The sequence below is a fragment of the uncultured Psychrosphaera sp. genome (assembly GCF_947500655.1).
Classification (GTDB): Bacteria; Pseudomonadota; Gammaproteobacteria; order Enterobacterales; family Alteromonadaceae; genus Psychrosphaera.
Map to the genome: position 1 here is coordinate 1 of NZ_CANMSK010000005.1, position 115,343 is coordinate 115,343.

Annotated in this window: 125 protein-coding genes (1 of these 125 running past the window's edge); 52 read left to right on the plus strand and 73 right to left on the minus strand. The window is 37.0% G+C overall.

The annotated features are described in order from the left end of the window. Positions 1-735 precede the first annotated feature (735 nt). From rplQ to Q0940_RS06085, 29 genes are all read right to left on the minus strand, one after another. Complete coding sequence (gene rplQ / locus Q0940_RS05945; RefSeq protein ID WP_299265492.1) at positions 736-1,137, minus strand: 50S ribosomal protein L17; 402 nt, start codon at positions 1,135-1,137, stop codon at positions 736-738. Positions 1,138-1,180: 43 nt separating this feature from the next. Beyond that, the gene (rpoA, locus tag Q0940_RS05950; RefSeq protein ID WP_105051513.1) at positions 1,181-2,173 is read right to left on the minus strand and encodes a DNA-directed RNA polymerase subunit alpha; all 993 of its coding nucleotides are present in this window, start codon (positions 2,171-2,173) and stop codon (positions 1,181-1,183) included. A gap of 24 nt (positions 2,174-2,197) precedes the next feature. Then, positions 2,198-2,818, minus strand: coding sequence for a 30S ribosomal protein S4 (rpsD, locus tag Q0940_RS05955; RefSeq protein WP_105051512.1), 621 nt, complete (start codon positions 2,816-2,818; stop codon positions 2,198-2,200). Between the two features lie 22 nt (positions 2,819-2,840). Continuing rightward, complete coding sequence (gene rpsK / locus Q0940_RS05960; RefSeq protein WP_105051511.1) at positions 2,841-3,230, minus strand: 30S ribosomal protein S11; 390 nt, start codon at positions 3,228-3,230, stop codon at positions 2,841-2,843. Between the two features lie 17 nt (positions 3,231-3,247). Beyond that, a complete protein-coding gene (rpsM, locus tag Q0940_RS05965) occupies positions 3,248-3,604 on the minus strand; it encodes a 30S ribosomal protein S13 (RefSeq protein WP_299265504.1) in 357 nt (118 codons plus the stop codon). Positions 3,605-3,716: 112 nt separating this feature from the next. Next, positions 3,717-3,830 (minus strand): 50S ribosomal protein L36, encoded by a 114-nt coding sequence (rpmJ, locus tag Q0940_RS05970; protein WP_105051509.1) that lies wholly within the window; start codon positions 3,828-3,830, stop codon positions 3,717-3,719. An 18-nt stretch (positions 3,831-3,848) separates the two neighbouring features. Next, complete coding sequence (secY, locus tag Q0940_RS05975) at positions 3,849-5,207, minus strand: preprotein translocase subunit SecY (RefSeq protein ID WP_299265518.1); 1,359 nt, start codon at positions 5,205-5,207, stop codon at positions 3,849-3,851. A 13-nt stretch (positions 5,208-5,220) separates the two neighbouring features. Then, positions 5,221-5,652, minus strand: a complete 432-nt coding sequence (rplO, locus tag Q0940_RS05980) for a 50S ribosomal protein L15 (RefSeq protein WP_299265522.1) — start codon at positions 5,650-5,652, stop codon at positions 5,221-5,223. 4 nt (positions 5,653-5,656) lie between these two features. Further along, positions 5,657-5,839 carry a 50S ribosomal protein L30 gene (gene rpmD, locus Q0940_RS05985; RefSeq protein WP_299265532.1) on the minus strand — a complete coding sequence of 61 codons (183 nt, stop codon included), beginning with the start codon at positions 5,837-5,839 and terminating at the stop codon, positions 5,657-5,659. 6 nt (positions 5,840-5,845) lie between these two features. Next, positions 5,846-6,346, minus strand: coding sequence for a 30S ribosomal protein S5 (rpsE, locus tag Q0940_RS05990; RefSeq protein WP_105051505.1), 501 nt, complete (start codon positions 6,344-6,346; stop codon positions 5,846-5,848). A 9-nt stretch (positions 6,347-6,355) separates the two neighbouring features. After that, positions 6,356-6,706, minus strand: a complete 351-nt coding sequence (rplR, locus tag Q0940_RS05995) for a 50S ribosomal protein L18 (protein WP_299265538.1) — start codon at positions 6,704-6,706, stop codon at positions 6,356-6,358. Between the two features lie 9 nt (positions 6,707-6,715). Then, the gene (gene rplF / locus Q0940_RS06000; RefSeq protein ID WP_299265541.1) at positions 6,716-7,249 is read right to left on the minus strand and encodes a 50S ribosomal protein L6; all 534 of its coding nucleotides are present in this window, start codon (positions 7,247-7,249) and stop codon (positions 6,716-6,718) included. Positions 7,250-7,262: 13 nt separating this feature from the next. Continuing rightward, positions 7,263-7,655, minus strand: coding sequence for a 30S ribosomal protein S8 (gene rpsH / locus Q0940_RS06005; RefSeq protein ID WP_299265544.1), 393 nt, complete (start codon positions 7,653-7,655; stop codon positions 7,263-7,265). A 20-nt stretch (positions 7,656-7,675) separates the two neighbouring features. Further along, positions 7,676-7,981 (minus strand): 30S ribosomal protein S14, encoded by a 306-nt coding sequence (gene rpsN, locus Q0940_RS06010; protein WP_105051501.1) that lies wholly within the window; start codon positions 7,979-7,981, stop codon positions 7,676-7,678. Positions 7,982-7,992: 11 nt separating this feature from the next. Beyond that, on the minus strand, positions 7,993-8,532 hold the full coding sequence (gene rplE / locus Q0940_RS06015) for a 50S ribosomal protein L5 (protein ID WP_299265555.1): 540 nt from the start codon (positions 8,530-8,532) through the stop codon (positions 7,993-7,995). Between the two features lie 14 nt (positions 8,533-8,546). Further along, positions 8,547-8,861: a 50S ribosomal protein L24 gene (gene rplX, locus Q0940_RS06020; RefSeq protein ID WP_105051499.1), complete on the minus strand. Its 315-nt coding sequence runs from the start codon at positions 8,859-8,861 to the stop codon at positions 8,547-8,549. Between the two features lie 10 nt (positions 8,862-8,871). Further along, positions 8,872-9,240, minus strand: a complete 369-nt coding sequence (rplN, locus tag Q0940_RS06025; protein WP_105051498.1) for a 50S ribosomal protein L14 — start codon at positions 9,238-9,240, stop codon at positions 8,872-8,874. Between the two features lie 293 nt (positions 9,241-9,533). Beyond that, positions 9,534-9,788: a 30S ribosomal protein S17 gene (rpsQ, locus tag Q0940_RS06030; RefSeq protein WP_299265559.1), complete on the minus strand. Its 255-nt coding sequence runs from the start codon at positions 9,786-9,788 to the stop codon at positions 9,534-9,536. Next, positions 9,788-9,982, minus strand: coding sequence for a 50S ribosomal protein L29 (gene rpmC, locus Q0940_RS06035; protein ID WP_105051496.1), 195 nt, complete (start codon positions 9,980-9,982; stop codon positions 9,788-9,790). The genes rpsQ and rpmC overlap by 1 nt, the downstream gene beginning before the upstream one ends. Next, on the minus strand, positions 9,982-10,395 hold the full coding sequence (gene rplP, locus Q0940_RS06040; protein WP_299265565.1) for a 50S ribosomal protein L16: 414 nt from the start codon (positions 10,393-10,395) through the stop codon (positions 9,982-9,984). The genes rpmC and rplP overlap by 1 nt, the downstream gene beginning before the upstream one ends. 10 nt (positions 10,396-10,405) lie before the next feature. Beyond that, positions 10,406-11,110: a 30S ribosomal protein S3 gene (rpsC, locus tag Q0940_RS06045; protein ID WP_299265569.1), complete on the minus strand. Its 705-nt coding sequence runs from the start codon at positions 11,108-11,110 to the stop codon at positions 10,406-10,408. 11 nt (positions 11,111-11,121) lie between these two features. After that, entirely contained in the window at positions 11,122-11,451 is a 330-nt protein-coding gene (gene rplV / locus Q0940_RS06050) for a 50S ribosomal protein L22 (RefSeq protein ID WP_299265574.1), read from the minus strand. A gap of 9 nt (positions 11,452-11,460) precedes the next feature. Next, entirely contained in the window at positions 11,461-11,739 is a 279-nt protein-coding gene (gene rpsS, locus Q0940_RS06055) for a 30S ribosomal protein S19 (protein WP_105051492.1), read from the minus strand. Between the two features lie 16 nt (positions 11,740-11,755). Beyond that, on the minus strand, positions 11,756-12,580 hold the full coding sequence (gene rplB, locus Q0940_RS06060; RefSeq protein WP_105051491.1) for a 50S ribosomal protein L2: 825 nt from the start codon (positions 12,578-12,580) through the stop codon (positions 11,756-11,758). A gap of 14 nt (positions 12,581-12,594) precedes the next feature. Then, a complete protein-coding gene (gene rplW / locus Q0940_RS06065) occupies positions 12,595-12,900 on the minus strand; it encodes a 50S ribosomal protein L23 (RefSeq protein ID WP_105051490.1) in 306 nt (101 codons plus the stop codon). After that, positions 12,897-13,502: a 50S ribosomal protein L4 gene (rplD, locus tag Q0940_RS06070; RefSeq protein WP_216056530.1), complete on the minus strand. Its 606-nt coding sequence runs from the start codon at positions 13,500-13,502 to the stop codon at positions 12,897-12,899. The genes rplW and rplD overlap by 4 nt, the downstream gene beginning before the upstream one ends. Before the next feature lie 14 nt (positions 13,503-13,516). Then, positions 13,517-14,155, minus strand: coding sequence for a 50S ribosomal protein L3 (gene rplC, locus Q0940_RS06075; RefSeq protein ID WP_105051488.1), 639 nt, complete (start codon positions 14,153-14,155; stop codon positions 13,517-13,519). Between the two features lie 24 nt (positions 14,156-14,179). Then, positions 14,180-14,491 (minus strand): 30S ribosomal protein S10, encoded by a 312-nt coding sequence (gene rpsJ, locus Q0940_RS06080; protein ID WP_216056532.1) that lies wholly within the window; start codon positions 14,489-14,491, stop codon positions 14,180-14,182. Between the two features lie 421 nt (positions 14,492-14,912). Then, positions 14,913-16,682, minus strand: coding sequence for an acyl-CoA dehydrogenase C-terminal domain-containing protein (locus tag Q0940_RS06085; protein WP_299265602.1), 1,770 nt, complete (start codon positions 16,680-16,682; stop codon positions 14,913-14,915). Between the two features lie 217 nt (positions 16,683-16,899). Here Q0940_RS06085 and Q0940_RS06090 point away from each other — a divergent pair, with 217 nt between their 5' ends. Next, a complete protein-coding gene (locus Q0940_RS06090; RefSeq protein WP_299265605.1) occupies positions 16,900-17,349 on the plus strand; it encodes a YaiI/YqxD family protein in 450 nt (149 codons plus the stop codon). Positions 17,350-17,420: 71 nt separating this feature from the next. Here Q0940_RS06090 and Q0940_RS06095 read toward each other — a convergent pair whose 3' ends face one another. Then, positions 17,421-18,335 carry a bifunctional GNAT family N-acetyltransferase/hotdog fold thioesterase gene (locus Q0940_RS06095; protein WP_299265608.1) on the minus strand — a complete coding sequence of 305 codons (915 nt, stop codon included), beginning with the start codon at positions 18,333-18,335 and terminating at the stop codon, positions 17,421-17,423. Positions 18,336-18,436: 101 nt separating this feature from the next. Between Q0940_RS06095 and Q0940_RS06100 the strand changes: the two genes are divergently transcribed. Beyond that, positions 18,437-19,159, plus strand: a complete 723-nt coding sequence (locus Q0940_RS06100; RefSeq protein ID WP_299265612.1) for a hypothetical protein — start codon at positions 18,437-18,439, stop codon at positions 19,157-19,159. A gap of 64 nt (positions 19,160-19,223) precedes the next feature. On the opposite strand, the gene Q0940_RS06105 is transcribed toward Q0940_RS06100, so the two are convergent. Then, complete coding sequence (locus Q0940_RS06105) at positions 19,224-19,463, minus strand: accessory factor UbiK family protein (protein ID WP_299265615.1); 240 nt, start codon at positions 19,461-19,463, stop codon at positions 19,224-19,226. A gap of 103 nt (positions 19,464-19,566) precedes the next feature. Beyond that, entirely contained in the window at positions 19,567-21,075 is a 1,509-nt protein-coding gene (traF, locus tag Q0940_RS06110; protein ID WP_299265619.1) for a conjugal transfer protein TraF, read from the minus strand. Between the two features lie 159 nt (positions 21,076-21,234). Between traF and rep the strand changes: the two genes are divergently transcribed. Then, a complete protein-coding gene (rep, locus tag Q0940_RS06115; RefSeq protein WP_299265622.1) occupies positions 21,235-23,250 on the plus strand; it encodes a DNA helicase Rep in 2,016 nt (671 codons plus the stop codon). Between the two features lie 108 nt (positions 23,251-23,358). Here rep and Q0940_RS06120 read toward each other — a convergent pair whose 3' ends face one another. Further along, a complete protein-coding gene (locus Q0940_RS06120; protein ID WP_299265626.1) occupies positions 23,359-23,751 on the minus strand; it encodes a cytochrome c5 family protein in 393 nt (130 codons plus the stop codon). 636 nt (positions 23,752-24,387) lie between these two features. On the opposite strand from Q0940_RS06120, the gene polA reads away from it, so the two are divergent. Then, complete coding sequence (gene polA / locus Q0940_RS06125; RefSeq protein WP_299265629.1) at positions 24,388-27,213, plus strand: DNA polymerase I; 2,826 nt, start codon at positions 24,388-24,390, stop codon at positions 27,211-27,213. Positions 27,214-27,700: 487 nt separating this feature from the next. On the opposite strand, the gene yihA is transcribed toward polA, so the two are convergent. Continuing rightward, the gene (gene yihA, locus Q0940_RS06130) at positions 27,701-28,333 is read right to left on the minus strand and encodes a ribosome biogenesis GTP-binding protein YihA/YsxC (RefSeq protein ID WP_299266115.1); all 633 of its coding nucleotides are present in this window, start codon (positions 28,331-28,333) and stop codon (positions 27,701-27,703) included. Between the two features lie 190 nt (positions 28,334-28,523). Between yihA and Q0940_RS06135 the strand changes: the two genes are divergently transcribed. The 3 genes from Q0940_RS06135 to Q0940_RS06145 all read left to right on the plus strand — a co-directional run bounded on the left by Q0940_RS06135 (position 28,524) and on the right by Q0940_RS06145 (position 30,805). Further along, entirely contained in the window at positions 28,524-29,150 is a 627-nt protein-coding gene (locus Q0940_RS06135) for a c-type cytochrome (protein WP_299265632.1), read from the plus strand. A gap of 626 nt (positions 29,151-29,776) precedes the next feature. Beyond that, positions 29,777-30,340 (plus strand): Der GTPase-activating protein YihI, encoded by a 564-nt coding sequence (gene yihI, locus Q0940_RS06140; protein ID WP_299265635.1) that lies wholly within the window; start codon positions 29,777-29,779, stop codon positions 30,338-30,340. Positions 30,341-30,352: 12 nt separating this feature from the next. Then, positions 30,353-30,805 (plus strand): DUF2489 domain-containing protein, encoded by a 453-nt coding sequence (locus Q0940_RS06145; RefSeq protein WP_299265637.1) that lies wholly within the window; start codon positions 30,353-30,355, stop codon positions 30,803-30,805. Positions 30,806-30,928: 123 nt separating this feature from the next. Here Q0940_RS06145 and Q0940_RS06150 read toward each other — a convergent pair whose 3' ends face one another. Together Q0940_RS06150 and Q0940_RS06155 are read right to left on the minus strand one after the other, a co-directional pair. Next, on the minus strand, positions 30,929-31,834 hold the full coding sequence (locus Q0940_RS06150; RefSeq protein ID WP_299265640.1) for an acyltransferase: 906 nt from the start codon (positions 31,832-31,834) through the stop codon (positions 30,929-30,931). A gap of 127 nt (positions 31,835-31,961) precedes the next feature. Further along, on the minus strand, positions 31,962-32,210 hold the full coding sequence (locus Q0940_RS06155; protein WP_299265643.1) for a DUF3630 family protein: 249 nt from the start codon (positions 32,208-32,210) through the stop codon (positions 31,962-31,964). Positions 32,211-32,461: 251 nt separating this feature from the next. Here Q0940_RS06155 and Q0940_RS06160 point away from each other — a divergent pair, with 251 nt between their 5' ends. Then, the gene (locus tag Q0940_RS06160) at positions 32,462-33,007 is read left to right on the plus strand and encodes a DUF1285 domain-containing protein (protein WP_299265647.1); all 546 of its coding nucleotides are present in this window, start codon (positions 32,462-32,464) and stop codon (positions 33,005-33,007) included. A 100-nt stretch (positions 33,008-33,107) separates the two neighbouring features. Here Q0940_RS06160 and accC read toward each other — a convergent pair whose 3' ends face one another. From accC to cutA, 5 genes are all read right to left on the minus strand, one after another. Beyond that, positions 33,108-34,454, minus strand: a complete 1,347-nt coding sequence (gene accC / locus Q0940_RS06165; protein ID WP_299265650.1) for an acetyl-CoA carboxylase biotin carboxylase subunit — start codon at positions 34,452-34,454, stop codon at positions 33,108-33,110. A gap of 13 nt (positions 34,455-34,467) precedes the next feature. After that, a complete protein-coding gene (accB, locus tag Q0940_RS06170; RefSeq protein ID WP_299265653.1) occupies positions 34,468-34,920 on the minus strand; it encodes an acetyl-CoA carboxylase biotin carboxyl carrier protein in 453 nt (150 codons plus the stop codon). Between the two features lie 38 nt (positions 34,921-34,958). After that, positions 34,959-35,405, minus strand: coding sequence for a type II 3-dehydroquinate dehydratase (aroQ, locus tag Q0940_RS06175; RefSeq protein ID WP_299265656.1), 447 nt, complete (start codon positions 35,403-35,405; stop codon positions 34,959-34,961). 423 nt (positions 35,406-35,828) lie between these two features. Next, the gene (locus Q0940_RS06180) at positions 35,829-37,640 is read right to left on the minus strand and encodes a protein-disulfide reductase DsbD (RefSeq protein ID WP_299265659.1); all 1,812 of its coding nucleotides are present in this window, start codon (positions 37,638-37,640) and stop codon (positions 35,829-35,831) included. Continuing rightward, the gene (cutA, locus tag Q0940_RS06185) at positions 37,637-37,960 is read right to left on the minus strand and encodes a divalent-cation tolerance protein CutA (protein ID WP_299265663.1); all 324 of its coding nucleotides are present in this window, start codon (positions 37,958-37,960) and stop codon (positions 37,637-37,639) included. The genes Q0940_RS06180 and cutA overlap by 4 nt, the downstream gene beginning before the upstream one ends. A 105-nt stretch (positions 37,961-38,065) precedes the next feature. Between cutA and Q0940_RS06190 the strand changes: the two genes are divergently transcribed. Continuing rightward, positions 38,066-38,563: an FxsA family protein gene (locus Q0940_RS06190; RefSeq protein WP_299265666.1), complete on the plus strand. Its 498-nt coding sequence runs from the start codon at positions 38,066-38,068 to the stop codon at positions 38,561-38,563. Positions 38,564-38,617: 54 nt separating this feature from the next. Here the strand turns inward: Q0940_RS06190 and Q0940_RS06195 are convergent, their stop codons facing one another. After that, the gene (locus tag Q0940_RS06195; RefSeq protein ID WP_299265669.1) at positions 38,618-40,483 is read right to left on the minus strand and encodes a hypothetical protein; all 1,866 of its coding nucleotides are present in this window, start codon (positions 40,481-40,483) and stop codon (positions 38,618-38,620) included. Positions 40,484-40,663: 180 nt separating this feature from the next. Here Q0940_RS06195 and Q0940_RS06200 point away from each other — a divergent pair, with 180 nt between their 5' ends. Continuing rightward, positions 40,664-40,954, plus strand: coding sequence for a co-chaperone GroES (locus Q0940_RS06200; RefSeq protein WP_105051466.1), 291 nt, complete (start codon positions 40,664-40,666; stop codon positions 40,952-40,954). A gap of 70 nt (positions 40,955-41,024) precedes the next feature. Then, entirely contained in the window at positions 41,025-42,671 is a 1,647-nt protein-coding gene (groL, locus tag Q0940_RS06205; RefSeq protein ID WP_299265674.1) for a chaperonin GroEL, read from the plus strand. A gap of 170 nt (positions 42,672-42,841) precedes the next feature. Here groL and Q0940_RS06210 read toward each other — a convergent pair whose 3' ends face one another. Continuing rightward, complete coding sequence (locus tag Q0940_RS06210; protein ID WP_299265677.1) at positions 42,842-43,729, minus strand: response regulator; 888 nt, start codon at positions 43,727-43,729, stop codon at positions 42,842-42,844. Then, positions 43,719-47,120, minus strand: a complete 3,402-nt coding sequence (locus Q0940_RS06215; protein ID WP_299265680.1) for an ATP-binding protein — start codon at positions 47,118-47,120, stop codon at positions 43,719-43,721. Before Q0940_RS06215 ends, Q0940_RS06210 begins: the two co-directional genes overlap by 11 nt. 292 nt (positions 47,121-47,412) lie before the next feature. Here Q0940_RS06215 and Q0940_RS06220 point away from each other — a divergent pair, with 292 nt between their 5' ends. From Q0940_RS06220 to urtE, 6 genes are all read left to right on the plus strand, one after another. Then, a complete protein-coding gene (locus Q0940_RS06220) occupies positions 47,413-48,321 on the plus strand; it encodes a porin (RefSeq protein ID WP_299265683.1) in 909 nt (302 codons plus the stop codon). Positions 48,322-48,416: 95 nt separating this feature from the next. Next, complete coding sequence (gene urtA / locus Q0940_RS06225) at positions 48,417-49,700, plus strand: urea ABC transporter substrate-binding protein (protein WP_299265686.1); 1,284 nt, start codon at positions 48,417-48,419, stop codon at positions 49,698-49,700. Positions 49,701-49,997: 297 nt separating this feature from the next. Next, entirely contained in the window at positions 49,998-51,665 is a 1,668-nt protein-coding gene (gene urtB, locus Q0940_RS06230) for an urea ABC transporter permease subunit UrtB (protein WP_299265688.1), read from the plus strand. Beyond that, positions 51,665-52,864 (plus strand): urea ABC transporter permease subunit UrtC, encoded by a 1,200-nt coding sequence (gene urtC / locus Q0940_RS06235; protein WP_299265694.1) that lies wholly within the window; start codon positions 51,665-51,667, stop codon positions 52,862-52,864. Before urtB ends, urtC begins: the two co-directional genes overlap by 1 nt. After that, complete coding sequence (gene urtD / locus Q0940_RS06240; RefSeq protein ID WP_299265697.1) at positions 52,864-53,673, plus strand: urea ABC transporter ATP-binding protein UrtD; 810 nt, start codon at positions 52,864-52,866, stop codon at positions 53,671-53,673. The genes urtC and urtD overlap by 1 nt, the downstream gene beginning before the upstream one ends. 14 nt (positions 53,674-53,687) lie before the next feature. Further along, positions 53,688-54,383, plus strand: coding sequence for an urea ABC transporter ATP-binding subunit UrtE (gene urtE / locus Q0940_RS06245; protein WP_299265700.1), 696 nt, complete (start codon positions 53,688-53,690; stop codon positions 54,381-54,383). 445 nt (positions 54,384-54,828) lie between these two features. Here the strand turns inward: urtE and Q0940_RS06250 are convergent, their stop codons facing one another. Together Q0940_RS06250 and Q0940_RS06255 are read right to left on the minus strand one after the other, a co-directional pair. Continuing rightward, positions 54,829-55,218: a hypothetical protein gene (locus Q0940_RS06250; protein ID WP_299265702.1), complete on the minus strand. Its 390-nt coding sequence runs from the start codon at positions 55,216-55,218 to the stop codon at positions 54,829-54,831. 66 nt (positions 55,219-55,284) lie between these two features. Beyond that, positions 55,285-58,587 (minus strand): winged helix-turn-helix domain-containing protein, encoded by a 3,303-nt coding sequence (locus tag Q0940_RS06255; RefSeq protein ID WP_299265708.1) that lies wholly within the window; start codon positions 58,585-58,587, stop codon positions 55,285-55,287. Positions 58,588-58,985: 398 nt separating this feature from the next. On the opposite strand from Q0940_RS06255, the gene Q0940_RS06260 reads away from it, so the two are divergent. From Q0940_RS06260 to Q0940_RS06330, 15 genes are all read left to right on the plus strand, one after another. Beyond that, complete coding sequence (locus Q0940_RS06260; RefSeq protein ID WP_299265711.1) at positions 58,986-59,498, plus strand: AraC family transcriptional regulator; 513 nt, start codon at positions 58,986-58,988, stop codon at positions 59,496-59,498. 388 nt (positions 59,499-59,886) lie between these two features. Further along, positions 59,887-60,435: a UpxY family transcription antiterminator gene (locus Q0940_RS06265; RefSeq protein WP_299265714.1), complete on the plus strand. Its 549-nt coding sequence runs from the start codon at positions 59,887-59,889 to the stop codon at positions 60,433-60,435. 44 nt (positions 60,436-60,479) lie between these two features. Then, positions 60,480-61,160 (plus strand): hypothetical protein, encoded by a 681-nt coding sequence (locus Q0940_RS06270; RefSeq protein ID WP_299265717.1) that lies wholly within the window; start codon positions 60,480-60,482, stop codon positions 61,158-61,160. A 27-nt stretch (positions 61,161-61,187) separates the two neighbouring features. Further along, positions 61,188-61,787 carry a DUF2589 domain-containing protein gene (locus Q0940_RS06275; protein ID WP_299265720.1) on the plus strand — a complete coding sequence of 200 codons (600 nt, stop codon included), beginning with the start codon at positions 61,188-61,190 and terminating at the stop codon, positions 61,785-61,787. 37 nt (positions 61,788-61,824) lie between these two features. Continuing rightward, positions 61,825-62,499: a DUF2589 domain-containing protein gene (locus Q0940_RS06280; protein ID WP_299265722.1), complete on the plus strand. Its 675-nt coding sequence runs from the start codon at positions 61,825-61,827 to the stop codon at positions 62,497-62,499. A gap of 405 nt (positions 62,500-62,904) precedes the next feature. Further along, complete coding sequence (locus tag Q0940_RS06285; RefSeq protein ID WP_299265726.1) at positions 62,905-63,552, plus strand: DUF2589 domain-containing protein; 648 nt, start codon at positions 62,905-62,907, stop codon at positions 63,550-63,552. 104 nt (positions 63,553-63,656) lie between these two features. Further along, the gene (locus Q0940_RS06290) at positions 63,657-63,854 is read left to right on the plus strand and encodes a hypothetical protein (RefSeq protein WP_299265730.1); all 198 of its coding nucleotides are present in this window, start codon (positions 63,657-63,659) and stop codon (positions 63,852-63,854) included. A 10-nt stretch (positions 63,855-63,864) separates the two neighbouring features. Then, a complete protein-coding gene (locus tag Q0940_RS06295) occupies positions 63,865-64,434 on the plus strand; it encodes a YopT-type cysteine protease domain-containing protein (RefSeq protein ID WP_299265732.1) in 570 nt (189 codons plus the stop codon). A gap of 187 nt (positions 64,435-64,621) precedes the next feature. After that, on the plus strand, positions 64,622-65,026 hold the full coding sequence (locus tag Q0940_RS06300) for a hypothetical protein (RefSeq protein ID WP_299265735.1): 405 nt from the start codon (positions 64,622-64,624) through the stop codon (positions 65,024-65,026). A 174-nt stretch (positions 65,027-65,200) separates the two neighbouring features. Further along, positions 65,201-65,692 carry a hypothetical protein gene (locus tag Q0940_RS06305; RefSeq protein WP_299265737.1) on the plus strand — a complete coding sequence of 164 codons (492 nt, stop codon included), beginning with the start codon at positions 65,201-65,203 and terminating at the stop codon, positions 65,690-65,692. Between the two features lie 234 nt (positions 65,693-65,926). Continuing rightward, entirely contained in the window at positions 65,927-66,139 is a 213-nt protein-coding gene (locus Q0940_RS06310; RefSeq protein ID WP_299265740.1) for a hypothetical protein, read from the plus strand. A gap of 300 nt (positions 66,140-66,439) precedes the next feature. Next, entirely contained in the window at positions 66,440-66,817 is a 378-nt protein-coding gene (locus tag Q0940_RS06315) for a ribonuclease domain-containing protein (protein ID WP_299265743.1), read from the plus strand. Positions 66,818-67,177: 360 nt separating this feature from the next. Beyond that, positions 67,178-68,278, plus strand: coding sequence for a DcaP family trimeric outer membrane transporter (locus Q0940_RS06320; RefSeq protein WP_299265746.1), 1,101 nt, complete (start codon positions 67,178-67,180; stop codon positions 68,276-68,278). 27 nt (positions 68,279-68,305) lie between these two features. Beyond that, positions 68,306-69,196 (plus strand): transporter substrate-binding domain-containing protein, encoded by an 891-nt coding sequence (locus tag Q0940_RS06325; protein ID WP_299265749.1) that lies wholly within the window; start codon positions 68,306-68,308, stop codon positions 69,194-69,196. 10 nt (positions 69,197-69,206) lie between these two features. Continuing rightward, positions 69,207-70,487 (plus strand): cation:dicarboxylase symporter family transporter, encoded by a 1,281-nt coding sequence (locus Q0940_RS06330; protein WP_299265752.1) that lies wholly within the window; start codon positions 69,207-69,209, stop codon positions 70,485-70,487. A 250-nt stretch (positions 70,488-70,737) separates the two neighbouring features. On the opposite strand, the gene Q0940_RS06335 is transcribed toward Q0940_RS06330, so the two are convergent. After that, the gene (locus Q0940_RS06335; protein WP_299265757.1) at positions 70,738-71,469 is read right to left on the minus strand and encodes an FHA domain-containing protein; all 732 of its coding nucleotides are present in this window, start codon (positions 71,467-71,469) and stop codon (positions 70,738-70,740) included. A gap of 174 nt (positions 71,470-71,643) precedes the next feature. Between Q0940_RS06335 and Q0940_RS06340 the strand changes: the two genes are divergently transcribed. Further along, entirely contained in the window at positions 71,644-74,244 is a 2,601-nt protein-coding gene (locus Q0940_RS06340; RefSeq protein ID WP_299265759.1) for a hybrid sensor histidine kinase/response regulator, read from the plus strand. Between the two features lie 22 nt (positions 74,245-74,266). On the opposite strand, the gene hxpB is transcribed toward Q0940_RS06340, so the two are convergent. The 3 genes from hxpB to Q0940_RS06355 are packed head-to-tail and all read right to left on the minus strand — an operon-like array spanning position 74,267 to position 76,699. Continuing rightward, positions 74,267-74,929 (minus strand): hexitol phosphatase HxpB, encoded by a 663-nt coding sequence (hxpB, locus tag Q0940_RS06345; RefSeq protein ID WP_299265763.1) that lies wholly within the window; start codon positions 74,927-74,929, stop codon positions 74,267-74,269. A gap of 18 nt (positions 74,930-74,947) precedes the next feature. After that, the gene (locus Q0940_RS06350; protein WP_299265766.1) at positions 74,948-75,829 is read right to left on the minus strand and encodes an MOSC N-terminal beta barrel domain-containing protein; all 882 of its coding nucleotides are present in this window, start codon (positions 75,827-75,829) and stop codon (positions 74,948-74,950) included. A gap of 45 nt (positions 75,830-75,874) precedes the next feature. Continuing rightward, positions 75,875-76,699 (minus strand): MipA/OmpV family protein, encoded by an 825-nt coding sequence (locus Q0940_RS06355; RefSeq protein ID WP_299265770.1) that lies wholly within the window; start codon positions 76,697-76,699, stop codon positions 75,875-75,877. A gap of 278 nt (positions 76,700-76,977) precedes the next feature. Here Q0940_RS06355 and Q0940_RS06360 point away from each other — a divergent pair, with 278 nt between their 5' ends. Further along, on the plus strand, positions 76,978-77,646 hold the full coding sequence (locus Q0940_RS06360) for a hypothetical protein (RefSeq protein WP_299265773.1): 669 nt from the start codon (positions 76,978-76,980) through the stop codon (positions 77,644-77,646). 32 nt (positions 77,647-77,678) lie between these two features. Here the strand turns inward: Q0940_RS06360 and Q0940_RS06365 are convergent, their stop codons facing one another. Further along, entirely contained in the window at positions 77,679-79,463 is a 1,785-nt protein-coding gene (locus Q0940_RS06365; RefSeq protein WP_299265776.1) for an ABC transporter ATP-binding protein/permease, read from the minus strand. A gap of 106 nt (positions 79,464-79,569) precedes the next feature. Between Q0940_RS06365 and Q0940_RS06370 the strand changes: the two genes are divergently transcribed. Further along, positions 79,570-80,160 (plus strand): hypothetical protein, encoded by a 591-nt coding sequence (locus Q0940_RS06370; protein WP_299265780.1) that lies wholly within the window; start codon positions 79,570-79,572, stop codon positions 80,158-80,160. Between the two features lie 114 nt (positions 80,161-80,274). Beyond that, positions 80,275-80,835 carry a phosphoribosyltransferase family protein gene (locus Q0940_RS06375; protein WP_299265783.1) on the plus strand — a complete coding sequence of 187 codons (561 nt, stop codon included), beginning with the start codon at positions 80,275-80,277 and terminating at the stop codon, positions 80,833-80,835. An 87-nt stretch (positions 80,836-80,922) separates the two neighbouring features. On the opposite strand, the gene Q0940_RS06380 is transcribed toward Q0940_RS06375, so the two are convergent. The 6 genes from Q0940_RS06380 to Q0940_RS06405 all read right to left on the minus strand — a co-directional run bounded on the left by Q0940_RS06380 (position 80,923) and on the right by Q0940_RS06405 (position 85,977). Continuing rightward, the gene (locus Q0940_RS06380; RefSeq protein WP_299265786.1) at positions 80,923-81,342 is read right to left on the minus strand and encodes a phosphate ABC transporter substrate-binding protein; all 420 of its coding nucleotides are present in this window, start codon (positions 81,340-81,342) and stop codon (positions 80,923-80,925) included. 10 nt (positions 81,343-81,352) lie between these two features. Then, positions 81,353-82,528 carry a porin gene (locus Q0940_RS06385; RefSeq protein WP_299265789.1) on the minus strand — a complete coding sequence of 392 codons (1,176 nt, stop codon included), beginning with the start codon at positions 82,526-82,528 and terminating at the stop codon, positions 81,353-81,355. 119 nt (positions 82,529-82,647) lie between these two features. Then, positions 82,648-83,067, minus strand: a complete 420-nt coding sequence (locus tag Q0940_RS06390) for a phosphate ABC transporter substrate-binding protein (RefSeq protein ID WP_299265792.1) — start codon at positions 83,065-83,067, stop codon at positions 82,648-82,650. A 10-nt stretch (positions 83,068-83,077) separates the two neighbouring features. Further along, the gene (locus Q0940_RS06395) at positions 83,078-84,202 is read right to left on the minus strand and encodes a hypothetical protein (RefSeq protein WP_299265796.1); all 1,125 of its coding nucleotides are present in this window, start codon (positions 84,200-84,202) and stop codon (positions 83,078-83,080) included. A 220-nt stretch (positions 84,203-84,422) separates the two neighbouring features. Continuing rightward, positions 84,423-84,842, minus strand: coding sequence for a phosphate ABC transporter substrate-binding protein (locus Q0940_RS06400; protein ID WP_299265798.1), 420 nt, complete (start codon positions 84,840-84,842; stop codon positions 84,423-84,425). A 10-nt stretch (positions 84,843-84,852) separates the two neighbouring features. Further along, complete coding sequence (locus Q0940_RS06405) at positions 84,853-85,977, minus strand: hypothetical protein (RefSeq protein ID WP_299265801.1); 1,125 nt, start codon at positions 85,975-85,977, stop codon at positions 84,853-84,855. 610 nt (positions 85,978-86,587) lie between these two features. On the opposite strand from Q0940_RS06405, the gene Q0940_RS06410 reads away from it, so the two are divergent. Continuing rightward, positions 86,588-86,977, plus strand: a complete 390-nt coding sequence (locus Q0940_RS06410; protein ID WP_299265803.1) for an MmcQ/YjbR family DNA-binding protein — start codon at positions 86,588-86,590, stop codon at positions 86,975-86,977. 52 nt (positions 86,978-87,029) lie between these two features. Here Q0940_RS06410 and Q0940_RS06415 read toward each other — a convergent pair whose 3' ends face one another. Continuing rightward, positions 87,030-87,968 (minus strand): MBL fold metallo-hydrolase, encoded by a 939-nt coding sequence (locus Q0940_RS06415; RefSeq protein ID WP_299265805.1) that lies wholly within the window; start codon positions 87,966-87,968, stop codon positions 87,030-87,032. Between the two features lie 136 nt (positions 87,969-88,104). Here Q0940_RS06415 and Q0940_RS06420 point away from each other — a divergent pair, with 136 nt between their 5' ends. After that, complete coding sequence (locus tag Q0940_RS06420) at positions 88,105-88,992, plus strand: LysR family transcriptional regulator (RefSeq protein WP_299265808.1); 888 nt, start codon at positions 88,105-88,107, stop codon at positions 88,990-88,992. A gap of 159 nt (positions 88,993-89,151) precedes the next feature. After that, a complete protein-coding gene (gene ggt, locus Q0940_RS06425) occupies positions 89,152-90,819 on the plus strand; it encodes a gamma-glutamyltransferase (RefSeq protein ID WP_299265812.1) in 1,668 nt (555 codons plus the stop codon). Between the two features lie 70 nt (positions 90,820-90,889). Here the strand turns inward: ggt and Q0940_RS06430 are convergent, their stop codons facing one another. Continuing rightward, positions 90,890-91,405 carry a hypothetical protein gene (locus tag Q0940_RS06430; RefSeq protein WP_299265815.1) on the minus strand — a complete coding sequence of 172 codons (516 nt, stop codon included), beginning with the start codon at positions 91,403-91,405 and terminating at the stop codon, positions 90,890-90,892. 174 nt (positions 91,406-91,579) lie between these two features. Between Q0940_RS06430 and Q0940_RS06435 the strand changes: the two genes are divergently transcribed. Genes Q0940_RS06435 through Q0940_RS06445 form a run of 3 tightly spaced genes read left to right on the plus strand, consistent with a single transcriptional unit; the run spans position 91,580 to position 93,137 of the window. Further along, positions 91,580-91,858, plus strand: coding sequence for a DUF6482 family protein (locus Q0940_RS06435; protein ID WP_299265817.1), 279 nt, complete (start codon positions 91,580-91,582; stop codon positions 91,856-91,858). A 26-nt stretch (positions 91,859-91,884) separates the two neighbouring features. Further along, on the plus strand, positions 91,885-92,481 hold the full coding sequence (locus tag Q0940_RS06440) for an HAD-IA family hydrolase (RefSeq protein ID WP_299265820.1): 597 nt from the start codon (positions 91,885-91,887) through the stop codon (positions 92,479-92,481). Between the two features lie 23 nt (positions 92,482-92,504). Then, positions 92,505-93,137, plus strand: coding sequence for a CIA30 family protein (locus Q0940_RS06445; protein ID WP_299265822.1), 633 nt, complete (start codon positions 92,505-92,507; stop codon positions 93,135-93,137). Between the two features lie 16 nt (positions 93,138-93,153). Here Q0940_RS06445 and Q0940_RS06450 read toward each other — a convergent pair whose 3' ends face one another. From Q0940_RS06450 to nhaA, 5 genes are all read right to left on the minus strand, one after another. Continuing rightward, a complete protein-coding gene (locus Q0940_RS06450) occupies positions 93,154-93,897 on the minus strand; it encodes an SDR family NAD(P)-dependent oxidoreductase (protein WP_299265825.1) in 744 nt (247 codons plus the stop codon). Next, positions 93,860-94,285 carry a DUF393 domain-containing protein gene (locus tag Q0940_RS06455; RefSeq protein WP_299265828.1) on the minus strand — a complete coding sequence of 142 codons (426 nt, stop codon included), beginning with the start codon at positions 94,283-94,285 and terminating at the stop codon, positions 93,860-93,862. Before Q0940_RS06455 ends, Q0940_RS06450 begins: the two co-directional genes overlap by 38 nt. 1 nt (position 94,286) lies before the next feature. Further along, the gene (locus Q0940_RS06460; protein WP_299265833.1) at positions 94,287-94,952 is read right to left on the minus strand and encodes a flavin reductase family protein; all 666 of its coding nucleotides are present in this window, start codon (positions 94,950-94,952) and stop codon (positions 94,287-94,289) included. A 217-nt stretch (positions 94,953-95,169) separates the two neighbouring features. Next, positions 95,170-95,586: a Rap1a/Tai family immunity protein gene (locus tag Q0940_RS06465; RefSeq protein ID WP_299265836.1), complete on the minus strand. Its 417-nt coding sequence runs from the start codon at positions 95,584-95,586 to the stop codon at positions 95,170-95,172. A gap of 5 nt (positions 95,587-95,591) precedes the next feature. Next, the gene (gene nhaA / locus Q0940_RS06470) at positions 95,592-96,782 is read right to left on the minus strand and encodes a Na+/H+ antiporter NhaA (RefSeq protein ID WP_299265839.1); all 1,191 of its coding nucleotides are present in this window, start codon (positions 96,780-96,782) and stop codon (positions 95,592-95,594) included. A 153-nt stretch (positions 96,783-96,935) separates the two neighbouring features. Here nhaA and Q0940_RS06475 point away from each other — a divergent pair, with 153 nt between their 5' ends. From Q0940_RS06475 to Q0940_RS06495, 5 genes are all read left to right on the plus strand, one after another. Then, on the plus strand, positions 96,936-97,832 hold the full coding sequence (locus Q0940_RS06475) for a LysR family transcriptional regulator (protein ID WP_299265842.1): 897 nt from the start codon (positions 96,936-96,938) through the stop codon (positions 97,830-97,832). A gap of 96 nt (positions 97,833-97,928) precedes the next feature. Continuing rightward, positions 97,929-98,210: a DUF3081 family protein gene (locus tag Q0940_RS06480; RefSeq protein WP_299265845.1), complete on the plus strand. Its 282-nt coding sequence runs from the start codon at positions 97,929-97,931 to the stop codon at positions 98,208-98,210. Positions 98,211-98,232: 22 nt separating this feature from the next. After that, entirely contained in the window at positions 98,233-98,448 is a 216-nt protein-coding gene (locus Q0940_RS06485; protein ID WP_299265849.1) for a TIGR02450 family Trp-rich protein, read from the plus strand. Between the two features lie 147 nt (positions 98,449-98,595). After that, positions 98,596-99,591, plus strand: coding sequence for a hydrolase (locus Q0940_RS06490; protein ID WP_299265852.1), 996 nt, complete (start codon positions 98,596-98,598; stop codon positions 99,589-99,591). Continuing rightward, positions 99,588-99,806, plus strand: coding sequence for a YheU family protein (locus Q0940_RS06495; RefSeq protein WP_299265854.1), 219 nt, complete (start codon positions 99,588-99,590; stop codon positions 99,804-99,806). Before Q0940_RS06490 ends, Q0940_RS06495 begins: the two co-directional genes overlap by 4 nt. Before the next feature lie 39 nt (positions 99,807-99,845). Here the strand turns inward: Q0940_RS06495 and Q0940_RS06500 are convergent, their stop codons facing one another. The 3 genes from Q0940_RS06500 to nudE are packed head-to-tail and all read right to left on the minus strand — an operon-like array spanning position 99,846 to position 101,794. After that, complete coding sequence (locus tag Q0940_RS06500) at positions 99,846-100,355, minus strand: hypothetical protein (RefSeq protein ID WP_299265856.1); 510 nt, start codon at positions 100,353-100,355, stop codon at positions 99,846-99,848. A 15-nt stretch (positions 100,356-100,370) separates the two neighbouring features. Continuing rightward, the gene (gene cysQ / locus Q0940_RS06505) at positions 100,371-101,201 is read right to left on the minus strand and encodes a 3'(2'),5'-bisphosphate nucleotidase CysQ (RefSeq protein WP_299265858.1); all 831 of its coding nucleotides are present in this window, start codon (positions 101,199-101,201) and stop codon (positions 100,371-100,373) included. Positions 101,202-101,227: 26 nt separating this feature from the next. Further along, positions 101,228-101,794, minus strand: a complete 567-nt coding sequence (gene nudE, locus Q0940_RS06510) for an ADP compounds hydrolase NudE (protein WP_299265860.1) — start codon at positions 101,792-101,794, stop codon at positions 101,228-101,230. A gap of 63 nt (positions 101,795-101,857) precedes the next feature. Between nudE and yrfG the strand changes: the two genes are divergently transcribed. Beyond that, complete coding sequence (gene yrfG, locus Q0940_RS06515; RefSeq protein WP_299265862.1) at positions 101,858-102,517, plus strand: GMP/IMP nucleotidase; 660 nt, start codon at positions 101,858-101,860, stop codon at positions 102,515-102,517. Positions 102,518-103,236: 719 nt separating this feature from the next. After that, positions 103,237-103,458 carry a BrnA antitoxin family protein gene (locus Q0940_RS06520; protein ID WP_299265865.1) on the plus strand — a complete coding sequence of 74 codons (222 nt, stop codon included), beginning with the start codon at positions 103,237-103,239 and terminating at the stop codon, positions 103,456-103,458. Positions 103,459-103,522: 64 nt separating this feature from the next. On the opposite strand, the gene nagA is transcribed toward Q0940_RS06520, so the two are convergent. The 5 genes from nagA to alr all read right to left on the minus strand — a co-directional run bounded on the left by nagA (position 103,523) and on the right by alr (position 109,522). Further along, positions 103,523-104,683: an N-acetylglucosamine-6-phosphate deacetylase gene (gene nagA, locus Q0940_RS06525; protein WP_299265869.1), complete on the minus strand. Its 1,161-nt coding sequence runs from the start codon at positions 104,681-104,683 to the stop codon at positions 103,523-103,525. 41 nt (positions 104,684-104,724) lie between these two features. Beyond that, positions 104,725-105,741: a glucosamine-6-phosphate deaminase NagB-II gene (gene nagB-II, locus Q0940_RS06530; RefSeq protein ID WP_299265873.1), complete on the minus strand. Its 1,017-nt coding sequence runs from the start codon at positions 105,739-105,741 to the stop codon at positions 104,725-104,727. Next, positions 105,741-107,312: a sodium:solute symporter gene (locus tag Q0940_RS06535; protein ID WP_299265876.1), complete on the minus strand. Its 1,572-nt coding sequence runs from the start codon at positions 107,310-107,312 to the stop codon at positions 105,741-105,743. The genes nagB-II and Q0940_RS06535 overlap by 1 nt, the downstream gene beginning before the upstream one ends. A 2-nt stretch (positions 107,313-107,314) precedes the next feature. Then, entirely contained in the window at positions 107,315-108,361 is a 1,047-nt protein-coding gene (gene nagZ, locus Q0940_RS06540; protein ID WP_299265879.1) for a beta-N-acetylhexosaminidase, read from the minus strand. Positions 108,362-108,439: 78 nt separating this feature from the next. Beyond that, entirely contained in the window at positions 108,440-109,522 is a 1,083-nt protein-coding gene (gene alr, locus Q0940_RS06545; protein ID WP_299265882.1) for an alanine racemase, read from the minus strand. A gap of 340 nt (positions 109,523-109,862) precedes the next feature. Here alr and murQ point away from each other — a divergent pair, with 340 nt between their 5' ends. Further along, positions 109,863-110,786, plus strand: coding sequence for an N-acetylmuramic acid 6-phosphate etherase (murQ, locus tag Q0940_RS06550; RefSeq protein WP_299265885.1), 924 nt, complete (start codon positions 109,863-109,865; stop codon positions 110,784-110,786). Between the two features lie 142 nt (positions 110,787-110,928). Here murQ and Q0940_RS06555 read toward each other — a convergent pair whose 3' ends face one another. Further along, positions 110,929-113,298, minus strand: a complete 2,370-nt coding sequence (locus Q0940_RS06555) for a TonB-dependent receptor (RefSeq protein ID WP_299265887.1) — start codon at positions 113,296-113,298, stop codon at positions 110,929-110,931. 122 nt (positions 113,299-113,420) lie between these two features. Here Q0940_RS06555 and Q0940_RS06560 point away from each other — a divergent pair, with 122 nt between their 5' ends. Both Q0940_RS06560 and Q0940_RS06565 read left to right on the plus strand, forming a co-directional pair. Further along, on the plus strand, positions 113,421-113,711 hold the full coding sequence (locus Q0940_RS06560) for a hypothetical protein (RefSeq protein ID WP_299265889.1): 291 nt from the start codon (positions 113,421-113,423) through the stop codon (positions 113,709-113,711). 9 nt (positions 113,712-113,720) lie between these two features. Continuing rightward, on the plus strand, positions 113,721-115,343 hold the 5' portion of the coding sequence (locus Q0940_RS06565; protein ID WP_299265892.1) for a PepSY-associated TM helix domain-containing protein. The gene runs 6 nt beyond the window's last position; the window shows 1,623 of its 1,629 coding nt (coding positions 1-1,623); it begins with the start codon at positions 113,721-113,723; the stop codon falls past the right edge of the window.

Genomic DNA, 115,343 nt, shown 5'->3' on the forward strand with positions numbered 1-115,343 from the left:
CAATCTCAAACGGCCTACTTAACTTTGTCTTTCTGCTGTTTGATGTCTTCCTGACAACGTGGGGCGCATTATAGGGATCTTTTAAACCCGCGCAAGATCTTTTTTAACATTTATGTTTGTTTGGTCAAATACCAGACAACTTGTATAAAAAACAATAGAATCAATAGTTAATTGGAGTATATCTGTACAATTAAATTGATTTAAATACGCTTATTACTATAGATATATGGCTATTGACTCTAATACTTGTGCTTAATTTTATTAAAGAATTTACCATATATATGTAATTAAATAGGGTTATGTTACATATTTGCTAATGTAGATATTTATCTTTGTTAATTAAAGCCAAACAGTATTGCTTAATTATCTAAAATCCCACTCTGTGTTATTTATTAAAAAGAGTGATTTTTGTCTCGATATATTATTCCACGATTGATAGATATATTTAGGGGGATCTACAAAACAAACTTTACATCAAAAATTTTCACAGATAAGTAAAGCTAATTACTATTTTTAACTTAAAAATCCAATAATAACCTTCAACAGTAAACTATCTAAAAGCTGAATAGTCACAAATAAATTATAAAACGGAAATTGGACTATATAAGCAGTTAAAATATTAATAGCAGGGATAGGAAATGTAATTAATTGATATTGATATTGATATTGATATTGATATTGATATTACGAGGATAAATTTTAGATACAAAAAAGCCGGGCGAACCCGGCTTTTCTTTACTCTTCAGTAGCTTCCACTACTTCAGCATCTGCATCAACTTCTGGTCTTTCAACCAGTTCAATGTATGCCATTGGTGCTTTATCACCAGTACGGTAGCCGCACTTAATGATACGTGTATATCCACCAGGGCGTTCATTGTAACGTTGACCTAATTCGCTAAATAACTTACCAACTACTTCTGCGTCTCTTGTACGAGCAAACGCTAAGCGGCGGTTAGCTACGCTGTCTTGTTTAGCCATTGTGATCAATGGTTCAACAACACGACGTAATTCTTTAGCTTTAGGCAAAGTTGTCTTGATGATTTCATGCTTCACCAATGAACCCGCCATATTACGGAACATCGCTTGACGATGACTGCTGTTGCGGTTTAATTGACGACCACTCTTACGATGGCGCATGAGCTTTTCCTTCTAACTAATTCGTTTATAACCGTAATTTGGTTTAGTCGTTTTCTAACAGACTAGCTGGCGGCCAATTTTCTAGGCGCATACCTAGTGACAACCCGCGAGACGCCAAGACGTCTTTTATTTCTGTTAGAGACTTCTTACCAAGGTTAGGTGTTTTAAGTAACTCAACCTCAGTACGTTGTACCAAATCGCCGATGTATTGTACTTGTTCAGCTTTCAAACAGTTAGCTGAACGAACAGTCAACTCTAGATCGTCCACAGGACGTAATAGAATTGGATCAAATTCTGGTTTCTCTTCTTCTTGCTGAACTTCAGTTACGTCACGTAAATCTACGAACGCATCTAATTGCTCGGCTAAAATAGTAGATGAACGACGGATTGCCTCTTCAGGATCCAATGTGCCATTCGTTTCCATATCAATGATCAATTTGTCTAAATCAGTACGTTGTTCTACACGAGCACTTTCAACATTGTAAGCTATACGCTCAACAGGGCTGAATGATGCGTCAAGTAAAAGACGACCAATTGGACGATCCTCGTCGTCAGAGGACACACGCGCAGATGCAGGAACATAGCCACGGCCACGCTGCACTGTTACACGCATTGATATTTCAGAGTTTGCACTCGTCAAATTACAAATAACGTGCTCAGGGTTGATGATTTCTACATCACCATCGTGCTGAAAATCAGCAGCTGTAACAGGGCCACTACCAGACTTAGTTAAAGTTAAGATAACTTCGTCTTTCCCTTCTACGCTTACTGCTAAACCTTTAAGGTTTAGCAAGATTTCAATCACATCTTCCTGCACGCCTTCTTTGGCACTGTATTCGTGCTGAACACCGTCGATTTCTACTTCGGTCACTGCACAACCAGGCATAGAAGACAACAAAATTCTGCGCAACGCATTACCTAAAGTGTGACCAAATCCACGTTCTAGTGGTTCTAATGTTACTTTAGCGCGAGTTGGACTCACCTGTTCTATATCTACAAGCCTTGGCTTAAGGAATTCAGTTACAGACCCCTGCATTATATATCCTCTTATGTTTCAACTTTACTTAGAGTAAAGTTCAACAATTAACTGTTCATTAATCTCTGCAGATAAATCAGTACGTTCTGGGTTTGATTTATAAACACCAGTCATAGCTTTATTATCTACTTCAATCCAAGTCGGTTTTTCACGTTGTTCAGCTAACTCAAGAGCTGCAGCGATACGATCTTGTTTCTTCGATTTTTCACGAATAGCAATCACGTCTTCAGCAGACACTTTGTAGGAAGGAACGTTCACTACGACACCGTTAACTACAATTGCTTTGTGGCTAACTAGTTGACGAGCTTCAGCACGGGTAGTTGCATAACCCATGCGATAAACAACGTTATCTAAACGGCTTTCTAAAAGTTGTAATAGGTTTTCACCAGTATTACCTTTTATACGAGCCGCTTGTTTATAGTAGTTACGGAATTGTTTTTCTAAAATACCGTAAATACGACGTACTTTTTGTTTTTCACGTAACTGCAAACCGTAGTCAGACAAACGAGCTTTGCGAGCTCCATGTTGACCTGGTGCAGTATCGATTTTACATTTAGATTCTATAGCACGTACGCCACTTTTAAGGAACAAATCTGTTCCTTCGCGACGACTAAGCTTTAGCTTTGGACCCAAATATCTAGCCATGTTCTTTCTCCACTAACAGTCGTTATACACGACGTTTTTTAGGCGGACGACAACCGTTATGAGGAATAGGAGTTACGTCAGTAATGTTAGTAATCTTGAAACCTACGCCATTTAATGCGCGGATTGCAGATTCACGACCAGGGCCAGGGCCCTTTACGAAAACTTCAATATTCTTCAAACCGTACTCTTTTGCTGCTTCGCCTGCGCGTTCAGCAGCTACTTGTGCAGCGAATGGTGTAGATTTACGTGAACCACGGAAACCTGAACCACCTGCCGTAGCCCAAGACAACGCATTGCCTTGACGGTCGGTTAATGTAACGATTGTGTTGTTGAAAGATGCATGTATATGAGCCATACCATCAGCAACCTGCTTTTTTACCTTTTTACGTGAACGAGTTGGAGCTTTTGCCATTTCTTGCTACCTCCGCCTTATTTTGAAATAGGTTTACGTGGACCTTTACGGGTACGCGCATTAGTTTTAGTGCGCTGACCGCGTAAAGGAAGACTGCGACGATGGCGTATGCCACGAAAACAACCTAGATCCATTAAACGCTTAATATTCAATGTTACTTCACGGCGAAGATCACCCTCTACGGTGTACTTGCCAACTTCTTCACGTAATTTATCCAAATCTTGTTCAGATAAAGTTCCGATTTTCGTATCTTCTGCGATACCGGTTGCTACACAAATAGCTTGTGAGCGTGTTTTACCGATGCCGTAAATCGCTGTAAGTGCGATTACAGAATGTTTACGATCGGAAATGTTAATGCCAGCGATACGGGCCACTAACACATCTCCTATAGTTATGGGTCAGTCGAAAAGCCCGTTAGGATACTCGACCTCTGACCGATTGTAAATAAGGGCGAGATATATTCTCGCCCATCAAGTTTATGTCGTATTAACCCTGACGCTGTTTATGCTTAGGGTCTGTACAAATTACGCGAACAACACCTGAACGCTTAATTACTTTACAGTTACGACAAATCTTCTTAACGGAAGCACGTACTTTCATTGCTTATACTCCGCAATTTTAGCGGCTATAACCTTTCAGGTTAGCTTTATCTAAAGCGTTTCCTGCTAAGTTTGCCTTTTTAAGAACAGATTCATACTGATGAGACATCAATAATGTTTGAACCTGAGCCATAAAATCCATGACAACAACAACGATGATTAACAACGATGTGCCACCAAAATAAAATTGGACGTTCCAAGCTATCATCATAAATTCCGGTACAAGACAAACAAATGTTATGTACATAGCACCAGCTAGTGTCAAACGCGTCATTACTTTATCTACGTATCTCGACGTTTGTTCACCAGGTCTGATACCTGGAATAAATGCACCTGAGCGCTTTAAGTTATCAGCTGTTTCTCTCGGGTTGAAAACCAACGCCGTATAGAAAAAACAGAAGAATATTATAGCAGCCGCGTACAACATTACGTATAGAGGTTGCCCTGGGGATAAAGTTAAAGACATTTGTTGCAAGAAATCTGCAACAGGTCCATCACCTGTACCAAACCAAGCTGCTATTGTACTTGGAAACATGATAATACTACCAGCAAAAATTGGAGGTATTACGCCAGCCATGTTTACCTTAAGAGGTAAATGTGAGCTTTGTGCTTGAAACACTTGGCGGCCTTGTTGGCGTTTAGCGTAATTAACGACGATTCGACGTTGACCACGTTCAACAAAAACAACAAAGTATGTAACCGCAAAAACAACAACTGTAATCAACAATAATAACAATACGTGAAGTTCACCCTGACGAGCTTGCTCCGCTGTTTGTCCTATTGCCGACGGCAATCCTGCAACGATACCAGTAAATATTAGTATTGAAATACCGTTACCAATACCACGTTCAGTAATTTGTTCGCCTAACCACATTAAAAACATGGTACCGGTAACCAAACTAACTACAGCGGTAAAATAAAAACCTGGGCTAGGATCAATAACTAGTCCGGGCATCATACTTGGTAATGATGTAGCAACACCAAACGACTGGAATGTCGCTAGTACCAGCGTAAAATAGCGTGTGTATTGACTGATTTTCTTACGACCAGACTCGCCTTCTTTCTTTAGCTCAGCTAAAGAAGGATGCATAACCGTTAATAACTGCATAATAATAGAGGCTGTTATATACGGCATAATACCCAACGCTAATACTGAAGCACGCTCAAGCGCACCACCGGAGAACATATTAAACATTTCTACGATGGTACCCTTTTGCTGCTCGAATAGATCAGCTAGTACTGCGGCGTCAATCCCAGGAATTGGAACAAATGAACCCAATCGAAAAACTACGATTGCAATCAATACAAACCATAAGCGTTGTTTCAACTCGGAAAAACCGGTTTGTCCGCTTTGTAAGTCTAATCCTGGTTTAGCCATAATGTACTTATCCTTATTCTACTTTTCCGCCAGCTGCAGTGATAGCTTCTAATGCACCTTTAGTAACACGTAGACCAGCTACAGTTACTGAACGTGAAATAGTGCCAGACATTACAACTTTTACGAAAAGTATATCTTTCTTCACTAAACCAGCCGCTTTTAGCGACTCAAGGTTGACTACGTCACCCTCAATTTTAGCGATTTCAGACAATGTTACTTCATCAGTTACCAAAGACTTACGAGAAGTGAAACCGAATTTCGGTAGACGACGTTGTAAAGGCATTTGACCGCCTTCAAAACCTGGTCTTACACTTCCGCCAGTACGAGACTTCTGACCTTTGTGTCCACGACCGGCTGTTTTACCGTTACCAGAACCGATACCGCGACCTACGCGTTTCTTATCTTTGGTAGAACCTGCCGCTGGAGATAGAGTATTCAAACGCATCCGATTACCCCTCAACTTTAATCATGTATTGAACTTGGTTTACCATACCGCGCACACAAGGAGTGTCTTCTAACTCTACTGTGTGATTGATACGACGTAAGCCCAAGCCACGAAGTGTAGCTTTATGCTTCGGTAAACGACCGATAGAGCTACGTATTTGTGTTACTTTAATCGTTTTCTTAGCCATGGTTTCTTATCCCAAGATTTCGCCAACGTTAAGACCACGTTTAGCAGCTACTTGTGCAGGAGATTTCATTCCAGCAAGAGCATCTACTGTAGCGCGAACTACGTTGATTGGGTTAGTAGAACCGTAACATTTTGAAAGTACGTTATGTACACCTGCTACTTCAAGCACGGCACGCATAGCGCCACCGGCAATGATACCTGTACCTTCAGAAGCTGGTTGCATGTAAACTTTTGATCCAGAGTGACGACCCTTAATTGGGTGTTGCAATGTACCATTAGTTAACTCTACATTTACCATGTTACGACGCGCTTTTTCCATTGCTTTTTGAATAGCAGCTGGAACTTCACGCGCTTTACCATAACCAAAACCTACACGGCCGTTTTTGTCACCAACAACAGTTAAAGCAGTGAACGAGAATATACGACCACCCTTAACTACTTTTGATACACGGTTGACCGCGATAAGCTTTTCTTCGAATTCTGTTTGTTTTGTATCTACATTAGACATGAGCTACTCCTAGAACTGAAGACCGGCTTCGCGAGCAGCGTCTGCTAACGCTTTCACACGGCCGTGATATTTAAAACCGCTACGGTCAAATGACACTTTCTCAACGCCATTTTTAACCGCACGTTCTGCAATTGCTTTACCAACAGCAGTCGCTGCTTCAACGTTACCTGTAGAAGAAACCGTTGTACGGATATCTTTTTCTACAGTAGACGCCGCCGCCAATACTTTACCTTCAGGAGAAATTACCTGAGCGTAAGCGTGACGTGACGTACGGTGCATTACTAAACGAGTAACACCGTTTTCAATAAACGTTCTGCGAGTGCGTTTGGCACGACGTAAACGAGCTGTTTTTTTATCCATCGTCTTACCCTACTTTTTCTTAGCCTCTTTGCGACGAATAATTTCATCACTATAACGTATACCTTTACCTTTATAAGGTTCTGGTTCACGATAAGCGCGAATATTCGCTGCAACTTGACCAATTAGATGTTTGCTAGCACCCTTAACTACGACTTCCGTCTGAGTAGGTACTTCGATAGTTACGCCAGCTGGCACGTCGAAATTCACTGGATGAGAGAAACCTAGTGATAAGTTAAGTACGTTGCCTTTTAAGGCTGCACGATAACCAACACCGTTTAAAACTAGTTTCTTTTCAAAGCCAGCACTAACACCAACAACCATGTTGTTTATGTTAGCTCGAGCTGTACCCGCTTGAGCCCATGCGTCGGCAAAACCGTCACGTGGAACTGTACGAACTACGTTGTCTTCAACGACAACTTCAACAGCAGGGTTAACAATAATAGTTAACTCGCCTACTTTACCTTTAACTTTTACGTCCTGACCATTAACGGCGATTTCGACACCGGCAGGAACATTAATAGGTGCTTTTGCTACACGAGACATTATGACTCTCCTATTAAGCTACGTAGCCGATGATTTCGCCGCCGATACCCGCTTTACGAGCAGCACGGTCAGTCATCAAACCTTTCGATGTTGATACGATAGCTACACCCAGACCACCCATTACTTTAGGTAGGTCTCCAGTCTTCTTATATATACGAAGACCAGGGCGGCTAACGCGTTTAATTGTTTCTATTACTGGATTACCTTCAAAGTATTTCAAAGTAACGTTTAGCTCACGCTTAACATCACCAGACACTTCATAACCAGTAATAAAACCTTCGCTCTTCAAAAGTTCAGCTAACGCTGTTTTCAACTTTGATGAAGGCATAGTAACGGCAACTTTGTTAGACATTTGGCCGTTACGAACGCGGGTGAACATATCCGCGATAGGATCTTGCATGCTCATCTTTCAATACTCCCAGATTCTTACCAAGAAGCCTTTTTAAGGCCTGGAACTTCACCACGCATAGCTGCTTCACGAAGTTTAATACGGCTTAAGCCGAACTTACGTAAAAAACCATGAGGACGACCGGTCACGTTACAACGGTTACGTTGACGCGAGGCACTTGAATCACGAGGAAGCTCTTGAAGCTTAAGCACTGCTGCCCAACGATCTTCATCTGACGTGTTAACGTCACTGATAGTAGCCTTTAATTCGGCACGTTTAGCAGCAAATTTAGCAACTAATTTAGTACGCTTTACATCGCGTGCTTTCATTGATTGTTTAGCCATAACTCTACACCTTATCCTTTAAATGGGAAGCCGAAAGCAGCTAACAAAGCATGACCTTCTTCATTTGATTCAGCTGAAGTAGTAATTGTGATATCTAAACCACGAATTTTATCTACTTTATCGAAATCAATTTCCGGAAAGATTATTTGCTCACGTACACCCATACTATAGTTACCACGACCATCGAATGATTTCGGGTTTAAACCACGAAAGTCACGTACACGAGGTAGTGCAATAGTAATAAGGCGTTCTAAAAAGTCCCACATACGCTCACCGCGTAGAGTTACCTTGGCACCGATCGGGTATCCTTCACGGATTTTGAAACCAGCAACTGATTTTCTAGCTTTTGTTACTACAGGCTTTTGACCGGCAATTGCTTGCATGTCTCCAGTTGCAGCTTCAAGAACTTTCTTATCAGCTAGGGCTTCACCCAGACCCATGTTCAGGGTAATTTTCTCAAGTCGAGGGACTTGCATGACAGATGTGTAGCCGAACTGTTTAACTAGTTCAGGCACTACGCTGTCTTTATATGAATCATGCAGTTTCGCCATCGTATACTCCAAGATTAGATAGTTTTGCCATTAGATTTGAAGAAACGAATTTTATTTCCGTCTTCAAATTTAAATCCAACACGGTCTGCTTTCCCAGTTTCTGGGTTAACAACCGCAACATTTGATACGTTGATAGACGCTTCTTTCTCAATAATTCCACCAGGCTGCTGTAACTGAGGTACAGGCTTAGTGTGCTTCTTGATCAGATTGATCCCTTCAACGATTACTCGTTCAGTACCAGCGATAACTTTCAAAACTTTACCAGTTTTTCCTTTATCTTTGCCAGCAATAACGATGACTTCATCATCACGACGAATTTTGCTTGCCATGTTTAGCTCCTTAAATTACTTCAGGTGCCAAGGACACGATTTTCATAAACTTGTCATTACGTAATTCACGTGTAACAGGTCCAAAAATACGAGTACCAATTGGCTGCAAGTTGGCGTTCAATATAACAGCTGCATTACTATCGAAACGGATGGATTGACCATCTGAACGACGTACAGGTGCTTTAGTGCGAACTACCACCGCGTTAAGAACATCACCTTTTTTAACTTTACCGCGAGGAATTGCTTCCTTAACAGTAACTTTAATGATGTCGCCTACACGGGCGTAACGTCGGTGAGAGCCACCTAGAACCTTAATACACTGTACGCGACGTGCACCGCTGTTGTCAGCCACATCAAGCGTAGTTTGCATTTGGATCATGTTTAGTGCTCCACTATTAATTTACTTTTACTGCCCTTTCGGACAAAGCTTACCTTCAAACCCCTTTACGAGGTTACCCTCAAAAAGGGCGCGCAAGTGTAACTGAACACCTAAACAAATTCAACCAATGATTTGAATTTGTTTAAGATCTGTTCACATACGCTTAGAAATATAAACCATGACCTCAATGCAAAGAAGTAAGGGTTAAAATACAGGTTAAGTATCACTCTGTATCTGTATAAAAAAACCGGAGCCTAAGCTCCGGTTTTCATTACAAAAGTTCTTTAATTAGATTAAAGAGCTTTTGCTTTTTCTATTACGTCTACTAACGTCCAAGATTTATTCTTAGACAGTGGACGACATTCACGGATAGTTACCGTGTCGCCAGTTCCACATTGGTTAGTTTCGTCGTGTGCGTGCATCTTAGTTGTACGCTTAACGAATTTTCCGTAAATAGGGTGTTTTACCTTGCGTTCAATAGCAACAACAATAGACTTGTCCATTTTATCGCTAACTACGCGGCCTTGTAATGTACGAATTTCGCTCATTACGCACCTACCTTAGTTTGTGCAATTACTGTTTTAACACGCGCAATGTTGCGACGTACTATTCTCAGTAAATGTGATTGAGCTAGTTGACCCGAAGCATGTTGCATGCGCAAGTTAAATTGCTCACGTAACAAACTTAGTAGTTCAGCATTTAGCTCTTCTACAGATTTATCTTTAAGTTCGCTAGCTTTCATTACATCACCGTTCTAGTTACAAAAGTGGTTTTGAATGGTAATTTACGTGCAGCAAGTTTAAATGCTTCACGTGCTAGTTCTTCACTAACACCATCCATTTCGTAAAGTACTTTACCAGGTTGAATTTCTGCAACCCAATATTCTACATTACCCTTACCTTTACCTTGACGAACTTCTAACGGTTTTGCCGTTATTGGTTTATCAGGGAAAACACGGATCCATATTTGACCTTGACGTTTTACCGCACGAGTCATAGCACGACGAGCTGCTTCGATTTGACGAGCTGTCATACGACCACGACCAGTAGCCTTAAGACCGAAAGTACCAAAGCTAACTTTGTTACCGTTTTGTGCTAATCCACGGTTGCGGCCTTTATGCTGCTTACGGAATTTTGTACGTTTTGGTTGTAACATCGTCTACTCCCTACTTCGCTTTTTGGCTACGACGCTTCTTCGCTGGTTTTGGTTGTTTTGGCTCTTCAACTTGAACAGAACCGAAACCACCTAGTACTTCACCTTTAAAGATCCATACTTTCACACCGATGATGCCGTAAGTAGTTAATGCTTCAGAAGTCGCATAGTCGATATCAGCACGTAAAGTGTGTAGAGGTACACGGCCTTCACGATACCATTCTGAACGTGCAATTTCTGCTCCGCCCAAACGACCACTAACTTCAACTTTTATACCTTTAGCGCCAATACGCATAGCATTTTGAACCGCACGCTTCATAGCGCGACGGAACATAACACGACGTTCAAGCTGGCTAGAAATGCTGTCAGCTACTAGCTGTGCATCTAACTCAGGCTTGCGTATTTCTGCGATGTTGATTTGAGCAGGTACACCTGTCAATTTTGCAACAACATTACGAAGTTTTTCAACGTCTGCGCCTTTCTTACCAATAACAACACCAGGACGAGCCGTGTGTATAGTTACTTTGATAGATTTAGCTGGACGTTCAATCGTAATCTTAGATACTGAAGCGCTTTTTAATTCTTTAGTCAAAAATTGACGGACTTTAATATCGCCGTTTAAATGACTCGCATATTCTTTAGTATTCGCGTACCAGGTAGAAACCCATGGTTTAGTGATACCTAGGCGAATACCCGTAGGATGTACTTTTTGACCCATTAGTTAATCTCCTAATCCGCTACTACAACAGTGATATGTGAAGAGCGCTTAAGAACGCGATCAGCACGGCCTTTTGCACGAGTCTTGATGCGTTTCATTGTTGGACCTACATCCACAAATATCTTCGCAACATTAAGTTCATCGATGTCTGCACCGTCGTTATGCTCAGCATTGGCGATTGCAGATTCTAAAACTTTCTTCACTAACACAGCCGCTTTCTTGTTGCTGTATGTCAAAATTTCTAACGCTTTGTCCACTGGTAGACCACGAATCTGGTCAGCTACCAAGCGAGCCTTCTGTGGAGAAGTACGGGCAAAACGATGTTTAGCTAAAGCTTCCATTTTCTACTCCTACTTCTTCTTAGCTTTCTTGTCAGCCGCGTGACCGCGGTACGTACGTGTAGGTGAAAACTCACCTAACTTGTGTCCAACCATTTCGTCAGAAACATATACTGGAACGTGTTGACGACCATTATGGACAGCGATGGTCAATCCAATCATATCAGGAATGATCATTGAGCGACGAGACCAAGTTTTAATTGGTTTCTTGTTCCCGCTTTCCAAGGCTGCTTCAACCTTCTTCAGCAAGTGTAGGTCTATAAAAGGACCTTTCTTGAGAGAACGTGGCATGGTATTACCTCACTAATTATTTATTACGACGACGAACAATATACTTGTCCGTTGACTTGTTCTTACGAGTCTTAGCACCTTTAGTCGGTTTACCCCAAGGAGTAACCGGGTGACGACCACCAGAAGTACGACCTTCACCACCACCATGTGGGTGATCTACCGGGTTCATAACAACACCACGGACTGTAGGACGTACACCGCGCCAACGGCTTGCACCAGCTTTACCAAGCTTGCGAAGCATATGTTCAGCGTTACCAACTTCACCTAACGTCGCACGACAATCAGCAAGAACTTTACGCATTTCGCCAGAGCGAAGACGTACTGTTACATATTGACCATCAAATGCTAAGATTTGTACGTAAGCACCTGCAGAACGAGCAAGCTGTGCACCTTTACCAGGTTTCAACTCAACGTTATGTACTGTGCTACCTACAGGCATGTTACGCATAGGCATAGCATTACCAGGTTTAATCGGGGCATCGATACCAGACATAACTGGATCACCTGCTTTTAGACCTTTAGGCGCGATGATGTACTTACGTTCACCGTCTGCATAAAGAACTAATGCAATGTTTGCACTACGATTTGGATCGTATTCTAGACGTTCAACCTTTGCAGGGATCCCATCTTTATTACGTTTAAAATCCACAACACGGTAATGTTGTTTATGACCGCCACCAATGTGACGAACAGTAATACGACCGTTATTGTTACGACCACCTGATTTAGATTTTTTTTCTAAAAGAGGAGCGTATGGTGCGCCTTTATGTAACTCGGTATTAACTACCTTCGTTACGTGACGGCGACCAGGAGAAGTTGGTTTACATTTTACTAAAGCCATTTTTCAGTCTCCTATTACTCGGCTGCGCCGTCTTCAAGATCAAGAGAAGCACCTTCAGCAAGTGTCACGTAAGCTTTTTTCCAATTCTTACGACGACCCATGCGGGCACCAGTACGTTTCGCTTTACCTTTCACATTAAGTGAATTTACTTTCGTAACTTCAACTTCGAAAAGTTTTTCAACAGCAGCTTTAATTTCTGCTTTTGTAGCGTCTACAGCAACTTTGAATACTAACGTGTTGTTAGCTTCATTCGCTAATGTGCTCTTTTCAGAAACATGCGGAGCTACTAATACTTTTAACAAACGTTCTTCGCTTATCATGCTAGCATCTCCTCAATTTGTTTCACGGCACCAGCAGTTACTACAACTTTATCAAACGCGATTAAACTAACCGGGTCGATTGTTGCAACGTCACGTACATCAACTTTATATAAGTTGCGTGCTGATAAGAATAAGTTCTCAGATACTTCTTCAGTTATGATAAGTACATCTTTCAAGCTCATTTCGTTTAATTTAGCAGCTAGTGCTTTAGTTTTAGGAGTTTCTAATTCGAAACTTTCTACAACTACGAAACGTTCTTGACGAACTAATTCAGATAGGATGCTTTGGATAGCACCACGATACATTTTCTTATTCACTTTTTGTGAATGGTCTTGTGGTTTTGCAGCAAATGTAACACCACCAGAACGCCATATTGGAGAACGTATAGTACCCGCACGAGCGCGACCTGTTCCCTTTTGACGCCATGGTTTAATACCACCACCGCTAACTTCTGAGCGAGTTTTTTGAGCTTTAGAACCCTGACGAGCACCTGCAGCGTATGCAGTTACTACTTGGTGAACTAATGCTTCATTGAACTCACGACCGAAGGTAGCTTCAGAAACTTCAACAGCGCCCTTAGCGCCAGCAAAATCTAATTTCATCACTATTCTCCGGATTACGCTTTAACAGCAGGTTTAACAATGACGTCGCCGCCGATTGAACCAGGTACAGCGCCTTTAACTAACAATAAGTTACGCTCTGCATCTACACGTACAACTTCAAGATTCTGAGTTGTTGTACGTACGTTACCCATTTGGCCAGCCATTTTCTTACCTTTAAATACACGACCTGGAGTTTGGTTTTGACCAATTGAACCCGGCGCACGGTGAGAAAGTGAGTTACCATGAGTTGCGTCTTGCATGCTGAAATTCCAGCGCTTAACACCACCTTGGAAACCTTTACCTTTTGACGTGCCTGTAACGTCTACTAATTTAGCGTCATTAAATACTTCTACTGTAATTTCGCTACCAACTGCGATATCGTCGCCTTCACCTGCGGCTAAGCGAAATTCCCACATACCACGGCCAGCTTCAACACCTGCTTTCGCAAAGTGTCCTGCTTGTGCCTTAGTTACGCGGTTCGCTTTTTTAGTGCCTGCAGTTACTTGCAATGCGCGATAACCGTCGGTTTCTTCGTTACGGATTTGAGTAACACGGTTAGGTGTTGCTTCTATTACCGTAACAGGAATCGATACACCATCTTCAGTGAAGATACGTGTCATTCCTACTTTACGTCCGACTAGACCTATAGTCATTTTGAAACCCCTTTAATCTCTCGATTAACCCAGACTGATCTGAACATCTACACCAGCAGCAAGATCTAAACGCATTAATGCATCAACAGTTTTTTCCGTTGGTTCAACAATGTCGATTAAACGCTTGTGCGTACGAATTTCATATTGGTCACGCGCATCTTTATTTACATGCGGAGAAACCAATATAGTGAAGCGTTCTTTACGAGTTGGCAGTGGAATAGGACCACGAACCTGCGCGCCTGTACGCTTAGCCGTTTCTACGATTTCTTGTGTTGACACATCGATTAAACGATGGTCGAACGCTTTCAATCGGATACGAATACGTTGACTGTTCATTACTTACCTCAAAAGAGCATTTTAGAAAGAGCATAAAAAAACATCGCATTAGTTTTCCTTTTATAGAACCCTAAGCGGTGTAAATTTATCTATTTAATTGGATTCCCAATTGGAACCCCTGTTTTAACTAACTAATTGTTAGTCTTTCAAACCAATCAAAAGAACATTTTTAATTATTGGTTTGCCCATACAATTGCAACAAGTACAAAATGGGAGTGCGCATTCTATAGATTCTGACTATAAATGCAACAGGTAATTGACATTTATCTCAATTAAGTTGAGGGGGATAAAATTAGATAGGCTTTATTCTAGGACGGGTTTAATCATTATACCTCCAGCTCAAGTGTTAAGCGGAGGTATAATAGGTAATTGCTCGATTAATCAGTATTTATTGGCTTACGTAGAATAAATGCTTACTTTACTAGAAGTCTTCAACATCAAACTGATATAGATTATCTGCACCAGATTCTATTTGTAGTTTTAGACTAGCTATTTTAGGTAATACTCTAGCAAAGTAATATTTACCTGTTTTCACTTTAGACTGAGCCAACACTTTGTCATCTATGCTGTTGGCTGAAACCATCATCTTAGCCCACATATAACCAAACATAACATAGCCAAATAAGTGTAAGTACTCAACCGAGGCAGCACCAAGCTCGTCTGGATTAACGGATGCTTTCTTTAGAACATCAACAGTAACAGCAGATAACAAGTCAACAGCTTCTATCAGTTGAGCTAATTCATCTGAGAAAGTTGCTTCATTGTGCTTGGCAAATTCAATAATTTCTTTTGCTAATAAATTTGCTGTATGACCATTATCCATTGCTACTTTTCGGCCAATTAAATCAAGGGCTTGAACGCCATTTGTCCCTTCATATATTTGTGTAATGCGACAATCTCTAACCAGTTGCTCTTGTCCCCATTCACGAATATAACCGTGACCACCAAATACTTGTTGACCTGCAACACATGAATCAAAGCCCATGTCAGTTACAAATGCTTTCGCAATTGGCGTTAATAGCTGACCTTTATCGTATGCTGTTTTGACTGCATCCGCATCATCTGAAAATTTAGCAATATCGAGTTGCATAGCAACATAAGTATTAAATGCTCTTGCGCCTTCATTTAACGCCTTCATGTTTAATAACATTCTACGAACATCTGGATGAACGATAATCGGCTGAGGCTTCTTATCTTCAGTCTTAACTGTGCCTTTGCCTTGTTTTCTATCTATAGCGTATTCCAACGCATTTTGATAAGAACGTTCTGACGCACCTAAGCCTTGAATCCCCACAAATAAGCGCTCGTAGTTCATCATAGTGAACATGCACGCTAGCCCTTTATTTTCTTCACCAACTAGATAACCTTTAGCGTCATCGAAGTTCATTACACACGTAGAACTACCATGAATACCCATTTTATGTTCAATAGAGCCACAACCTACTGTATTAAGCTCACCTAATGAGCCATCTCCATTTACATTATATTTAGGCACTATAAATAAAGAAATGCCACGAGAGCCTTCTGGTGCGCCTGGTAATTTTGCTAACACTAAATGAATAATATTTTCAGTTAGGTCGTGTTCACCACCAGTTATGAAAATTTTACTGCCTGTGATGTTGTAGCTGTTATCATCATTTTTAACGGCTTTAGTTTTAATCAAACCTAAATCGGTCCCCGCATGGGCTTCCGTTAAACACATACTGCCGGTCCAAGTTCCTGCATACATGTTTGGTAAATAAGTATTTTTTAATTCTTCTGAGGCGTGAGCATGAATAGATACACATGCTCCAGCGGTAAGGCCTGAATATAAAGAGAAGCCAAGATCTGCGCCACACATCATTTCTTCATGCATAGCTGATAGCATTTTAGGCATGCCCATACCGCCATATTCAGGATCGCCAGCTAAACCAACCCAGCCTCCTTCGGCTACAACATTGTATGCTTCTTTAAATCCTTTAGGCGTGGTAATTTTACCATCTGTCCAAGTTACGCCTTCTTCATCTGCAGCTCGGCTATTTGGTGCGATAACACCTTCTGTTACTTTGGCACTTTCTAATAAAATTGCATTTGCGGTTTCGCGATCAATGCTTTCTGCTAATTGGGCATTATCTTGCCAAAATTCATCCGCTTGAAATACGTCAAATAATAAAAAGTTCATGTCATTTACAGGGGCAGAATATTTACTCATTTTTTTTCACTCATTGATCAAAAGTTAACAAACTATACATTAAGAACAAATTAAAACAAACGTTTGAATTTATTCTTACCTATCTTATAAACACTAAACAAATATAGCTGATAGTTTTAATTTTTCTTACTGCTAAGTTTAATAAACAATAGATAAATTAGAGAAAATACAACAGAATCCGAATAAGAGAAACTAATAACGAGATGAAAAAAGAACTATGACTATTTGGGTTGATGCAGATGCTTGTCCACTTCCAGCAAAAGAAATTTTATTTAAGGCTGCAGAGCGAACAAAAACACAATTAATTTTAGTGGCAAATCAATACATTAAAATTCCACCATCACAGTTTATTCAAATGATACAAGTGCCTAGTGGATTTGATGTGGCCGATGATGAAATTGTAAAGCGCGCGCAACCTAATGATTTAGTTATAACATCAGATATTCCACTGGCGGCTGAAATAGTAGAAAAAGGCGCATTGGCACTAAATCCAAGAGGTGAGCTTTACACCACCAGCAACATTAAACAAATACTTAATATGCGTGACTTTATGGATACTATGCGATCAAGTGGGATTAATAGCACCGGACAGCCTAAATATGGTGATAAAGATAAGCAACAATTTGCTAATCAGCTGGATCAGTGGCTAGCAAAGTCATCGCATTAGCTCAAAAAAAGCAGTGATTATAATCACTGCTTTTTATTAATAACTGCAATTACCTGCTACTAATTTGTAAGTTACGGCTCTTCATTTTCTACTTTGGGGATCACCACATAATGACCAGTAAACTCAGCAACTGGAGTTACATCATCTAACACTTCTACCTTCACGGTTATTTTGGCTTTTTCATTATTCTCTAGTGGCTTAAAATCACCTTCGATATTTTCAAAATTAGCAATTGAACGAGGTAACTCTGTAACCGGTTTATGATAATGAATATCTGCATCAGCCAGTGCAATATCACCTTCGATTTTTTCTTCTTTCATCATCAAGTGGACTAAGCCCCAGCCTGTTAAAGTAGCTAATGAATAAATACTGCCCGCAAACATAGTGCCTTGTAAGTTCATTTTTGGGTTTAATGCCGCTCTAGTTTCAAAAGTAGAACCTGTATATTGAAATACCCGAATTCCCATAAGCTGGGTTATTGGGATCTCTTGATGCCAAATATTTTGTAAATCTAAACACCATTGAGGGTTGCGAATAATAACTTCTACTCCCTCTAATGGTTTACACATTTGCATATGTGGAATTTGTCCAAATATTTCTGGAGCTTCTCCTGTAACGTGATAGCCTAAATTTTCATAGAAATTAGTCGCACTTTTACGAGCATTTAAAATAACTCGTTTAACACTCTCTTGTCGTGCGATTGCCTCTAAAGACTCCAACATGATCGTTGCCAAGCCTTTACGTCTGTGTTGCTCAATAACGGCCATATAACGGATCTGCCCTTCATCCGTATTAACTATATGTAGTCTAGCAACGCCAACAACCTTACCTTGATCATCAATAACCATTCGATGCCAAGCATGTTGTTCATATTCGTCTTTTTCTGATCCCCTAGGTTCTTGTAAAGGCGCTCTTAATACTTGCCAACGGATCTCGTAGTAATGTTCCCACTCTTCCTCTGTTTGTGGAGCAACCACTTGATACATATATATCCCCTGCCGAATTTAAAACACTATTATTTTTATGTTTATATTTTTTATTATTTACGTTACAAATAACTCAATCTTTCAACCATTTAAGACTATTCATGAACTTAGCGCAAATACTATCTCCAGATAAACAAGCTAAAATGGTTTATATGAATAACGATTCAAACAATAGAATCACTATTTATCAGAACGAAAACTACACTTGGTTGTTAGTACAAGATGTAATTCAAAGTGCAATAGAAAACCAAAAACCTTATAGACCAATTCTGCCATATTGTTTTGTTATGCTGCTGCCTATGCTACATCACAAAGCACCAAATTCAATTTTAGAGCTAGGTGGTGGGGGTCTTTCTATACAGCGTTATCTAAGTTATGCCTACCCTGCTATTAAGATGACTAGTGTTGAAGGCAGTCGGAAAATTTTGGATGTGGTAGATCAATTTTTTCCTACTATTAATCAACCGTCCGTGATTAAACAAGATGCGTTTAGCTTTATAGATTCTGCACACCAAAAACAAACCCGTTACGATTGGATTTTGTCAGATCTCTTCCATGGAGACGAATCACCAATACTTATTAAAAATCAGAGATTATTCAAACAACTATTCGATTTAATAAATCCGAACGGTTGGTTAGTAATAAACTGCTTAATTGATAATGATGAGGACGTCATGCTGTTAGGCGACTATTTAAAGCAAACATTTAATAATAAGCATTATATTTTTGCCGTACCTAATATGCAAAACCATATATTAATGGTTAATAAAATAGAAAACTTCCATTTCCCTGAAGATATTGAATTATGGAATAAAGCTAAGTAACACAAGTTGTACATATGTTACTTATTTATATTGTGGAGTTAATATAAAGCGGTCTTAAGAAAAGTTACTTATTTTTTAATTCTTCAACTATGACTTCTAGCTGTTCCAACTTTGCACGAGTTCTCGCTAGTACTTGAGTCTGCACGTCAAATTCTTCACGGCTAACTACATCTAATTGAGTCAGTTTAGCTTGTAAAACTGCCTTTACTTTCTCTTCAACATTGTCAGCTATGTTTTTAACACCTGGAGGGATGGCATTTGTTATTTGTTCCGCTAACTGCTCTATTTTTTTAGCGTTTAACATAGTGTGATCCTTAAAATTTTATTATTGAGTGATAATACAAAAAAAGACCAACATATGTTGGCCTTTTTATATTTTTATTTCAATATTTTACACTAACGTTTAATTACCATGTGATCATAGTTTGCAAGTTAGCACCGACTTGATCTTCAGATGCTTGTACACCTAGGTCGATTTGAATAGGACCTAGATACAAGCCAATACCCGCAGTATAAAGACCTTGAGCATCAGTAGTTTTTGCAAGCGTATCATCTGCTTCTATTAAATTATGTCTATAACCCGCTCTCAATTCAGCAAAGTCCCAAGCATTCAACACTAAGCCTAAACTTGCATATTGAGTACCTTGGAAGAATTCAGTGCCATCTGCAAAATGAGGGCCTTGAGATTCTGTAACATCAACGTCAGCAGCTACACGATACCAATCGCCATTATAACTTGTACCGATCCGTACTTGAGGTTTAACTTCAAAGATAAGCTCTTCTTGATCAGCGGCTAAACCATCTGGATTTGATGTAATAGTAACGCCATTTAAATTTTTAACTGACACACCAACACGCCATTTATCAGCTGAATCTAACGCTAAAATAGCACCGATATCCGCAGTCACAAAACTTTCAGAACTTCTGTATTGATCATCATCAACATTATCATCCTCAAAACCAGATGTAGAAGCTTGATAATCAAAGAATTCTAACTGTACAGTTTTAAATGTAGCACCAACACTTAATACTTTCCCGCCATCTAATTGCCAGTTACTACCAACTGTCATTCCAGCTTCAGCCCATGCAATTGCAGCTAAACGTGTATTTGATTTTAAATCTTCTTCATCAAACTTAATGCTTTGAGAGTCTGTATCAAAAACATCGGCGAATTCCGTTTCGATACCAACTTGTGTATTTTTAGCGTCTTCTGCTATTACTTCCGCTTCGTCTACTAATAATTGTGCGTCATTAATATCGTCCTGTGTCGCGTTGCCTGCATCATACGACTCTTGAATTGCCGCTAACTCAGCTTCTTTTTCAGCCAAGTCATCATATAACGGGCGAACATCATCAATTAACACTTGACCTAACTCAGCAAAACGACGAAAGGTAGCTGTATCGTCCTCAGCTACATTCACCTTTCCACCAATAATAACCTGTGTATTAACTTGAAATGACATTGCAAAAGATTCAAATGACATCCCAAGCCCACCATTCACTCCAATACCTAGATTAAAACCGGCACCATCAAGTTTTTCCATAGAGTCAGTCAAATTATTAGCCGAATCAATATTGCTTTGCAGTAGTTCTATATCATCTTCTAATAAATTTACGTCAGAGAATCCATCAAAATCATCCGTATTTTCTGAAAATTCGTCCATAGTATCTATTGCATCATTTTGTTCAACTAAGCGAGCGGATAGATTTAAGGCTAGAAAAAAGTCTTCATCTGTACCAGCAGCAGAGCCAATAAGAGCTGGATTATAATTTGCGGCAGCTGACCAATGCGCATAAGTTGTACCTGCGCTACCGTAGCCTGATGAACGGCCTGTTTGAAAAAAGTAATCAAATGCAGATGCAGATGTACTTGTTAGCCCAACTAAAGTGGCCATAGCTAATACTGACTTTTTCATGAATTCTCCTAGAAAAAAGTTAACTGTGTTTTTTTTGATTGTATTTTATTCACCCACTGATATTAGTCCAAGATAAACTAACTTGTAATGAAATACAGTTATTTTTTATATTACCTTACTTATTTGGTAATATCCCACCCTAAACAAAAAGGGTACAACGTGAAATTAAATCCAGAGCAAGAATTAGCCGTTACATATGTTGATGGTCCATGTTTAGTATTGGCTGGTGCCGGTTCTGGCAAAACCCGCGTTATCATAAATAAAATCGGCCATCTTATTGAAAACTGTAATGTTCCTGCAAATAAAATTGCAGCGGTTACGTTTACCAATAAAGCCGCACGTGAAATGAGAGAGCGTGTTAATCAGTCGATTGAAAAACATAAAGTGAAAGGTTTACAAATATCGACATTTCACACTTTAGGTTTAAATATAATAAAGAAAGAGATAAAAATACTTGGATATAAATCAAACTTTTCATTGTTTGACGATCAGGATTGCTTTGCATTATTAAAAGAACTTACAGAAACTGAATTAGGTGAAGATAAAGAAAGTATCTACCAATTGATCAATAAAATATCAAATTGGAAAAATGAATTAATGCTGCCACAGGCTGCCATAAGTCAGGCAGAAGACTCGGAAACTGCATTGTATGCTGAGCTATATCAACGTTATCAATCTCAAATGAGAGCTTATAACGCATTGGATTTTGACGATTTAATACTGATCCCTACCTTATTATTTAGAAATTACCCTGAAGTGATTGCTCGCTGGCAGGAAAAAATTCAATACCTGTTGGTAGATGAATATCAAGATACCAACACCAGTCAGTATGAACTGGTCAAAATGTTAGTTGGAAAGCGTGCTCACTTTACTGTGGTTGGAGATGATGACCAATCTATCTACTCCTGGCGTGGCGCTAAACCACAAAATTTAGTGTTACTCAGTAAAGACTTTCCGAATTTAAACCTAATAAAGCTTGAACAGAACTATCGCTCTGTTGGTTGTGTATTACACGCTGCTAATGTTCTTATTGATAAAAACCCGCACGTTTTTGATAAAAAACTAAAAACAACAATGGAATACGGCAACCCTATTCGGGTCATTCAAACCAAAAATGAAGACAATGAAGCCGAGCGCGTTATTGCCGAAATTATTGGTCATAGGTTTACCAATAAAACACATTATGGTGATTACGCCATTCTATATAGAGGTAATCACCAAAGTCGTATTTTTGAAAAGTTACTAACTACAAATAGAATCCCTTATAAAATAAGCGGCGGAACGTCATTCTTCTCTCGCCCAGAAATTAAAGACATCATGGCGTATTTACGTTTAGTGGTTAATCAAGATGATGACAATGCATTTTTACGTGTTGTAAATACACCAAGACGCCAAATAGGCCCGGTGACATTAGAAAAGCTTGGTCATTTAGCTAATGACAAACACATCAGCTTATTTGAAGCGTCTTTCGATACTGCATTTATTAGTATGATTTCAGGTCCTGCCAAATCAGCCATCCAGTATTTTACTCGTTGGATTGTAGAAATAAGCGATCAGGTATTACGCAGTGAGCCGCTAGATGCGGTAAAAGAGCTATTAAAAGGCATTCATTACGAAGATTGGCTGTTTGAAACCAGCGCTAGCCCTAAAGCTGCAGAAATGAGAATGAAGAATGTCAGCGAGTTATATAAATGGGTAACTCAAATGTTACAAGGTGATAGTGAGCATGAGCCATTAACGTTACTTGAAACAGTTAACAAGTTAGCACTACGTGACATGATGGAAAGAAATGAAGATGAAGACGAAAGTAACAATCAAGTTCAATTAATGACAATGCACGCGTCCAAAGGCTTAGAATTTCCATATGTATTTATGGTGGGTATGGAAGAAGGTTTTTTACCACACCAATCTAGTATTGACGAAGATAACATTGAAGAAGAAAGACGTTTAGCTTACGTTGGAATAACTCGAGCGCAAAAGGAATTAGTACTCACTTACACCAAAGAACGTCGTCAATATGGTGAAACTGTTATGAGTGAACCATCTCGATTTATTGATGAGCTTGATGAAAAAGATCTTAGATGGGAAAAAACAGGACAAGTTGTACCACAAGAACAACGTCAGCAAAAAAATAAAGCTAACATAGCTAACTTACGTTCTATGCTACAAAAGTAATATTCAAGCTATGACACGCAAATACAAAAAAGCCAATCATCAAGATTGGCTTTTTAATGCTAAGCATAAATACAATTTAGCAGATTTAGTTACCGAGTCATCAAATAACTAACCTTTAGACATAAACTCAATAGCGGCTTTAATCTCATCATCTGAACACGCCATACATGTTCCTTTAGGCGGCATAGCATTAAAACCGTTTATTGCATGTTTTAACAATACATCCATGCCTTGTGCCACTCTTGGAGCCCATGCTGCTGCATCACCTTTTTTAGGTGCATCCAAAACGCCAGTTCCATGACAAGCGATACACGCTTGTTGATAAACTTGCTCTGCTGACTTAGGTCCAGTAGGTTCTGCAGCCTTTTCAGGTTCAGCTCCTGCAAGATACACTTGTCCAACTGGTTGAATTCTTTGCTCTACAGCACTTTTCGTTGGTTCAGTTGCTTGAACCGAAGCTATAGATAGTACAGTTAAAAGTGTTACAAGTATTTTTCTCATTATGAGCTCACCTATTTTTTAAGATACACAGACATTATATCTTGTAAATTCTATCGATTTAAATATCCATTGCGATATTATGGATTTATAAGCACTAGCAAATCAAGTAAATGCCTATATTTATTTATTTATTTCTTATTAAGGTCTATTTATCTTTCATATTCTTCAATATATAAAGATATATTATTCTCAATTCGAGCATAAACCGTATAATTTGCTCATCTCGATAATTTGCTTAAACAGAGCAAAACTTGATACCAAGAATAGACGATATAAATAAAAATACGTTAATTGAAAATAATATTAAAAAGTCCTAGATCCAATTCTATTTTATGTGTAAGTTAGCTGTCCTATTTTTGAAATAGAATGATAATCAACCCATTAAAGGTTATAAATAAACCACTATAATAATAAGAAATTGGAGTCGCCACCGTCGCTTAACACAAACTAATAACCCCATTTAAAATTTTAATTTTTTGTTTAGCTGAATAAAGTGTTATTCACGTACTTATCCACAAGCTTAAAATGTTATACACAAATTTAATCTTCTATTGAACGCTATAGCTATAGCGGCTTTCGACATTTTATGTCATTCTTACACACTAATTTATTCAAAGTAATTTGGAAATAATCCACATGTCTAATGATCGTATTGCAGACTCTAGCTCACCTTTAATTTTAGTTGATGGATCTTCGTACTTATTTCGTGCTTATCATTCACCACCGCATCTAACTAATTCTCGCGGTGAAGCCACTGGTGCTATTTATGGCGTGATCAACATGCTAAAAAGTTTAGTTCGACAATACTCACCTGAACAGATGATTGTTATCTTCGATGCCAAAGGCCCAACATTTAGAAATGAAATGTATTCTGAATATAAAGCTAATCGCCCTCCTATGCCTGACGATCTCAGGACGCAAATTGCGCCTTTGCATAAAATTATTGAAGCTATGGGATTACCAATTACAGCAATAGAAGGTGTAGAAGCCGATGACGTAATAGGTACTATTGCAGATGAGCAATCTAAACTAGGTAACAAAGTATTAATAAGTACTGGCGACAAAGACATGGCGCAACTTGTTAATGAGCATGTCACCCTTATCAATACCATGACCAATACAATTCTAAATCCAGAAGGTGTTGAGACTAAGTTTGGTGTTAAACCAGAACAGATCATTGATTATTTAGCATTAATGGGTGATAAATCTGACAATATCCCTGGCGTTCCCGGTGTTGGCGAAAAAACAGCCGTTGGACTTATTCAGGGCTTAGGCAGCATCGATAATATTTATCAAAATCTTGATGACGTTGCTGGTTTAGGATTCCGTGGTTCCAAGACCATGAAAGCTAAGTTGGTTGATAACCAAGAACAACTTAAACTTTCTTATCAGTTAGCCACTATAAAGCTTGATGTAGACCATGGCATTTCCGCCGAGAACATGTTTATTCAATCTCCAGATAAAAACAAACTAGCCGAGTTATATAAAGAGTGTGAATTTAAACGCTGGTTGGCAGAAGTGTTAGCTGGAAATGATAATTCTGAACCACCTTTGGTTGGCTCGACTCAAAAACCAACCTCTACTGACACGAGCACTGACAATAATATTGAGGCCGTTGATCCTACCGCCCCAATTATTAATAAAGACTTATACCAAACTGTTTTTGATTCAACTCAGTGGCAAGCAATTTTAACTGAAATCAACAATGCAAAGCTCATCGCATTTGATACTGAAACTACATCCATTGATTATATGGATGCAGATCTAGTTGGTTTTTCCATAGCTTATGAATTTAATGACGATATTAAAGCGGTGTATGTTCCACTTGCACATGATTACGAAGACGCCCCTGAGCAAATTTCATTAGAGGCTATCACGCCAAGTTTAAAAGCTTTGTTAGAAGATGAGTCTATACACAAAGTAGGACAAAATCTTAAATACGACATCAATGTTTTAGCTAAATATAAGCTAATTATTAAAGGTGTTATTAGCGACACTATGTTGCAATCCTATGTATTTAATAGCAATGCAACCAAACACAATATGGATAGCTTAGCGTTAAAATATCTTGGTCATAGCTGTATTTCATTTGAAGATGTCGCCGGTAAAGGAGCTAAAAAATTAACCTTTAATCAAATAGATATCGAAATAGCAGCGCCTTATGCGGCAGAAGATGCTGACATAACATTACGTTTGTATAAATATTTTGAAGAGAAATTACAGAAAATTTCACCGCTGAACGATCTATTACATAATATTGAAATGCCATTAATGCCTATTTTGTCTCACATTGAACATAATGGTGTGTTGATAGACGCAGATCAGATGCATGCTTTAAGCAGCGAATTTTCTATCAAGTTACAAGAGCTTGAATTAAAAGCTCATGAACTTGCAGGTGAAGAATTTAATTTAGCCTCACCAAAACAGCTACAAGTTATCTTGTTTGAAAAATTAGAGTTACCCGTTGTGAAAAAAACACCAAAAGGTGCACCATCCACAGCAGAAGAAGTATTGCTTGAGCTTTCACATGATTACGACTTACCAAAAGTAATAATGGAATTTAGAGGGTTAAGTAAACTCAAATCTACCTACACAGATAAATTACCGTTAATGATAAAACCAGCAACGGGACGAGTACATACCTCTTATCATCAAGCTATTACAGCAACAGGAAGACTAAGTTCAACTGATCCAAACTTACAAAACATTCCAATTAGGAATGCAAATGGTAGAAGAATTAGAGAAGCGTTTGTTGCCCCGCAAGGAACCAAAATAGTTGCTCTCGATTATTCACAAATCGAACTACGCATCATGGCGCATTTAAGTAATGACAAAGGCTTATTAACCGCTTTTGAAAATAACTTAGATATTCATAAGAAAACCGCTTCAGAGGTTTTTTCAACACCTTTTGATGAAGTAACTACAGAGCAAAGACGTGCGGCTAAAGCTGTTAACTTTGGCTTAATTTATGGGATGTCAGCATTTGGTTTAGCTAGGCAGCTAGATATTAAACGTGGTGAAGCCCAGTCATATATAGATAAGTATTTTGAGCGATTCCCTGGTGTTCTAACTTATATGGAAACCACAAGGGTTAATGCAGAAAAACAAGGTTATGTTGAAACCTTATTTGGCAGACGACTTTACTTACCAGATATTACGGCGCGCAATGTTCCTCGTAGAAAAGCAGCGGAACGTGCCGCAATCAATGCGCCTATGCAAGGAACTGCAGCAGATATTATCAAAATGGCCATGATCAACGTTTACCAGTGGCTCACATCAAATAACATACAAGGTGTGAAGATGGTAATGCAAGTACACGATGAATTGGTTTTCGAGATAAATGAAAACCTTGTTGATGAGTATTTACCAAAGCTAACTGAATTAATGGAAAGTGCAGCATCATTAAATGTACCTTTAATTGCCGACTCAGGTATTGGTGATAACTGGGAACAAGCACACTAACTAAACGTTAAACCATAATAAAAACACGGTTGTGTAATTAAATTACACAACCGTGTTTAGCATTCATTTCAAAAAAAATATCTTTTTTATTGCTCAAAACATCTTCAATTTCTAATTATACAATAATACTAACTCGTTATTTTAAATGTAAAAATTAGAGTCGAGTCAGTAATTGTTGCAGATTTATTACACAGGGAAAAGTTAACCCCTTTATTTACAAGGGTTAAGCGAAGAATAAAAACTCAGTTATTTTAGAGTAAAAACTTTACTTTTAATTTTAAAACGTTATTATAACCACAGTCGCTCTTATGAGTTGACCCTGTTGATATTTGACGAGATTAATAGCCTCTCCCCAATTTGCTATAGCCGATACTTTTAAAGTATCGGTTTTTTTTTGCATTTTTATAATTTATTGACTGTTTTGTAATTTGATTACAACTATTAACTTTTAATTAATAGTTGTATGGATAGGCAGTATTAATAAAGTTTAAAGCTCAGGTTCTTCAACAATTGCAGGTTTTAATTCTTCAGCATCAAACCAAAGATCAAGTTTTTTAGATAATTGAGGAATACCCAATTTCTTCAATGATGAAAACGTCTCAACCGACACATCACCATTAAACTCTTTCGCCATCTCTTTAATGCGTAATAGCTCAGATTTACGTTTACCAGATTTAAATTTATCTGCTTTAGTCAATAAAGCTAAAACCGGTAACTCAACTTCTACTGCCCAATGAATTAAATCTTTATCCAAATCTTTCATTGGATGGCGAATATCCATTAAAACAATTAATCCTTTTAAACAATTTCTTTTTTGTAAGTATTCAGTTAATGATTTTTGCCATTTTATTTTCATCGCTAAAGGTACTTTAGCAAAGCCATAACCTGGCAAATCGATTAAACGACGTTCATTCCCCACATCAAATACATTAATTAACTGAGTTCTTCCTGGGGTTTTACTCGTACGAGCCAAACCAGTTTGATCCGTTAATGTATTTAGTGCGCTGGACTTACCTGCATTTGATCTACCTGCAAACGCAACTTCATATCCAGCATCGATAGGTAAACGGCGAATATCAGGCGCCGACGTTAAAAATGACGCTTTTGTATAGTTAATAATTGATTTAGACACCGTATTTCCTCTATATGTGTGTTTTCAAACTTTAATATTCAGCAACTTGAGATAAATATACTCGCTAAGAATGTTTCACATTCTCACATTTGGTGTAGAATATCCTTAATTATACTCTTTGCGTGAACTGCTTCATAGACAAAGGGGTTGAGATAACTTAAATAATAGAGACAATACTATGAGAAATATTGCATTTACACTTACTATGTTAGTTGGACTCATTGGTTCAGCCCACGCTATTGAAGGCGATGCCGAAGCCGGTAAAACAAAATCAGCCCCTTGTGCTGCGTGTCATAGCGCTGATGGTAATGCAGCACTCGCTATTTATCCTAAAATTGCTGGCCAACATGCTAGTTATATTTATAAGCAGTTAAAAGAATTAAAGTTAGGTATGACATCTGGCGGAAAAGAAGGCAGATATGACCCAGTAATGAGTGCAATGGCTTCTCCTCTATCAGATCAAGATATGAAAGATCTTGCTGCTTATTTCTCATCGCAAACAATGACTTCAGGAAGTACAGCAGAAAGTGTTGTTGAAACAGGACAAGATTTGTACCGCGGTGGTGATATGGAGCGTGGCATACCAGCATGTTTAGCTTGTCATGGTCCACGTGGTGTTGGACATAGCCTTGCAGGCTTTCCAAAAATATCATTCCAACATTCGGATTATATTAAATCTCAGTTAGAGAAATTTCGCGATGGCACAAGATCAAATGATATGAATGGTATGATGCAAGATATCGCGGTTAAATTAAGTGATAAAGATATCGAAATATTATCAAAATATATGTCTGGACTTCACTAGTCAGTTATTTTAAATAACATTAAATTAAAAAAAGCGTCTTAGACGCTTTTTTTATTTCTGAATAATGTAAGTCATTGGCTATAGTTAGCTGTAAGACATATCGCACTAAAGTGTGTAGGAAATATCTGATAAAAAAATTTAAATACAACATCAAGGCTTTGTAAACCAAGGAATTGTTAGTTTACTTAATAAGCAGATGTAAAAAAATATAAATATTTACTTGTGACTTTTGTCAATAAGAGTACATTAATCCCCGTTACCACGTAGTGAATAAAAATATGGAAGCGACTCAGGGAAGTGGGTGTGGATAAAAATTGTGGAGTTACCAATTGGTCTCCCAAGGAACGATATAATAAAGTGTCAAGATGACCAATAATTAATAAAGACATATACGGACATTAAATAAAAATAATACGGATTATTAAATGAGTGACTAGACAAGGTGTCATGCTTTCGGAAGGAATTATCGAAATTAAATAGGAGAGGTGTCAAACTTAGTTTGAACAAGCTCAAAAATTCAAGGCGATAGATGTCACACTGTCGCCTTTTTTATTGCCTTTTATTCCATAAATACAAATTCTTCAGTAAACTCACATTAACTAAACACCCTATATGTCGGATAAATAATGACACGCCAGAAAAAAAGCAGAAAAGTCGCAGAGATCAGAGTTAGAAGTAAAGAGACTCGCGATGAAAAACCTACCGAAAATCGTCGCAAAAAAACGCCTAAAGGTCAAAAAGCAGGAACCAGAAATAGCTTAGTGGAAGAACAAAAAACGGCTATAACAGGATCTAATATTAAAAAAGATCCAAAACACGGTAGTAAAAAACCTATTTCATTGACTGGATCACCTGTAAAAGAAGTCATTGAAAAAGAAATATCTCATTCGACTAGTAAACCCGCTGGAAAACTGAGTAAAGCTAAAGTTGCTAGTATCCCACCAGATGTAGAACTAACGGATATAGAATCAGATGAAGTATTAATTGCGTTAGTTGAGCGTGTAGAAGACGGTGAGCTACTTGCAGGTAAAGAAGCTAAGTACTTTAACAAATTAATGGATCGTCACGCTGAGCTTCTTAGAATCCTTGGTGTTGAAGATGAAGAAGAAAATGACTTTGAAGATGAAATTGACCCAGTTGAAGGATTAAAATCTGATCAATGGGATGATTTGTTAGACGAAGAAAAGTAAGGTAGTAGCATTTTGTATTGGATTATCGCATTAGCTGTACTACTTCTTGTTGCCCTTTCTTATTATGCCGGCACATTACTGTGGCGAGTAAGACAGCAAGAAGAAGCTAAAAAAGAAGAACAAACCAAAAAACTTAATTACATTACCGACAGCATCTGCCATATAGCAAAAGCGATGAAAGCTGAGCAATGTGAACCTTCTGAAGGTGTATTAAGAATTTGGGTTTTGCTAGAGCATTATAATAAAGAACAAGCTGAGCCTAAAAATTATAATGAATTTTATAACGGCTATTTCTCTTTATATTCAGAAATAAAAGAGATGCCAACCCACGATGCAAGGAAGAAGTTTAGTAAAAAAGATATACTAAAATTAGATCTTCAACGGATGGAAGCGGAACAGAAGTATGCAGAACAAATACAATTGGATACAAACCAATTACTTCTGGAATTTACTCTGAGTAAGTAATCTATTGTTTAATCATCAAAGCTAGGCTAATACCAATTGAAATAATACATTAAGTAAAACGAAAAAGGGAAAACTATGTTTTCCCTTTTTTATTATATTTTTCTAGTCCTGAAATGAGTGAACTTAATTCAGCCCCTGACTTTCAGCTTCTAACTTCAACTTCTGTAATGTTTTCTCTTTTTGTTGCCACAAGCCAGAGACCCATTGATGTATATGCTTTTTGTATTCTTTATCCGTAGCATAATCACCAATTAGGTCGTTACTGATCTCATGAACATCAATATGCATAAATACATTTTTAACACGGCCAGATAAGAAGTTATAAAAGGTTGGGATCTTGTTCGGATAATAAATAGTGACATCAATCACCTTATGTAACTGCTCCCCCATTACCGTTAATACAAAACCTACACCGCCAGATTTTGGTTTCAACAGCCCTTCTAATTGACTACTTTGTTTTGCATGTTTTGTATCCGTATAACGAGTGCCTTCCATAAAATTCATAATAGACACTGGAGTGTGTTTAAACTTTTCACATGATTTTTTTGTCGTTTCTAAATCTTTGCCTTTAAGATGTGGATGTTTAGCTAAAAATGATTTGCTATAACGCTTCATAAAAGGAAAATCTAATGCCCACCAAGCAAGGCCTAATAGAGGCACATAAATTAATTCGTGTTTTAAAAAGAATTTTAAAAATGGCGCTTTACGATTAAAAACTCGTTGTAGAACGACTATATCGACCCAAGACTGATGATTTGATATAACCAAATACCAATCTTTTTTTGATAATTCGTAATTACCGGAAACTCGAACATCCATTCGGCTGAATACTCGCTGAATAAAATAATTTACAGTTACCCAACCCGTTGCACAACGATCTAAAATTCGCCCGATAAAAGCTCTTAGCGCTGTAATAGGGATCAATTTAAAGATAGATAACAAAAATATTGGTAGACACCAAAACAATGTATTTAATATATAAAAACTTAACGCGACAACGGCCACCAACATCCCAAAAACTTTATTCACACGTTTTACTCTTTAACTCTTAATTTCAAAATACAAATTCAAACTATTATTATAATTTCATCTGCACGACATAATTCTATTTTATCTTAAGTTGGCTTAACTTTAGAAGTTAAATTCGACCACTTGTCTAAAAATCTTGTTCAATCCAAATAGAATCGGTGTAATGTTCGTATTGTAAGATAAATTGTTTCTCTTCTTTGCGATAACGAACTTGATGTCGGTCCATTCCAAGATCTTGAGCGATTAAGATTACGCCTTCATTTTTTAAAAATAAATCCACAAATTGCTCAAATTCATCCCAATCTGGTTTTGGGTCAACGCAAACTCTAATTATGTCGTTGTCATTGATAAGTTGATATTTAAAATCGGGTTTCATACTTACTACTTTTTACCTCTGATGGTCTGGACCAAATAAACATAAATACTAACAATACAGGCGAAATAATTACTGATGTGACTAGCCTGCTTGCATTCATAAAGTAGAATGAGATCGTTAACATAATAATTACACTAAATGTGGCGGTGAGTTTAGCTTTAAACAAATTTCCTTATAATTGATCAATCAGCTAGAAAAATAATATTATGCTAGCATTGCCAAACTATATCAAAAATAATATTGAGTGCAGAATGGATTTAAACAATTTAGTCCAACAAATCGATTCTCTTGAGTCAGAACCACCATTTGAGTTATGGAACCCACCTAACTGTGGCAATATTGATATGGTAATTAAATCCGACGGTACGTGGTGGTATATGGGCACGCCAATCAATAGAATGAAGTTAGTTAAACTGTTTGCTAATGTTTTGATCAAAGAAAACTCAAAGTATTTTTTAAAAACCCCCGCCGAAAAAATTGGCATAACAGTAGAAGATGCTCCATTTGTTATTATTGATTGGCAAACAATCTCAACAAACAATGGTGATGCGATAGAAGTCACATCTAACCTTGGTCACAAAGCTATTGTGTCAGAGCAACACCCTATTACGGTAAATACATCAAACCCAGAACAACCTAAGCTCTATGTTCAGCTGCATAGAGGTTTAACCGCTAAAGTACATAGAAATGTATATTACCAATGGATAAACATCAGCCAAGAAAAGGTAATAGACGGCCTAACGCATTTAGGAATTACCAGCGCTAAACACTTTTACTCGCTTGGCGTAAGCGAGTAGTTACCCTCACCTTCACTTCTTGATGTAATTTACAGAGCTCTAATATCAAAAAACCGAGCATCAGCTCGGTTTTTAATAGCAAGTTTACTACAGAGTAAAACTACTTATACATGCCTAATTTCTTTTCTAAATAATGGATGTTAGTTCCACCATTTTGGAAATGCTCATCAGCCATAATTTTTTGCTGTAGAGGAATGTTAGTTTTAATTCCTTCAATCAGCAATTCATTAAGAGCATGTTCCATACGTTTGATAGCTATACCTCGGTTTTCACCATAAGTAATAAGCTTACCAACCATAGAGTCATAGTTAGGCGGAACTTTATAGTTTGTATAAATATGTGAATCCCAACGAACCCCTAATCCACCAGGTGAATGGAAACGTGTAATTTCCCCTGCACATGGAATAAATGTTTCTGAGTCTTCAGCATTAATTCGACACTCAATAGCATGTCCGCGAATAACAATATCATCTTGTGTAAGAGATAAAGGCTGACCAGCAGCAACACGAAGCTGTTCTTTAATCAAATCAACACCAGTTACCATTTCAGTTACTGGATGTTCAACCTGAATACGTGTATTCATTTCAATGAAATAGAACTCGCCATTTTCGTATAAAAATTCAAATGTACCCGCACCGCGGTAACCAATTTCAACACAAGCTCTTACACAACGATCGCCAATATACTTACGTAAATCAGCAGTAATACCCGGAGCTGGAGCTTCTTCAACTACTTTTTGATGACGACGTTGCATAGAGCAATCACGTTCACCTAAGTGAATCGCATTGCCTTGACCGTCGGCTAATACTTGAACTTCAATATGACGAGGGTTTTCAAGGAATTTTTCCATGTAAACCACATCATTATTAAATGCCGCGCCTGCTTCTTGTTTAGTAAGTGCAATTGAATCAATTAATTCAGCTTCACTTCTAACAACTCGCATACCACGACCACCACCGCCACCTGCAGCTTTAACGATTAGTGGATAACCAATACGTTTAGCGATAGATTTATTTACTTCAGGATCATCACCAAGTTCGCCATCAGAACCAGGAACACAAGGTACTCCTGCTTTTTTCATGGCTTCAATAGCAGAGACTTTATCGCCCATTAAACGAATGGTATCGCCAGTAGGACCAATAAAAATCAAACCACTTTTTTCAACTTGGTCGGCAAAATCAGCATTTTCCGCTAAAAATCCGTAACCCGGGTGAATCGCAACAGCATCAGTTACTTCTGCAGCTGCAATAATACGTGGAATATTTAAATAACTTTCTTGAGCTGAGGCTTTACCAATACAAATGGTTTCATCAGCTAACAATACATGTTTAAGATTTCTATCAACCACTGAATGAACAGCAACTGTTTTAATCCCTAATTCTTTACATGCGCGCAAAATACGAAGTGCAATTTCACCTCGGTTTGCAATAACGACTTTATCTATCATGTGATGCCCCTATTTATTCAATTATGAATAAAGGTTGATCAAATTCTACTGGGTCTTCGTTTTCAACAAGAATAGCTTTAATAACACCAGCTTTGTCAGATTCGATTTGGTTCATCATTTTCATTGCTTCAATGATACATAACACATCACCAACTTTAACCGTTTGGCCTACTTCAGCAAATGCAGGAGTAGAAGGTGAAGATGCTCGGTAGAAACTACCAACCATTGGAGATTTAACTTGGTGACCAGTTGGTTCAACTGAAACCGCTGCAACTGGAGCAGTCGCCGCAGGTGCTGCTGGAGCTGGAGCTGCAAGAGGAGCTGCTGCAATTTGCGTTGCTTGCATAATTGGAGCAGGTGCTGCTGCAGAGATACGTATTGACTCTTCGCCTTCAGTGATTTCAATCTCACCAACGCCAGATTCAATAACCATATCAACTAATGTTCTAATTTTACGAATATCCATACTTTAATACCTACTTATTAAAAGCTAATTGTTAAATACTACTTCGACACATGCTCGATGGCATGCATTAAAGCATAACGATAACCATTGGTTCCAAGTCCACAAATCACACCCTGAGCAATATCAGATAAAAATGATTTATGACGAAAATCTTCTCTAGCGTGAACATTTGAAATATGCACTTCAATAAAGGGAATATTTACCCCTAATAAAGCATCTCGTAGTGCCACGCTTGTATGAGTAAAAGCGGCAGGGTTAAATAAAATAAAATCTACTTTCCCCATAGCTTGGTGAATAACATCTATCAACTCAGCTTCTGAATTAGACTGTGTATGTGTTAGTTGGACACCGCTAGCTGAAGCTTGGGCGGTTAACTCATCAACCAATTGGTCTAAAGATTGAGCCCCATAAATTTCTGGCTCTCTTTTGCCTAGTAAATTTAAATTTGGTCCATTTAACAATAAAACACTGTTATTTGTAGTCATTCACCCACCTTCTGTTCTTATCATGCATTTCTTTTTGACATTTTGTCGTTCTAATCAAATTACGAGTAAAAAACAAGAATGTAAAGAAATTAAGCATGTATTATAGAGAAATCAATGCAATTAGCAGCAAAATACTGGTCTAATGACACAAAACTCGAGTCGAGACCATTAAACATAAGGGGTGAACGAAAATCCATCGCTAATATAAAGTAGATTTTAGTCATGAATATTAGTTTTAAAATTGATTTAGTACGATGAATAACAAATTCATGCCTTATCATTTTAAGTGAAATTTTGATAAACCATGATTTTTGAGCTTTAACCAAAAAAGGTATTAGTTAGAAGAGAGTTGTTAAAGGTAAAGCCACTTGATTTTTAGTAACTCAACCTTTAGTTAGGGCCGTGGTTATTTTTATAAATGAACTAGTTACTCACTAAAGCAAGATGCTTAGAAAATTCTTTCGCATTCATAAATCCAGTTACTCGGTTATTAGTTAATTCACCTTTGTTTGGGTCAAAAAACATAATTGTTGGCAAACCTAAAATATTATATTGCTCTAATAATTCAATATCCTTATCCGTGTTACCTGTCATATCAACTTGCAGCAAAACAAGCGAGGCCATTTGCTGTTTTACGGTTTTATCAGAAAAGGTATATGCTTCAAACTCTTTACAAGCCACGCACCAGTCAGCATAAAAGTCTAACATCACTGTTTTACTATCTGCTTTGGCATTCTCAACTTGCTGCTGAATATCTTGCAGAGTAACCACTTTAATAAACTCGCCAGTGTGACTTGCCGCAGGCTGCTGAACACTCGAATTATTACCAAGTGATAACCAAGGTTTAGCAACCAAAGCAAAACCAGTTAACAATATGGTTAAAGATAACAACCAGAAAATACTCTTAACTTTAGCGCTCGTATTAGATAGATACTGAAAACGTAAATACGTAGCCAATATCAGTAACAAGACCCCCGCTAACTGCAATACAATAGATACATCAATAATACGTTCTAATAAAATAAGTGGAATAGACAATAAAATAAATCCAAAGATCACTTTTACCATATCCATCCAAGCACCGGCTTTTGGTAATAACTTACCTCCAGATGCGCCTATAACTAACAAAGGTAATCCCATACCTAAACTCAATACATACAAGGTAACAAAGCCAATTAACATATCGCCTGTTTGAGCTACGTATAACAGAGCGCCTGTTAATGGCGCCGTAGTACAAGGAGACGCGATAAGACCGCTTAATAAGCCCATAGCAAATACACCAAACACATTGCCTGATTTTTGCTTGTTACTCACTTCAGTTAGTTTTGAGGTCCAAGACGCTGGCAGCTGTAAATTAATCCAACCAAACATTGCACAGGCTAAAAGCACAAAAATAATACTAGTGACAATCAATACTGATGGATGTTGTAAATACGCTTGAAATTGTACGCCCATACTAGCAACAACTAAGCCTAATAACGAATAAGTCAGCGCCATACCTTGTACATAGATAAAGGCTAGATACAGGCCTTTTTTAATGGTTAAGTTTTTTTGTCCGGCAATAATGCCTGACAAAATAGGAAACATTGGGAACACACAAGGAGTAAAGGCTAGACCAACACCTAAACCGAAAAATATTAATAAGCTAAAAAGTAAACTACCACTGTTTAAGGTATCGGCAAGTTGATTTTGCTGTGAGCTGTTTGCGCTAACTTTTTCAGTGTTATCAACCATTGCAGTTGCGTTTTCATCAACCAGATCAAGTTCCACTGTCTTAGTTACTGGGTTGTAACATAAACCAGCATTAGCACAGCCTTGGTAACGAACTTTGATTAAAGCCCCTTCGGTAATATCAGTTAACTCAAGTTCAACTTTAGCTTCAAAAAAGTACACGTCAGTTGCGCCAAAATAATCGTCAACTATTTGAGTGCCCTTTCCTTTAGTTGTTTTTGTTATGACCGCGTTTTCTACCGCAAACTTAAACTTGTCAGTGTACAAGTAATAATCATCTGCAATTATCCAAGATAAAGTTAGTTTTGAACCCTTTTGTTCAAAATTAAACATAAAAGCATCATCCACTTCTAAAAAGCTAGGTTGGGAAGAAGATGAGAAAATATCTTTTAGTGGGTCATTATCTAACGCGCTTGCTGGAGTAGAAAGCACAGATGCGAATATGAGTGTGATTGATAATATTAAAGGAGTTAACTGGTTTGCCAAAGTTCGAAACATCATCATTCGCCTTGTTGTAAATTATTATCCATCCAAGAAAGGTATTCCGAACTGCCGTTGGATATATCAAGCTCTATCAATTCTGGAACATCATAGGGATGGTTGGTTTTTATATAAGACTCTACTTTTGGCCAATTACTTTCATTGGTTTTAATAAATAATTGAGATTCTGCTGATTGCTCAATATTATTTTGCCATTTATAAATAGAGATAATAGTGGGTAAAATATTAACACAAGCGGCTATTTCAAGCTTAACTAACCCTTCTGCAATAGAGTGTGCAGAGGTTAAATCGGGGCAAGTTGTTAAAATTAATTTGTATGTCATTTAGGTTCATTTACGTTTAGTTACAAAGCGCGTGAATTACTTTACTTGATAACGGGATACATGTCCCATATAAATAGAGTTACGTTAACAAATTGTGAATTTATTATGCCCTTATTTTTAATCTTAATCGTCGTGCCTTTAATTGAATTAATGTTACTTATTCAAGTAGGTGGCATGATTGGTATAGGCTGGACATTTGTTCTTATTATCGCAACTGCTTTTATCGGCGCTAAATTAGTTAGACAACAAGGTTTACAAACTTGGAGCAATATCCAACAAGAAATGGCTCAAGGGCAATTGCCTGCTCAGTCATTGTTTGATGGAATTTGTATTCTGATATCTGGTGTTATGTTAATTACTCCAGGTTTGATTACTGACGTGATTGGACTTTTGCTAATGATCCCAGCATTTAGAGCTGCTTCTTATCGCCAGTTTGGCAGCAAAATCAAATTTAAAGCAGCCGCATCTGCTCATTTTCAGCAATCTCAATCTCAAAGCCATTCAACGTTTGAAGGCGAGTTTACTGAAAAGACAGACACGGAACACAGGATCACTGAAGATAAATCATCAACGCTAGATGGTGAATTTGAGCGTAAAGACTAAATCTTTTATGAGGCTATAAGTAACTTACTTAGCTTATAGCCTTAAACATCCAACTTAAAAAATAACATTCAAATTAATATACGGACCATGGATCATATCTTGACGAGCGTAATTTATAGTCCAACCATCGTTTAAGTCATCGTCGTCATCTGTATTTTTATTTATATATTCATACTGTAATTTATACCCGGCAAGCACTGACATACCTAAACCTCTTAATGACTTAATCCGTCTTTGCCAAATATAACCTACATCTAAAGTACCGTTAAATTCAATCGTCGTTTTACCATTAATATCACCATCTCTAGTGCCAATGGCATCGAACAACGTATCTTTATCTGTGTGTAAACGAACACCACCTAACCCAACTTCGCCACTAATATACCAACGATTATAATCAGTTTCATAGCGGTTACCGTACCAGCCTTCGTCGTAACCAAGTACCATACCGAGTTTTGATAATCTAAAGTTTTCATCAAAAGCAGCACCAGCAAAATTTCCGTTTTCATTAACAAAACCAACCATGCTAGGTGAGTCATAATTGGAATGATAACCCCCCCAATACATGCCCTTTTCAGACATAACTAACACTTTATAAGAGACACGTTTACTTTCAAATTCATATTGTGACTCAGGTTCATTACCTATTTGATAACTGGCAATACCACCAGCATTCAGTGAGCCGTACACTAATCTTAAGGTGCTAGCTCCAGAAAAAAGCCCGTGATAGTCATATTGTACAACGTACTCTTTTACCACCTCTTGAATTAAGTCATTATCTATTGCGTGGTTAACTTTCTCTTTAGCTTTGTTTTGCAGTAAGCTCACGGCTAATTGACTGTCCCCCCAACGTCCTTGCATGTAATATGAGGTTAATACATTGGTATTCATATCATATTCAGTTTTAGCTTTTAGCTGATCATTGACAGAAACATCTTGGCTAACGGACCAAGATGATGGTTGAAAACCAGCGCCAAACATAAATTCGATATAACTGGCATTAGCAAATTCATGCTGTTTGTAACTCATTTTATTTAATTCACTGTTAGAATAAGTGAACTGTTGACGATCTCCGGTTGAGCTATTTAAGGCGCTAAATATAACTTTTCCGTTGTTCATCTCAACATTGGGGTTAAATCCATAATTATGTAATTCACTTGAATTTATTTTTCCGCTACTAACATTATCAAATGACATAAAGTTATAGGCAACAAGTCCTTTGTTGTATGGATTTATCCACTCATAAACAGCTGCAGAGTACTTTCCATCACCTCTGGAGTTAACGGCTAAGATATTACTAAAGTCACTGTTTTTATGTAGATTCGTTTGGGTTTTGAACCAGTTGGAGTTCTTACGTTTAATATTATTCAAATCTGTCACATATAAAGAATATGTAGATTCAAGCTCATCAGCATTTTCAAACTCTGGCTCATCTTTACTTATATAAGCTAAATTAATTACACCACCTTTGTAATGATCAACTACAGCCGCTTCCACGTTTTGTAACAAAGGATATTTTGCATCTCGCCTACCAGAAAATTTACCTAGAACGTTTACTGAATTACGATCAATACAAACTAACTCACCTACTACAGAAATATCTCGGTCTAATCCTCGGCATATTTCTGTTGTACTAAATCGCTTTCTATTTTTTGAATTGTGCAGATAGTAATACGTCACAGTCCTCTTATTTTGCTTCACAGGTAAAGATATGAGCGCCCACTCTATGCTGTTATAGCTTGATGAAAGTTTTAATGATGCTTTGTGATTATAACGAAAGCTCTTATTACCAACGGTTAAGGTTTGGGAACAATTTTTACTACAGTCTTTGTGCGCCTTTTTTAAGGTAACACTAGCAGCGCTATAGTTAGATATTGTTAATAATACTGCGGCGGTTAATATAGGAATCCAATACTTCAAAATCATTCCTTTTAGAGGTTTTCCTTTATGGTTTTAGTCATTAGATAATAATGTGCTCACCTATGGCAAGATTTTTTATTTTTTGACTTGGAATCTATGTAATCACCCCCACTATATCAACAACTAATTAAATGCCCTTGAGCATAAAAAAAACAACCCTAAATCTGGAGATTATGATAAATGACTATTCGTCCTCTACATGACCGTTTAATTGTTAAACGTAATGAACAAGAAACTAAATCAGCAGGCGGAATCGTATTAACAGGTTCAGCAGCAGAAAAATCAACTCGCGGCGAAGTAATCGCTGTAGGTAATGGTCGCATTTTAGAAAACGGTGACGTGAGAGCGTTAGACGTTAAAGTTGGTGACACAGTTATATTTAGTGAAGGTTACGGCGTTAAAACTGAGAAATTAGACGGTGAAGAAGTATTGATCATGTCAGAATCTGACATCTTAGCAATCGTAGAATAATACGACTTAATCTAATTATTTAACTAGCTAAAATAAGTAACAAACAAAGAATTATTAGGAATAAAATATCATGGCAGCTAAAGACGTAAAATTTGGTAACGACGCACGCATTAAAATGCTAGCCGGCGTAAACGTACTTGCAGACGCAGTAAAAGTAACATTAGGTCCAAAAGGCCGTAACGTAGTTTTAGATAAATCATTTGGTGGTCCATCAATCACTAAAGATGGTGTTTCTGTTGCAAAAGAAATCGAACTTGCTGACAAGTTTGAAAACATGGGCGCTCAAATGGTTAAAGAAGTTGCTTCTAAAGCCAATGACGCAGCTGGCGACGGAACAACAACGGCAACGGTACTTGCGCAAGCAATCATCAGCGAAGGTATTAAAGCCGTAGCCGCAGACATGAACCCAATGGACTTAAAACGCGGTATCGACAAAGCGGTTAAAGCAGCAATTGAAGAATTAAAAGAGTTATCTGTACCTTGTTCAGACAGCACAGCAATTGCTCAAGTAGGTACTATTTCTGCAAATTCAGACACTGAAATTGGCGGCATCATTGCAAAAGCAATGGAAAAAGTTGGCAAAGAAGGCGTTATCACTGTTGAAGAAGGTCAATCTTTAGAAACTGAACTTGACGTTGTTGAAGGTATGCAGTTTGACCGTGGTTACTTATCTCCATACTTTATGACTAACCAAGAAAATGGCTCTGTAGAATTAGACAGCCCATTCATCTTATTAGTAGACAAAAAAATCTCTAACATTCGTGAATTACTACCAACATTAGAAGGCGTTGCTAAGTCTGGTAAACCTCTTTTAATTATTGCTGAAGATCTTGAAGGCGAAGCGTTAGCAACTCTAGTTGTAAATAACATGCGCGGTATTGTTAAAGTTGCAGCGGTTAAAGCTCCTGGTTTTGGTGACCGTCGTAAAGCAATGTTACAAGACATCGCTGTATTAACTGGTGGTACTGTAATTTCTGAAGAAATCGGTATGGAACTAGAAAAAGCACAACTTGAAGACCTAGGTACTGCAAAACGTGTTGTGATCACTAAAGACGATACAACAATTATCGACGGTGCTGGCGAACAAGAAGGCATTGACGGCCGCGTTTCTCAAATCAAAGCTCAAATTGAAGAGTCTACTTCTGATTACGACAAAGAAAAACTACAAGAACGTTTAGCTAAACTTTCTGGTGGTGTTGCTGTAATTAAAGTTGGCGCATCAACTGAAATGGAAATGAAAGAGAAAAAAGACCGTGTTGACGACGCACTTCACGCTACTCGCGCAGCGGTAGAAGAAGGTATTGTTGCCGGTGGTGGTACTGCACTTGTTCGTGTTGCAGCTAAATTAGCTGGTTTAAAAGGTGATAACGAAGACCAAACTCACGGTATTAAAATTGCCCTACGCGCAATGGAAGCACCTCTTCGTCAAATCGCTTTCAACTCAGGTGATGAAGCATCAGTTGTTGTAAATAAAGTAAAAGAGCTTACTGCTAACTTTGGTTATAACGCAGCAAACAGCACATACGTTGATTTAGTGAAAGAAGGTATTCTTGACCCAACTAAAGTAACTCGTAGTGCGTTACAGTTCGCGGCATCAGTTGCTGGTCTTATGATCACAACAGAAGCGATGATCACTGACGCTCCACAAGACTCAGCACCAGCTATGCCAGACATGGGTGGAATGGGCGGCATGGGTGGAATGGGCGGCATGATGTAAGTCGAAAGACACATCACACCGTTTCATAGAAACTCATTAAGTTTCAAATGATAAAACAAAGCCCGAACAGTAATGTTTGGGCTTTTTTTTGGATGCGTTTTTCAAAGTTTTTACAATACCCTAAAGCTTCTATTAATGGGTGAGCATATTTCTTACGTTTTTTGTATTAATTATGCTTCTAAAATTCTAATAGAAATCGCTGCCGCAGACGTTCGATTATCAACGCCAAGTTTTTTATAAACTTGCTCTAAATGCTTGTTTACTGTTCTTGGGCTCATTTCCAAAATTTGAGCTATTTCCCAACTGGTTTTTCCGTTTGAGACCCAATAAAGTACTTCTGATTCACGTTTGGTAATAGGGAGTTTATCTTTTAAATCTTCTGCAGTTTTAGCTAATTTGTTTTCAATAATACGTAGCAAAAACAGCTCTTCTTGTTCTCGTTCAAAAATGATTTCAACCGGTTCTGAAAAACAGTGTAATTTAAGGTTGATAGAAGTGTCATCTTTCAACCATGTACTGATGTGGTTGGATAATGTTAACCAAGGTGTTTCGTCTTTCTTCGCGACGTCTTCAATCATTTCATGAACATGAGGTGTTGCCCAGGACAACCGACCTTTGTCATTTACACAAAATACATTTTTCCCTGCGTAATCGAGTGCGTCTTGTGCACTCAGTGCCATTTTAGCTGCTTGAACATGAGTTTTAATGCGTGCGATAACTTCATCCGGCGAAATAGGTTTTGTTACATAGTCAGTACCACCCGCTTCAAAGCCTTTGACTACATTTTCTACATCCGTTAAGCCCGTCATGAAAATAATAGGTACGTGTGGCAAATTTTGCTTAAGTCGTTTACAAGTTTCAAATCCGTCCATTTCAGGCATTATGGCATCAAGTAAAATAACATCAGGTTCAACCTTTTCAGAAATAGCGATTGCTTGTAAACCATTTAGCGCAACTAAAGCAGTATACCCTTGAAGGTTTAATGCTACATTCAACATCCCAAGTGACTCTGGAGAGTCATCTACCACTAATACGACATCGCCCATTTTATTCTTCATTGTTTGGCTCTTTTAGTTCGCTTAATTCATTTAAGTATTGGATGATTTTTGGAAAGTTACACTGCTCAAGATAACTTGCTAATTGAGATCGCACATCGTCAGGACATTGGTAATGCTCACATATTTCAGCAAGTTTATCGTTAAAACCGGACAAATAGCCTATTTCGGCAAGAGCAATAAGTTCATGATATTGCTCTGAACTGATATATTTTTTGTTAGTTTCTTGGTTGGATGAAACAGATTTTTTCGCTAACTTTTTAACTGAACTGATTTCCTTATATTGCCACTCAAGCTTTAATAACTGCCCTATTTTCCCTAATAGCGTATCTAAATTTACAGGCTTAGCAAGGTAGTCATTATGATGCCCTTCTGCTTGTAAATTATATTCGGCATCACGGGCATTGGCTGAAACCATCAATACAGGCATTATCATGTTTTGTGCTCGTATTTTTTTTACCATTTCCCAGCCATTCATTATGGGCATACGTACATCAAGTAGTACTAATGAGATAGTTGAATTTGATAAATGCTTAAAACCCTCTTCAGTATCTTCAGCCGTTAAAACAACGAACCCAAGTGGTGTAAGTAAATCAGACATTAAACGACGTTGGTTAGGATCGTCATCAACAACCAGAATTTTTTTAGTTTCGCCTTTATAGGATACTGCTTTTGTTTTAGCGTATTCAGGTTCGCTGGGGGCTTCACGTAATTTTGACAGCATTAATTTAAACGTGAAGGTGGACCCCTGTCCTATATTACTTTTTAAAGTAATATCGCCTCCCAACAATTCAGCTAATGATCGCGATATTGTTAAGCCCAAACCTGTTCCGCTAATAGCACGAGTGTGGTTGTTTCTTACTTGTTCGAACGGTTTAAATACTAATTCTTGGTCGTCTTGTGAAATACCAACACCAGTATCTGTAATCGTAAATATAGCAACCTCGCTGCGGTAATTCACTTCCAATGTCACCGACCCAGTTTCAGTGTACTTAATCGCATTCGATATCAGGTTAATGATAATTTGACGAAGTCTTTGTTTGTCGGTTGAAACAAACTCCGGCACGCGTCGATCTATAATAAAGTTGAATAAAAGTCCTTTCTGGCTGGCCTGCATTTCAAACATTTCTACCAGCTGTTGAAGTATTTTTCGTAAATTGAAGTTATCACGTTGTAAATTTACTTTCCCAGCTTCAATTTTAGATATTTCTAATAAACCTTCAATTAAATCAGCTAAGTGATCACCGTTACGTTTTACAATTGAAAGGGTTTCTCGCTGCCTTTTTGGTAACTCTTCGTCTTGACTGAGTAACTGAGCGTAACCTAATAACACGTTTAATGGTGTTCGCAATTCATGGCTTAAACCTGCTAAATAGCGACTTTTGGCTTGATTGGCCGACTCGGCAATATCTTTGGCGTTTTGTAATGCTACCGATGTTTTTTCATGAGCTTCAATTTCTTGTGCGAGCGCAGATGTTTGTGAACGAAGCTCCTTTAATGCCAAACGATTGCCGCTTCGCGCAAGAATAAATAGCCAACTGACAATACCAATAATAATGAACAACAAGAAAAATATTTTAATAAGTGTGCTGGAAAATACTTGTTTCACATCGGTGCTATCAAGAGGCACTTGCAAGTAAATGAGGTAAAGGATACCAGCGCCAATAAAACTAAGCCCTAACGTTACAGATAAAAACTGTATAAAAGGAGATGTAAGTTTATTAAGCAATTGGGTAGTTAAGAATCGATTGAAAAAGTGATGTGACTGCTGAGCAATGGTAGAACCTGGGCGGCATTTATCACCACAACGTACATCCAAACTACAGCATAAAGAACATATAGAGTTATTATAAGCAGGGCAATGTGTCATATCCTCAGCGTCAAAATCGTTTTCACATATATAGCAGGTTGAAAACTGAGTAATGGTTATCTCGTTGTTCGATGAGAGGTAAAATTTACCTTTGGTTAAATATCCAATCAAAGGCACTGTTATAAAAGGAAGTAAACATGCAATGTATGAAGCCAAGGCATTAATGGTTTCACCATACCAGCCTAAATGTGCGGTAAATCCAACAATGGAGGCTATAAGCATTGAGCCAACACCAACAGGGTTAATGTCAGGTAGATGTGAGCGTTTGAATTCAATATGTTTTGGGCTGATCCCTAGCGGTTTGTTGATAACTAAATCTGCAACCACAGAACTTAACCATGCAAGTACTAGTACAGAATATACCGAAAGCATGCTTTCAATGGTTTGGTAAATACCTAACTCCATTAAAAGTAAGGCAATCGCGACATTAAAAAACATCCACATAACACGGCCTGGATGATTATGCGTGACACGTGAAAAAAAGTTAGACCATGCCAAAGACCCCGCATAAGCGTTAGCCACGTTAATTTTCATTTGTGAAATAACAACAAAGGTGCAAGCGACCATAACCACGGTTTTAGGATCATCGAAAACATAGCCAAAAGCCATTTGGTACATGTGTGCAGGGTCGCCAGCCAATTCAGGTGCTACACCATTCTGTATGGCTAAATACGCCAAAAAAGACCCTAGAAATAATTTTAATGCACCAAATAAAATCCATCCTGGGCCTGCCAATATCAATGCTACCCACCACTTCGTTGAATTCTGTTCAGTTTTTTCAGGCAAAAAACGTAAAAAGTCGACCTGTTCACCTATTTGAGCAACCAGTGATAGTAACACCGCAGAAGCAGCTCCAAACAATAACAAATTAAAGCTTTCACCTGACTCACCCGCTTTACCTGTAAAAGCAACCCAGTCATTCAATTGACTGTCGGGATGTGTAAAAACAAAATAAAGTGGAATAAGTTGAAGAACGATCCAAAAAGGCTGACTCCAAACCTGAAAACGACTGATATAAGCAATACCGTGAGTGACAAGTGGTAAAACGATTACCGCGCTAATGATATAGGCAACAGCAAGCGGAATATCGAATAAAATTTGTAACGCCATTGACATAATGGCCGCTTCAAGTGCGAAAAATATAAAGGTAAAAGACGCATAAATGAGAGAGGCTATTGTTGATCCAATATAGCCAAACCCCGCCCCTCGGCTAAGTAAGTCTATATCAACACCGTATTTGGCTGCGTAATAACTGATCGGTAATCCGGTTAAAAAAATCACAATCATTACGGATAATATTGCCCACGCCGCATTTTCAAAACCAAAATTTAGAGTAATGGCTCCGCCAATCGCCTCAAGCACCAAAAATGAAACAATACCTAGCGCAGTTCCTGACAGTTTGCTTAATGAAGTTAACCGAGCACGTTTTGCCGTATAACGCAGGGCAAAGTCCTCCATCATTTCGTTAGCGACAAATTTATTATAGGTACGGCGTGTCGACAATATTTTTTGGTTGGATCGCATGAAGTACTTTTCTTTTTACAGAGTGAAAATACAACTTTCTGAATTAACCCATTTAGTGAGCAAGTTAATTAGAAAACCAAGATTTTAAAAAATGATCATTACAGTTTACTTAGAATATTTCATGGTGACTATGCGTAGTTTTACGTAGTTAGTTGCGCGCTTTTACGCATTCTTTTCGTTGACAGAAAAAGTGATACTAACCCCAGTTATAAATAGTCTTGCATTTTAGAGTTATCAATAAAAAAAGATAACCAAACATATTTACACTCTCTAATCATTTGGATACTTGAACATGAAATTACTAACTAAATTTACGCCTATTGCTGCAACATTGCTAGTTTCTTTAGGTGCACATGCAGAAGAATCAAAACTTAGCGTAAGCGGTTTTATTGATATGTCTACTGTCTACACAAGCACTGATGATGACTCGTCATCTGTAATGGGAGTTGACCAAGTAGAAATTGACTTTGGCTACAAAGTTGATGACAAGTTATCAACGACTCTTGAAGTTGAATACCAAGAAAACGGTGTTGATGTTGAGCAAGCATTTTTAAGCTACGCCGTATCTGACGCGGTAAGCCTGAAAGCTGGTCGTTTCCTAAGTTACTCTGGCTTTGAAGCGGAAGAGCCAACAGGTTTGTACCAATATTCAGGTACAGGCTATGCACCATTATTTTACGGTTACTACCAGCAAGGTGTTTCAGCATCTTACTCTGGTTCAAATTACACATTAGCTATTTCCGTTGTAAATGATTTAGCAGGGCCAACCGCTACCGATACAAGCATACCAGGTATCGAGACAATGGTTGCACTTATGCCAACTGACGAAATAACTGTTAAAGGCTTCTATTCAGTGGAAGGCGATAAAAGCTTTATCAACCTTTGGTCAAGCTACTCAAAAGGCGCTTTAACACTAGGTGCTGAATTTAACTCAGCATCAGACAGTGAAACAGATACAGATTCAACGGGTTACTTAGCAATGGTTAACTACGCATTTGATGAAAAAATTGGCGTAACGCTTCGTTACCACGCATACGAAACTGAAGTAGCAGATATAACAACCACTGATAACAGCGGTATCACCCTCGCACCTAGTTACACGGTAAGCGACAACGTATTAATCGTTGCTGAATACCGCATGGACGACATGGGCGGTGCTGACAAAAACACATTCGCTTTAGAAGCATTGGTAACATTCTAATCTTTTTATAACCAGACTTAATGAATAGAGCCTAATTGCTTACGCTTTAGGTAACAAAGCTTTGTTTGTAACACTTAATCACCAAGGACAATATAATGAAATTTAAAAAACTGTTAATCGCGAGTTCAATTGTTGCGAGTAGCTTAATCACTAACATCGCATCAGCAGCAGACACTATAAAAGTAGGTGTTTTGCATTCACTTTCAGGCACCATGGCTATTTCTGAAACCACATTAAAAGATACTGTTTTAATGATGATTGAAGAGCAAAACGCTAAAGGTGGCTTATTAGGTAAAAAGCTTGAACCTGTAGTGGTTGATCCTGCGTCAAACTGGCCATTATTTGCTGAAAAAACACGTGAGCTTTTAGCGAAAGAAAAAGTAGATGTTATTTTCGGCTGTTGGACATCAGTATCACGTAAATCTGCATTGCCAGTACTTGAAGAATTAAACGGCTTATTATTCTACCCAGTACAGTACGAAGGTGAGGAGTCATCTAAAAACGTATTCTACACAGGTGCTGCGCCAAACCAACAAGCTATTCCCGCAGTTGATTATTTAATGAATGATATAGGAGCTACCCGTTGGGTACTAGCGGGAACAGATTACGTTTACCCACGTACAACAAACAAAGTATTAAAAGCGTACTTGAAAGCGAAAGGTGTTAAAGACGAAGACATCATGATCAACTACACACCATTTGGTCATTCTGACTGGCAGGGTATTGTAGCTGAAATTAAAAAATTTGGTTCAGCGGGTAAGAAAACTGCCGTTGTTTCAACGGTTAACGGCGATGCAAATATTCCATTCTACAAAGAATTAGGTAACCAAGGTATTTCTGCAGAAGATATTCCAGTTATTGCATTCTCAGTAGGTGAAGAAGAGCTTTCTGGTTTTGATACTAAACCACTTGTTGGTCATTTAGCGGCTTGGAACTACTTCCAAAGTGTTGAAACTGAAGAAAACGAAGAATTTATAGCTAATTGGAAAAAATTTATCGGCGATGATAAACGTGTAACTAATGATCCAATGGAGGCTACATATATTGGCTTCAAAATGTGGGCAAAAGCGGTTGAGAAAGTAGGCACTACTGACGTAAATGCTGTAGAGCAAGCACTAATTGGTGTTGCTGTTCCTAACTTAACTGGAGGTATTGCCGTCATGAACGCCAACCACCACTTATCTAAGCCAGTATTAATTGGTGAGATCCAAGAAGATGGTCAATTTGAAGTTGTTTGGGAAACTGCTGATACCGTTATTGGTGATGCGTGGTCAGACTTTTTAGAAAGCTCTAAAAACTTAATTTCAGATTGGACAGCACCAGTATCTTGCGGAAACTTCGATGTTAAAACTGCTAAATGCTCAGGTCAAAACTTCTAAGTCCTCTTGTAGGAATTATTGCTAAAAGCGCTATGGATAGCGCTCATGCAGCACTTAGAAGCTAAAATCTATTTTGTAAACTGATGGGAGGTGAAAGTCTCCCATATACTCAAAGTATTCTCTAGAGTTTAAATAGAATGTTTTGAGTATATGTTTAATACCAATTGCATTAAATATTCAGTGGTGCAATCGCAGAGAAAATCAATGTTATACCTAACTACAACCAAGAATTACAGATAACAAAGCAGTAATTGCTCGTTATCAGCTCATTCATATTCAACTAAGGGATACGCAACTATGCGATTATTATCCAAATTACTTTCAACATTACTCCCCATATTTGCAGTATGCCTATTGTCGTTTGGCTCTTTTGCTAACACGCCAACAGAAAGTCAGGATCAGCTAACTGAGTTAATGACGCAACTGCCTACAACCAAATTAAAGCAAATGCCGGCGTTAATCACTGCAATTGCAGAAACAAAAGCACCTGAGGTACGTTCAATATTTACCACCTTAATGAATGGTGATTTGTATTACGTAAAATCAGGTAAAACGATTGTTAAAGCGCAAAAGAACTTATCAAAAAATTATGACGTTTCTAACATACTCACCGGTGAATCACTGGGCGAAATGAAGAAGAATAAAATAAAGAAGATAAGAACCAACAACGCATTGCGTGGAAAAATGCGGGGCTTGTTAGCACAAATTGATTTAACTGATGCGAATGAAGACATACGCTTACAAGCGGTTAAGCAATTGCTTGATAAACCAAATACAGCGTCAATTACTGCATTAGCAACTTTAGTTAATACTGAAAAAGACGAAGATGTAAAAGAGTTAATGCACGTTGCTTTATCCGTAAACAGTTTAAAAACGGGGATGATTACCGAGCAACTTGGCGCTATTGAAAACTTAAAAGGTAGCTTAGAGCCATCTGTTAGAAATATGATGATAAAAAAACTTGACGATTTAACGCAACAACTTGCCCAACAAGGTACTGTCAAAACAGCTGATCAAGCAGCGCTTGCCAAGGCATTAACCTTAGCGATTGATAAAATTGACGAACGCCGTAATATTTTCGAGATCATTGAAAACTTATTTTTCGGTTTAAGTTTAGGCTCTGTATTTTTACTTGCCGCAATTGGTTTAACCATTACCTTCGGTGTAATGGGCGTAATCAATATGGCGCATGGCGAAATGATGATGCTAGGTGCTTATACCACTTACGTTATTCAGCAAGCATTCCCAGGATTAATTGAATATTCATTATTAATGGCAATACCAGCAGCATTTTTAGTGTCTGGTTTAGTTGGTGTACTTATAGAACGTGGTGTTATTCGTCATTTAAAAGGTCGTCCGCTTGAAACTTTATTAGCAACTTTTGGTATTAGTTTAATACTTCAGCAGCTAGTTCGTACGATCTTTTCACCACTTAACCGTCAAGTGTCATCTCCAGAATGGATGAGCGGCTCTCTTGAAATCAATCCAGTATTTGCACTGACCTATAACCGTTTATATATCATTATTTTCTCATTGATGGTGTTCTTTGCATTGATGCTTATTTTAAAGAAAACATCTTTAGGTTTGCATGTTCGAGCGGTATCGCAAGACAGAGACATGGCACGTGCATTAAGTATTAAAAGTAACTGGGTTGACGCCATCACATTCGGTTTAGGTTCTGGTATTGCAGGTGTGGCTGGTGTTGTTTTAAGTCAGTTAACAAACGTAGGACCTAACTTAGGCCAAGCCTATATTATCGACTCATTCTTAGTGGTTGTATTTGGCGGTGTAGGTAACTTATGGGGTACGTTGGTGGCGGCAATGTCGTTAGGTACAATCAACAAATTCTTAGAGCCGTTAACTGGTTCAGTATTAGCAAATATCATCGTATTAGTTGGCTTAGTGTTGTTTATTCAAAAACGACCTAAAGGGTTATTTCCACAAAAAGGGCGGTCAGCAGACTAATGAGCACTTTTATTCAATCGCCGTTTGGGCAAAAAATTCAAAAACTTAGTAGCTTACATTTTGTAATTGGCTGTTTATTAATTTCAACCTTGTACGCAACAGTATGTAATTTGGCCTTCACTGAAGGTTCATTCCTGCATGTGAGTGATTACACTATCAGCTTATTTGGTAAATATTTATGTTACGCATTATTAGCCTTAGCGGTTGATCTAGTGTGGGGGTATTGCGGTATTTTAAGCTTAGGTCACGGCGCATTTTTCGCGCTTGGCGGCTACGCAATGGGCATGTATTTAATGCGCCAAATTGGTGACCGTGGTGTTTACGGCAACCCAGATCTACCTGACTTTATGGTGTTTTTGAACTGGAGCGAAATGCCATGGTACTGGGCAGGCTCTGACAATATTTTGTGGATGGTGGCGATGGTATTCATCGGCCCAGGTTTATTAGCTTACGTATTTGGTAACTTAGCATTCCGTTCACGTGTAAGTGGTGTTTACCTTTCAATTATGACTCAAGCGGTAACCTATGCATTAATGCTAGCGTTCTTCCGTAACGAAATGGGTTTTGGTGGTAACAATGGTTTAACTGATTTTAAAGAAATATTCGGCTTGTCATTACAAAACCCAAGCACTAAGTTAGTCCTATTCGTGGCAACATCTGTTGCCTTATGTATTGGTTATATTATTAGCCATTATATTGTGAGCTCAAAAATGGGCCGTGTGGTAACCGCTATACGAGATGCTGAAAGCAGAACACGTTTTGTTGGCTTTAAAACTGAACATTACAAAGTATGGATATTCGTTGTATCAGCCATGTTAGCAGGAGTTGCAGGTGCGTTATATGTACCGCAGGTTGGTATTATCAACCCTGGTGAATTTTCTCCACTTAATTCTATTGAAATGGTTATTTGGGTAGCTATTGGAGGCAGAGGTACATTATACGGTGCAATTATTGGCGCAGTATTAGTAAGTTACGCAAAAACTCGTTTTACCGCAATTATGCCTGAAGCATGGTTGTTCGCACTGGGCGGTTTATTTGTACTTTCTACTTTGTTATTACCAAAAGGTATTGCCGGTATGTTGCCAGCAAGTTGGGCGAAAGGTTCAGAAAAAGAGAACGATGGTATTGAACCATCAGATAATTACGAGAATAAACGTTCAGAAAGTAATAATATTTCAAACCCGGCGGAGGCTAAATAATGGTTGTTGATAAAAAAGGCTCCCCGCTTTTAGCCGAACAGAACATAAAACCAGATACACGTCATGGCGTTATCTTATACGTTGAAGATGTGAGCGTAAGTTTCGATGGTTTCAAAGCATTAAATGATTTGAATTTATACATAAACGACGGTGAATTACGTTGTTTAATCGGTGCAAATGGCGCGGGTAAAACAACCTTAATGGATGTTATTACCGGTAAAACTCGCCCAGATTTTGGCAAGGTGAGTTTTGGTCAACAGGTTGACTTACTCCAATTAAGTGAATCAGAAATTGCACGTGCAGGTATTGGTCGTAAATTTCAACAGCCAACTGTTTTTGAAGAGTTAACCGTATTTGAAAATATCGAGTTAAGTTTGAAAGGCGATAAAGGCATTATCACCTCATTATTCCACAAGCTTTCTAGCGAACAAAAAGATCGAATTGCTGACGTTCTTCACACCATAGGTTTGGCCAAAGAATGTTATTACGCTGCGGGGCGTTTATCCCACGGTCAAAAACAATGGTTAGAAATTGGCATGTTACTCGCCGCTGAGCCCCGAGTTTTATTGGTTGATGAACCGGTAGCTGGTATGACGGCACAAGAAACTGAACGCACAGCTGAATTGTTAACTTCACTAGCGGGTGAGCATTCTGTCATTGTAGTAGAGCACGACATGGCATTTGTTCGGTCGATAGCGCGTAAAGTGACAGTGTTACATCAAGGTAGCGTGTTAGCAGAAGGCAGCATGTCAGAAATTCAAAGTAACCCTGATGTTATTCAGGTGTACCTTGGCGAAGATCAGGGTTAAGGCTAGAAATTAATATGATTGAATTAAAAGATGTAAATCAAAAATACGGCGGCACACAAATATTATGGGATTTAAATCTCAATATTAAAAAAGGCTCACGTACTTGTATTATGGGTCGTAACGGCGTAGGTAAAACTACGCTTTTAAAATCGATTATGGGCTTGCTTCCAATAAGCACAGGTTCGTTAGTGATTAACGACCAAGATATGGCAAAAAAGTCCGTGGAAACCCGTCCTGAAATTGGCGTGGGTTATGTACCACAAGGTCGTCATATTTTTCCACAACTTACCGTGGAAGAAAATTTAAAGCTTAGCCTTAACTGCAAACGCCAAACTAGCAAAGTTATTCCTGAGTACATTTATGAATTGTTTCCGGTATTAAAAGAAATGCTTCAGCGCCGTGGCGGTGATTTATCGGGTGGTCAGCAGCAACAATTAGCGATTGGCCGTGCCTTGGTACTCAACCCTGATATTCTGATCCTTGATGAGCCAAATGAAGGCATTCAGCCAAATATAGTTCAACTTATTCGTGACGTATTGTTAAAACTCAACAAAGAACACGGCATGACCATTGTTCTTGTTGAGCAAAAATTACCATTTGCTCGCGCAGTAGGCGAAGAGTTCCATTTAATGGAAAAAGGCAGTGTTATTGCATCAGGATCAATGGCTGAGTTAACAGATGAGTTAGTAGGTAAGTACCTGTCAGTTTAGAGATAACTGACTAAATAGACTTACACCAATTCGCATAAATAGTTGGTATTACTTCTGTATACGTCTTTTTTAGAGTGAGAGATTCCTGAGTCTGGCGGCGTTACACAGATAAAAAATCATCTCAGCATAATCGATGTTTCAACATTTGAAACCCCGATAAATAAACAATGAGTAGCTTAGACTTTTTGCATTCTGCTAATTAGTCAAAATCACTCATAAAAAAAACGCTTATTTCATAGTGTGAAATAAGGGGTTTATATTGAACCTAGCTCCCTGCTCTGAATTCAGAGTAGGGTTCGAATGGTAAGTACAATTATTTGCTATCTAGTTGCTGGTAAGTATAAGAGAAATTTACCCATGTTATGCAAAAGCCCAAATATTTCTATTCAGGCTTTTATTTGAGTGTTCTAATCTAGCTAAACATTTTGATTATACAAATAAATAGTTACATTGTTCCTCTATTACGAATTTGCGGATCACATACTACTTGCTCACGAGTGTGGAGATTTACCGCAATAATAATAAAGTTATAATCTTCAGGATCTTTTTCATTATCGCGATCGATTAAAGTAACAACTTTTTTCCCATCAACATGTTTAATTTCAGCTGTTAGCGTTTTTTGATCACAAGGAATTAAGCATTGAGTAATATCAAAGTTAGCGTTTGTAGCCGAGTCTAGCTCAAGTGTTATTTTAGTGGCCTCAGAAATGACCAAGCCCTGTAAATTTACCACAGCACCACTTTCCATTAGACATAAATATTGGAAGCTATGAGAATGATCCGGATTCTGATTTATCCTTAAAAGTAGCTGGATATGATTTTTTATTTTATTCATTGATCTTTTCCTTTAGATGTTTAAAAAATTTACATAATAATATGTTAGTAACTAACTGCTCTTAAATTAGTTTTCATTTTTGATATCCATACTACTTATAATTGAATAATCGGGGATATTATAATCAGAACTTTCGTAAAGCTTCAACCATGGTTCATCGATAGGCAATTTATCCATAAACTTTAGAATTGTTAAGTAGATAGAAATCACATCATAATCTGGGTTAGTTGGGGTTAATTTAGCAGCGAGTAACTTTAAAAGTACATCTAACTCTCGATGTATAACCATCTTATCAACATCCTTGGTCATGCTTATTATACCTAACTTTGTTAATATAATTCGCGAGTAAAATGAGGTGTTGTCCTCTACAGATAAAGATTGTTTAAATAGTTCTACCGCATCTGTTATTGCAACAAGCGCACTTTTGTATTGCTTTAATGAAGCCATAATTCTAGCTTGCTGTTGCAATAAATAAACGTTTGCTCGTATGATTTGATTTTTTTGAGTATCAGATACTTTTAACTGGTTAAGTAATTTTTTAGCTCTACCGATAAGAACTAATGCTTGATCTTGCTGAGCCTGATTTATCAAGACTTGAACAGACAATAAATAACTCCACAATAAATCTTCTTTATACAAAAAGTTCTTTTGATCATTATTTACCAAGCGTTTTATATTATTTTCCGCTTTTTTCGAGTGATGTAACGCATTAATTAAATCGCTATTATTATAATATAACAATGCAAGCTTGTGTTCCAAAAGAGCTAAGCTTTCTATATTGTTAAAACTTTCTTCAATTGAGGAGATTTTTTCAATTTGTGATATAGCTCTCTGCAAGTACTGTATAGCTATAATAAGCTTGCCATTTTTGGCTTGAATATTACTTTGCCAAGAGCGGGTATCGGCTAAATCGACTCTTAATGCTAAATTATTAGGTTGTGTTTCCAATAACGCTAGCTTTATTAATGCCGACTGTTCAAAGTAGTCATTTGCGATACTTAATAGGTGTTTTTTTTCAGCCACAGACCCTAAGTTATTTAAAGCATAAGATTGCTCTAACTGCCAATCTTGCTTTGGAAATAATTTCACTAACTTGTTTGCGTATGCAAGATAGTTACGCATAAATGGTTCTGCTGTGTCGTAGTTTTGTTGTAAAAAAGCAGAATACCCCATCCAATAGTTAGATAGCATAGCCAATTCTAGTAGTTTTTCGTTATCTCCATCCGATTCTAACGCGTGCTCTAAAACGTTTATTGTTTGGTTAAAATATGATTCTGCTTCCGCGTAATTATTTTTACTGATGCTCACATTGCCTAAAAGCTGTAATGCCTCAATCCATTGGTAGAGCGTTTTGCCAATTAAATGATCTGTTCCAGACACGGCAAAATAATCGAGTGTTTTATTCCCGACCATATTGAGTAATTCAACCTTACCAAGAGGTTCTAATTTATCTTTTAAATCGTATAGCATAAAAGAAATCAAACTTTCCGCATTATTACGTGTCGCTGTAATTTGTTCATTTTTTTGGGTTAAAGATATTGATAGCCACAACAAACTGAAAATGCTTAAAGAGAATACTGTAAACATCATTTTTTTTGCAAAACCTATACGAGCTAACATAGTACTAGATGAGGTTATTAACTCTTTCTCATCTTCGGTGATACTAAATTTATTGCTAGTAACCGTTTGATTAAGTTTTTTTATTTTTTTACTGGAGTGAAGTAAAAAGTGTGTACTTTTTTCGTGATATAGCCATCTCTCCGTTGCAACATCCAAATCATGGCGAAGATATAATGCTTTTATATTCCTTTTAATCCATTGATTTATTCTCGCCCATTCTGTTAATAAACTATTATGAGTTAAACAAAAAAATGTTTTTTCGTTCGAGTATGTTAATCGAAAAATACCTGAGTTGATGAATCTATTGATAACGGAAAGAGTGCCCTTTCCTGTAAAATTATTAATAGAGCAAGATTTTTGACTTATTACAGTTTTTCCATCTTTTTTAAGTGCCAATAAATAAAATAAAATACTTTCAAAATCTTTTCTCTCTTGAGCTGTCAACTCTAGATAGTTTTGTTCCGCAATCAAAACTAAGCAGCCGGTAATACCGCCAATACTTTTATAAACTTTATTAGTGATCAGTTGCTTAGTTCTTTTTTGATAAAGCTGTTCAAGACAAAACTGCAATATGCTTACAGGGAAAGGCTCTACTTGTAATTGCTGGATTATCACACTAGACAAACGTTCCCTAGTTTCTTGGTTATATTCAAAACTGAGGCCAGCCAATTCAACTGGTTTATTAACAACATCAATAAGTTCAGTGTGGTTGAATGCTGGTATTTTATAGTGATAAGCCAACGGCTTCTGTCTATTAACTTGGTGGAAATCAGGTAAAAATTGTTCACGAATAGCAGTTATCAAAAAACATTTTTTGGAACTTACTAATAAGTGTATAAGTAAAAAAAAACATCCAAGCTGTTCTTTACTGGGTTTGTTTGTAGAGTAGTTGTCAAATAAGTACTCCAGGTGGTCAATAAAAATAACAAACCGACTATGACTATTTTTCACCAATAAATGAGACTGAAATTGATCAATCATTTCAGTCTCATTAAGGTTTTTTATTTGATTTGATATTAGTTCTGTATAGTTTTCTATGGTCAAGCTTGCTGATAACAATTCGTTTTTCATTAACAATGATAATAAATTTAAATACGCTGTATTAGGTGACTTTATCGTAGCTAGATCTAGAGTATTGCAAAATTGCTGATGCTTTTTATCAACAAAAATATGAGTTACTAATTTAGGCAGTAATCCAGCATACACAAGAGAACTTTTACCGGCTCCTACAGGTGCAGAAAGTGATAACCACATAGGCTCATCTTCATTTTTTTGAGCGAGCCAGCAATGAATATCTTCAATGACTTGTTCCCGTCCAAAAAAACAGAAATTTTGTTCAAAAGTATAAGGTTTTAACCCGGCATAAGGTGGATCACCATTCCAGTTAACAGCTAACTTCTGAGGCCTAGTGTCTAAACCTTTGGTTTTGCCAATGAATACGTAACCTCTTTTAGGAATAGTTTTGATAAAACGTGGATGCTTTGGATCATCACCCAATACTTTACGTAGCTGAGCAATACATTTATGTAGCGGACTGTCTCCAATGTATTGATTTGGCCAACAAGCCTTAATTAATTCATCGTTAGAAATAAGTTGATCGCTTTTACTGCAAAGGTAAGTTAATACCTCCATAACTTTAGGTTGGATACTATGTGTCTCATTTTTAATAATGATAATGCATTGTGATGGCTCAACGTACAAACCTTCTACGTAAAAAGGGCGAGTTATAAAGTCGGTTGAATTGCTCAAAGCTAATACCTTTTCATCTGTTAAGCACTAGCCAGTTAATTTTCTAAGATGCAAAAAAGTATAGAGAGAAGCTGAATAAATATTACTTATAGGTAGTATTTATCCCGCTCAATATAATTGTTGCTATGACCCCAAAAATTAGTCAAAACCAAATTAGATTACAACTTAGAAAATAACTATCAACTGCTAGGACAAATAAATTCACACTAAACCATGTTTCCACAACAAAACCAACCCATTGATTTTTATAAATTTTATTAATTGGTAATAGTTTGGTAAGAAACTGTAAGCCTCACGTCAAGTAACCTCGTCTTATTTTCTTATGCTCTTTCTTATTCTAAATATACCCAGCAACTCTGGGACGTTTGTTAACAAAACAAACTGAGCAAGGAAAAGCTATGGAGCATTTAAGTTATAAGACACTGATGGTTAAATTGAGTTTTGAAAACTTTCCTTATTTTATACAGCTTTTAAAAGCCAGTGGCTATAAAGTAGAAATACAAGAATGCTCTAGCGTAGAATCAAATACTGAAAATCCCCACACAAAAATCACTTTGGAGGGTGATATAGGTAATGTAAGTAATAGAGATAATCTATTAGTACAAAATACATGTCTTCACATTCAGAAAAACCTCAATAGCAAATTAATGCTTGATGATATAGCAACTAAAGTGGGTTCAAATAGAAGTAAATTAGCTGCAAGCTTTAAACAAATCTTAGGTGTTGGTGTATTTGAATGGACTAGAGAGCATCGAATGCTCAAAGCTAAATCTTTACTAATTGAGTCCAACCTTTCAATACAAGAAATAGGTTTTGAAGTTGGCTATGAAAACTGCGCTAACTTCTCTACTGCTTTTAAGAAGTACTTCAAGATATCTCCTCGTCAACAAAGAAAATTAACCAGAATATGAATAATTACTCTTTCAAAAGTTTTACACACGGGATCAAAAGAATTTTTTTCGCAGAGGTCTAAATTAATATTTCAGGCAGCACAAGTAACAAGGTTATGAAAAAGAAAGAGCATAATTTTTTTAGTTCTATATGGACTGAAATGGCGGAGCTTACTTGTCACTCTAATAGTTAGTAAGTGACATTAAACTGGCATGTAATTTATATAGAGAAACTTTGCAAGAATCTTGTAACAAGTAAGTAATTACTCTTTAAAAAGTTTCTCATACGCCATCAAAAGAATTTATGAAATTGATACGCTAGATTATTGTTTCAAACAGCACAGGTAGCGAAGTTGTTAAACGCAGTAATAAAACGATAGGAAATAATTTTAGTTCAAAATGGACTGAAATGGCGGAGCTTACTTGTAACAAGGAGAGCAAGGAAATGACACTACATTGGTATGCCATTTATACAAAGCACAATTCTGAACAAGCACTGCAAAAGTGTATTTCAGATTACAGTCAAATTAATGGATTAAATTATGAAACCTATTTACCGCTAAGAGAAGAAGTTAAACAGTGGCGAGACAGGACTCGAATTAAAAAAGTGCCACTATTTAGAAATTATATTTTTGTAAGACATGATGATAACGCTTTCCATCAAATAGTAAAAATGAAAGGCGTTTGCGACTATGTAAGATTTGGCCCACAGCCCTCAAAAATCTCTACAGAACAAATGGAGATGATACAAAAGGTTGTTAAGCATCAATCCGATATATACAGCCCACCGAGTAAATTCGTTAAAGGAACAAAAGTCGAAATTACAAAAGGTGCTTTAGCTGGATACCAGGGAGTTTTATTGGAAGATCAAAGCAATAACAACTTAGCGGTAGAAATAAAAAGTTTGAAACTATTTTTCAATATCAAAGTACCTAAGGACGCTCTACAAGAGCAGTAAAACTGTGACTTCATGGTTACCCCATTACCGTTTAAGGAATGAATATGAATATTTTTACCAAATTATTTCAACGCTTAAGTAAAAGCTCAAAAAGTAAAAATCAGCGTATTGAAAGTGACATAAAGTTTTCAACCTTAATTCAACAAATACAAAACGATATTATTAAGGCCAATGCCTCCTTAGAATGCGTAGGGTTAGAGTATATTGAACAGTTTTTCAACAAGAAGCCTAAACCTGACATCTTAAAAAAAGTGAATTATAAACTGAACGCAATTGAAAAGGTTCTTAACGCCGGCGCGGTTAACACGGCGACTAATTTACTCACAGATTTAAAACTAGATATCGAGGAGTTAAGCGACCCTTCTAAAGGTCAGTTAGAGGATTACTGTCCTAAAATGACCTCATTTGAAATGCCGGTTTATCGCAATGGTTTATGGGAAGTAGAGTATATAAATGTACCATTATTAGCTCTATCTCCTGTTGTTCTACCTAAAATTAAAGAATTAACTTTCACCTCTAAAATGCACAGCATTTATCAGGATGATGACGAACTATATATACGTATGTCTCAAAATGCGGACATTAATAAGAAAAAGAAGCATATAAATGATGGGCAAACTAACGAACTAATTATTTCTATTAACCCAGAGCTTAGTAGCGATGAACTCAATGATGTCATTGCCCATTATGAACAAACATTAAATTCCAATAATACCCATACTTAAACCCCAATAACCCATAAGGAAAATACTATGATCCGTTTTCAAGCATTGATGCACGCTGTTCAACAAAGCATACATAGCGCAGCACAAGCTGTTGAGTCCGCTGGCTTTAAACATATTGATAAGTTTTTTGACAAAGTTGTCAATGAAGAAACGCAAGAGCGACGCGATAAGTCAAAAGAGCTCAACGAAGCAATGAACAGTGGTGACACAGCAAGAGCTGATGCACTGCTAAAAGAAATAAATGAGCTTCCGGAAGATGGTTCCAAGGGCAGTGAAGATGAAGCAACTTATCGCCCTAAAATGGTAGCAATGGCATTCCCAAGTCAAGGTGCAAACGGTGTTGATTCAACTGTTGTGAAGGTTCCATTAATTACCTTGTGTCCGATCAGTAGCCCTAGAATACAAAATGTAAATTTTTCAGCTGATTTAGAAGTGACTGCAGACGATAGTGACGAGCTTTATGTGGCATTTAGACCTCCGCAAGTCAGTGGAGGGAAAGACACTATCACCAAAGACACGACAAATACTCATATCGAAATCTGCTTGGTTGGCCATGAGCCACCAGAGGGATTACAAAAAATAATTGAAGGCTATGAAAAAGCCTTAAGAGCACAAATTCCAGGTTAAACATTATTAACAGGCTTTGAGCTCAAGGAGAAATAAAATGGTAGATCAAAACAAGAAGTTAGTTTCAATGGCGAAGCAATTTAGTGGCTTGCCAATGAAAGAACTGATAGGCGCACCACTCGTAGCTGCAACACAAGCAAATAACATGATGGCAATTACACAGACTAAGTTTCTATTAGAAACCTGCTTTTTCTTAAAGAAACAAGGTGATAAAGAAATATATAAACCCATCATGATCAATATGACATTAACTAGGCAAGTTATTAATGCTGACGGCTCAGCCGCTGAATCCGTTGAAACTGACTTTAACTTGCCTTTGTTAACGATTATCCCATTAAATTCATTAGCAGTGGATGATATAAACGTCAGTTTTGAAATGGAGGTTAAAAGCTCCTTTACTTCGGACAGCTCATCAGACGCATCAGCAGAAAACAAAGACGAAAACTCTATCAGTCGAAAAATTAACAATAATAATATTTCAGCAGAGTTAAGCGGTTCGGTTGCTGCGTCAGAAAGCTCAAATAGCAGTGATAAATCGAGCTTCAAAAAGTCAAATTCAGCTAAATACGAAATTAAAGCCCACGCAGGTCAAATTCCTTTGCCTGTAGGAGTAACAACAATAATTGAAACATTTAGTAAGTCTATGGCGCCTATCCACCTGAAGGCAGAGAACAGCCAGCAGAAAAATAAACAGACTGAATCTCAAGTCTAACTCATGTTAAAAGGTGAGCTTTAATAGCTAGCTGTGACAAAACTTAATAGAGTGTGACATAAAAAGCATCCACTCTTTACATCTCATCCCCAAAAATACCAAACACAATATAGCACTCATAGTGCCGAACGATTGTGTTTACAAGAAATTAAGATGGAACTTAATTTGCCTCTTAAAAGCACTTCATAATTATTTGAATGAGCTTAAGAGTGGCATTTTCAAAATGCAACTGCCGTTGTTCAGGAAGAACATTGTCTGCTAACCCCTTGTTTGTCTTATCAACATAACTGTTCACAGTTAATTAAGTAAACAAGGCCACTGTTTTATAACACGGAAGCTTAAAACACCAAATTAGCATTCCTGATATAAATCATATTTTACATTTATTTTAATGAGGAAATAACAATGCCTGATGATAATCGAGCTTTAGTCTCTATGGCACAACAATTTAGTGGCTTACCAGTTAAATCACTGATCAGCGCGCCTTTACTTGCTGGTGCAGAAGCAAACAGCAAAATGGCAATTACCCAAACACAGTTTTTACTGAGCACTTGTTTTAACGTGACAGAGGACGGCGACAATAAAAATTATGATCCTATCATGATTAATATGACCTTAACTCGTTCAGTTGTTAAAGCAGATGGCAGCGCGGGAGACCCAGTTAAAACTAGATTTGACTTACCTCTACTAACCATTATGCCTCTTAATTCATTAGCGGTTGATGACATCTCTGTAAAATTTGAAATGGAAGTTAAAAGCTCTTTCTCAAATGACAAAGAAACATCAAGTGAATCTGAATCTGCGGCTGAAGGAAGCTTTAGTGCGAGAGTCGGTTTTGGCTGTTTCTCTGCGGAAGTGAGTGGTTCTGTATCTTCGTCGAGTAAATCGGCGTCATCAGAAAAATCTCATTATGAGAAGTCAAATTCTGCACGATATGAGATCAATGCACACGCAGGTCAATTACCGTTACCTGAAGGCGTGACAACCATCATACAAGCTTTCTCTCAATGTATTGCTCCTATTCAGCTTAAAGCTGAAGCGGCAACAGCATAATCTGACTTAACTCAGAATTGAGAATGTTGGCAACAACATAGTTCATGCTCGACCTTTATAGGTCGAGCAATTTCTACAAACATTAAATTATTAAAGAGGTTGGTATGAAAGATTACAGCGAAATTCAATGCCCTAGTTGTCAGGGAAAAATACTTATTGATCCCAAACTTTTAATACAAGGGAGTAGCTTTAGTTGCTCCAATCAAAGCTGTGACGTCTCTATTTCATTAAGTAGTGCGAGTCATCAAGTCGCTGAAAGTGCAATGAAAAAATTTGAACAGCTTAAGCAAAATATTAACTAGGAGAACTATTATGTTACCAAGTTTAATCCAATTTGCTGGAGTCAATATGTTTGCTTTTAATCAAGCGGTTGATTTCCCAATAAACATCGCCAGTACCACGCAGCAAGGTGCTTGTTCCGGTTTATCGTTACACTGGATCAAAAAACATAAACTCGAACAACTGCAAACATTCTGTGCCTCCATCCTGACTCCTAGCAGTATAAGAGATGTGGAAAACTTTCAATCTTCCATTGATGGCTTTTCAGATGCGGCTTACATCCGTTTCAACAATGCGACGGGGTTAAATCAAGGAGTTGAAAAAGACATCTCTACGGCTCTTACGGCTGAGCGAATTTCTGTGGTTTTGGGGTTGACTCAAGGTTATGAACTAATTTCATTTATAAGTGGAGGGTCACAACACACGATTGCCCTTGCTAGAAATGGCGCTGAAGTCGATTTCTTTGATCCCAATTATGGCTGTGCCAGATTTAATTCTCGTGACAACTTCAGAAACTGGTTCACGGCTGAATATTGGAATGTTCAGTCAGGTCCAGGTAACCCTGGACCATGCACCCGCTTTATGATTTTAAGCTTAACCTAAAACACCTGTTCCATCACTTCATACAAAAACAATAAACAAATGTATGCACTCAAACGAGAGCATAACACCACTTAATTTTGTAATGCACCAGCGGTTATCACACCTTTATTTGGATGTGGGCCAACAAAATTTAATACAACAACTGACTACTGATCAGTTAAAAACTTTATTAATTAGGAGAGTCAAAATGCCTCATAAACCGATTATCAAAACTACTATTTCATTAGTAACACTGAATATAGATGATTCTGTAGATCAAACTAAAGAAGAGATAAAGACAATTATTAATACATTACGTGATACTAATTCTTGGAACGCTATATATAAACTAGATGAGAAAAAAAACGAACTAAAGCGTGTTATAGGCTTTTCATACCCTAATGTTGATAGGCACCCAGGCCATATACATAATACACCTCCAGGCTCTTGGCAATATAAAATCGAAGAAAGTAGAAATACTGTAGATCGGTTGTACGCAACGGCAACTGGGACAATAGTGAGTCAAAGCACAACGGATAAAAACAATATACTTAGAATATCAGTAACTACTTCGATCACATGTGATGTCAGTGTATTAGAAAATACTCATTGATCCCAAGCTTTTGATACAAGGAAGTAGCTTTAGCTGCTCCAATCAAAGCTGTGGTGTCTCGAGTAGCTCAAGTCATCAAGTTGCTGAAAGTGCAATGAAAAAATTTGAACAGCTTAAGCAAGGTCAAGTTTAACTCACCTATAAAACTAACATCGAATAACAAGGAGAGCGACTATGCCAAATTATCACATAGCAATGGGTCAAGCACTCGTCATAAATGACTTAAATAATAATACTATCTATACAGGGCCTTCATTGGCTGCCCCAGGCAATGCGCTGCAAAGTTGCTCAGCCGTCATTATGATCAATACCACTACAAATGTAGCAGGAATGTATCATCATCCAGCAGCAAGTCATTTAAAAAATGAAGCAAAACAAATAATAGATATAATGAATCTGGACATTAGCCCAGATCAAATTTGGTTATATTATGGCAATGTAAAATCTATAAATTATTCGACAGATTTGGTCGAATTATCCAGTTATTTAAAAAATTTTGTAGTTCACCTCCATATGAGACCGGCTAACAGTGGAGCTGTCTCAGTTAGTATGAATGGAGGGCAACCACAAATAAATACCGGACATATGGATATAGAAGGAACCAACAACTTAACCGACACTATTGCAGGATATCTTCCAGGAGGCGTAGGTAAGTTAATAATGTAAATAAAAGCATACGAATAACGCCTCCTGAATTCAGGAAAAACAAAACCTAAGAAGACAATAATTCTATAGCCCTAAACGATCACGACGGCTTTGAATTAATAAATAGTCAAATCCCCACTAACGAAAACAATATTCCTAAAGTATCAGTAACTATTTAACCTTATGCACTGTCAGTGTATTTGCGGGTACTTATTGGAAGTTTTCTCTAAAAATAACACATAAAGGAAATTAAATATGTCAAACGTTAAAACAAAAGACTTACAAGAATATGTTGAAGGGCACGGAGGTGAGTTAGTTCAACTTACTAATGGTAACTTCAATATTAGAAAAGGTGAACTTAGTGTAAACATAGGAAAACCTAAAAATAATAGATGGGATGATGCTCAGTTCCGCCGAGCATGGGGAGATGCAACAGGCATACCTGCACCTCAACCTGGCGAATTGTAAACTTTCTACAGGGTGTTTTTAAAGAAGTTATAGCAAAATTTAGCTTTGATAAAAGCACTCTTTTTATCCCTACGATACAGCCATCAAATTACTCTCCGAAGCTTTATTAAAAATACAGACTTTATCTGCATTTCTATTTTTAAATCGTTATTAGTCAATATTGACTCAATAATAAAAAACTTCGGTAAGAGCTTGAGCTTCTCATCAAATGCAGAAAATGCGATGAAGCAGTACGAGACGCTCAGAAAAATAAACTTTAGATTTTGTAAATCTATCAAAATTTTATTTAAGGAAAGAAAAATGAATTTAAAACTAACTATGAAAGTGATTATTTTTTTAATCGGAACACTACTACTCACCTTTAATACAATCGCAAAAGAGCCTGAGGATTGTGTAAAAAGAGGACCAACTAAGAGCAATGATGAGTATGAAAATTACAGAATGGCTAGATATGTAATTATGGAAAACAAAGTAAGATTAAATGTTTTTAATAACAATGAAAATAAATTACCTAAGCTTAGCCGTAATGAAAGCTATTACGAGTTTGATCTTGGTCAGGATGGCTTTAGCGGCAGAGGACGGCATCGTGTTGTCATTCTAACTCAAGATAATCCAAAGAAGATTTTAGCAAGCTACTTTACGCAAGATCACTACCGGAATTTCTGCAAGATAAGATAACCCATAGAGGTGTGTGAAACTTTTAAATGTTTTTTCATAGCTCACTTTTATTAGCTCGGTTAAACTTTTAGCCGAGTTTTATAAAAAGCAATAGCTGAAAACAACCAACCTCTTGTTATCAATATATTAAATCTACTTCGTTTAACCAATATAAAAATGTAATTTTAGCATCAGCGACTTCTGGTGCTACTACTTATTATCCTTATAAAAGTTTGCAATCCACTTTCTTTAAACCACGTTAAATGGAGCATATTTAACATGTGTATATTCAATAAATTATGTTGTGCGATAACTATTTATTTCAGCTTCACCTTATTGGCCTTTCCTTTTTTTACATACAGTCAAGAAAGCCAAGTACCAATGTTCAATATTAGCGGTATGATTAAACTCGATGTTATTTACGATGCTGGAGTCACTAGCGGAGATCGTATTGACTACACGAATATAACGACTGATAACCCTAAAGGACAAGTTCGTATTCATGCTCGTGAAAGTCGACTCAATATTTCAACATCACAAGATATTTTAGGTAAAAGATATACGACGATATTAGAGGGCGATTTCTATGCTGGAGGCTCTAACAGTCCTGTTAATTCAGAAAACATTTCAAACGCCTCGTCATTCAGGTTGCGTCACGCTTATATGTCTTACGGACAATGGTTAGCGGGGCAAACATGGTCAAATTATGTAGATGTTAAGTCTTTCCCTGAAACGTTAGATTTTTCTAATGACACAGGACAGTCATTTATTAGGCAAGGTCAAATACGTTACTCACATAGCACGGAACATTTAATTTTCAGTTATTCAATTGAAAACCCAGAAACAGATGTAGATTTTACAGAAACAGGTCTAGATTCTACAGACGCGAAGTCTGACCCAAGCATAGATCCTATTTTTGATTTCACAGCCAAAGCGAAATACCAATCAGCTTGGGGCCATCTATCATTACAAAATGTACTGAGAAAACACAAGGTTCAAACTGATTCTAATAGCCTCAGTGAAATTGGTTACGGCTTAGGCGTTTCAGGTAAAACCCAGCTAACACCTCAAGATCTAATTAAATTTCATTACAGCCAAGGAATTGGTATTGGCCGTTATATTCAAGAAGCAGCAGGAGCTGCGGGAATACTGACTCAATCATTGTCAGCTACTCACAGTGAATTCGATTTAATGTTATTGGAAGCCAAAGGAGGTTATTTAAGTTATCAACATACTTTTAATGAAACATTACGCGTCAATATGAGTTCAGGGTTTATGGATATCGATTATCCATCTATGGATACTCAAAATGCATTCAATAGTAATACCAAAACGTTAACATCTTTTCATAGCAATATTATTTGGTCTGTTACACCACATATGGAAGCTGGTATTGAGTACTCACAAGTTAATTTAATAAAAGTATCTGGAGCTCAAGGCAATATAAAGCGTTTTCAACTATCAACAAAAATTCGCTTTTAGAACTCACCGATATAAGGAAATACTCCAATGATAAATTATAAAAAATACATATATTTGACAATTTTTATATTTGTAATCTCGTTAGATTCAAACGCTCAAGCTAATGACAAAACACAAACTATAAAATTACAACAACCTCACGCTAAAGAGTTAGCTGGACTGTTTGAAAGAAAAGTTTTACGTGTGGCTATGTACAAAAGAGACACTCCACCGTTTTACTTTGTTAACGATGAAAATGAGCTAACAGGTGTTGATGTTGAAATTATAAAAGGTTTTGCAAGAAGGCTGGGGCTCGAGGTGGAATTTATTCGACACGCTAATACGTTAGATGAAGTGATAAATATCGTTGCTCAAGGAGAGGCTGACTTAGCTATCTGTAAACTTAGCATTACCTTTTCTCGGGCAACTAAAGTGTTGTTCACTGAGCCATATATTATGTTGCGCAAAGGGCTATTAGTGAATCGAGTCCTATTGCAACAGCAACTTAGTGGTCGACATAAAAAAGAAGTTATTCAGCAGCTAAAAGGAACGTTAGGTGTAATAGGGAATTCTTCGTATGTGAATTATGCAAAGCAACGATTCAATAACATGAAAATCAAAGAGTACAGCTCTTGGAAAGAAGTGGTCGATGCCGTTTTATCGCAACAAATAATTGCAGGATTTAGGGATGAAGCTGAGATAAAAAAAGTTATTTTAGATAATAAAGATCGCGCGATAAATCTGCTAACTGTTGTATTAGAAGACGACTTTGATCCTAAAGGCATAGCTATACCTTCTCATGCAAATTACCTTAAAGCACTTCTAGATTTTTATATAGATTCAATTGGACTAAAGCTAACCGCTAATTCTGTCCTTTTTGAATATGATTCGGTGATTGATCATTTAAATCGCTACGACATAACGAAAGTTAATAATTAAAGGATTATTTATGCAATATTTTCAATGGTTAAAAAGCGGATGGGCTGTATTAATAGGTGCTGGAGCAGGTGCATATATAGGGTTTGTTGAACCTCAATATATAAGTATTGTTGAACCTCTAGGAAATCTTTATCTTAGTATTTTACAAATGTGTATATTACCTATTCTATTAACAGCTATCTCTTTAAGTATTGGTCGTTTAATTAAACAAACAGATAATAAACAATTTTTATCTAGGCTTGTTATTACCTTTGTTCTGAGTCTCATTTTTGCTAGCACATTAGGCAGTATTATCGGTTATACGATTAGTCCAGGTAGTAATCTTGGCAGTAACTCATTGGCTGCCATAGGTAATATTATTCATGATTTATCCGAGCCTGATTTAGAAGTTAATCTATTTGAAGCTTATCAAGCACCAGAAGATGAGTCGTTTATGGCTGCATTGCTTTTCACCTTAGTACCTTCAAATATTTTTAGCGCATTAAGCAGCGGCTCTACCATTAAAATTTTATTTTTTGCTATTTTATTTGGCTTCGCTATTGGTGCATTAAAAAAACAAACATCAGATCACATATTTCTCACTTTCGATGCAATATATAGCTCTTTTTCAAAATTAGTACAGTGGCTTATGTTTCTTTTCCCCTTCGGTATATGTGGTTTATTAGCATCAACACTATCAAAGATTGGCTTTGATGCATTGCTTGCCATGGTGAAGTTTGTACCTTTAGTCATACTGACCTTCATCATATGGTTTTTGCTCATGTCTATTGTTATGAAGTTTCGAACTGGATCTTTTACTATGCCGCTAAAAGCATTAAAAGAGCCTATTATGATATCGTTATCGACATCAAATACCATGGCCAGCTTGCCTAGTGCACTTGAAGCTATGCATGATAAGTTAGGGTATGACAAACAAAAAATTGATTTACTTATCCCGCTCACTTTTACTTTATGTCGAATTGGACCAACACTGTATTTCTCATTAGCAACCATGTTTGTTGTACAGATTTATAGTTTAGATGTCAGTTTTGGAGTGTTCTTACTTGTGGTTTTTGGTTCAGTTTTAGCCGGCACTGCAACAGCGGGATCATCAGGTGTATCATTGCTCACTATGTTAGGAATTGTATCTGGGCCATTGGGATTGCCTTTGGATGCAGTACTCATTTTATTTGTAGTAATTGATCCGATTATTGCTCCATTTAGGGTGTTAGCAATTGTTCATAGTTCTTGTGCATTAATTACTATTATCTTCCCTAAAAAAACTTACGACCTAGCTAAAAACAAACGATAAGTAATACCATTAATATATGGACTTGGTTAGTGAAATAGCAACAGTTCGTGTCAGGAGGTTATCGTGGGCCAAATAAACAACTCCGATTCCTCCTTGAACAATAATATTTTGAAGTTGGTAATGTCCGACATATTGTCCGTTAATTGGGCTATTTAATACTCTACTATGAGTGTTCATATGTGTTGGTTATATTTGATAACTCTAACTTTTTTCCTTTATAAATTTCGAACGCCTGCCCGGTAAAAGGTACTTATCCTTTACGCCTTTCAATTAACTCTGTTGCACCAATATAATCATATAGTATATCTGTAAATTGTTTCCTAACTCTATGAATTTGAATATTTAAATGCGTTAAGTCTTTACATAATTTTGTTGTATTCACCCAACTTTGAAGCTCCTCTTTTACATCATTATGCATATCTTCAACTTTATAGCGCGCTAAACTTAATGTTAGGTAATGATGAACTCTTGTTGCCATATCAATACTCCCAACAGGAGATTGCAGCTGCAAATGTGTAATTTCTTCATCCAAGCTAAGGTAAAATATAAAGGATAAGTCATTTAAACTGCATTTAGTATTGAACAGGGTTTGAGTGTCGCTGACTATGCGACTCAATTGTAATTGGTAAATAACGTTATTCACGGTTATTTGAGCATGATCTTGTAAGAAAACCGTATTTTCATGTTCTTGATTGATATGTTCGACATACCAGCTTTCAGCAAGCGCATTATAAATTATAGCTATTTCCAGCTCATTATCGTTTAGTAATAAATTATATGTCTTTAATTTAATCGCTTCTGTTGCTACCGAGTTATCTATTGGGATTAACATATCACATGGAGGTGATAAGTCTTTTACGATGTAACTACTGCCATTAATTGAAAAATTAATCACGTCGTTTAGCTTAATCAAACTACGCGCTTTATTGCTTATCGCTTTACCGTTGATATACGTACCATTTTTACTTAAATCTTTTATCACCCACTACTCATTGTCCCATTCTATAATTGAATGCATTCTTGAAACACTCGGGTCAATAATCCCTTCTCAGTCCAAACCTCTAAAGTAACTAGCTATCAAATTGATATACAATTCTAATTTGGTGCTATAATCCTTAACACAATGAAATAGCAAGATTATTATGGGTATTAACTAATGATAAAAGATGGAATATTTGGTGCAGTTTCCTCTCTACTATTGTTTGCCTTATTAGTTGTCGCTTTAATTTTCAATTATGTAAAAGATAAAAACTTAATCCTGCTTGAACTGAAAAATGAACGAGATTCAGTATTAATTTTATCTAAAGAATCATTTCGGGAATTACAAAACGTAGTAGAACAAGATCTAACTTTGTTAGTTAATTCCTATGCCAACCACCTTGATGCTCCCAAATCACTAGCCTTACTTTTCCAAGAATTATTAAATGCCAGAGAAAACTTATATTTACAAGCTAGAGTGATTGATCAAGATGGCATGGAAGAAATTAGGGTGGATCATAAAGGCCCAGAAATTATTATTGCTAAACCGTCAGATTTGCAAAACAAATCCTCTAGAACTTACTTCGTAGAAGCTCTGGCAACCCCAAAAGGTAATACTTACTGGTCAAATATAGACTTAAATATAGAGCAAGGCGTTATTCAAACGCCTTTTGTGACAACAACACGTGCGGCAAAAATTATCACAAATAAACAAGGCGAACGTATTGGCATTGTGATTCTAAATTTAGATTTGAATAACCTGTATAAAAAAGTTAATGAGTTCGTAGAATCTAGAGATTTAGAGTTTATGCATACTGATAATCAAGGTTATTATTTATACCACCGTAACGATGAACTGAGATGGGGCAACGTTTTACCCGACCGAGAGCACGCGACGATAACTGAAAATATCGGCAGAAAATTATTACCTTCTTTAGCAACAACACAAACTATTAAAGATAAATCAGGCTCGATTTTATCGATGCAACACAGTCCTCAAGATGGGCTTTACTCTGGATTTATTGCTGTATCCACTCCCGCCAAAAGAGTGAATTCAGCAATTTCAGATTTGCAATACCATTACCTAATCTACTTCTTACTGATCAGTATTTTTAGTACAGCCATCCTCTTCATCGCGATCCGTTATCAAAAAATAAAAGGCCAACACCAGCAACAAATTATTCATTCTTTATCGGAAGCAAAAAAGGGTGCTGAATTCAAAAGTCGCTTTTTAGCAAATATGAGTCATGAGATCAGAACGCCACTTAATGCAATTGTTGGCATGTTGTTTTTAATCAAAAATGACTCACCAACTGAATCACAACTTAAGTTAATTAATACCTTAGAGTCGAGCTGTGGACATTTATTATCAATAGTGAACGATATTTTGGATTACTCTAAAATCGACTCCAATATGCTCAAGCTAGAAAAAGAAGACTTCCATCTACACGAAATATTAGACAACGTAGCCGGTATGAGTCGCCAATTATCAAAAGATAAAGATATCCAAGTATTAACATCTATTTCAGATGACGTTATCTCTGAACTATCTGGTGATGCATTTAGATTAACCCAAATTCTTATCAACTTAATCAGTAATGCAATTAAATTTACTAGTGAAGGTCGTGTCACTTTAGATATAGCAACCGCGGAACAAGATGATGTGGTGTTAGCAAAATTTACCGTCACCGATACCGGTTGTGGTATGAGTGAAGAAACCATTGAGTTAATTCGTAATCCATTCCAACAAGCAGATACATCAACAACTCGACGTTTTGGTGGTACAGGTTTAGGAATTTCAATTGTTGACCAATTAACTAAGTTAATGGGTGGTTCAATTTCAATCAACAGTAAAATTAATGAAGGTTCAACTTTTATAGTAGAGCTGCCATTTTCACGGAGTAAAACTAAAGTACAGTACCGCGCATACGATGAAATCGACTTTAAAAAGCTAAATGTATTAGTGGTTGATGATGATACCGTGGCCAGAGAGTATTTATCTTCAATTTTAAACAGCTTTGGCTGCCAAGTGACGTCTTTTGCAACAGGCGAAGATAGCTTATCCTTTTACCAACAATCTATTATAGCGGGTAAAAAAATACACTTAATCTTTATGGACTGGCGCTTACCAGGTAAAGATGGCTTGTCGATTGCAAAAAAAATCACAGAGCTAAGCTCAGATAAGAAACCAGTAATTATTATGGAAACCGCGTATGGACGTGAAGTGATGCGAGAAGCTGGATTTTCTGATTCTATAAATAAATTATTGGTAAAACCAATCACACCATCCGACGTATTTGATGTCATTAATGAACAACTCAGCTTAATCAAAAACAAAGATATTAAACAGTCTATAGCCCAGTCACCAACTGAATTTGATGCCGATACATTAAAAGGGATGCATGTGCTAGTGGTTGACGATAATAGAATTAATCAGACTGTGTGTGGAAAAATATTATCTAAGTTAGGTGCTACATTTGAAGTCGCTGACAATGGTGCTGAAGCTATCGAGTTGCTTGAGCTAAATCACGACACATTTAATGTTGTATTAATGGATATGCAAATGCCAGTTTTAGACGGTGTAGAAGCAACCAAAATACTACGGACTATTCCTATATTCAAAGACTTGCCAATAATCGCGTTAACCGCAAATGTCGGTAAAGAAGATATTGATATTTGCTTAAATGCTGGCATGAATGACTATGCCTCTAAACCGATTGAAGCGAATAAGCTCGCTAAGCTTATTTCGCAACATAGTACTGCAATAACTAAAAATTAAATATACCTTTCCGTTTTGAAGATTAGCCGTGAATTAATCGAGCTAAATCCTGCTCCGTAAAGTCATTTAACGTGCGTAATTTATGAATGGCAGGTTTGTACTTTTCATTAGAAAAAGCGGATAAAGGAGGAACAACAACCACTTTCATATTTGCAGCAACGGCCGCAGTTAAGCCAGTAATCGAATCTTCAAATACTAAGCAGTGTTCTGGCTCTATTCCTAATTTTTGGGCTGTAGCTAAGTAAACGTCAGGACTAGGCTTACCGTTAACAACCTGATCCGATGATGTCGTCACTTCAAAATAATGTGCAATGCCCAACTTATCTAATACCGCTTTGGTAAGACAGCTTGGTGAGTTGGTCGATAGACCTATTTTCATTTTATGTTTGATCAGCAAATCTAACAGATATTTTACACCATCCATTTGCTGGCCATTCTCGGTAATAAACTGTTCTACTTTACTAATGACTTCATTTTCTACTTGCTCTAAACTTTTATTTTCCCAAGGCGATCTTGCATACCAAAAGTTAGTTACATCTTTTGTAGTTAAAGACGAGGTTAATTTCGACAGCTCGTCGGTTACTTCAACACCAACCGATGAAAAGACTTGTTTTTCCGCCTCCACCCACATAGCTTCGGAATCAATAAGTATTCCGTCCATATCAAAAATTACAGCTTGGATCATATTAAAACTCACTTTTTATCAATGGTTATCATTTACAAATTCGACTTTATCTCCAATGGAGACAATAAAGGTTGGAAGGTTTTTACTACTAGGTGCAAGCACCGCATTTTGTCCAAAAAAAGCACCTTTTTCTGGAACATGCTGCATATTAAACAAGGTTTTTAACGGTTGTTGAGGTGTCGGTACTTCAGCTGTGAATTGATCGATTCCCGGCACAGGACAACGCTGACAAGGATTACAAAAGTCGATAATTCCAACTTGGGCTTCATGTTTGCCAAATAATCTAAGACTGTCACTTTGGTGTTCAATAAATGCCGGTACTTTATCAACAATAATATTGCTGCGAAAGCGATTCATTGGTACCGCGGGGATATTCTGGCGTTGTAATTCGTTGTTTAATTCATTTAAAGAATTTGTATTGGTGATTAGAAATGGATAACCGTCAGAAAAATTGGTTGAGTTTGTATTGCCATTTGTATGCTTAACACTGACTTGACGTTTGAAATTTGGATTCATGCGCACCAAATGTAAACGTTGTTCTCGCCACAAACCTAAAACTTGCACTAACCAGTCTGAAGCAGTTTGCCCTTCATCTAACACCTTACATTCACTTTTCCATACTTTTGCGAGTTTTTGATCTGCTAAGTTAGATTCAAGAGGGATAAACAAGTCTTCATATTCTGGGTGCTTAAGGATTAAATGAGTATTGGTGAGAGCTGTTTGTATGGTTGCCAAGGCTGAGTTTGTTCGCTGAGTTAAGAACAAACCATCATCGTTAACTATCATCCAATGTCGGTCCCATTTAAGCCCTTGCTCCGTTACAACACTTTTATCTAAGCTGATCCCTTGCAGTGATTTAACCGGATAAATAACCAATTCTGATATAACGCCAATTGCCATTTCTTAACTTTCCATCTTTAATGATAAATTTAGAGTTTGTTGATCTTAATTAAATAACCAAAAATACGAAGCGCCAAATAAAGCATGAGTAGTTACCTTTACTAAAGGAGAGGATACGTATTTTGCTGCGCTGATGTCACTGTAGGCGAAAAACATGCTAACAATTTGGTTATCTTTTTGCCAACGTAAGGTGCTGTTGAACCGAATACCAGCATAACCACCCTCTGCTTTGTAACTTTCTCTGGTCGCTGTTGCAAAAATAGGATCAACGCCATAAAAAGTTTGAGCATATTTGTCTGATACAAATTCAAACTTAAAAGTACTCGACATACTTACTCGTCCACCCAAATAATCTTGCTGTAATTTTTTCCTAAAAACCATACTTGGGCTAGAGCTAAAATTTAATGAATCAAGTTTTAAGGTTCTTGCTTCTCTAAAACTAAGGTCAATAAACAACGCACTGTCGGCTTTGTTATTACCTTGTAAAAAATATTTAAAACTTGGGCCATATTCGACAACCGCATCAATATCATCCATGCCCTTTCTTGCTTGGTTTTTATCGCTGTCCACAGGTATAGCGCCTGATAAACTTAAAGAAACGAAAAGCTTGTCATTGTGGAATAACTTTCTATTAATTCCACTTGAGCTAATTTTCATTTTTGGACCGTTATAAAGTATATAAGGCAATGGAAGCGTTAAATTTCTACTTTCATCTGAACCTATATAGTCAGGCACGCCATGCGCATAAGCTAGCCCGACACCAAGGATCCACCTACCTTTTTCTTCTTTAGGTGGGATTGTATTTTTATCGCAATCGATAACTTCAAAAATATCACAACTACCAGCGTCAGCTAATGAACTAAAAGACAATGATATAATTAAAAATACAACTATATAGCGATAAATAAATTGGATATTCAGCTCTCCGTTAATTGTTATTATTTAGCATAAAATTGATTTATGAACGTCTCGTCACCCTACTTATCAATTTAAGATGAGTAAAACTACAGTGTAGATTTAAAATATAAAATATTAACGTTAAGATAGTGTGAAACTGATTAAATGGGTAATAAAAAATGCTAAAAACAGGCTTTAAAATTTTCACCTATATAATCGTATTATTCGCGATCGGCTTTTTAGTAAAGCCAATGCCTGACTTTCCTCATCACACGCCGATAACACTACCTTGGCAGTTTAACGATACTAGCTTAGCTAAAACAAATTACCAGTATTTAGATAATGGGCAAATTTTGTTCACCATTACCCATGTACCACTTATTGATATAACGCCCAAAATGTTAACTTGGTTTTATCAAAATCTACCTATATCGACAGTACAAATTGGCCAAGAAAAGTTATCTTGGTACCAAATATTCCATCCATCGGAACATAAAAGTATTAATATTTTACAACCTGCCACAGACGGCTCTAGTGGTCTTGGTGTAGGTGCATTGATAGAAAAAAAACAATGGTTTGGATCTTACAATAACCTAACAACTGAACGTGTTGTAGAATTTTCAGAACAAGGCATAACCTTTGAGCTTGAACTTGCAGGATTATCTTTTGCAAAAATTGAACACGTATTTACTAAAACGACAACTGGCACTGAATATCGAGTCAGTGGCTTAATAGGATCTGACTTACCCATTATTGCCCCAGTTATAAATTTAATTATCCGCTACAAGCTATTCCCAGAGCCTATGATTAAACAATGGATTAGACATCAAGTTGAAGAAGTGAATAACCTCAACGTTTTTTTACCAAAGCTTTATCATGCAGAGAAACAAGGTACTCACTACTTATTAACTCTCGATTAATGGCACTCAATTAATAACAAAAGCCAACTCACTTAATCTTGCTGCATTGTCCACATTTTTGCATAACGTCCATTAGCAGCTATTAATTGTTGATGATCACCTGTTTCTACAATCTCACCTTGATGCATGACAATAATTTTATCTGCATCGACTATAGTGGATAGTCGGTGAGCAATCACTAACGATGTATGCCCTGTGGAAATATCTTGTAGTGCTTTTAAGATTGCTTGTTCTGAGCCTGAGTCTAACGACGACGTTGCTTCATCAAATATAAGTATTGGCGGACGTTTTAAGATTGTTCTGGCGATGGCGACTCTTTGTTTTTCTCCACCAGATAACTTCAAACCTCTTTCTCCAACGATTGCATGTTCTTTTTTTGGTAAGTCTTGAATAAAGTCAAACAAGTGCGCATGTTTGATGGCTTGCCAAACTTCCGAATCATCCGCATTGGGGTTACCATATCGGATATTTTCAAAAATGGTGTCATTAAATAAAACCGTATCTTGCGGGACTATGCCCATATGTTTTCGTAAAGATTGCTGCGTCACTGTTTTTATATCAACGCCATCAATTTCAATTGAACCTTGAGTTACATCGTAAAAACGAAATAACAATTTAACTAATGTCGACTTCCCAGAACCACTTTCACCTACCACAGCCAATTTTTCACCGCTGTTAATATTAAAGCTGATGCCTTTTAAGATTGGTCGACTAGGATCGTATTCGAACTTAACATGATTAAAGCGAATCGCACCTTTACTAATCGATAAATCTACCGCATCGTTTGAGTCTGTCACTTTCGGTTTGCGCGCCAGCAACTCAAACATACGTTCAATATTTGCTAATGAGCCTTTAATTTCACGGTAAACAAACCCTAAAAAATTTAATGGCATAAATAACTGCATCATAAAGGCATTAATCAACACAAAGTCACCTAAGGTCATTTCCTTAGCTACAACACCTTGGGCTGCCAGTAATAACATGGCGGTCATAGCCGACGCTATGATCATCGCCTGGCCGCTATTGAGACCGAATAGGGTTAACCTGTTTTTTCTACGAGCACTTTCCCATAAAGCTAATTCATCATCATAGCGTTTGGCTTCGTATTCTTCGTTATTAAAGTATTTAACGGTTTCGTAATTTAGCAAGCTATCAATTGCACGCGAGTTGCTAGATGAGTCTGCTTTGTTGGCTTCGCGGATATATTTAGTTCGCCATTCTGTCGCATACGCAGTAAAAGCTATGTATAAAACAATTGAGCTGAAAGTAATTAAAGCGAAACTTATACCGTATTGATAAAAGAAAATAGCAACTACAAATAGTATTTCTAATAAGGTAGGAACAATATTGAACACCATAAAACGCATTAAAAAGCTGATGCCAGATGTACCGCGTTCCATATCTCTGGATAGCCCACCTGTTTGGCGATTTAAATGGAAGTCTAAGTCTAAGTTATGTAAATGATTAAATAACTTCAAGCCAACTCTGCGCATTGCTCGCTCTGTTACTCTGCCAAATAAAGTGTCGCGGATCTCGCCTAAAATAACATTAAAAAATCTAAGTAGGCCATACGCTAATACCAAACTAACTGGCACAGCAATAATAGCGACCACACCCTCATTAACTTGATCTAATGAATCTACAATTTCTTTCAACACAAACGGCAAGCCAACAATCGCGACTTTAGCTAACACTAAGCATATTAATGCCAACACAACTCGAAGTTTATGTTCCATTAAATATGGTAATAAGGACGTTATTGATCGCCAACTAAATTCGGTTGGATTTGTATCTGGTGCGTGTTTACTATTTCTCACTATTTATCTCGTTATTCATTCACTTTATAGTATAAAAATGTTCATTTGACTTAAGACCCATTAGAGTATATTTTCCATCATCTTTTACTATTTTGGGTACGTTATTATGACATTTATTGTTTCATTTATTGTAAGTATCATATTTACTTTAATGATAGGCCTAGCTTTAGTGCGTCTGCAAGAAGCAAGAAAGATAGAAGCTAAAAACAAATCAATGAACAAACAAGTAAGAGATATTCAAGCGAGCTTTAGAGAGCTTGTTGCTCCGCTTTATACAGACAATATAGTTAATGTTATGTCAAGACAAAGACTAACATCAATCGTCACTAACTTTTTTGTTTTTCAGCCTGTATCTGAAGAAAACATTGAAAGATTACTCCATATCGTTGAGTCATGCCGAGGAGTATTTGATAAGTGTCGAATAGAAAACACTCAATACCCTGAAGAGTTTCCAGGTGTGTTTGATAAGTTTATTCAGTCAATTCCTATTAGCGCCCGTGACTTTAAAGTTAATTTTTATAATATAGCCCTACCAACTATTCTTGAAGAGTTTGTCTACTCGCTTGATACCTTATCTGGTGTAATAGAAAAAGATCCAGAAAGTATTCGTGATGAAAAACCATTCGATATAAGAGGACTAAATGAGGGGCTTGAAGAACCAGTTAAAAAAACACAACTACCGCCATCAATGCATTAATGTAATATAAACCGATTCTATTTGCTTATATTACTCAGTTCTAAAAAAATTACGTGTTAGCCACTGAATAAATAATCTATAATTTGGAATCATTTATTAATTGGTAGCCCCTCAATGAGCACAAAAAAATTTATAACTTCACAAGAGCTTCTAGAAGATTCATTTAGATTAGCTCATAAAGTATTTGAAGATGGTTTCCGTCCAGACTTTATCATAGGTATATGGCGCGGTGGCGCACCAATAGGTATAGCTGTTCAAGAGTTTTTTGACTTTAAAAAAGTAGAAACTGATCACATTGCAGTCCGTACTTCGTCTTATTACGGAATTGGGCAACAATCTAAAGAAATTAAAGTGCACGGTTTGCACTATTTAATTGAGAATGCAAACGCCTCTGACTCATTATTAATTGTTGATGATGTATTTGACTCAGGCCGCAGCATTGACGCCTTAATTAAGCAAATACGCTCATTATCTCGCCTTAATACACCAAAAGACATTCGTATTGCTTGTCCTTGGTATAAACCTACTAATAACCAAGTAGACATTATTCCTGATTATTATATAAACGAAAGTGAAGAATGGTTAGTATTTCCACATGAACTTTCTGGATTAACAAAAGAAGAGTTATTAGAAGGTAAAGCTGAGTTAGCCAATATTAAACATTTATTGGTTTAACCCATCTAATTTAATTAATGATTAGTTAAATTCAGACACAAAAAAAGGAGCTTTCGCTCCTTTTTTAATGGAATAAATTAAGCTCTATTAGAACTTAGCTATTACTTTTACCGCACCAGTAACCGCGCTAACATCCACATAACCGATTAAAGTCGGATCTGCCGAGATAAGACTTATCACTTCTGCGTCATTAGCTACCACTTTTGGTGGAGTGCCTTTACCAGTAAATACTAATTTAGACCAATATGACTTTATTTGGCTGCCTGATTTATTTAACACTTTAGAGTTAAATTCATCTGTTGCTGCACTTGATGGATCTTGCGTGATTGGTACCGCTTGACCACCACCGTCAAAACTCTTCTTTTTACCTAGAAATATTCTAGAGATAGATGAACTATCAATTGCTGAAGCATTTGAAGGGTGAACTACCACGGCGATTTCGGCTTGAGCAAATACTGACGTTAAGCCAAGAATCGTTACACATAATTTTGTTTTTAGAAATTTCATTTATTGCCCCTTAAAATACCAAGTCCACACCAACTGACAATACATTTATTGCATCTGCATCGTTAATTTTAGTACTTGTGATATCAAGTTTTAATGCTGCTGATGGGTGAAAATTGTAACGAGCACCAATTGTAGCTGTATCAATTGTTTCCTCTTGAGATGCAATAAGAGCTTGATATGTTCCTTGCGGATATACAGTACCATAACCAGTTATATCTAAACTTACTGGTAATACAGAGCTGTAATCGTAATCACCCTCATTAGTATCTTCACCATGCTCAGTTATCGCATAGATAGTAAAGTCATAGATACGGTACCCTACAGATACATAATACTGCTCTTGTTTTGCTACAATGCTATTTTCTACGTCAACCGTTGTAAATTCAGCCTCAATTAATAAATTATTGTAATCAACAGCGAATCCAAGTCCAATAAACGAACCTATATCATCATCAACATTTAAATCACTAGCAACTTGTGGATATATATTACCAACCAGAGCAATACCGTTATTTAACAGTCTATCCGGATCTTCATTATTTTCAAAACTAATTGATGTTTCTGCTTGAGCATAGATTGCACGAGCTGTAAACCAGTCATAAGTTAGAGTCCAGTTGATACCCATTATATTATTTAATGTGGCTGGATCTTCATCTGATACTAAATCCACACTACCATCATAACTGCCATAAATAACTTGGATACTTGAGTCCCAATTACCTAGTGTATGATTGTTTACTATACTCAAACCATCAAATGTAGAAAATACTAAGCTGTATACTGCTTGTGGTGGACGTGCCCATGTATATGCATAACCAACATCCAAGAAGTCTGAATAACGGTAAAATGGAATACGAAGTTTACCGGCATTTATCTGTGTGCTGTCACTAATTTCATAAGACAAATAAGCCCACTCAAATTCTGCAGCGTAATCATTCGATCCTCGCGACATGATTTGTGCCGTCGCTGATAAACCGTCACCTAAGTCAGACGCTATTTGCAAAGCAAATAAACTTTCTGGTTTAAATGAAATATTATCATTATAACCAAACATGCTTGTGTCTTCGTCATTGGTTAAACCAGCAACGACTGATGCAAAACCATTAATTCTTGTATCTGCCGCTTGAGCTAAACTTGATGTTGCACTAAGTGCAAGTACAATTGCTGCTGCTAGAGTATTTTTCATTAGTTACTTCCCATATTTTGTTGTTAATTCTTACATTTACGATAATAAATCGAAGCCTGAGCTGATTTACATTACCGTAACTAAAACTTTAAATAGCTCTATCTATCAGAGCTCAGAACTTAAAATTTAGCGATTACTTTTACCGCACCAGTAACAGCGCTAGCATCTACATAACCGATTAAAGTCGGATCTGCCGAGATAAGACTGATCACTTCTGCGTCATTAGCCACAACCTTTGGTGGTGTGCCTTTACCTGTAAATACTAATTTAGACCAATATGACTTTATTTGGCTGCCTGATTTATTTAACACTTTAGAGTTAAACTCATCTGTTGCTGCACTTGATGGATCTTGCGTAATTGGTACCGCTTGACCGCCGCCATCAAAACTCTTCTTTTTACCTAGAAATATTCTAGAGATAGATGAACTATCAATTGCTGAAGCATTTGAAGGGTGAACCACTACTGCAATCTCTGCCTGAGCAAACGTTGACGCAAGTCCAAGAACAGTTATACATAATTTTGTTTTTAAAAATTTCATTTGTTACCCTTTAAAAGACTAAATCTACACCAACTGACATAACACTTTCGCGTGATTCTTTGTTAGTTTCACTATTTGTATAATCAAACTTTAATGCGGCAGATGGATGAAAGTTGTAACGAGCGCCTAAAGAAACAATATCTTGTTTTATTTCTCGGCTTTTTAATAACCCATCAACACTTGCTCCTAATGTGCCGTAAGCAGCTGGAATTTGACCATATCTAGAGTCGTCATATTCCTCGTTTCGGTTTTCGATAGTTGCTAACAGTGTTAACTCATCAAAACGATAACCAAGAGACAAATAAGCTGAATTTTGATCAGCAGATATACTATTTTCTACCGCAGAGCTGATTATTTCAAAATCAACGATAAAGTTATTGTAGTCAGCACTTAAACCTATGGCTAAAAAGTCGCCATATTCTTCATCAATTTTTATATCGTTTGAAACCTCATCTAAACCATACAAGTCTAGAATTCCAATTAACTCAACCAAACCTTCATTTTGTAAATCAACAGAAACATCTGCACCAAAATAAGCGATTCGGGCTGTTAGCCAGTCGTAATTTAATGTCCAGTTAATACCCATTAAATTACCTAATTCTGAAGGGTCACCATCGATCACACTATTATGAGATCCGGCAATTAATTGTAAACTAGAGTCTACTTCGCCAATCGTACTGGTATATACATAACTCAAACCATCATAAGAAGTGAAATCTAAGTTATATACGCTCGAAGGTGGACGGTTCCAATTATAGGCGTAACCAACATCTAAAAAGTCAGAGTAACGATAAAATGGGATACGTAATCTACCTATATTTAGTTGAGAGCTATCTGATATCTCATAAGACAAATAAACCCATTCAAATTCAGCAGAGTAATCATTTTCTCCGCGGGACATTATTTGTGCGGTTGCCGTTACGCTTTCAGTTAAATCTGAAGTAATTTGCAACGCAAATAAACTCTCAGGCTTAAATGACATTTTATCTGAGTAGCCAAACAGTTCTGTATCAGGATCAGACATTATCCCAGCAACAACAGAGGCGAATCCATTTATTTTAGTTTCTGCCGTAAGAGCAGGTGTCGATGTTGCACCTAGTACAACGATAATTGCTGCTACAAGTGTATTTTTCATTAATTAATGATCCATATTTTTTGTTGATGTTTACATTAACCCTATCGAATATAAAAGAAGATAGTGCCTTTAATAGACAGTTAATGACTTTACGTGAAAATTATACCATTTTGGTAACTTGCAACCTATAGTGGTTTTCCCTAATGTTATTCAAGACAGGAATAAGTATATAAAAAAGGAGCATAAGCTCCTTTTTTATCTTAAGGAGCTTATGTTTAATTTAGAACTTAGCTATTACCTTCACAGTACCTGTAACGGCAGTTGCGTCGATATATCCAATTAAATTTGGATTTGCTGAAATTAAACTAATTACTTCTGCATCATTCGCAACTACTTTTGGTGGTGTACCTTTACCTGTGAATACCAACTTGGACCAATATGACTTTAATTGGCTACCCGATTTATTTAACACTTTAGAGTTAAATTCATCTGTCGCAGCCATTGAAGATTCCTGATTGATAGGGACTGCTTGGCCGCCGCCATCAAAGCTTTTTAACTTACCTAAAAAGATCCTAGAGATTGCAGAGCTATCAAGTGCAGATGCATTTGAAGGGTGAACCACCACGGCGATTTCGGCTTGAGCAAATACTGACGTTAAGCCAAGAATCGTTATACATAATTTTGTTTTTAAAAATTTCATTTATTTCCCCTTAAAATACCAAGTCCACACCAACAGTGAATACATTTACTGCATCCGCATCATTAGTTTCACTACTTGTATAATCAAATTTTAATGCTGCAGATGGATGGAAGTTGTAACGAGCACCTACGGAGACGATATCCTGCTGTATTTCTTGGCCTGTAAATGCAGCATCTACGTATGCATCAAGCGGAGCGTAAGCACTTGGAACTTGACCATATAAAGAATCATCAAATCCATCTTCGCGGGTTTCTGCAGTGGCTAATATAGTCCACTCATCAAAACGATAACCAACCGAAACATAAGATGAATCTTGACCTGCCGCTATCGCATCTTCCGTACCAGAGCTAATTAATTCAAAGTCGAAAAGGAAGTCATTGTAGTCAACACTCAAACCTACAGCTAAGAAGTCACCAAAATCTTCATCGACTCTTATGGTATCTGCCACACTAGTTAAGCCTACAGAATCTAATGAATTGATTATACTAATTAACCCTTCGTTATTAAGCTCAACAGTAACATCAGCAACAAAGTAACCAACTCTAGCCGTTAACCAATCGTAATTTAATGTCCAGTTAACACCCATTAAATTATCTAATTTAGCAGAGCCAACATCTGTTTCACTACTATGAGAACCTGCAATTATTTGCACACTAGAATCAACCATACCTAAGGTATTACTGTATACATAACTCACACCGTCATAAGTACTAAATATAGAGTTGTATACACTTGAAGGTGGGCGATTCCAATTATAGGCATAGCCTACATCTAAGAAATCGGAATAACGATAAAAAGGAATACGTAACCTACCAACATTTAGCTGAGAGTTATCAGATATCTCATAAGACAAATAAGCCCACTCAAATACTGCCGCATAATCATCTTCACCACGAGACATAATTTGAGCTGTTGCTGATAAACCATCACCTAAATCAGACGTTACTTGTAAAGCAAATAAACTCTCTGGCTTAAATGAAATTTTATCATTGTAACCAAATAAGCTTACATCTTCGTCAGTAGTAAATCCTGCAATGACAGAAGCGAACCCCTTAATTTGAGTATCTGCCCCCAAAGCAGATGTCGATGTTGCACCAAGTGCAACTATAATTGCTGCTGCTAATGTATTTTTCATTAAATATAACCCATGTTGTTGTTGTTGATATTTACATTTAAAACTAGCGAGCCAAAACTAATATGACCGCTTAAAGTGAAAGCTGGTGATACAAAATAAACCGATATCACAACTTTAAAAGTAAACCACCAATCGCGATCTCGCCAACTTAGAGCAACGAGTATTGAGCTATATCAAATTAACCTGTTATTTTTCCTAACTAAAATAATGTGTATATAAAAATAAAAATAGTCGAAAAACGTCAAATTTAGCTCTGTATTTTATTTACTTGTATGAATAATCTCAAAAAAAACATAGAAAAACGCTGTTAATATCCAAAACCTTCTAGATATTCCAACATGATGTTGCAGGGGAAATTGTGTATTATTTATCAAACCGCTAATGATTGAACATCAAGAGCTTGTTTATTTAAATAATGTTAAAGTGAGTGTTATCAATATTTAATTTATCGCCTATTACTCGTGCATGCTTTATATCGCATAGCTGTAATTTTACTAAACAACTATATTAAAAATACTTAATAATGCTAGATAAAGTGCAATATACATTGCTCTTTTTTATTGATTAGCATACCTTGACGCCCGTATTTTCACTTAAATGGAAGCTATTAATGAATTTTAAAATTCCAGTTCAAACATACTTAAAATCAAAGCCTGAAACCTTAGTGAATTTTCCATTTGATAATGTATCTGAAGTGTATAAAGTTAAGCATAAGATGTTTGCTATCCTAAGTGAAAGCAAGGCTGAGGTTAAAGCAGAAGACGACTCTGAGCCATATTGGCTAAACTTAAAATGTGACCCTGATGAAGCACTAATATTGCGCGATATTTTCCCTTCTATAATTCCAGGCTATCACATGAACAAAAAACATTGGAATACCATTATTTTAGACGGCTCAGTACCTCAAGGAGAAATTGAGCGCATGATAGATAATTCTTATATGTTAGTTGTAAGTAATATGCCCCAAAAAGATCAAGCGTCTATCTTGGTACATTTGTGAAATAGATATTTAACGAGGCATAATAATGCCTCACCAAATATATCGATACTACTTACAGACTTTGATGTCCAGGTTGTACTCTAATTTCAGGGTTGCTTTTAACTAACTTAATGAGTTTATCTAAACTTCCACGACTGCGAGCTTGATCCGTTGAAAAACTACCCGGTTCAACACCATGGTTCCATCCCCATGCAGTATGACTTGCGTCACCAATAAACAATACTGGACCTTCAACGGTATTTACCAAATAAGCAGTAGAACCTGCGGTGTGACCAGGGGAATGAATTGCAAACATGCTACCGTCACCGAAGACATCAATATATTCTGCAGGCCATTCTTGTAACTCAGGTCTTCCCTCAAGCATGATATCCGTCGCATTCCGAGTTACCGCATATAAAAAATAACTTTCTTGAGTTTCCCCTTCTCCTACATACAAAGGAACGTGTTTATCTATTGCTGACATACCACTTATATGGTCTAGGTGTAAATGCGTTAAAAACACACCTTTTAAATCCAAGTTTTTTTCTTTGATATAATCATCTGTTGCAGTCAGTATTGTCAGTTTTTCTAATCCATATCCGGATGCTAACCAACTAGGAATGCCTAACGACTGTGGATCATTATAAAACTGATGACTAACACCGGTATCAATCAAAAAATTGCCATGTAGTGGATGCTTAAGATGAAAGGTGAAGATTTGAATATCTTCATCATGATCTTCTAAACCCGCATGTTTTGCAGCATCAGCTTCTAAGTTAAGTAAACCGCTTAAAGGTACTTTCCAATTTGCAGACTTAACCTTATTCACCGATATTTTTTTACCTGTGCTTAGGCTATCAACAAGCGATTGGTAATTACTTTCTTGCCCTAATGTTGACGGAATAATAGGGTGACTTGTTGGCGTTGCTTGATTAATCCATATTATGAAAGATACGAATAATAAACTAAGAAAGCCAATTACCATTTTTATATATCGCTTATGTTTATTCATGTTATTTACTCCGTCATTAGTTGATGAAATTTATTTCTCTTTGCCTTTTCTCTTTAGTAGTAAAGGAAGATATGACATAGTTTAGTCATTCAATAAAATATGTAAATCCACTAAAAATTGATTGAGACATCCAAAAATGAATAGCAATGAATTAAACTGGCAAGATATTCGACTCTTTTTAGCTGTGGCAGAAGCAGGTAGTTTTAGTGCTGCAGCTCGTCATTTAAAGTTGGGCCAACCAACATTAAGTAGACGGATTGCTGAGTTGGAGCAGCAACTTGGTCAGCCATTATTCTCTCGTTTTAGTCAAGGCTGTGAACTTACTGCTTTAGGTCAAAGGCTTTTACCCGCTGCAAAACAAATGGCGATTTGGTCGGTTGAAACCATGACGCAAGCTCAAGCACCAAATAAAGTTGAAGGGCGAGTGCGGATCACTGCGCCTCCAGGGGTATGTTTTGCTTTTTTCCCACAAGCCGGCAAAAAAATAAAAGACCAATTCCCAGGTATTCAGCTCGAAGTGTTAAGTGGCACCAATACCTTTAATTTAACGCGCGGTGAAGCAGACATATCATTTCGTACAGAAAAACCAAAATATAAAGATCTTATTTGTATGGCCTCTTTTTATTGTGGAATAAGCGTTTATGTGTCGGAAGATGTTGCTGACTCGTTAAGTGATGATGTGACTTTTCAAGATTTAAATTGGATTTGCTGGTCTGAAGATAACGACCACTTACTGACTAATCAAATTTTAAAGAGAGAAATACAGAATTTTAAACCTGCATTTAGCTCTAATGATTATAACGTTCAGGTAGCCGCTTGTTGTGCTGGATTAGGTGCATTAGCTTTGCCCGATAGTTTAGTAAAAAGCCCATTAATTAACGGACTTAAAGCATTAGATATCGACCTGAGTGAATTTGCTGCTGGTGAATTACATATGGTCATCCATAAGCGCTACCAACATGTTGAAAGAGTGGTGATAGTGGCGGAATTATTAAAAACATATTTTAACGATATTTGGTCATAGTATTAAATATAAAATAAGCAAAATTGAGTATTATGCCTTGATGATAAGTATATGAAATACGTCAAAATCAGCGGCTATACATTAAAAAATTACGCTGCTCACTTTGCATTCTCCGTGTTAAATTAACCCTGACTAAATATTTTCACTAAGGGTTACACAATGAAAACATCAATATTAATCATTGCACTACTCCAGTTTTGGATCACTCATTCTGTATATGCTCAATCAGCTGTTGCTATGCCAGATAGTTATAGTGCGCAGGTAACAAAAGACATTTTACAAAGCGGTGGAAACGCAATAGACGCTGCTATTGCTGCACAGTTTGTTTTGGCCGTAACATTACCAGAGGCTGGGAATATTGGCGGTGGTGGATTTATGACTATCTACAAAGATGGTAAAACCGATTTCTTGGACTATCGTGAAGTTGCCCCCCAACGAGCTCATCGAGATATGTATTTAGACGATAGTAAAGAGGTGATCCCAAACTTGTCTCTTTATGGCATTTTATCTTCTGGCGTCCCCGGTACGGTTGATGGTATGTGGCAAGCGCACAAAAAATATGGTTCTAAAACATGGGAAGAGTTGTTGGCTCCGGCTATAAAACTAGCTTCCAAAGGATTTGTTGTTCATCCAGCTTTAAAAGACAATATTAATTGGCGTATTGAAAGTTTTAAAAAAGATAATATAGATGTTAATTTTTCTCAATACTTTGCTCATGCCAAAGCGGGTGAATTATTCAAGCAACCAGAATTAGCTGAAACGCTAAAGCTAATTTCAAGTAATGGTAAAGACGGGTTTTATAAAGGAAAAACAGCTAAAGTCATTAGTGACTTTATGGCTAAAAATGGTGGAATAATTACCGAGAAAGACCTCGCTAATTACGTCTCTAAATGGCGTAAACCAATTCAAATTAAATGGCGTGGTTACGACGTTGTTACCGCACCACCTCCAAGTTCTGGCGGAATAGCCGTTTTACAGTGGTTATCTATGTATGATTTATTAAAAACAGATCGTTTAACAAAGCAACAAAAAATTAAACACAATTCTAAAGAATACATACACTTGTTATCTGAAGTTGGTAAACGTGTATTCGCAGATAGAGCTGAATACTTAGGAGATCCTGATTTTTTTAATGTGCCTGTTGAGGAACTCTTAGCCAAAACTTACTTAACTAAACGCACATCAAGTATTTCGCCCGATAGCATTTCTAGCACAGAACACATCAAACCAGGCTTACCAGAAAGTGAAGATACCACCCACTTTTCAATCATTGATCAATGGGGAAATGCCGTCGCCAACACAACCACCATTAATTATACTTTTGGTAGTGGCGTAGTGGTTGAAGGTGCGGGTTTTATACTTAATGACGAAATGGATGACTTTAGTGCTAAACCAGGTGTAGCAAATGTATTTGGTGCCGTTGGTGGTGTCGCCAATGAAATTCAACCGAACAAACGTATGTTGTCATCAATGACGCCAACTATTTTACTCAATAAAGGAAAAGTCGAGCTAGTCACTGGATCTCCAGGTGGTACAACAATAATTACCTCAGTTTACCAATCCATTTTAAATGTTTTTGAATTTAACATGTCAGCGCAAGATGCAGTAGATGCACCTAGATTTCACCACCAGCTACTGCCTAAAAATCAAATCAGGCATTACACAGGTATTAATAAAGGGACGTTGAAAGAGTTACAAAAAATGGGATACATAACCAAGGAAAGTGGATTTGGTGACTTACAAATAATTACGAACCGTAATAATAAGTTAAATGCGGCTTCTCAATCAGGAAAACGCCACAGAGGCGTTTCACTCACATTTGATTAATTGATGTATCAGATCTAATCGGAACTAATACATCTTGTCTTAACTAAAATTGAGCTTTTATAAACTGCTATTATAAGAGCTCTCTTAATTCATTTAACGCTTGCACTGAAAAGCCTCGGTCATAAAAATAGACAACCAAGCCGTCTTGGTTTAACAAAACGACTCTAGCGTTATTGCCATTTTCATTACCAGTGAACGCTTGTACTTTTTCGCCATCTTCATAAACGGTTACCACGCCTTTCCATAACTCTTTTGGAATGCCTTTGCGCATACCATTGTCGATAACGGTGCTAAACATTCTTGGAAACATACCTTGAATGGTGGGTAGCTCGTAAACATCAACTAAGGTATTTGTCATGTCTAAACCAATTAACCAACGGTCAATATCAAACTGCGAGTTTTGCTTGTAACCTATTAATAATAAAACGGCTTCTTGATTTAAATCAGCAGGAATATTCAGCTCATTTTGTTCCAGTGTCTGACCTGTAATTGATGGGAACACTTGCCCTTTAACAGATTGATTTGGATACATTGTGCTACACGCTGATAGCAGGACTAAAACTATAGAAAAAATAAAGATACGCATTTTAATATCACTTTTATAAATTAATTTGTTATATATACGTTATTGATTTCCATAAAGTTCACTCAGAATTGATAAATATTCACTAAGCTCTTTACTAAGTTATTCACTATTAGCAATGATCCTTAACAACAATTGCTCCGTAATTACTTAAACTACTTTAATTGGAGTTTTATTATGAGCAACACTTTAACCGAAGCAAATTCAGAACTAACACCAACTATCATTTGCGTAGCAGAATCTACCCATTATCTTGTCGGTACGTTAGATTCATCTCATAACTTAATTGGGTTGAATACCCCTGATAAAATAACCGTCACCTCTTCATTAATTGAAGCTAAAAACTTTCTGCGCAGCCATAATATTTTTATGGCAACCCTAGAATTTCAAACAGCGTATGATGAAATGTGTGGCTCAAGTACATCAGAGCCATGTCGCCAAAGTATTACTTTCTAATTGTAACTGCCTTGTAAGGATAAACTGTGTTACCCAATAAATTGCAGGGTGTTATTTTTGATTTAGACGACACATTAGTGTCGTCTACTTTAAATTTTAATAAAATAAAAAGTTATCTAGATTGTCCACTAGATATAGACCTATTGGATTTTTTAGATGGTAAGCCTCAGACAGAGAGAGGCATCATAGAACAAAAATTAATTGACTATGAAATCAGTGAAGCTGCCAGCTCAGTAAAATTAAAAGGCACTGATAGTGTATTAACATTATTACATGACCTAAACATGCCAATAGCCATTGTCACTCGTAATTGTCGTGAAGCTGCTTTAATCAAAATTAACAATAATAACCTTAATATTCCTATACTCATATCAAGAGAAGAACACCAAGCAAAGCCAGCCCCAGACGCCTTGTTATTTTTGGCAAATCAATGGAATATTTCACCTGAAAACTTATTGTATGTGGGGGATTACTTATATGACATTCAAGCAGCAATTAATGCAAATACTATGTCTTGTTTAGTGACACACGGTAATACACTAGACTATGCTCATTTGGCCACGCTTGTGGTGAATGAGCTCACAGATTTGCAAAAGATAATTGAGAATACACATGGCGTTTAATCAAACCATATTAAGGTAATAAAATGAAATGGTTAATCGTTCTTATATCGGTTGTCATGGTTCTTGCCTTAGTTTTACTGCTTTATGTTGTTTTCCAAAAGGCTGAATATAAAAATATGAATACCTTAAACCCTACTATTTTCAAAAATAATACTGTGCACGTAACTGGTTTTACAGGTTCTCAAGAGTTAGCTAATTGGCGTATTACAAACGACGGTGTTATGGGTGGAAAGTCACAAGGTAGAATAATACAGACTCAAGATAGTGTGTTATTTACAGGGGAGGTTTCTCTAGCAAATAATGGTGGATTCACGTCCACCTTTCGCCCTATTACGCCTTTAGCTGCAAACCAAGAAACCATTACAATTAATGCACAAGGTGACGGTCATGTTTATCAATTAAGATTAAATACCATAGTCGATGGCTATCGTTTATCTTACAAACACGAATTTTCAACTAGTCTTGATAACAGACAAAAAATAACCTTTAAGTTAAGCGACTTTAAGGCATCTTTCCGAGGGAGAGACATCACTAATGCCCCTGAGTTAAAGTCTGAGGATATTGTTGAACTTGGATTTCTGCTTAATTTAACAAAGTTAAACATCCAAAAACCGCAGCCGTTTTCTTTATCTATTTTTAATTTAACATTAACTTAAACTCAACACGTTCTAATCACCAATTAATAGTTTCACCTTTCCAATCTAAGAAACTGGCCGTTTGATCAAGCTCCTGTCCTTTAACGACTTCTAATAATTGCTGCGCAACAAATTCGCAGGTAAACAACTTACCTTTAGGTACGTTTTTATGAAATGGTTTTGATAATTCAGTATCCGTAGTACCAGGATGAAATACTATGACTTTGATATTTTTTGCTCGACGAGCAAGCTCTACCGATGCGGTTTTTAGCATCATATTAAGTGCGGCTTTTGATGCTCTGTAGCTATACCAACCTCCTAATTTGTTCTCGCTAATACTGCCAACTCTAGCGCTGAAAACAATTATATTACATCTGATTTTTCCAGTTAATATCGGCACTAACTTTTGTAACCACAACATAGGCGTTAATGCATTTGCTGACATAACTTGGTTAAATGATTCTGCGTCAAAATCTTCTAGGCGTTTTTCTGGCTGTATCGTCTCACTGTGCAATATACCGTTACAAACAAAAACATTGGTTATAGGCAATGTAGAGTCTGCTTGTATTTTTATACAAGCTAGCTCGATGGAACTGACGGTGTAATCTTCTACACTAATAAGTCTAGTATTTTGTAAATTCTGATATGTGACCAATACATTATCAGAAAACCCACGGCTAACGAGTATAACTTCGCTGTTGGATAAACCAGAATGTTCGGTCGCAATAGCCTGAGCAATAGCGCTATTTGCGCCTATTATCAGTGTTTTTTGAGTTATCATAACAAGTCCCCGAATTACAGTTATTGGCTTTTAAACCAAAAACCTTTGCCAAAAAAGATGAAATTGGTTGCCTGTATTTAGCCAGTCCCAAATACACAAAATGGCTGAGTGTTTTTATAACTGGCCAGTTTAACGGTGCCACCCAAAAGCCTTTACCAACAAGAGTCCAAGCCCTATGCGTAACTTCCAATCCTAGTAACGTTTTACCTTGATATTTACCATGTAGTATTTTCATTGCTTCTGCATGATCTATTTCTGGATATTGTTGTGAAAACCCGTCTTGGTGAATATCAACCAATTCAATTGCATTATTTACATCTTTGCGTGCTAGGTGATTCATTTCTGCAGCGCATAAAGGACAATGACCGTCATAAAATATCGTTAGCATTTTATGCCCCTTCATTTTTAACGGGACCATTCAGCGGAATTTCTACTGGTAATCTATCCGGTTTAGCGTAACTAATACGGGATAATCGTTGCGTGGAGTGATAACTGTCTAACCCTGAAATTGCCACGGTATTTAATAACTCTATATCTATGTATCCATCATCTTGTATCGCACTTTCTTCGCACAAAACATCTGTAATTTCACCTATTACTAAAAGGGTATTATTAAGTTGAATTGGGATTATCTCTTTAAGAGTTAATGCGTATTTTAAACGGCTGTCTTTCACAAACGGAGCGGTAACATTAGCAATGAACTCTGGCGTTAATCCTACATGTTCAAACTCACTTTGGTCACTCAAATAACGAGCTGAACTTTGGTGCGCTTTACGCCAAAAATCATCGCTCACTTGGTTAATTGTGTATTGCTTTGTTTGCTTAATATTATCTAATGTATGGCGGGAAACGCTGTCTGGTCGCATAATAAAACCGACCAATGCAGGCGAGGAGCCTAAATGAAAAACAGAGCTGAAGATAGCAAGATTATTGTTACCTTGCTTGTCACAAGTACCAACAAGGTTGGCACTTTTGAAACCAGATAAGCTATTAATTAGCTGCACTCGGTAACGTGTAGCCATTTCACTTAACTCATCATTGTTAAAATGTTGCATAGGTATCACTTCTACGTATTAACTAAGCTCGTTGATTTAACAGCTTAGTTTAAGCATTTCATTTAGCTGTTAATACGTAAGTTTATTACTTCGCGATCACACTTTACTGATTAATTTTAATAGATACTTGTTAAGTTTGGTTATGAGTTTTACAAAGCTCTTATAGGTATTCCTTTACCTACAAGATTTATATTTATCTAAGCGGGAATACAAAACTCTAGCAAGGGTATAGCTTCACTAAAGAGTGATGTACCACTATTCTAAAATCCGTAATATCTAAGTTAGATAAGTCTAACGCTTTAGCAACTGACGATGCCACTTGCTGTCTTTGCATTTTTTTAGGAATGCAAAACGGCCTTTCAAAGTCACTACTTACTAATTCACCTGACATAGTTCGGGTGCGGTAAACCCGTTTAATAAATTCACTTTTATCATCGTTATTGCTGCTTTCATGATATTGCATTGATGCATCAATAAATCCATCAATATACAATTTACAGGCGTTGACAGCTTTACCGCCATCATTTTTTTGGTAATGAGCACAGGACTCTATGATTTCTGATTTAAAATCAGCTTTAGCGACAAAAGTAATCAACATAAAACTAACGGCAACAAGTACATTTTTTAAATTCATCTTTATTAACCTTCTACTTTTATTTTATTAGATGAGCGTTTTATAAGTACAGCACCCAACACTCCGGATAATATTGATCCTACCAAAACACCAACCTTAACCTGTGTTTGATAAGCTAAGCCTTGCTCTTCAAATGCCAAAGAACCGATAAATAAACTCATGGTAAAACCAACACCACAGAGTAAACAAACTGCATATAGTTGAGTCCAAGTGGCATCTTTCGGCAATTTACAAAGGTTTAATTTGATAGCTGCATAACAAGCAGCAAAAATACCTAACTGTTTACCTATAAATAACCCCCCAATAATACCAAAGGTTACCGGTGTAAAGAATTCAGAAACTGATGTACCAATTAGCTCAACACCAGCGTTAGAAAAGGCAAAGACAGGTAAAACAAAAAAGGCAATCCATGGGTGTAAACCGTGCTCAATTTGATAAGACATGGATTCAGATTTTTCTTTAGCTATAGGGATAAATAAAGCCACTGCAAAACCTGCTAAGGTAGCATGTACACCAGATTTTAATACTGCAGCCCAAACAACAATTGACACTAAAATAAATGGCGTTTTACTCGATAGCTTCAAACGATTAAACAGAAATAAAGCCACCAAACCAACACTGGCTATAATTAGTGAGTTAGGAGCTAAATCAGTTGAATAAAACAAAGCAATAATAATAACTGCACCAATGTCATCAATAATAGCAACCGACAGTAAGAACAGTTTTAAACTTGGTGGTAAATGCTTACCAAACAATATGAATAATCCCAAAGCAAATGCGATATCTGTGGCGGATGGTATTGCCCAACCGTTCATGGCAATAGCGTCTTCATAATTTAATGCTACATATATAAGCGCTGGAAATATGATCCCTGCAATCGCAGCTAAAAATGGCAAAATAACTTGGTCTTTGGATGCTAATTGCCCGTATAACAATTCTCTTTTTATTTCTAATCCAACAACAAAAAAGAATATAGCCATGAGGCCATCATTGATCCATAAAACCAGAGGTTTACTTATTTCAAATGAACCAAGTACGATACTTACTGGAAACTCTAAGAAAGAGTTATAGGCTGGGCTAAGTGGACTGTTTGCTAATATAAGCGCAATAAGTGAGGCAAGAACAAGAATGATACCGGGACTGGCATCTGTCTTTATAAATTCTTTCCATTTTAAAATAAGTGCATTTTCTGACATATGAACTCCTTATGAATTAATTGTCTCCAACTTATAAGTTATAGCTGAGGGTGTAATTATTAAACAGTCGATTATAACTGATCAGATATCAGTTAAAAGTTGATATTAATATGCTATATTGAAACATAACGTTGATTATAACTGTGAAAAAACATGCGCTTAAACTATCACCACCTTCAATATTTTTACGCCATTGCAACTCATGGCAGCATTGCAAAAGCATCTATTTTTTTGCATATCACTCCGCAAACATTGAGTTCTCAACTACAAAAATTAGAAGAACAATTAGGTTACAACCTATTTGATCGTGTTGGCAGAAAAATGCAGTTAAATGCCATGGGGAATGTGACTTACAATTATGCCAAAGAAATATTTAATCTTGGTGATGAGCTACAAAATTCATTAAAAAACCATTCAGAAAAATTTGCGTTTCAATTCTCTGTTGGCGTCACGGATGTTATTCCAAAAGTATTCTCTTTTAATTTCTTAAAAAACATTTACACCATGGATAGCTCCATCAAACTTATATGTAAAGAGACCCAATTAGATACACTATTAGGCGAATTAGCCGTTAACAAGTTAGATGCCATATTAAGCGATACATCATTACCAGCTCATTCGGCCGTTAAAGCGTTTAATCATGTGGTAGGCAAAAGTGGAATGAGCTTTTTTGCTACCCAGAACAAAGCCAATGATTTAGAGGAAAACTTCCCAAACTCTCTTGATGGGGTACCTTTTTTCTTAGCTGGCGAAGGTACTAATCAGAAAATCAATGTTTTATCTTGGTTTGAACAAATAGATGTAAAGCCTAAAATTATTGGTGAATTTGATGATTCAGTTCTGGCTAATTACTTTTGCCAAGCTAACTATGGCGTGTGTTGTGCGCCTACAATTATTGAAAGTCATGTACTAGAACAATTCGACTTATCCGTAATAGGAAGAACCGACCAAATTATGGAGCACTATTATCTTATTTCTCCTGAACGCAAAGTAAAGCACCCTGCCGTGCAGCATTTATTGAATGAATCTCAAAAATTATTTCCTCAATAGCTTATAAATAAAGTTAATCGTATTTTAAACTTTAAACGTATTACTATAAGTAGAATGCTCAACTTTAAAACCTTAACAATAAATATTAGGTGACATATGACATACATAAGCTATTTAGAATTATTTAATCATGTGATGACACATGGCACTAAAGAAGGTTCAAAAGTCACTTTTGGAGATTTTAGCGCCTGGAGCGAAATAGACGGCTACACTTGCTACCTAAGGTTTAAAGATGTGACGATAACATTAATGTTCCATAGTCGTTTTTCATTTGAATATGATGAAGAATCCGAGTTACTTGCATTTCAAAAAGCAGCTACACATGCCTTTGATTTAATACAAGAACAACGTTCCCCGCATGCAGAATCAAGAAAGTAATTAGGCAAAACGAGCTGTAATTATGAATAGAGTAAATCCAAAGGCATTATTAAATAGTAAATGGACAGCAATGCTTGTGAACAATAAAGAAAAGCACTTTATTGTTATAGACGTTGAGTTTGATGACGAACAAAAAGTATCTTTGTGTGTCATTGAAGCTGTCATTAATAATCAGCAATACCAGATTAATTGGCGAGACTTAAAAGATCCTACAAAGTGGAAAATCGGCTGGCAATAATATTGATTATTATCGGTAATTACTTCAATCTATCATTATCAGTATAAAATCGGTTTTATTACCAACAATTCCATGATTAAAAAGGATAAATAAATTTGAATTTAACTAATTCGACCCCATTTATATTTGATAAACATTGAGGGTTACATGTTAGTTAAATCAGAATTTAAACCAGCTTGGTGGATGACTAATCGTCATTTACAGACAATTATACCTAGAACATATCCTATAAAATCACTATTTAAGCCGGCAATTCAAGATTTTGAGCTAAGTGATGACGATTTTGTAGAGGTTACTTGGTCACATCAAGTCAATAAAATAAAACCAGACCAACCAATTGTATTGCTGTTTCATGGACTAGAAGGTTCGTTTGATAGTTTTTATACCAAGCGCATGATGAATGCTATTTATCAGCAAGGTTGGGTTGCGGTTCTCATGCATTTTAGAGGCTGCGGTGCCAAAACAAATCGTAAAACACAAAGCTATCACTCTGGACAAACCTCAGATGTGAGTGAATTTGTTGATTATCTAAGGCAAAGACATCCAACCAATCCAATATTCTCTATCGGCTTTTCATTAGGTGGAAATGTGCTGGCGAAATATGTCGGGGAAAGAGAAGACTCACAATTAGATGGTGCGATTGTTATATCAGCGCCATTTAACTTATCTGAGTGTACAAAAGCGGTAAACCAAGGTTTTGCTAAGATTTATCAAAAGTACCTTTTAGATAAACTGAAAAGAAGTACCCATGAAAAAATAGAACATTTAAATGGTAGCGATCCTAGGCTATTAGACAAAGAAACGCTCGATAACATAACGAATATGACTGACTTCGATAGATTAGTCACTGCGCCTTTAAATGGCTTTGTTGACGCTGAAGATTATTATCAACAATCCAGTGGCAAGCAATTCTTATCGACCATTAACACACCAACTTTAGTCATTCATTCTGAGGACGATCCCTTTATGAATGAATCTGTTATTCCAACCGAGGCAGAACTGTCTCCTTCGGTTCAATTTGAGTTGAGTAAAAAAGGTGGGCATGTCGGATTTTTAGCTGGCAATAATCCTTTAAAACCAGAATTTTGGTTAGAAACTCGCAGCATTGCCTTTATTAAAAGCTTATTAATTGAGAAAAAATGATCATCCCATGGCAGCAAATAAGTAACGATGCATTAAGTGGAATAATTGAAGAGTTTGTCATGAGAGAAGGAACTGATTATGGCGAAGCTGAAATTTCATTTGAAGAAAAAAAACTAGACGTACAAAGACAACTTAATAACGGTGATGTTGTTTTGGTTTATTCAGAACTACACGAAACCGTAAATTTGATGGCCGCTAACGATTTCAAAGGTTAACGGCTTTTATACCAATTGTATTATTTACTAGATAAGTCTCTAAATTGCGTAGTGATCAACCCAGTCTTCTACCCTAACGGCGAATTTATCGGTTAGCGGACTCCAACAACCACGTAAATCACAAGCTAGAATATTGTTATCCATTTCACGTACGATAATCGCTGTGGATTCAAATTCTGCTCGCTCAAAGTCATGAGCAATAGACATAGAGTCGTACATATCATCTAACGTTTCATGCTCAAGAGCATCCTCTAATAAATCAAAATCAAACTCACATTGAATAATAAAATAGTGATCGTGTCGATTTGAAATATAACGGCTACCAAATGGCGAAATAGCCAATAAAGTATGTTTGTAATGCTCTAGCTTTTGCATTTCAACTTCTGACTTCATCGAGCTATTTTTAAGATATTCGGTAATGTCATGTGCAATACATTTCATATCATCGGCTGACTGCGGACTTAGCACTCGACCATCTACATAATCTGCTTCTCGGCCACTTAATAGTGACATGGCACAACCAATCAAATTATTAATATCAGTGATCATAATAACTCTTATTCCTTAATCTCGTCTTGATGTATGTGGGATAGTAATTGTTGACCAATCAAACGACTTATCACTAACCACCATAAAGTTAGGATTTAATACCGACTCTCTTTGATTATAGGTTAGCTCACCATACTCAGAATCTAAAATACAGCCACCCGCTTCTTCCACTATAATTTGTGGTGCGCCTGTATCCCATTCACCTGTAATACCAACTCGAATATATATATCCGCATTACCTTCAGCCACTAAACATGACTTTAACGCCGCGCTTCCCATGGAAACAAATTCTAATGCGACATCAGGTTTAATAAACTTAGTGATGGTTTCTAATTTTTGTACTCGACTAATAGCAACACGTAAGTATGGGTTTGCCAAATCGACGGGACTTGCCGTCACTTGTGTCGTTTTGCCACCGCATATCTTATGAGTACCTAATCCTAGCGCCGCCCAAAAGGTAACTTTGGTAACAGGTGCATGAATAATACCAAGTATCGGTTTTCCATTTTCAACTAACGCAATATTAACCGCAAAGTCTGAACGACCAGCCACAAATTCTTGTGTCCCGTCTAATGGATCAATTAACCAATAACGTGACCAGATCTTACGCTCTGCTAGGGGAATGTTTTCGATTTCTTCTGACATAATTGGAATGTCTGGCGTTAACTTAGTTAACTGCTCCATTATAATTCCATTAGAAGCATAATCTGCGCTGGTTACAGGGGATTCATCTAGTTTACTAAATTGCTCAAAGTCACCATCTTCAAAAAACTCTAAAATAGCGGCGCCTGCAGAATTTGCTATTTCCACCGCATGTGCTGCTAACTGCTCTAGTGATAATGTCACACTTAACTCCCTAGCTCATATTTATACTATAAGGTTAGTTTTTCTTTCGCCATATACAAGGCCGATACACTACGTGCTTCGGTAAAATCTTCTCGGCTCATCAATTCGTCTAGATTATCCCATTGCCAATTTACCACAGTAAGCGGTTCTGGTTCGTCCCCTTCAAGAGATTCTGGATAGAGATCGAACGCCATATAAATATGCATGATTGAGTTAAAGTAACTAGGCGTGCTTGATAAGCTTTTTAATTGGACTAAACGTTTTGCCCCAAAACCGATTTCTTCTTTTAACTCTCGGTTTGCTGCATGTTCTGGAGACTCACCTGGATCAATAAGCCCTTTGGGGAAACCGAGTTCATAACTATGGGTTCCAGCGCAATATTCACTGACCAGTAAAAATTCTTGTTCATTCACAATGGGGATGATCATAACCGCGCCACGACCTGAACTTTTCATGCGTTCATAGGTACGTTGTTCACCATTGGAAAACTCTAATTCCAGTTGTTCTATTTTAAATAAACGACTTTTAGCTACTAATTCAGAACTATGAATAACAGGTAATTGCGGTTTTTTTTGCTTTATTTGCTCCGACATGGATGGCCTTCTGCTAGAATCGGATACCTAGTTACTACTATAACGAACAAAGATTAAAAATCTATGCTTAATTGGTCTGATATACACACTGTTTTACTTGATATGGACGGCACCCTACTTGATTTGCATTTTGACAACCATTTTTGGATAGAACATGTACCAAAAGCATTTGCTAAAAAGCATAGCGTTTCACTAGAAAAAGCGCAAACAGAACTAAAAATTCAAAACGATGCTGTTTATGGACAATTAGAGTGGTATTGCCTAGATTATTGGCAGCAAGAGTTAGATTTACCTATTTTGGAATTAAAACGCGAGATCAGCCATTTAATCCAATTACGAGATGACACTATCCCATTTTTGGACGCACTTCATGCCGCAGGAAAAGAAGTAATTTTAGTTACTAATGCACACCCTAATTCACTAAGCTTAAAAGTAGAGATGACCCAATTAGATAGCCACATAGACAGGCTAATATCATGTCATCAATACGGAGTGAGTAAAGAAAGCCAAAGGTTGTGGCAACAACTACAACAAGATATTGGTTTTGATAATAAACATACGTTATTTGTAGATGACTCAAAACCAGTATTAGACTCAGCTAAAAAGTTTGGTATTCAGCATTTATTAGCAATCGCAAACCCAGACAGTAAAAAGCCGGCAAAAGAAATTACAGGCTATGTAAATACAACGGATTTTAGAACGTTGATAACTCAAATAAAATAGTATCGCTCAATATCTCAGGAGGTTTTTAATTAGCTTTCATCTAGATAATCTGATTTCGCCCCTTCGCGAGTAACCAATTAAACTTCAGATTTAAATTACTTTTTTAGTAATTAGTTAACGACTCTGCTAAAAATAAATTATTTAGAAATGTGAGCGATGTTCTGGTAAAAAAACACGCAATTCGCTCGCTATAAACCTGTTAGCTTTCTATGGATGTACTACCTTAAATTGATATCGCTATAATTCGATTTGGAATAAATATGAATGAAGTAAGGCCTTTTTGTGGATAACCTGAATCCATAAAACATTCCTCTTCCCTAGAAGAGCAAACTGAAAATAGGTCTGTGAACTGTATATTAACTAGAGTGTTACTGAGCAGTAGAAATTAACCAATTTTCCCTCATAATAACTACTCTAACACTCCTCACACGCGTACATACAATGTACATATGATTTAATTAGAGTAAAATACAGCAAAAGCTGTAACAAATACGGCGTTTCTTTTGGGGGAAGCTAAGTCTGTACTTTTTGATGTGTTTGCTGTGCAGTTTTTAATGAATAAAATGCCATAACTGAAGATCGCTTTTTGATGCTTGTATGAGTAATAAAACCAATATATTACTTGCTCATTGCGGACGTGAGGATGGGAATATTATTACAGTTATATCGGCCAAAGAAGCGACAAAAAATGAAAGTAAAAACTAACAGCGAGGGAGTTAATGATGAAAGATGAATATGATTTTTCAGCAATAAAATCGCGTAAAAATACTTACGCAGGTAAATTAAAAAAGCCGGTAACAATGCGTCTTGATGAGGATGTTATATCTTATTTTAAAGCCATGGCGGAAGAGTCAGGCGTTCCTTATCAAAGCTTAATAAATTTATATCTGAGAGATTGTGTTGCAACCCATAAGAAAATAGATATTAACTGGCAGGCATAGTTCTAGTTCTAGTTCTAACAATCAACTAGAGCCGCTACATAAATCTAATTACAACCCCTCTAACTTATATTAAGCGACCGCTTTGGTAGACTTGTTCAATTTGCATATTGTCATTGATCACTAAAAAGTCAGCTTTGGCTCCAACATTTAAATGACCAATATCATTTAAGCCTAAAAATTTAGCTGGAACTTGTGTGGCGCTGTGTAGTACATCTTCCAGCGGAATCCCAAGCACTTGCTGTGAGTTTCTTACCGCTGCCATCATATCAAGACACGAGCCTGCTAAAGTGCCATCTGGAGTTGTAAGCTTGTCACCAACACGAGTAATTGTTGAGTCTAACCAAGGTAGAGACATTAAGTCGCTACCAACATGCGCCATTGCATCAGTAACTAGCATAACGCCTTTAGCTGACTTTGCTTTAAAGGCTAAACGGCAGTTAGTTTCATGCACATGCAGAAGATCAACAATTAATCCCGCAGTTATGCGTTCATCATCCAGCGCAGCACCAATTAATCCTGGCGCTCTAGCTTGTAGGCCAGACATAGCATTAAATAAATGTGTTACGCCTGTTGCACCTGCATCAATTGCGGCTAAAACCGTATTAAAATCTGCATTAGAGTGACCTAAAGCGACAATCACACCTTGGCTTACTAAATCCTTTATTACGTCTGGACTGACATTTTCCGGCGCTACGGTTAACAGGACTTTACCTAAGTCATTACGAGTGATTACCTTTAACTCAGCATCAGTAATTGCACGAACTTGATCAGATGGATGAATACCACGTTTAGCTACACTTAAGTGCGGCCCTTCAAAATGCACTCCCACAACACCCTCAATATTTTCAGATTTTGCCTGTGCAATTGCATCAGCAGCATTTTGCATAACAGATAAATTATCTGTTATTAACGTTGGCAACATAGACGTTGTACCAAACTGCTGGTGAGCTGAAAACATGGTTTTAAGGGTAACGACACTTGGAGCCTGATTTAATAAAACTCCACCACCACCATTGACTTGTGCATCTAAAAAACCAGGGGTCACTAAACCATTAAACTGCACATCAGGGCATAAAAAGTCATTTGAACCTTGGTCATTTAAGCCACCTCCATTTGAACCCTGGTCACTTTCGGTTGATGTCACCACACCATCTTTAACTTGAAAGCGGTAGTTAGTTTTTAAATTAGTGCCATCAAAAAACTGTTTTGCACAAAACCATGTCATGGTGAAGTTCCTTTACCTTACGTATCTGAAATATATTTAAATTACAGTGTTTGCGTAACTTTATTTAAACCAACAGGTTCATCTGGATTCAATCCCATTTGTTGTGCTACCTGCTCAATATCCAGATAAAAACGCAACATAATAGCCAGTGGTGCTAAACGCTTATGTATTTTATCACCTTCAGTGCTGTTATCGTTATCAACTTTTAATGTAACTACAACACCGCCTCGGCTGATAACGTCAGCAACTTGTTTTTTATGATTTATTAACGTTTCATCGTCAATCTCAACATCTACCAACATCAGCTTTTTTGCTACGAGCGTAATAGGTCCATGCAAAAACTCAGCACTACTAAATGACTCAGCATGAATACCACAAACTTCTTTTAACTTAAGCGCTAATTCTCGGCTTATGGCATAACCAAAACCGCGCCCTAACACCACACAATGTTGAACATGTTTTAAAGCATCGAAAGTAAGTTGCGGTGCTTGTGTTGTTACATGCTGTAATTGTTTTGGTAAATTTTCTAATCCGGCTAATAAGTCTTTTGAGCCTGACCATGTAGCAACAAGTGACGCGATTGCACTTAACGTACATAAAAAACTTTTAGTTGCGGCTACTGCTTTTTCTGGTCCTGCTTGTAACGGTAATACTTCATTAGCCAGTTCAGCTAGAGGTGAGGTTTCATCGTTTACTAGCGCTAAACAAAATGCTCCGGTTTTTTTAGCTTGTTCAACTTGGTGTAAAATATCAGGACTTCTACCTGATTGAGAAATACAAATAACCAGGGTATTTTCTAACTTAAGCGTTTTACCAAATAAAGTACTTACTGACGGTGCGGCTGCAGAAACAGGTAAACCTAATTCAGTTTCAATCAAATACTTTGCATATACACCAGCATGATCAGAAGAGCCTCTACCTATTATCATTACTGACTTTGGCGCAAATGCTTTTATTCCCGCTACAATGGTTTTTACTCTATCTTTATTTTCACTAAGCTGTGTCGCTATTCGTTCTGGAGTTTGTAGTGCTTCTTCCACCATAAGTGACTGTGACATTATAGTTTTCCTGTAATTTTCTGAGTGCTGTTTTTTCTAGACAGGCAGATCAAGGTAGACACTGCAGTACCAACCACCAACTGCCATGTAAAGGCTAAATCAAATTGCCAAGCTTCTGGTAAGTACAATGACTGCACATAAGGTTGCATTAACATTGGAATAGCAAAACCCACAATAAGCGCTGTAACTATTGATCCCGGTGTGCCACGTTCTGAAAATAATGCGGTAAAGTAAATGCCTAATAATCCGCTGTATGAAAATACCATTACGCTTAAGGCAAACGCCAATAACGGAGTGTCTGTATATTGTTGCCAGTAATAACAAAGTAAAGCGACACAACCGAGTGCGATAGCAACAATGCCCATTGTCACACGGCCAACACGGACTAATTTATCTTCTGCTACCTCTATCCCCTTTTTAAACCAACCACGGTAAATATCTTGTACTGCAACCGACGACATAGAATTCAAACCGGAGTTTAAGGTTGATAACGCAGCCGCAACAATCCCGATTGTGACAACCGCTTTTATCCCATTAGGTAAGCTGGTCAAAACGTAGTACATAAAAATGGTAACCGTTTGGCCTTCAAATTCAGGAATTGGAGCGCCACCAGCAGCTTGCGCCATAATGTCTGGACGTTGGTAAAAAATGAAAAGTAACAAGCCAATACAAACAAATATTAGAACAATAGGAATGCCCATCATGATTGATGAAACAAGCGCTTTGGTTGCGCTTTTAGAATCTTTGCACGTTAGCATGCGTTGAGTTACGTCTTGGTCTAAACCAAATGCAGCAATATTTAACAACACAAAGCCCGTCAATATTGACCAAATATTAAAAACACCAGAACTGGTAAAGTCGACTGAGAAATCAATAAAGGTAAGTTTAGATGCCTGATCAATTGCCGGAGTTTGCAGCACATTTATAATCTCGCCAGTACTTAACGGAATAGCATTCATCAAATGAAACAATACCAATACCGCCGCACCAACATAAATAACGCATTGAACAACGTCTGAATAAATAACCGTTCTTATTCCGCCATAAACCGTATAAGCAAAGCCAACAACCGTAATAATACAGATGGCGATAGCAACTGAACTTGGTTCAACATTACCAAATAAAATCATGGCAACCGCAATAGCCGCCATAAATAAACGTGCACCACTGGCAAACAAACGACCAAATAAATATACCAAACCAGCTTGATATTTAGCGTTATCACCAAAGCGGCTACCGAGTAATTCATACACGGTAAATGCTTTTAATGCATAAAAACGAGGTAGTAGAAATTTAGCCACAAAAAATGCGGCAATAAAGCCTGCGATATTAGTGGAAAGGTAAGTTAAATCACCACGATAACCTTGATCTGGTCCGCCTAAGAAAGTTGCGGCAGACTGTGACGTAGCGAGTACAGAAATACTTACCGTCCAAATGGACATACTATTTCCACCTAGAAAATAGTCGTTAGTATTTTTAGCTCGTCGGTTAAATATGTAACCGGTCACCAGTAATATTAAAAAGTATAAGCCAAAAACAGCAACGTCCAAACTTGTGTATTGATCAATCATAATTAATTATCACTCTTAGATAAAAGCACAGATAACTCATTTAATAATGCGTCATCGTCTATTTCGTTTTTATGGACCGCAGCTTTTGATGCTGCAATCTCAGCACGTTTTAATGCTTTACCGTTTAATGGTTGCACTGCAGTTGCAAGAGAAAATAAATCATCAATATTGCCACTACATTGCAATATCACATCACAACCTGCATTTAATGCTAGTTCCGCTTTTTCTGCTGACGTACCAGTTAAGGCGTGCATATCAATGTCATCAGTCATGATTAATCCATCAAAACCAATATGCTTTCTTATTACGTCATTAAGTACTTTAGAACTTAAAGTTGCAGGAAAGTCAGCATCAATTGCGGTGTAAAGTATGTGAGCGGTCATTAACATCGACTCATTTTTAAAATGCTCAAAAGGCAAAAAGTCCCATGTAGCTAGGCTATCTATATCGGCATCAACTATCGGTAATGCTTTATGACTATCAGTTGTTCCACGTCCATGACCCGGACCATGTTTTATAACTGGCTCAACGCCACTAAGTTGCAAACCATTGATAGTTGCTTGAGCAAGCGCAATAACACTTTCGGGTGTATTTCCTAATGCTCGGTCGGTAACGACGGTTGAAGCATCAGCCTGTGGAATATCTAACATAGGTGCGCAATCAACATTAATGCCTACACGTTTTAAGTCAGCACCTATTAGTTGATAATTAATTTCGCATGCGCGGATTGCAGCGTCTGGGGAGTGTTTGTATAACTTAGCAAACTCAGTAGGACTTGGAGGTCTACGCCAATGTGGAGCTGGTAAGCGAGAAACTCGTCCACCTTCTTGATCAATTAAAATCAATGCATATTTGTTATCTGTTACTAACTTAAACTCTTCAACCAATGACGTTACTTGCTTTGGATCAGTAATGTTGCGAGCAAACAGAATCAAACCCAATGGACGCATTTTATTAAACAATACTTTTTCTTCATCTGTAAGTTCCGTTGAAGCACAACCGACAATTGCATTAGAAGGTGGATTGTTAAATGTAATCTGTTTGCTCATATTATTTCTTGGTCCTTGTTGCTTATGAAGCATTGCTAATTAATTTATTGCTTAACATTTAAGCCATGTTTGGTTAAGTTAACTAGTGATATAGCGACGTTTAACACGTGCAGACAATCTAGTTAATAACTCATAAGAAATTGTCGAAGCGTATTCAGCAACATCTTCAACCAAAACATTTTCACCCCAAAGCTCTACAATATCGCCAACTTCAACTTGGTTTAAACCAGTTACATCAAATGTGAGCATATCCATAGATACACGTCCGACTAACGGAATTGTTTGATTATGCAACCAAGCTAACGTTCCAGCTTGTGCATGACGTGGATAACCGTCAGCATAACCTATTGCGACTGTAGCAATAATGGTTTTTCGTTGAGCTATCCAACTTTGTCCATAACCTACAGTTTCACCTTTCTCTAGAGTTCTAATGGCAATAACTGGCGCACTTAATGTCATAACAGGTTTTAACGTTAATTCTTTATTCTTTACTGGTTGAGTACAACCATACAAAGAAATCCCTAATCGGTTCCAACAACCATGAGAGCTTGGCCATTGAGATATAGCCGCAGAGTTTGCCAGGCTAAAATCTAAACCATGTAACTCGGCCAATTCAGCTAACTGTGCAACTTGTTTATTATTCGCAACATTATCTTTTTCATCCGCACAGGCTAAGTGGCTACATAACACAGTACAGTCAATTAATAAGTCAGAAAATTCAGTCAATATAGAGTTAACATTTGCAAACTCAATCCCTAACCTATGCATACCAGTATCAACTTTTATCCATACTGTTGGGCGCAATGAGGGATCTAAATTACGTAACCATTCAAAATGTTCACGAGTATGTAGCATAACCCAAAGGTTTAGTTCATGCGCCAATGCCATTTCAGCCTCACACATCACACCTTCAAGTAACAAAATAGGCTTGGTGATAGCGTATTCACGTAAATGTATAGCTTCATCTATAAAAGCAACAGCAAACCCTGCACCTTCATTCGACAAGGCCTGAGCAATCGCAACCGAACCATGGCCATAAGCATCTGCTTTGATAACTGCCATAGTTTTACTTTTGATTGCCAGCGCCGACATTTGTCGATAATTATCAACCAGTGCGGTCAAATTTATATCTGCGTAAGTTGGCCTTCCAAATACTGTCATCTGCTTATTCTTAATAATATTTTAATTATCTATTCATTTAGTACTGCTATTTGCCGATATGATAAATAAGAATGAAAAGCCTTGAGTCATTCACACTATTAGTTTTATCTAGTAGTTAGTTTTAAGGGTCATATTGGCAACTGTTGAGCTGTTTCTATTTGCAAATAAAAACACGCCATCAATCATAAATCAATTATTATTTCTTATATACAACATTTTAAGAATAATATATTCTTGCGATATTCCAATGCTAAGCAGTGGGATAAACTTACGATCTCAGGCAATACACTGCGTTAGTTCAGTAATACCTAGTCAAATTAGAAGTATAAATGGAAACACTATGAACAATAATTCACTGATAAATGAACTCAATACTATTTTGTCGGAAACTCGTAACCCTGACACCATGAACATTGATTTATTGTCTACAGATGCCATTTTGCAAAAAATTAATAATGAAGATCAAAAAGTCGCTTTAGCTGTAAGGTCTTCTTTACCCCAAATTGCTATTGCGGTTGATACCATTGTTGAAAGCTTTAAAAATAAGGGGCGCTTAATTTATATAGGTGCTGGTACTAGCGGTCGTTTGGGGATCTTAGATGCTGTTGAATGTATTCCTACATTTAGTGTGGCAAAAGATATGGTCATCGCTCTTATTGCCGGTGGTGAAAAAGCGATTAAAGTAGCGGTTGAAGGCTCTGAAGATGATCAAAGTGCAGCTATTGAAGATTTAAAAAACATTAACTTTAATAACAAAGATGTACTTGTTGGAATTGCCGCCAGTGGCCGTACTCCTTACGTTATTTCCGCCTTAAAATACGCAAAAGGTCTTGGTGCTAAAACCGTAGCCGTTAGTTGTAACCCTAATTCGCCTATTGGCCAGCAAGCCAATGTAGATATTTGTGCCGCCGTAGGGCCAGAGGTTCTAACAGGCTCTACTCGTATGAAATCTGGAACAGCACAAAAATTAATTCTTAATATGCTTAGTACCGTTAGCATGATAAAAATAGGCAAAACTTATCAAAATTTAATGGTGGATGTGAACGCCAGCAACAACAAGTTATACGCCAGAGCAGTACTCATCGTTATGCAAGCAACAGAATGTGATGAGCAAACTGCGTCTAATGCATTAACAGCAGCTAACAATGAAGCAAAGGTTGCGATTATGATGATATTAACGGGTACGGATGTACAAGAAGCTAAATCACTATTACAACAAAACAAAGGCTTTTTACGAAAAGCGATTGATGCACAATCTAGCTAGTTATTCAGAAATGAACAATAAATAAAGCCCCCCTAAATAAAGACTTATGCGCCCAAATAAAAAGCCCCTATAAATTATATTTATAAGGGCTTTACTTACATTTATTTAGCTTCTATTCCACTAGTAGTAAACTAGCTAATGCTTAAAATGCAGCTTGAACACTTAGACTAACTTGTCTTGAACGTCCGATAATATGTTGTCCATTTTGCCCATTTTCAATTGCAGCATCGGAATAGACAGAAATGTATTCTTCATCAAGTAAGTTTCTAATATCAAAACGAACCTGATAATTACCGAAGTCATAGCCCACTTGAGCGTTTACTAACATACGAGCATCATTTTCAGGATCACCACCGTCCTCACCTACAATGCTTACAGGGTCGAAATACGCTTTTGAACTGTCTTGATAATTTGCATTGATATTAGTGTATACGCCAGAATCAAAATCATAATCAACTGAAATATTTGCGGTTATCGTAGGTGCATCTGCAAATGAACGGCCTGATAAATCTACGTCTTCACCCGTTGTTGCTAGCACATAAGTATAATCAATAAACTCTGATTTTGAATAACCTAGGCCTGCTGTAATACGTAGCTGCTGATTCGGATAATAAACTATTTCTGTATCAACACCTTTAACTTCTGACTCTCCTGCATTTTGTGTTTCCACATCAAATTGTCTCGTCGACAATTGATTTAGTACTTGTTGGTCTTTCCATTGAATTACAAAAGCATTGGCGTTAAACACGAATTGGCCTGCCATCCACACTGAACGGTATGATAATTCATAATTATCTGTGTATTCAGAATCGTAAGTATATAAATAATTCTGCGCCGTGTTCGTTCCTACACCACCAGAACGATAACCTTTCTGGTAAGTAAAGCTAGTCGTCATGTCTTGATTAATATGGTAGCTAACACCTAATTTAGGCAAGAACGCATCAAAGTCTGTCGATGATAAAGGCTCGGTTCCAGAAGAACTGTCGGCCAGTCCATTTAAATATCCATTTATCCCAGTTAATATCGCCCCTGTCTGTGCATCATATACGCTAGGATCTGGCATTGTATTCAATATTGAATAGATTGACTCTTTGTCATTAGCTTGCTCTTCATTTTCAAATCGTAAACCTGCTAATAAATCAAACGAATCATTAATAGAATAGGTAACATCTGCAAACAAAGCCTTAGTTGACACCGATTGCGTAAAATCAGACGTAAAATCAAGTAAGATAGGATCAATATCTGGGTACAACGGAGTAACTTGTCCAGCCAGATAACTTGCAGTTGCGCCATCAAGTCCATTTGTCATTAACAGACCCGTCACTGCGGTTTGGAAATCATAACCGAGAGCATTTTCTACATCAATGTATGTGCCACCTAAAGAGTTATCCACAACATCTAAGTCTGATGCGTAAAAACCAACAACAGCTTGTAGATTGTCACCATCATAGGCAAGTCTTAACTCTTGGCTATTGGTTTTGTCTGTTCGAGTATTCTGTGTATCTGGTGATAATTGTTCAGATGTTGAATCACCGTCCCAGTTATATCCTGATTCTGAGGTATTCGTCGTGATCACAGAGACCAAAGAAAGCTGATCTGTAATATCCCAAGACACTTCTAATGTGGCTATGTCTGTATCAGAGTCTCTGAAAGTTGGAGAATTAAAGTAGTTTTTTCTATCGAATATATCAGCGCCATACTCATAGGTTGCCCATTGCACACCTAATTCACTGGTTGTATTTGACAATGTAAGTAATGCGGTAACATTATCAGTTGGTTGGTATAATAATTTACCTCTAACGGTATTTGACTCTTCGTAGTTAGACATTTCATTTCTGGTCACATTATCAATATCACCTTCTAGTTCTTTATCTTCAACACTGACTCTAAAGGCAAGCATGTCATCAATAATGCTGCCACCTCCAGCAAATGCGTATTCTTTTTGTCCTAAATTACCAATAGTGACTTTACCTTTACCACTCCAGTCATAGGTTGGATCCTGGCTCCTGATATGCACGGCTCCAGCTAACGCATTACGACCTTGTAATGTAGATTGTGGTCCACGGAATACTTCCACCTGAGAAAGATCCCAAACAGGCACCGCACCATTGTTAACAACACGCCAAGGTAACGGAGCTCCATCAAAGTACATAGTAGCTAAATAACTACCACCACCGCCTGAAACATTAAATGCATCTATACCTCGAATAGTAAAACCGTCACTTAATGTGCCAGTTACATTGGCCATACCAGAAAATACGTCACTGACGTTTTGCACATTCTGTTTCTCTATATCTTTAGCGGTAATAACAGCAACACTGGTAGGTGTTTCTTGAATACTACGGTCTATTTTTTGACCTCTTACTACAATAGCTTCTATTGTTTGAGTTACACTCTTTTCATTTTTACTTTCTTGGGCAATATCTTCAATAGCTGAAACATCTGCCATAGCACCTAAAGAAATTGTATTTAGTCCAAAACCTACAGCGAGGGCTAGTTTAGTTAGCTTCATTATTTTTCACTTAAATATGAGTTATTAATTTGTTCACATGCTGCAAATGATAATGATTCTCACTTGCTAAATCAATGAATTTCATATATTTTATGTCGATTATTTTTTATATGATAAGTGCTATGGATAAAATCTCTAAAAAGAACACATTTACAGCTTTTAAAAACCGTACATTCTTGGCTGTGGTGTTAACTCTAATTACCTCAGTCCTTATGATCCCAGCAATGCCAACATACCTTCCGGTTGTTCAAAATGACGCTATTGGCATACCTGTTTTATTATTTCCTTTTATTTGGACTGGGCTATTTATTTATAGCTATATGGCTGAGTCGGTTAAACAGGTTTGGCTGGTTATGATCAGTCTTAATGTGATCCATATCTCATGTATTTATTTTGCTTTATTTAGTAAATAAGGGCGTTTAATGAAAAGTTTTACAATAAAGAAGTTATATCAACTTCACTCGTGGGTTGGTTTAATTACTGGAATTTTACTCTTTATTATCGCTTTTAGTGGCTCAGTTGCTGTATTCACATTACCTGAGTTAAAAATTTGGGCAAATGATGAAATAAGAGCACCAATTCAAAGTAACTCACAAGGTTTAGAGCAGCTCATTGATGAATATTCAAGCAAAGTTGGTCCTGAGTATCTTGAAGAGGTTCACATTCGGTTGCCATCGTCACGAGTTTCTCAATCCTCTCGTGTTATTTTTGAAGGTCATTTTGAAAACGACAAAGGCAAAGAAGAGCATAAAGGTATTGTCTATGAGTTTCACCCTGAAACATTAGAAGAATTAACTAAAACTGACATGGATACTTTTTTTGAGCAAGATAAGTTAGATATATCTACTTTTTTAGCTCATTTCCATGCTGACTTACATTTAGGGAATCCTCTAGGTTTAATATTAACCGGTTTATTAGGCTTAACCTTAATGGTGTCTATTGTTACAGGTTTGTTTATTCACAGAAAAATCTTAGCTCAATTATTTACTTTTAGAATACGAAAAACGTTTTCATTGATGCTAACAGATGGTCACAAAGTAATGAGTGTATGGGCTGTTTTATTCCATAGTACAATTGCTTTCACTGGTGCTTTTTTAGGATTGGCCACTGTAATTTTAGTACCGGCTGCAGCTTATGTTAGCTTTAATGGCGATCAGGAAAAGTTACTAGAAACCTTTACCGCTATACCACCTGCCGTTATCTCGCATGTAGAGCAACCAACACAATTATCTAATATCTTAGAGCACTCAGAAAAAAGTAGGCCTGATTTAACTTTCAGAGATATAGCAATTATGGGTTATGGCGATAAAAACGCTATGATCTATATATATGGAACAGGTAGTGACCAAATGGGAGGGGAGACGTTAGTTTACAACGGAGTGACTGGTGAATATATAAAAAGCCAAGCAAGATTTGGCCGACTAGAAGGTGTAACCGGAAAGATATTAGATGCCATGTTCCCTTTGCATTATGGTAATTTTGGAGGCGTGTTAGTAAAAGCTATTTGGTCTATATTAGGTATGATAACAGCGTTGCTACCTATAACTGGGCTTATGCTTTGGATTGAGCGCGGACTTAATTCTCAACAACCAAATCATAGTCGCCGTACTTATCAAAATTTCAACAAGTTATTAATAGGCTCTTGTGGTGGTATTGTTCTGGCGACTTCAGCCTTATTCCCGACTCAACTTATATTAAATAAAGTCATGCATGGCCTTGATCATACCAGTGCTATTTTTAATGTTTTCTTTAGTGTCTGGTTAATTGCTCTGCTTATTCCTTTTCTTGTACATTATAAAAAGGCAATCAAAGCCATATATTTAATGATTGCGGCTTTATTAACATTGGTTATGCCAATGGATGCAGTCTTAACTTCTAGCCACATATTTAATGTATTTGAAACGCAACATTTTGTATCGGTTTCCGTTGACTGGGTTTTACTATTCTTAGGCTTATTAATGCTGTTCAGTTATAAAAAACTGTTTTCATTACCTGGTGGCGATAGTAAAGACTCAGAACAAGATGAAACATTAACGGAGGAGAAA

Excerpts from the sequence above, each read along its gene's own strand:
- rplQ (WP_299265492.1), bottom strand. The coding sequence starts at position 1,137 with ATGCGCCATCGTAAGAGTGGTCGTCAATTAAACCGCAACAGCAGTCAT.
- rpoA (WP_105051513.1), bottom strand. The coding sequence starts at position 2,173 with ATGCAGGGGTCTGTAACTGAATTCCTTAAGCCAAGGCTTGTAGATATA.
- rpsD (WP_105051512.1), bottom strand. The coding sequence starts at position 2,818 with ATGGCTAGATATTTGGGTCCAAAGCTAAAGCTTAGTCGTCGCGAAGGA.
- rpsK (WP_105051511.1), bottom strand. The coding sequence starts at position 3,230 with ATGGCAAAAGCTCCAACTCGTTCACGTAAAAAGGTAAAAAAGCAGGTT.
- rpmJ (WP_105051509.1), bottom strand. The coding sequence starts at position 3,830 with ATGAAAGTACGTGCTTCCGTTAAGAAGATTTGTCGTAACTGTAAAGTA.
- secY (WP_299265518.1), bottom strand. The coding sequence starts at position 5,207 with ATGGCTAAACCAGGATTAGACTTACAAAGCGGACAAACCGGTTTTTCC.
- rplO (WP_299265522.1), bottom strand. The coding sequence starts at position 5,652 with ATGCGTTTGAATACTCTATCTCCAGCGGCAGGTTCTACCAAAGATAAG.
- rpmD (WP_299265532.1), bottom strand. The coding sequence starts at position 5,839 with ATGGCTAAGAAAACGATTAAAGTAACACAAATACGTAGCTCTATCGGT.
- rpsE (WP_105051505.1), bottom strand. The coding sequence starts at position 6,346 with ATGTCTAATGTAGATACAAAACAAACAGAATTCGAAGAAAAGCTTATC.
- rplR (WP_299265538.1), bottom strand. The coding sequence starts at position 6,706 with ATGGATAAAAAAACAGCTCGTTTACGTCGTGCCAAACGCACTCGCAGA.
- rplF (WP_299265541.1), bottom strand. The coding sequence starts at position 7,249 with ATGTCTCGTGTAGCAAAAGCACCTATTAATGTTCCTGCCGGTGTCGAA.
- rpsH (WP_299265544.1), bottom strand. The coding sequence starts at position 7,655 with ATGAGCATGCAAGATCCTATCGCGGATATGTTCACCCGCGTTCGTAAC.
- rpsN (WP_105051501.1), bottom strand. The coding sequence starts at position 7,981 with ATGGCTAAACAATCAATGAAAGCACGCGATGTAAAGCGTACTAAATTA.
- rplE (WP_299265555.1), bottom strand. The coding sequence starts at position 8,532 with ATGGCGAAACTGCATGATTCATATAAAGACAGCGTAGTGCCTGAACTA.
- rplX (WP_105051499.1), bottom strand. The coding sequence starts at position 8,861 with ATGGCAAGCAAAATTCGTCGTGATGATGAAGTCATCGTTATTGCTGGC.
- rplN (WP_105051498.1), bottom strand. The coding sequence starts at position 9,240 with ATGATCCAAATGCAAACTACGCTTGATGTGGCTGACAACAGCGGTGCA.
- rpsQ (WP_299265559.1), bottom strand. The coding sequence starts at position 9,788 with ATGAGCGAAATTCGTACATTACAAGGCCGCGTAGTTAGCGATAAAATG.
- rpmC (WP_105051496.1), bottom strand. The coding sequence starts at position 9,982 with ATGAAAGCTAGCGAACTTAAAGATAAATCTGTAGAAGAGCTAAATGCT.
- rplP (WP_299265565.1), bottom strand. The coding sequence starts at position 10,395 with ATGTTACAACCAAAACGTACAAAATTCCGTAAGCAGCATAAAGGCCGC.
- rpsC (WP_299265569.1), bottom strand. The coding sequence starts at position 11,110 with ATGGGTCAAAAAGTACATCCTACGGGTATTCGCCTAGGTATCACTAAA.
- rplV (WP_299265574.1), bottom strand. The coding sequence starts at position 11,451 with ATGGAAGCTTTAGCTAAACATCGTTTTGCCCGTACTTCTCCACAGAAG.
- rpsS (WP_105051492.1), bottom strand. The coding sequence starts at position 11,739 with ATGCCACGTTCTCTCAAGAAAGGTCCTTTTATAGACCTACACTTGCTG.
- rplB (WP_105051491.1), bottom strand. The coding sequence starts at position 12,580 with ATGGCTTTAGTAAAATGTAAACCAACTTCTCCTGGTCGCCGTCACGTA.
- rplW (WP_105051490.1), bottom strand. The coding sequence starts at position 12,900 with ATGATAAGCGAAGAACGTTTGTTAAAAGTATTAGTAGCTCCGCATGTT.
- rplD (WP_216056530.1), bottom strand. The coding sequence starts at position 13,502 with ATGAAATTAGATTTTGCTGGCGCTAAGGGCGCTGTTGAAGTTTCTGAA.
- rplC (WP_105051488.1), bottom strand. The coding sequence starts at position 14,155 with ATGACTATAGGTCTAGTCGGACGTAAAGTAGGAATGACACGTATCTTC.
- rpsJ (WP_216056532.1), bottom strand. The coding sequence starts at position 14,491 with ATGAACAGTCAACGTATTCGTATCCGATTGAAAGCGTTCGACCATCGT.
- Q0940_RS06085 (WP_299265602.1), bottom strand. The coding sequence starts at position 16,682 with ATGAGTAAATATTCTGCCCCTGTAAATGACATGAACTTTTTATTATTT.
- Q0940_RS06090 (WP_299265605.1), top strand. The coding sequence starts at position 16,900 with ATGACTATTTGGGTTGATGCAGATGCTTGTCCACTTCCAGCAAAAGAA.
- Q0940_RS06095 (WP_299265608.1), bottom strand. The coding sequence starts at position 18,335 with ATGTATCAAGTGGTTGCTCCACAAACAGAGGAAGAGTGGGAACATTAC.
- Q0940_RS06100 (WP_299265612.1), top strand. The coding sequence starts at position 18,437 with ATGAACTTAGCGCAAATACTATCTCCAGATAAACAAGCTAAAATGGTT.
- Q0940_RS06105 (WP_299265615.1), bottom strand. The coding sequence starts at position 19,463 with ATGTTAAACGCTAAAAAAATAGAGCAGTTAGCGGAACAAATAACAAAT.
- traF (WP_299265619.1), bottom strand. The coding sequence starts at position 21,075 with ATGAAAAAGTCAGTATTAGCTATGGCCACTTTAGTTGGGCTAACAAGT.
- Q0940_RS06120 (WP_299265626.1), bottom strand. The coding sequence starts at position 23,751 with ATGAGAAAAATACTTGTAACACTTTTAACTGTACTATCTATAGCTTCG.
- polA (WP_299265629.1), top strand. The coding sequence starts at position 24,388 with ATGTCTAATGATCGTATTGCAGACTCTAGCTCACCTTTAATTTTAGTT.
- Q0940_RS06135 (WP_299265632.1), top strand. The coding sequence starts at position 28,524 with ATGAGAAATATTGCATTTACACTTACTATGTTAGTTGGACTCATTGGT.
- yihI (WP_299265635.1), top strand. The coding sequence starts at position 29,777 with ATGACACGCCAGAAAAAAAGCAGAAAAGTCGCAGAGATCAGAGTTAGA.
- Q0940_RS06155 (WP_299265643.1), bottom strand. The coding sequence starts at position 32,210 with ATGAAACCCGATTTTAAATATCAACTTATCAATGACAACGACATAATT.
- Q0940_RS06160 (WP_299265647.1), top strand. The coding sequence starts at position 32,462 with ATGGATTTAAACAATTTAGTCCAACAAATCGATTCTCTTGAGTCAGAA.
- accC (WP_299265650.1), bottom strand. The coding sequence starts at position 34,454 with ATGATAGATAAAGTCGTTATTGCAAACCGAGGTGAAATTGCACTTCGT.
- accB (WP_299265653.1), bottom strand. The coding sequence starts at position 34,920 with ATGGATATTCGTAAAATTAGAACATTAGTTGATATGGTTATTGAATCT.
- aroQ (WP_299265656.1), bottom strand. The coding sequence starts at position 35,405 with ATGACTACAAATAACAGTGTTTTATTGTTAAATGGACCAAATTTAAAT.
- Q0940_RS06180 (WP_299265659.1), bottom strand. The coding sequence starts at position 37,640 with ATGATGATGTTTCGAACTTTGGCAAACCAGTTAACTCCTTTAATATTA.
- cutA (WP_299265663.1), bottom strand. The coding sequence starts at position 37,960 with ATGACATACAAATTAATTTTAACAACTTGCCCCGATTTAACCTCTGCA.
- Q0940_RS06190 (WP_299265666.1), top strand. The coding sequence starts at position 38,066 with ATGCCCTTATTTTTAATCTTAATCGTCGTGCCTTTAATTGAATTAATG.
- Q0940_RS06200 (WP_105051466.1), top strand. The coding sequence starts at position 40,664 with ATGACTATTCGTCCTCTACATGACCGTTTAATTGTTAAACGTAATGAA.
- groL (WP_299265674.1), top strand. The coding sequence starts at position 41,025 with ATGGCAGCTAAAGACGTAAAATTTGGTAACGACGCACGCATTAAAATG.
- Q0940_RS06210 (WP_299265677.1), bottom strand. The coding sequence starts at position 43,729 with ATGAAGAATAAAATGGGCGATGTCGTATTAGTGGTAGATGACTCTCCA.
- Q0940_RS06215 (WP_299265680.1), bottom strand. The coding sequence starts at position 47,120 with ATGCGATCCAACCAAAAAATATTGTCGACACGCCGTACCTATAATAAA.
- Q0940_RS06220 (WP_299265683.1), top strand. The coding sequence starts at position 47,413 with ATGAAATTACTAACTAAATTTACGCCTATTGCTGCAACATTGCTAGTT.
- urtA (WP_299265686.1), top strand. The coding sequence starts at position 48,417 with ATGAAATTTAAAAAACTGTTAATCGCGAGTTCAATTGTTGCGAGTAGC.
- urtB (WP_299265688.1), top strand. The coding sequence starts at position 49,998 with ATGCGATTATTATCCAAATTACTTTCAACATTACTCCCCATATTTGCA.
- urtC (WP_299265694.1), top strand. The coding sequence starts at position 51,665 with ATGAGCACTTTTATTCAATCGCCGTTTGGGCAAAAAATTCAAAAACTT.
- urtD (WP_299265697.1), top strand. The coding sequence starts at position 52,864 with ATGGTTGTTGATAAAAAAGGCTCCCCGCTTTTAGCCGAACAGAACATA.
- urtE (WP_299265700.1), top strand. The coding sequence starts at position 53,688 with ATGATTGAATTAAAAGATGTAAATCAAAAATACGGCGGCACACAAATA.
- Q0940_RS06250 (WP_299265702.1), bottom strand. The coding sequence starts at position 55,218 with ATGAATAAAATAAAAAATCATATCCAGCTACTTTTAAGGATAAATCAG.
- Q0940_RS06260 (WP_299265711.1), top strand. The coding sequence starts at position 58,986 with ATGGAGCATTTAAGTTATAAGACACTGATGGTTAAATTGAGTTTTGAA.
- Q0940_RS06265 (WP_299265714.1), top strand. The coding sequence starts at position 59,887 with ATGGCGGAGCTTACTTGTAACAAGGAGAGCAAGGAAATGACACTACAT.
- Q0940_RS06270 (WP_299265717.1), top strand. The coding sequence starts at position 60,480 with ATGAATATTTTTACCAAATTATTTCAACGCTTAAGTAAAAGCTCAAAA.
- Q0940_RS06275 (WP_299265720.1), top strand. The coding sequence starts at position 61,188 with ATGATCCGTTTTCAAGCATTGATGCACGCTGTTCAACAAAGCATACAT.
- Q0940_RS06280 (WP_299265722.1), top strand. The coding sequence starts at position 61,825 with ATGGTAGATCAAAACAAGAAGTTAGTTTCAATGGCGAAGCAATTTAGT.
- Q0940_RS06285 (WP_299265726.1), top strand. The coding sequence starts at position 62,905 with ATGCCTGATGATAATCGAGCTTTAGTCTCTATGGCACAACAATTTAGT.
- Q0940_RS06290 (WP_299265730.1), top strand. The coding sequence starts at position 63,657 with ATGAAAGATTACAGCGAAATTCAATGCCCTAGTTGTCAGGGAAAAATA.
- Q0940_RS06295 (WP_299265732.1), top strand. The coding sequence starts at position 63,865 with ATGTTACCAAGTTTAATCCAATTTGCTGGAGTCAATATGTTTGCTTTT.
- Q0940_RS06300 (WP_299265735.1), top strand. The coding sequence starts at position 64,622 with ATGCCTCATAAACCGATTATCAAAACTACTATTTCATTAGTAACACTG.
- Q0940_RS06305 (WP_299265737.1), top strand. The coding sequence starts at position 65,201 with ATGCCAAATTATCACATAGCAATGGGTCAAGCACTCGTCATAAATGAC.
- Q0940_RS06310 (WP_299265740.1), top strand. The coding sequence starts at position 65,927 with ATGTCAAACGTTAAAACAAAAGACTTACAAGAATATGTTGAAGGGCAC.
- Q0940_RS06315 (WP_299265743.1), top strand. The coding sequence starts at position 66,440 with ATGAATTTAAAACTAACTATGAAAGTGATTATTTTTTTAATCGGAACA.
- Q0940_RS06320 (WP_299265746.1), top strand. The coding sequence starts at position 67,178 with ATGTTCAATATTAGCGGTATGATTAAACTCGATGTTATTTACGATGCT.
- Q0940_RS06325 (WP_299265749.1), top strand. The coding sequence starts at position 68,306 with ATGATAAATTATAAAAAATACATATATTTGACAATTTTTATATTTGTA.
- Q0940_RS06330 (WP_299265752.1), top strand. The coding sequence starts at position 69,207 with ATGCAATATTTTCAATGGTTAAAAAGCGGATGGGCTGTATTAATAGGT.
- Q0940_RS06340 (WP_299265759.1), top strand. The coding sequence starts at position 71,644 with ATGATAAAAGATGGAATATTTGGTGCAGTTTCCTCTCTACTATTGTTT.
- hxpB (WP_299265763.1), bottom strand. The coding sequence starts at position 74,929 with ATGATCCAAGCTGTAATTTTTGATATGGACGGAATACTTATTGATTCC.
- Q0940_RS06350 (WP_299265766.1), bottom strand. The coding sequence starts at position 75,829 with ATGGCAATTGGCGTTATATCAGAATTGGTTATTTATCCGGTTAAATCA.
- Q0940_RS06360 (WP_299265773.1), top strand. The coding sequence starts at position 76,978 with ATGCCTGACTTTCCTCATCACACGCCGATAACACTACCTTGGCAGTTT.
- Q0940_RS06370 (WP_299265780.1), top strand. The coding sequence starts at position 79,570 with ATGACATTTATTGTTTCATTTATTGTAAGTATCATATTTACTTTAATG.
- Q0940_RS06375 (WP_299265783.1), top strand. The coding sequence starts at position 80,275 with ATGAGCACAAAAAAATTTATAACTTCACAAGAGCTTCTAGAAGATTCA.
- Q0940_RS06380 (WP_299265786.1), bottom strand. The coding sequence starts at position 81,342 with ATGAAATTTCTAAAAACAAAATTATGTGTAACGATTCTTGGCTTAACG.
- Q0940_RS06385 (WP_299265789.1), bottom strand. The coding sequence starts at position 82,528 with ATGAAAAATACTCTAGCAGCAGCAATTGTACTTGCACTTAGTGCAACA.
- Q0940_RS06390 (WP_299265792.1), bottom strand. The coding sequence starts at position 83,067 with ATGAAATTTTTAAAAACAAAATTATGTATAACTGTTCTTGGACTTGCG.
- Q0940_RS06395 (WP_299265796.1), bottom strand. The coding sequence starts at position 84,202 with ATGAAAAATACACTTGTAGCAGCAATTATCGTTGTACTAGGTGCAACA.
- Q0940_RS06400 (WP_299265798.1), bottom strand. The coding sequence starts at position 84,842 with ATGAAATTTTTAAAAACAAAATTATGTATAACGATTCTTGGCTTAACG.
- Q0940_RS06405 (WP_299265801.1), bottom strand. The coding sequence starts at position 85,977 with ATGAAAAATACATTAGCAGCAGCAATTATAGTTGCACTTGGTGCAACA.
- Q0940_RS06410 (WP_299265803.1), top strand. The coding sequence starts at position 86,588 with ATGAATTTTAAAATTCCAGTTCAAACATACTTAAAATCAAAGCCTGAA.
- Q0940_RS06415 (WP_299265805.1), bottom strand. The coding sequence starts at position 87,968 with ATGAATAAACATAAGCGATATATAAAAATGGTAATTGGCTTTCTTAGT.
- Q0940_RS06420 (WP_299265808.1), top strand. The coding sequence starts at position 88,105 with ATGAATAGCAATGAATTAAACTGGCAAGATATTCGACTCTTTTTAGCT.
- ggt (WP_299265812.1), top strand. The coding sequence starts at position 89,152 with ATGAAAACATCAATATTAATCATTGCACTACTCCAGTTTTGGATCACT.
- Q0940_RS06430 (WP_299265815.1), bottom strand. The coding sequence starts at position 91,405 with ATGCGTATCTTTATTTTTTCTATAGTTTTAGTCCTGCTATCAGCGTGT.
- Q0940_RS06435 (WP_299265817.1), top strand. The coding sequence starts at position 91,580 with ATGAGCAACACTTTAACCGAAGCAAATTCAGAACTAACACCAACTATC.
- Q0940_RS06445 (WP_299265822.1), top strand. The coding sequence starts at position 92,505 with ATGAAATGGTTAATCGTTCTTATATCGGTTGTCATGGTTCTTGCCTTA.
- Q0940_RS06450 (WP_299265825.1), bottom strand. The coding sequence starts at position 93,897 with ATGATAACTCAAAAAACACTGATAATAGGCGCAAATAGCGCTATTGCT.
- Q0940_RS06455 (WP_299265828.1), bottom strand. The coding sequence starts at position 94,285 with ATGCTAACGATATTTTATGACGGTCATTGTCCTTTATGCGCTGCAGAA.
- Q0940_RS06460 (WP_299265833.1), bottom strand. The coding sequence starts at position 94,952 with ATGCAACATTTTAACAATGATGAGTTAAGTGAAATGGCTACACGTTAC.
- Q0940_RS06465 (WP_299265836.1), bottom strand. The coding sequence starts at position 95,586 with ATGAATTTAAAAAATGTACTTGTTGCCGTTAGTTTTATGTTGATTACT.
- nhaA (WP_299265839.1), bottom strand. The coding sequence starts at position 96,782 with ATGTCAGAAAATGCACTTATTTTAAAATGGAAAGAATTTATAAAGACA.
- Q0940_RS06475 (WP_299265842.1), top strand. The coding sequence starts at position 96,936 with ATGCGCTTAAACTATCACCACCTTCAATATTTTTACGCCATTGCAACT.
- Q0940_RS06480 (WP_299265845.1), top strand. The coding sequence starts at position 97,929 with ATGACATACATAAGCTATTTAGAATTATTTAATCATGTGATGACACAT.
- Q0940_RS06485 (WP_299265849.1), top strand. The coding sequence starts at position 98,233 with ATGAATAGAGTAAATCCAAAGGCATTATTAAATAGTAAATGGACAGCA.
- Q0940_RS06490 (WP_299265852.1), top strand. The coding sequence starts at position 98,596 with ATGTTAGTTAAATCAGAATTTAAACCAGCTTGGTGGATGACTAATCGT.
- Q0940_RS06495 (WP_299265854.1), top strand. The coding sequence starts at position 99,588 with ATGATCATCCCATGGCAGCAAATAAGTAACGATGCATTAAGTGGAATA.
- Q0940_RS06500 (WP_299265856.1), bottom strand. The coding sequence starts at position 100,355 with ATGATCACTGATATTAATAATTTGATTGGTTGTGCCATGTCACTATTA.
- nudE (WP_299265860.1), bottom strand. The coding sequence starts at position 101,794 with ATGTCGGAGCAAATAAAGCAAAAAAAACCGCAATTACCTGTTATTCAT.
- yrfG (WP_299265862.1), top strand. The coding sequence starts at position 101,858 with ATGCTTAATTGGTCTGATATACACACTGTTTTACTTGATATGGACGGC.
- Q0940_RS06520 (WP_299265865.1), top strand. The coding sequence starts at position 103,237 with ATGATGAAAGATGAATATGATTTTTCAGCAATAAAATCGCGTAAAAAT.
- nagA (WP_299265869.1), bottom strand. The coding sequence starts at position 104,683 with ATGACATGGTTTTGTGCAAAACAGTTTTTTGATGGCACTAATTTAAAA.
- nagB-II (WP_299265873.1), bottom strand. The coding sequence starts at position 105,741 with ATGTCACAGTCACTTATGGTGGAAGAAGCACTACAAACTCCAGAACGA.
- Q0940_RS06535 (WP_299265876.1), bottom strand. The coding sequence starts at position 107,312 with ATGATTGATCAATACACAAGTTTGGACGTTGCTGTTTTTGGCTTATAC.
- nagZ (WP_299265879.1), bottom strand. The coding sequence starts at position 108,361 with ATGAGCAAACAGATTACATTTAACAATCCACCTTCTAATGCAATTGTC.
- alr (WP_299265882.1), bottom strand. The coding sequence starts at position 109,522 with ATGACAGTATTTGGAAGGCCAACTTACGCAGATATAAATTTGACCGCA.
- murQ (WP_299265885.1), top strand. The coding sequence starts at position 109,863 with ATGAACAATAATTCACTGATAAATGAACTCAATACTATTTTGTCGGAA.
- Q0940_RS06555 (WP_299265887.1), bottom strand. The coding sequence starts at position 113,298 with ATGAAGCTAACTAAACTAGCCCTCGCTGTAGGTTTTGGACTAAATACA.
- Q0940_RS06560 (WP_299265889.1), top strand. The coding sequence starts at position 113,421 with ATGGATAAAATCTCTAAAAAGAACACATTTACAGCTTTTAAAAACCGT.